Here is a 115,343-nt window from a genome sequence, read left to right as displayed (position 1 = left end):
TCTTCTGAGCGCAGCAGGCGCGTCAGCGAGGTTCTTACCGAATCGTCGTCATCGACCACGTACACAATCTTGTTCATGCCAGTATCTCCAGGTAACACGTTATCTTAACTGATTGATTTTATCAGCCTTCTCATCCTGAAACGGGTGCTGCCGCGTAAGTCCTTTATGGAGTAAAAGTTTCCTGAAGGTGCCGAATAATATCAAAAAACATCACAAATTAGTTATCATTATCAAGTAATTTTTCACACTAACAGATAATCCTTAACATCCTCGCTGTGCGCGTCATCCCGTCTACTTATTACCCGGCCCGGAAAACGGCGCAGGTCATTATTAATACTGATGATTTATTGCACTATTATTGTCCGCAAATGTTCACAGGCGGTGCAGTAAAGCCTATACCCTTCAGCGGTAAAACTAACATTTCCTTTTAAATCATTTAATTAAGAATTGGCACGTGCGTTGCTATTTGAATTCCATCTTGTATACCAACAGGAATTCAACGCATGGCATTAATGACAGGAAAAACCCTGGCGGCATGGCAGCAGCACATCCGCGAGGACGGCGAGGCGGTCTTTTCACAGTTAAACGCACTGCGCGAAGCGCTATCCACAGAGGACACCGCCTGGATAGCCATTGCCAGCGAGGCGCAGATCGCGGCACAGCTGGATATCCTGCTGCCGCGCTATCGCGAAAACCCGCAGGCGCTGCCGCTGTTCGGTATTCCATTTGCCGTTAAGGACAACGTTGACATCGCGGGCTGGCCGACCACCGCAGCCTGTCCGGCCTTTGCGTATCGTGCCGAACGGGATGCGACGGCGGTGGCCAGGCTAAAAGCCGCCGGGGCAATTGTGATTGGCAAAACCAATCTCGATCAGTTCGCCACCGGCCTGGTGGGGACGCGTTCGCCCTACGGCGAAGTGGTAAACAGTTTCGATCCGGCTTATGTCAGCGGCGGTTCAAGCTCCGGCTCGGCATCGGCGGTGGCCCGCGGGCTGGTGCCTTTTGCGCTGGGAACCGATACGGCGGGATCCGGACGCGTGCCCGCCGGGTTTAACAATATCGTGGGCCTGAAGCCGACCAAGGGCTGGCTTTCGGCCACCGGCGTGGTGCCCGCCTGTCGCCTGAACGATACCCTGTCTGTTTTCGCTCTGACCGTCGAAGATGCCTGGACGGTCGTTACTCTTGCCGGTGGCTATGATGCAGAGGACGCTTATTCCCGCGCGCATCCGGCGACCACGCCAGCGGCAATGCCTGCCGTACCCGTCCTGGCGATCCCTGACCAGATGACCTTCTTTGGCGATGTCCAGGCTGAGCAGGCCTGGCAGGCGGCGCTGGACCAGCTTCGCGCCGCCGGAGCCACGTTAAAATCCGTTGATTTCACCCCTTTCTCCCGCCTGGCGGAGCAGCTCTATCAGGGGCCGTGGGTTGCCGAGCGCACCGCCGCCGTCGGCGAGATGCTCAGCCATCCCGACGAAATGGACCCGACCGTCTGGCAGATTATTGCCGCCGGGGAGCGCTTTAGCGCGGTTGAAGCCTTTAAGGCCGAGTACCTGCGCGCCGACCTGGCCCGGCAGATTGCCGCCGTGCTGGCCGACGTGGACGGGCTGGTGGTACCGACCTCGCCGACCATCCATACCCGCGAAGAGATGCAGCAGGAGCCTGTCCGCTACAACTCGCAGTTCGGGACGTACACCAACTTTACCAACCTGGCCGATCTCTCGGCCCTCGCCTTGCCCGCGCCGTTCCGCGCCGACGGGCTGCCCGCCGGGATCACCCTGCTGGCACCGGCCTGGCATGACCGGGCCCTGGCGGACTTCGGCCTGCGCTGGCAGAACCTGCTGGCGCTGCCGCCGGGCGCGACCGGATTGCCGTTCACGCAGGGCAGCGTGCTGCCGCCTTCCGCCGAACATGTTCGCGTGGCCGTCGTCGGCGCACATCTGCGCGGAATGCCGCTCAACTTCCAGCTCACGACCCGTAAGGCCGTCTTTGTTGAAGCCACCGAAACCGCCGCCTGCTACCGCCTCTATGCGCTGGCAAATACTCAGCCCGCGAAGCCCGGTATCGCACGTGGCGAGAGCGGCGCGGCGATTCAGGTTGAGCTGTGGGATATCCCGCTGGCCCGCTTTGGCGAATTTGTCGCGGAAATTCCCGCCCCGCTGGGTATCGGCACGCTGGAACTGAGCGATGGTCGCCTGGTGAAGGGCTTTATCTGTGAACCGGCGGCGCTCGCTGACGCCACCGACATTACTGACTTTAAAGGCTGGCGCAACTGGATTGCCAGCCGGGAGAACGCCCATGTTTAATACCGTCCTTATTGCCAACCGGGGCGAAATCGCCTGCCGCGCCATTCGCACCCTCAAGCGTCTGGGCATCACCAGCGTGGCGGTATTTTCTGATGCCGATAAAAATGCGGAACATGTCAAAGCGGCGGACATTGCTCTGCCGCTCGGCGGGGACAAGGCCAGCGACAGCTATCTGCGCATCGACAAAATTATCGATGCCGCACGGGAAAGCGGGGCCCAGGCTGTCTGGCCGGGCTACGGGTTTCTCTCCGAAAGCCTGCCGTTTGCCGATGCCTGCGAGCGGGCCGGGATTGTGTTTATCGGGCCGACCGCACAGCAGATTGGTGAATTCGGCCTGAAACACCGGGCCCGCGAGCTGGCCGCCGCCGCAGGCGTGCCGATGACGCCGGGCACCGGTCTACTGAGCTCCCTTGACGATGCCCTGCGTTCGGCACAGGAGATTGGCTACCCGGTGATGCTGAAAAGCACCGCCGGCGGCGGCGGGATCGGCCTGACCCGCTGCGCGGACGAAGACGCGCTGCGCCAGGCCTGGGATAGCGTTCGCCGTCTCGGGGAGCAGTTCTTCAGCGATGCCGGGGTCTTTGTGGAGCGCTGTATCGACAAAGCCCGGCATATCGAAGTGCAAATCTTTGGCGACGGTAAAGGTCGGGTGGTGGCGCTGGGCGAGCGCGACTGCTCCCTGCAGCGCCGCAATCAGAAAGTGGTGGAAGAGACTCCTGCGCCGAATCTGCCTGCCGCAACGCGCAGCGCGTTGCTGGCTGCCGCCGTGGCGCTGGGTGAGCGGGTGAATTACCGCAGCGCCGGAACGGTGGAGTTTATTTATGATGCGGATCGCGACGCCTTCTATTTTCTGGAGGTCAACACCCGTCTGCAGGTGGAACACCCGGTGACCGAGTGCGTCACGGGCCTCGACCTGGTGGAGTGCATGTTACAGGTTGCCGCAGACGAGTCCATTGACTGGGCGCGGCTGGCGCAGGCGCCGCAGGGCGCGGCCATCGAAGTGCGACTCTATGCGGAAAGCCCGCTGAAAAATTTCCAGCCTTCGCCGGGCGTGCTGACCGATGTGTTCTTCCCTGACGGAGTGCGCATCGACAGCGGCGTCACGACCGGCAGCGAGGTGTCGGCGTATTACGACCCGATGATTGCCAAGCTGATCGTCCACGCCGCCACCCGACGCGAGGCACTGGACAAATTGCACGATGCCCTTAACGCGACCCGTCTGCACGGCATTACCACCAACCTCGACTATCTGCGCCAGATCACCTCCAGCGCGGCGTTTGTCTCCGGCACCGCCTGGACGCGGATGCTCGACAGCCTTGAGCCGGAGTCGGCGGTGATTGAAGTCCTGCAGCCTGGGACCTGGAGCAGTATCCAGGATTATCCCGGTCGCCCCGGCTACTGGGATATCGGCGTTCCGCCGTCCGGGCCGATGGACGACTTTGCCTTTCGCCTGGCGAACCGGATTGTCGGTAACCACCCGTCGGCGGCGGGCATGGAGTTTACCCTCCAGGGACCGGAGCTGCGCTTCCACAGCCCGGCGCTGATTGCCCTGACCGGGGCCGATTGCCAGGCCGAGCTGGACGGTGCGGCGGTTCCGCGCTGGCAGCCGGTCACGGTGGCTGCGGGGCAAACCCTGCGGCTTGGCCGGGCGCAGTCCGGCTGTCGGGCCTATCTGGCGGTACGCAACGGCTTCGACGTGCCTGAGTATCTCGGCAGCCGCTCAACCTTCGCCCTCGGCCAGTTTGGCGGCCACGCGGGCCGCACGTTAAAAGTGGCGGATCTGCTGCCCATCTCCAGGCCAACGCTTGCCGCCTGCACGACGCCCGCGCCGGTCAGCGAGCCGCAGGCCGTCTCGCCGGATCTGATCCCGACCTATGGCGAAACCTGGGATATCGGGGTGCTGTACGGCCCGCACGGCGCACCGGATTTCTTTACCCGCGAGGCGATAGACGAATTCTTTGCCAGTGAATGGCAGGTGCACTACAACTCCAACCGCCTTGGCGTCCGCCTGGTTGGCCCGAAACCCGCCTGGGCGCGCCCGGACGGCGGTGAAGCCGGACTGCATCCCTCCAACGTGCACGACTGCGAGTACGCCATCGGCGCCATTAACTTTACCGGCGATTTCCCGGTGATCCTCACCCGCGACGGTCCCAGCCTCGGCGGCTTTGTCTGCCCGGTCACCATTGCCAAAGCCGAGCTGTGGAAGGTAGGTCAGGTCAAACCCGGCGATCGCCTGCGTTTTCATCCCATCAGCGTGGAGCAGGCCGTGGCCCTGGAAGCGGCCATGGAGCAGAGCATCGCGACGTTACAGCACGACGCGCCTCCGGTTCTGGCCGCACCGTCGCTGGCGGATAACAATGGCGTCTCCGCCGCCGCCCTGGTCTCGCTTCCGGCGACCGCCAGCGCCCCGGCCATTGTCTATCGTCAGGCCGGGGATAACGACATCCTGATCGAATATGGCGATAACGTGCTGGATCTGGCCCTGCGCCTTAGGGTGCATCTGCTGATGGCGCGTCTGCGCGAGCTGGGTCATCCTGGCATTCGCGAACTGTCGCCAGGCGTGCGCTCCCTGCAGGTCCGCTATCACAGCCCGGATATCAGCCAGTCGGCGCTGGTGGATCTGCTCCTGACCCAGGAGGCGCTGCTGGGCGACGTCAGCCAGATGAAGGTGCCTTCGCGCATTGTCTGGCTGCCGATGGCCTTTGAGGACAGCGCCACGCTTGATGCGGTTAGCCGTTATCAGGATACGGTCCGGGCCAGCGCGCCCTGGCTGCCGAATAACGTCGATTTTATCCAGCGCATTAACGGGCTGGCGAGTCGCGACGCGGTGAAAGAGACGATCTTTGACGCCAGCTATCTGATCCTCGGCCTCGGCGATGTCTATCTCGGCGCACCCTGCGCGGTCCCCGTCGATCCGCGTCATCGCCTGCTCAGTTCCAAATACAGCCCGGCGCGGACCTTTACCGCTGAAGGCACCGTCGGCATCGGCGGGATGTATATGTGCATCTACGGCATGGACTCGCCCGGCGGCTATCAGCTGGTCGGGCGGACCCTGCCTATCTGGAACAAATTCCTCAAAAACGACCAGTTCCACGCCGGAGAGCCCTGGCTGCTGCGCTTCTTTGACCAGGTCCGTTTCTATCCGGTCAGCGAGCAGGAGCTGGGCCAGCTGCGGGAGGACTTCCGTGAAGGCCGGGCAAGGGTGCGGATTGAAGAGACCCAGTTTGATTTTGCCGAACACCTGCACTTCCTCGACGCTAACGCGCCTGAGATCGCCGATTTCCGCCAGCGACAGGCTGCGGCCTTTGAGGTTGAAGTTGCACGCTGGCAGCAGGATGAACAGACGGCGATGGCGGACAGCATCATCCTGCCGCCCGCAGAAGAGATGGACGATGACTCCCTGCCGGTCAGCGCCGATATGAGCGGCAATATCTGGAAGGTGCTGGTGAATCCGGGCGACGAGGTCGAGAGCGGCCAGCCGCTGATTATCGTCGAGGCGATGAAAATGGAGCTGGCGATCCACGCCCCGCAGGCCGGGAAGATCAAGCGTATTGGCTGCCAGCCAGGACGTCCGGTCAGCCCCGGCGACACGCTGCTGTGGCTGGAATAAGCGGGAGAGGGCGATGAGCGACAAAAAGGCCGGGCTGGCGGAGCGTATTTACCAGGCGCTGAAAAACGAGATCTTCGAGTTCCGGCTGATGCCCGGGGAGCATTTTAGCGAGAGTGCGATTTCGCAGCGGATGGCCGCCAGCCGGACGCCGGTGCGTCAGGCTCTGTTCTGGCTGGAGCACGAAGGCTATGTGCAGGTTTACTCCCGCAGCGGCTGGCAGGTGAAGCCTTTTGATTTCGCCTGGTACGAGTCGCTGTACGACTTTCGCATTGTGCTGGAGCGGGAGGCCGTCCGCCGCCTGTGCGGGATGCCGCCGGGCCAGTGTCTGGAGCATCTGGCCCCGCTGGTCAGCTTCTGGCGAGACGCGCCGCGCCTGCCCGTGGGCAAAGCGCTGTCGCGAGAAGACGAGTGCTTTCATACCAGCCTGGTACGCGCCACCGGCAACGAAGAGATGGTGCGGGTACACGTCGAGCTGACGGAGAAGATGCGCATTATTCGCCATCTCGACTTTACCCGCGAAGACCGCGTGGAGGCGACCTACAGCGAGCACGCACAGATCCTGGAGGCGATCCTCAAGCAGCAAACCGAAGAGGCGCAGCGGCTGCTGACCGGGCATATCTCACAGAGTAAAGCCGAGGTCAGAAAGATCACTCTGCATCGGTTGCAGGAGGCCAGTTTACAACCAGTTTCACCTTAGCTGTGGTTGCTTAACCCCGCCCCTGGGCGGGAAAACATTATGTTTATCAATAATCTTTAGGGGATTTGTTATGAAAAGACGTTCTTTGCTGAAAGCCTTTGCACTCTCCGCGACCGTGGTGAGCATGGGGTTGTCCTGGTCCGCATGGGCCGCCGATACCATTAAGGTCGGCATCATGCACTCACTCTCCGGCACCATGGCCATTTCCGAAGCCCCGCTGAAAGAGGCGGCGCTGATGGCTATCGAGGAGATTAACGCCAAAGGCGGCGTGCTGGGCAAAAAGCTGGAGCCGGTCGTCGTTGACCCGGCGTCAAACTGGCCGCTGTTTGCTGAAAAGGCGCGCCAGCTGCTGACCCAGGACAAAGCGGCCGTGGTCTTTGGCTGCTGGACCTCCGTCTCCCGTAAGTCGGTCCTGCCGGTGTTTGAAGAGTTAAACGGCCTGCTGTTCTACCCGGTGCAGTACGAAGGGGAAGAGATGTCGCCGAACGTCTTCTATACGGGCGCTGCGCCGAACCAGCAGGCGATCCCGGCGGTGGAATACATGATGAGCGAAGACGGCGGGGCGGCGAAGCGCTTCTTCTTGCTGGGCACCGACTACGTCTATCCACGGACCACCAATAAGATCCTCCGTGCTTTCCTGCACAGCAAAGGCATTAAGGACAGCGATATCGCCGAGGTCTATACCCCGTTTGGCTACAGCGACTATCAGACCATCGTTTCCGATATCAAGAAATTCTCCGCCGGAGGGAAAACGGCGGTGATCTCCACCATCAACGGCGACTCCAACGTGCCGTTCTATAAAGAGCTGGCGAACCAGGGCATTAAGGCTACCGACGTGCCGGTTGTCGCCTTCTCCGTCGGGGAAGAGGAGCTGCGCGGGATCGACACCAAACCGCTGGTGGGACATCTGGCGGCCTGGAACTACTTTGAGTCGGTCAGCAACCCGGTAAACACGAAGTTTGTCGCCGACTATCGCGCCTGGGCTAAGGCTCACAAGCTGCCGAATGCTGACACCGTGGTGACCAATGACCCGATGGAAGCGACTTACGTGGGCATCCATATGTGGGCGCAGGCGGCGGAAAAAGCGGGTTCCACCGACGTGGATAAAGTGCGTGTGGCGATGGCCAATCAGACCTTTGCCGCGCCGAGCGGCTTTACCCTGACCATGGACGCCACCAACCACCATCTGCATAAGCCGGTGATGATTGGTGAAATCGAAGATAACGGCCAGTTCAACGTGGTGTGGCAGACCGAACAGCCGGTTCGCGCTCAGCCGTGGAGCCCGTATATCGCCGGGAATGATAAAAAATCCGACAGCCCGGTGAAAACTGGCGGCAAGTAAGTTCCTGCGTGTGGGACAGGGGCTGTTTATCGCCCCTGTCAGAGAGTGAATGCTGCTCCGCCCATGGCGGGGCCCATGATAAGAATCTGACGCCATGAAAATATTTTCGCTTCTTCTGATGTCTGGCATTTTGCTGATGAGCGCAGTGGCGCAGGCCGGTCCTGCCGCCGACTACGGGCAGGCCAGCCGCAGCCAGCAGGCGCAGCTTCTTCAGCAGTGGGCGGCCGCGCCCGAGGCGTCACGTCTCCCGCTTCTGCAGGCGCTTAGCGACGAGTCGGTGGTAGCCGATACGCAGGGGCAGCTCTTCCTCGACCGGCAGGGAACCCTGACGCCGCTGGAAGGCAGCGCCGCACCCGCAGGGGCAACCAAAAAAGTTTTTATGAATAACCGGATGCGCGGGCTGGTGGCCAGCACGCTCGCCACGCATCAACTGGTCAGCGACAGCCAGAGCGTGCGTCTTCGCGCCGCCAGCGCGCTGCAAACCCGTGCCGGTGCGGAACAGCTGCCTTTTCTGAGCCAGCGCCTCGCCGCTGAGCAGGATCCGGCGGTACAGGACGCGCTTGCCATTGCGGTGGCGAATCTTCAGCTCTCTGATGGCCGGGCCGAACGGCGACTGGAGGCGGTGAAACTGCTGGGCGACGCCAGCGATCCGCAGGTCCAGGCCAGCCTGACCCGGCTGACGCTGGAGCAGAACGAACCCGATGCCGCGGTGCGCGAAGCCGCCGCCGATAGCCTCCGACAGATAACGCAGCGCCTGAAGTGGGGCGAGTGGCTGGGGCAGGCCTTTAGCGGCCTGTCGCTAGGCTCGATTCTGCTGCTGGCGGCGCTGGGGCTGGCGATCACCTACGGTCTGCTGGGCGTAATTAATATGGCCCACGGCGAGATGCTGATGCTCGGGGCCTACGCCACCTGGCTGGTGCAGGGGCTGTTTCAAAGGCTGGCGCCGGAGTGGCTGGCGTTTTATCCCCTGGTGGCGCTGCCGGTGGCCTTTGCCATCACCGCCCTGGTGGGGATGTTCCTCGAACGCACGATTATTCGCCATCTCTACGGGCGGCCGCTGGAAACCCTGCTGGCGACCTGGGGGATTAGCCTGATGCTGATCCAGCTGGTGCGCGTGCTGTTTGGCACCCAGAACCTGGAAGTGGCTAATCCCGCCTGGCTCTCCGGCGGCTGGGCGGTGCTGCCCAATCTGGTGCTGCCGTGGAACCGCATTGCGGTCATTGTCTTTGTCGCGGGCGTGCTGCTGCTGACCTGGCTGCTGCTGAATAAAACCCGGCTGGGCATGAATGTGCGTGCGGTGACCCAGAACCGGCGGATGGCCGACTGCTGCGGCGTGCCGACCGGACGGGTGGATATGCTGGCCTTCGGGCTGGGATCCGGTATTGCCGGGCTGGGCGGCGTGGCGCTGTCGCAGCTCGGCAACGTCGGGCCGGAACTGGGTCAGGGCTATATCATCGACTCCTTCCTGGTGGTGGTACTGGGCGGCGTCGGTCAACTGGCGGGAACCGTCGTGGCCGCGCTGGGGCTGGGCGTGCTGAATAAAGTGCTTGAGCCGCAAATCGGCGCAGTGCTGGGCAAAATCACCATTCTGGTGCTGATTGTCCTCTTTATTCAGAAGCGACCTCAGGGACTGTTTGCATTTAAAGGGCGGGTGATTGACTGATGAGCCAACCAATAACCTTAAGGCTGGCGCGGCGTGCGCCCCGGCTGACCTGCGTGGCGGCAAGTCTGACTCTGCTTGCGCTGCTGATCCTGCCATTTCTGGCACTGCTCCCGGCCGCGCATCCGCTGGCTATCTCGACGTACACCCTGACGCTGGTGGGCAAAGTGCTCTGCTACGCCATTGTCGCCGTGGCGCTGGATCTGGTCTGGGGCTATGCGGGATTACTGTCACTGGGCCACGGTCTGTTTTTCGCTCTCGGTGGCTACGCCATGGGGATGTATCTGATGCGTCAGGCCGCCGGAGACGGGCTGCCCGCGTTTATGTCGTTCCTGTCGTGGAATGAGCTGCCCTGGTTCTGGGCCGGTACTCAGCATTTCGCCTGGGCGCTGTGCCTGGTCATTCTGGTACCCGGCCTGCTGGCGCTGGCGTTCGGCTACTTTGCTTTCCGCTCGCGCATCAAGGACGTCTACTTCTCCATTATGACCCAGGCGCTGACCTGGGCCGGGATGCTGCTGTTCTTTCGCAATGAGACCGGCTTTGGCGGCAACAACGGCTTTACCGGCTTTACCACGCTGCTGGGGTTTCCTGTCTCGGCCACCGGGACGCGTATCGGCCTGTTTATCGCCACGGTGCTGCTGCTGGCGGCCACGCTTGCCGTCGGCACCCTGCTGGCAAGAAGCAAGTTTGGCCGGGTGCTGACCGCCGTGCGCGATGCGGAAAACCGACTGATGTTCTGCGGCTACGATCCCGCCGGTTTTAAGCTGTTTGTCTGGACCCTCTCCGCCGTGCTGTGCGGGCTGGCCGGTGCGCTCTATGTCCCGCAGGTGGGCATTATTAACCCTGGCGAAATGTCGCCGACCAACTCCATTGAGGCCGCTATCTGGGTGGCGCTGGGCGGGCGCGGCTCGTTGATCGGGCCCGTTCTTGGCGCCGGGATCGTCAACGGGGCCAAAAGCTGGTTTACCGTCGCGTTCCCGGAGTACTGGCTGTTCTTCCTCGGCCTGATGTTTATCCTCGTCACGCTGTTCCTGCCGCGCGGCGTGATCGGCCTGCTGAAACGGAGAAAAGATGACTGATTCGCTGTTTACCCAGCCCATGCTGCAGGACCGTTTCCGTGACACCACCGACCCGGTACTGCAGCTGGAAAAGATTAACGTCGCGTTCGACAGCTTTAAGGCTCTGACCGACCTCTCACTCTCTATCGGCGTCGGGGAGCTGCTCTGCGTGATTGGCCCCAACGGCGCGGGGAAAACCACCCTGATGGATGTAATCACCGGCAAAACAAAGCCCGACAGCGGCAACGCGTTCTATGACCAGGATATCGATCTGATGAGCCTCTCTCCGGTGGAGATCGCCCGGGCGGGGATCGGGCGCAAGTTCCAGAAGCCGACGGTCTTTGAAGCTCTGACGGTGATGGAAAATCTGGAAATCGCCCAGAAGAACGATAAGTCCGTCTGGACCAGCCTGCGGGCCAGACTCAGCGGCGAACAACGGGACCGGATTGACGAGGTGCTGGAGCTGTTGCGGCTCGGCGAGCGTGCCCACCGCCGGGCGGGGATGCTCTCCCACGGGCAAAAGCAGTTTCTGGAAATCGGCATGCTGCTGGTGCAGGAGCCGCACCTGCTACTGCTCGACGAACCGGCGGCCGGGCTGACGGATGCGGAAACTGAGTATATCGCCGGGGTGTTTCGCACCCTGGCGGGTAAGCACTCCCTGATGGTGGTGGAGCACGATATGGGCTTTGTGGAAACCATTGCCGATCGCGTGACGGTGCTCCACCAGGGGCAGGTTCTGGCGGAAGGCTCGCTGCGCGATGTGCAGGCCAACGAGCAGGTGATCGACGTTTATCTGGGGCGATGACATGTTAGAAGTGAAGGATTTAAATCAGTATTACGGTGGCAGCCATATTCTGCGCGGCCTCTCTTTTGACGCCCGCCCGGGGGAGATAACCTGCCTGCTCGGGCGTAACGGGGTGGGGAAAACCACCCTGTTGAAATGCCTGATGGGGCTGATCCCGGCCAAATCCGGCAGCATCCACTGGCAGGGGAAACCGATGAACCACAGCAAGCCGCACCAGCGGGTGCAGGCCGGTATTTCGTATGTTCCGCAGGGGCGGGAGATCTTCCCGCGCCTGACGGTGGAGGAGAATCTGCTGATGGGCCTGTCCCGCTTCCCGGGTCGTCAGGCGAAACAGGTCCCGGAGGATATCTATGATCTCTTCCCGGTGCTGCGCGAGATGAAACAGCGTCGCGGAGGCGATCTCTCCGGCGGGCAACAGCAGCAGCTCGCCATTGGCCGGGCGCTGGCCTGCCGCCCCCAGCTGCTGATCCTCGATGAACCCACCGAGGGCATTCAGCCTTCGGTGATCAAAGAGATCGGCGTGGTGATTCGCGGCCTGGCCGCACGCGGTGATATGGCTATTCTGCTGGTGGAGCAGTTTTATGATTTTGCCGCCGAGCTCGCCGACAGCTATCTGGTGATGTCCCGTGGCACCATTATTCAGCGCGGCCGGGGGGATGAAATGGAGGCGCAGGGCGTCAGGCAGCGGGTGGCTATCTGAGAATATATATTGAATGGGTGAATGCAATTCTCTCCGCAATTCCCTGCGTGTATTATAAATAGCTTAAATAATATCAAAAACCTGAATTCGTGTTTGTCTATGCCGTGAAGTCGCTATTGCTAAGGTGATTTCACGGCTTTTTGCTATCTGAGCCTATGGATCTCCTTTTTATTTCTGGTCTTCCAGTGTTAAATTTTTAGTGTTACCAAATTGTTTTTATTTTGTTTGTTTTTCCCAGTTCTTAACGTTTATTAATGAGAATATTCCTAATTAAGTTGTTTCTCAGATGCATTTAGTTTTTTGTTTTTATAGGTTTTTTTGTCTTTCGATTTCACGCATTCGTCTCACTATTGGCTTTTATGTTGCCAGATAGCTTCCGGCAATCAAACCCTTACCTATTGATCGGTGATTTGTTTTTGACGTTGCTCTGAATATTTGTGGAAATTGTCAGGCCGTGAAAGGTCGCTTTTTATTGCTGCAGATTAAGTAACGGTTAACGTAATTGATTTTTTTCTGACAGGGAGTTTTATTAAATGAACACAATGAGTTTGATTGAAGGAGCCTCTATTTCGGCTTACGTTAAGATGGCGCAGGCGGTGGAAGCCGTTCGTCGTTTTAAAATGGATGAGCGCGGCGTCACGGCCGTAGAGTATGCCATCGTCCTGGCCGGCGTGGCCGGGGTTGTGGCGATTATCTTTGGCAGAAATGGTACTGTTTCAGGTATGTTGACGGGTATATTCAACACTATTCAAACGAATGTCACCGCGAATTTACCTACCACTAACACGCCAGCGCCGTAATAATCGTTCTTTTAAGAGAGAGTAACGAGCGGTTGCTCTCTCTGAATTATGTTTACCGGAGTAGATTTTTGCTTAACAGGGAATCGTTAATAGAAAATGAAAAAAAACGTGTTGGGCATTTATATCGTGATGATCGTGATCGGCATTGTCGGGCTTTTTTTCTATATCAATCAAAGCCGGGTGCCTGCGTCATCCTCGGCACCTCAGCAGGCGGTGCCCCAGGAGACGATTGCGGTGGCGGTTGCCCGTCGCGACCTTAAGGTGGGAGACGTGCTGCAGGCGGATGACTTCCAGCTGAAAAATAGATCCGTGGCGCAGGGCAGCGCCGACCTGACGTTTAACCTTGCCGCGGTGAACCCGCTGGGTTACGCCCTGAAAAGTGCCGTTCAGGCAGAGAGCCTTATCCCGCCGTCGGCGCTGGTCCAGCCCGGAAGCGATGACTATCTGGCGATGTTTATTAAACCCGAAAGCGTTATTTACCCTTTTACCCTCGATGATAACGACAGCTATTTACTGCAAAACCTGGTGGCCGGACAGGGGGTGGATATCTATCTCTCCTACGGTCTGGATGCGGAGTCGAACGACGTGGTTTCGCCCGCTCGCTCAATTCGCGACAGCCGTATGAAAGCGCTAATGCTCAATAAGCGTGTACTCGCGGTCAAACCGGCGACACCGGTAAAAAAGAACGGGGTTGAGATTGTCGAGAGAGGCAGTCAGGTGGTGGTGGAATTACAGCATTATGAAGTGAAGATGCTTAAAGAGTTACAGGACAAAAACGCCCGGGTTTTCCTGTTTCCGGCGGTAGCAAAAACGCGGGCCAGTGATGCCATAAAAAATTCAATCCTCCCTGAAAAAGAAGCGGCCTGGCCGGTAAAAGAGGATGAAATTTTTACCACAGTGAATGAGGTGGATGAGCTGCGCGGTTAATGAACCTCCGCCAGCGGATCGCTGTGTTTATCGTTGTGAAAAAATGGACTGAATACTTATTACAGGATGAAGCAGGTATATATGACACAGGTTTCTTACATTCAACGGATCGCGGGAATATTACTTCTGCTGCTGTTGCCATCCTGCTTTCCGGCAATGGCCAGCCAGATGTCACTGAAGCCCGGCCAGTCGAAGACGCTGCAGGTGAAAGAAGCGATTGATAAGGTCTTTATTTCGGATCCTGCCGTGGCTGACTATAAGGTGCTTAATAATAAAAGCATCGTGCTCTATGCCAGAAAAAACGGGATCTCTGAGCTGACGGTTTACGGCAGTCATGCCCGGGTGCTGCTCTCCGTCAGTATCAGCGTTGACCCGTTGCTGGGGGATATTCAGCAGCGCGTGGCGAGTATTTATCCCGGCAGTCAGGTGCAGATAAAGCGTTTCATTAACGACGATAAAGCCACCTATATCCTGACCGGCACCGTCGCTGATGAAGAGACGCGAGATGGGGTTTATCAGCTGGTAGGGAGTCTGGTCGGCACCGACGGCCAGAAATTCGAGAGGACAATTGAAGACAGCGAAAACAGTATTAAGAGCATACGTCTCTCCTCCGTCAAAGAGTATGACAACATCATTAACCGCTTACAGCTTCCCGCCTCCAACCAGGTGAATGTCAAGCTGACGGTGGTTGAGGTCAGCAAAGAGTTTACCGATAACCTCGGCATTGACTGGAGCAGCCTGACCCTCGACAGCATTATCAACAGCGGCAGTACGGTGAACGGCGCCGGGGTCTTTAACCTGCTCGGGTTCCGCCGTGGTTTTGATGCGGCCAATATCAGCACGGTGATCAATGCGATCAAGAATGACTCGGTGGCCCGCGTGCTGGCCCAACCGAACCTGACCGTCCTGTCCGGGGAATCGGCCAGCTTCCTCGTCGGGGGCGAGATCCCGATTATGATCCGCGAGCAGGATGCCGTGACCGTGCAGTACAAAGAGTACGGTATTCGCCTGAATATTGCGGCAAAGGTGGAAAAACGCGACAAAATTCGCCTCTTTGTCTCCAACGAGCTCAGCAGTACCAACGGCTCCTACGCCTATAACGACTACCAGATCCCGACGATGCGCACCCGTCGTTCCAGTTCGACCATTGAGGTGGCGGACGGCGACAGCTTTGTGATTGGCGGCTTACTCAGCGAAGAAGATAAAGAGGCGCTGACCAAAGTGCCGTTTGTCGGTGATATCCCCATTCTGGGCGCGCTGGCGCGTCATACCAGTACCGAAAGAGCCAAAAGCGAGCTGGTGGTGTTTGCCACCGTTAACCTGGTCAAGCCGGCTCCGGCATCGTCAGCAAAACGGATCCCGCTCCCCGTTTATCAGCGTAGCTCCTCAGAGAGCCTGTTTTTCGGCGTCGGTGTTGATAAGGCCACGCGGGAAGAGCGCCTGACGCGTGACGCCAGTAGTTTTATGGACCAGGGAGGGTTTGCCAAATGACGCCCTGCCGCCTGTTGATGCCATGCCGGAGTAAACCTGTATGAAGCTGTTTTCTGAAACCAAATCCGCGCCGACGGACGGCGAAAATAAACCGGCACCGCGACAGAGAAAATATGACGCCACCCAGCCGTCGGTGGCGATTATCTCCCCGCGCAGCGAGCTGCGGGCGGAAATTGCCAGTCATCTCTTAATGCACAACATTGAGAACCTGATTGAGGTCGATGATGATTTTCTGACGCTGCAAAACGATGACGGTATTCAAAATGCCGCCGTGGTGATTATCGACATCGCCAGCGCCTGGGATATCGAACAGATTAATGACAAAGTCATTATGTTAATTCCCACCCAGGCCCGCGTGTTTATCGTCGGAGACAGCGACTCCATTGCCTTTGCCGAGTCGTTAATCAGCGCCACCCGTCGGCCTTACCTGCACGCGGGGTCCCAGCTGGCCCAGCTGGCGCAGGCGATTCAGTCTAAGGAGACGGGACGGGTTTCCCGCAGCGCGATTGTGATGAGCATTCTCGGCTGTAAAGGGGGGGTCGGCACCTCAACCATTGCCTGGCAGCTGTTTCAGGCGATGGGCAAGCAGGCCACAATCCCGATGCTTCTGGTTCAGGGAGCCAGCGGAAGCCGGGATCTGGACTTGTTGATGGAGCAGGCCCTGCCCACGGATGGCTCTTCCTTACCGGTGGGGACGCGCCAGGCGGTCTATATGGAAACCATCGACGGCATGCTCAATTACCGCGATACGCGCTTTAACCAGTTCAACCTGGTGTTTATCGACCATGCCATCCATAACCTCTCCCACGAGCAGCTGGAGCAGGTGATCGCCCATTCGCACACCCAGATTCTGGTGGTCACGCGGGAGCTCTCCTCGGTGCGGGTGGCGAAGAGAATGCTGGATGAAAATCGTCGCCGCAGCCGTGGGGGAAGCGCACCCGAGGCGCGGATCCTGATCTGCCTGAATGAAAGCCATCCCGCGAGCGGCCACGCGCTGAAAAACAGCGATATTGAAGAGTATCTGGAGTGCGACATCGCGGTGGTCAATCCCTGGGACGGGAAACACAGCGGGGCAACGCCCGGCTCGGCGCTCTATCACTTCGCCACCTGGCTACTGGGGAAATCGACGACCCAACAGGCACCGCAGAATAAGCTGCTGTCCCTGTTTCGCCGTCGCGCATCGTAACGCCTCTGGCCACGTTTGTATTCACTATGGATGAGTTAAAAGGTCGCGAAAAGTATGGCTAACCCGCAGTTTTTGCTCCTGCTGCGCGAGCAAGTTTTAAAAAATGTAGACCTTGAGCGTATTGATGTTCTGAAAACCGACCGTGAGGCGCTGGTCCGTGAAATCAACGATGTTCTCCAGCCGCTGGTCACCGAGAGCGGTCAGTATCTGGCGGCCCGCGACAGTCATGAACTCTGCGAGCTGATTGCGGATGAGATCTCCGGATACGGCCCGCTGCGGGAGCTGATGGAGGATGAGACGATTTCCGACATTCTGGTTAACGGGCCGGAGCGCATTTTTGTCGAGCGCTTCGGACGGCTCGAATTGTCCGACAAGACCTTTGTCAGCGATGTTCAGCTCACCGATATTGCGCGTCGGCTGGTGGCCAGGGTGGGGCGGCGTATCGATGATTCGCAGCCCCTGGTGGATGCCCGTATGCCCGACGGGAGCCGCCTGAACGTGGTGATTTCACCGGTCTCTCTGGACGGTGCTGCCATCTCGATTCGTAAATTCGGCAAGGGCAAGAAGACGCTGGCGGACCTGATCGAATTTGGCAGCATGAACGAGATGATGGGCAATTTCCTCGTTATCGCCAGCCGCTGTCGGGTCAATATTATCGTTTCCGGCGGCACCGGGTCGGGGAAAACCACCTTACTGAACGCCATGTCGCAGTATATCGGCGAGGACGAACGGGTGTTAACCCTGGAAGATGCGGCCGAACTGCGGCTCCAGCAGCCGCACGTGGTACGGCTGGAAACCCGCATGGCCGGTTCTGAAAACCAGGGACAGGTCACCATGCGTAACCTGGTGGTTAACGCCCTGCGTATGCGTCCTGACCGCATTATTGTCGGCGAGTGCCGCGGTGAGGAGGCATTTGAAATGCTGCAGGCAATGAACACCGGCCACGATGGCTCCATGTCCACGCTGCATGCAAACTCACCCCGCGATGCGGTCGCGCGACTGGAAAGCATGGTGATGATGTCCAGCGCGGCGCTGCCTCTGACGGCGATTCGCCGCAATATTGCCTCGGCGGTAAACCTGATCGTCCAGGTTTCCCGCCTGCCGGACGGCTCGCGCAAGGTGATGAACATTACGGAGGTGATGGGAATGGAGGGGGACAACATCGTGCTGCAGGACATTTTCACCTATGCCGCCCAGGCCGAGCGTAATGAGAACGGAAAAATCGTCGGCAGTTTCACCTCGCAGGGGCTGTTACAGCGTTCGGTGATCTATCGCCAGGCGCTGGTACATGAACTGCTTGAGCCGTTAAAACAACTTTTTGGAAGCCGGGAACCATGATCGTCATATTTGCGCTGCTTATTGGCCTGGGCTGTCTGCAGGTGCTGTTCTGGATCGGCCAGCAAAGGCGGACGGTACAGCTGCACCGGAGCGAATCTTCGTCAGCGCGCCACGGACTGCAGCAGTTTATTGCGCGTCACGCGGTGGGGCGACGGATCAATACGTTTTTGACGGATGTCCGCTCCCATCTGGTTGGCCGTCATCGCCGCGTTCAGCTGATACACCTGGCGGTGGTGCTGGTGGTGCAGGTTGGGACTGCGTATCTCAACCAGATGTATATCCAGCTCGAACTCTATATCGTGCTGCCGATCGTGTTTCCGCTGACGCTGTATGCGCTCTATCTGCGCAGTAAAAAGGCGATGCGTCAGCAGTTTGAAACCGCTTTCGCTGAGGCGCTGAATGTGATTAACAGTTCGCTGCGTGCGGGAAACTCGGTGATTCAGGGGATTGAGCAATGTGGTCAAAAATTGACGGGCATTGTGGGCGAGGAGTTCCGTCAGATCGCCCAGCGCCTGGAGATTGGTGAGGACCCGGAAAATGTCTTTATTGACTCATGGGGACGTCTGCCATATCGGGAGTATTACTTCTTTATTATCACCGTACTGATCAATATGAAGGGCGGTGGGCAGGTCAGGGAAGTCATGGCGCGGCTGAGCGTGATGGTCTCAAATAGCCGGATCATGGAGCGTAAAAAATATGCCATGACCTCCGAGGCGCGGATGTCGGTAAAAATACTGGCTTTTATTCCGGTGGCTTTTTTTGCGCTGATGAATATTCAGTCGCCCGATAGCGTCGATGTTCTGTTGCATCATCCGGTGGGGCAAATCCTCTTTTATTACTCGGCGGGAAGTATTCTGTTCGGCCTGCTGGTGGTCTGGATGATGATGAATAAAATATAGGTAAGCTATGCTTTATATTGTATTGCTACTTTTGATGATTGCCGTGCCCGGGCTTGGCTATCAGCTTTATCAGCGCCAGCGCCGCGATAAGCAGCGTAAATTGCTGGAGATGAACTATGCGAAGCAGATAAATTCCGCCCCGCTGAAGGTGGATGCGCCTATGGAACGCATGCTGAAGAAAAACAGCCAGCTGGTCAGGGTGTCCGATTTACTTGACCAGAATATTATTTATAAGGCGGGGATCGCCACGGGGCTGAGCCTGGTGCTGTTCTGGATTGATGCCCAGGGTATTTATGCCATGGGGTCGAATATGCTGATGGCGGCAATCTTCGTGATTGTTGCGGCGGTGATCCTGCTGCCCGACAGAATTAAAAACATGGCGGTCAAACGCCGAATGAAAAGTATCTGTAACGATCTGCCTTTTATTATCGATATGGTGGCGGTTTGCGTGCAGTCGGGTATGACGGTGGAAGCTGCACTGCGTTATATCTCGGATAATACGCGAGACATTAATCCGGATATTGCCTCGATGCTTGACCGTACCATGCTTAAAAATGAAGTGAGCGGTATTGTGGCGGCGCTGGAGCAGCTGTATGAAGAAGTGCCAGCTAATGAAGTTCGTATGTTCTGCTCAACCCTGCAACAAAGTATTAAATATGGTTCATCTGTTTACCAGGTACTGGTCGATCTCTCTAAAGAGATCCGTGATATCCAGTTGCTGGCCGTCGAGGAGAAGGTGGCCAGCCTGTCAGCACGAATGACGGTACCGATGATCGCTTTTATCATGTTTCCACTGCTGCTCATTGTTGCGGGGCCAGGAATAATAGGGATGATGTCCACATGGGGAAATTAATATATCTGGTCGGGCTGCTTTCAATATGCCTTATTTCCGGCTGTCAGCGCTCCGCGTTTGATGAACAAAGCGTGGATCATCGGCAAAAAGAGTATCTGCTGTCGAAGGTCAATAATTATCAGGGATTGATCTCACTGTATCGCGAAAAACTCAGCCAGAACGAGCATCGGGATACCCGTTATCGCTTAGCCGAGCTGTACTATCAGGTTGAGGATTATGAATCTTCACGTCACTACCTGAAGCCATTGCTGGATAACGCCCAGGAGGAGAAAGGATGGCTGCTGGAGAGTAAAAACCTGCTGGAAATGGGCAAGGCGGAGGAGGCGCTGGCGGCGCTTGAGCGGGTGCAGCGTCTGGCGCCGGAGAGCGGAGAAGCGTGGAATTTACGCGGTGTGCTGCTGGCACAATCGGGGGACTTTCCGCAGGCAGAGCAGGCCTTTGGCGAGGCGCGACTGCGCTTTGTCGATGACAAAATCGTGCTGAACAACCTGGCGATGCTGGCGATTATGCAGGAAAACTATATGGCCGCCAGAGACTATCTGATGCCGCTCTATGCGCGGGGAAATATCAGCCAGAAGATGCTGCACAATCTGGTCTTTGTGCTGGTGAAGCTGAAGGATTTTCAGGGGGCGGAAGAGATCCTGCGCCAGGAAAAGATGGTGGACGAGCGCGACGGGCTGCTGGAGTCTCTCGCACGGATTAAGCCGCGCTCGCCGCAGCAGCTTCGCACCCGGGCGACAGGGGAAGCGAAGCCCGCACCTCTTAGTCTTGCGAAGGCGGCAGCACTATCTCGCGCAGATAAAGCAGTGCTGACCGAAAAACCGGTAGAGATAGCCCAGGCCAGCGTAACGCCTCCGGTGCTGGCACCCACGCCGTCGCCGATCGCCGAGCAGGCCTCGCTGTCGGTGACGGGGAATTTACGTGAGATTAGCGTGATGCGCGCCGGGCAGCATACCGCCTATTTCCGTATTGCGCTGGAATCCTCCCATGCCATCAACTATCGGGAGGTTGCCGTCCCGGAGACAAACCGACGTGTATTCGAGCTTTATAATGTCAGAGTCGGCTCCAGGATCCTGTCCACGGCTCAGCATATCGCGGGGACCAGCAGTGACATTAAGAACGTCAGTTTCTCTCAAAAAGATGAGAGCACCATGATGATGACGGTGGATTTCCGTCGTGATGTAAACCGGGCGAAGGTTTTTCGCCTTGCAAAAAGCAAACAAGCCCAGGAGCGTTTAATATTTGATATTTTTTATGGTTGATTTGTAGTCCTTTATTTATGAGGTGTTGTTATTTCCGCTAAAAATGGTGGCGTGGTTTGTCTCGCCTTGAATTTATAATTAATGTTTCAGGAGTTATGTAATGGCCGATTTATCTGCAGTTCTCAATGATATTCTTAAGCTTGATGGCGCAATGTGTGCCGCCGTTGTTGATAGTACCAATGGAATGATACTGGCATCTGCCGGCGTGGGCGTTGATATCGAAATTGCGGCGGCAGGAAACTCGGATGTGGTGCGTGCCAAGTTGAAAACAATGCAGTTACTGGATCTTAATGACAAGATTGTCGATATCCTGATTACCCTTGGCAAGCAGTACCACATTATCCGGCCGGTGAGTAATGCTGAAGGCGTATTTATTTATCTGGTGCTTGATTCCGCGAAGGCGAATCTGGCGCTGGCGCGCCGTAAAGTCTCGGATGTTGAGAGTTTGATCGAGCGCATTTAATGTGTGAAAAGGAATGGAGTCTGGCTTCATTCCTTTTAAACACCATTTGAAAGTGACATCAGGGAAATATGTCATGCAAGACTATAAAATACTTGTGGTGGGAAGCAGTGGTTCAGGTAAAACCACGGCGATATCGACGATCAGTGAAATAGACGTGGTCAATACGGATGTATTTAATAGCGACTATGAAAATCTGAATAAAGAGATGACAACCGTGGGGCTGGACTACGGTGAAGTGACCTTTCCGGTATTGCAGGGTGGGAAGCTCAGGCTCTATGGTGCGCCAGGTCAGCAGCGCTTTTCTTTTGTCTGGCAGGCGCTCGCCTCCGGCGTCGCAGGGATTGTTCTGCTGGCGGATAACAGTCAGGAGGATCCGCTGGGAGAGCTGCAATATTATCTTCAATGTTTTAAAACGCTACTCTCAGAGACCAAAAAAACCGTGCTGCTGGGCGTTGTGAAAACCGATATAAGCCCTGTTCCCGACAAAGCCGCCTGGCAGCAATTATTAGAAACGTTTGGTGTTAACGCTCCGGTAGTTATTCTGGATGCTCGTGAATATGAAAGCGTTCAAACCATGCTTTTAACTTTGTCAGAACAGCTGCTAAAAGATAATCATGGTCGCATGGGTAAATAAAATAATCGGTATTATGAATCGTAATGGCGTAAAAAAGGAGAGTTCTATGTCATTAACCACGCTTCCTTTTCCTGTTGATAAGGCGGCCGCACCTGCTGTCGAGGTCCAGCCCCGGACGCACAGGAAAATATCCACCGAACTGGTGGGGAAAATCCAGACGGTACTCGAACAAACGGTGAAATCCCACCCGGAATTTGAAAATATCCTGATTGCCACCGCGGACGGCTTTGATATTGCCGCGATGATTAAAGACAACGATAAAGAGAGTATTCGAAGGCTGGCGGCGATATCCAGCTCCATGCTCTCTTTATCCATTGAGATCCTTGCTGAAATGTCCGCCGGTGAGCAGAAAATACTGACCCTCGAAGGCGAGCAGGGGAATATTTTCATCACTCAGGTTTCCGCCGACACCTTTGCCTTAAGCCTGACGGTGATTACCCGTGACAATGAGTCGCTGGGCAAATTCTTCTGGTTAATTCGCCAGCTCAAGCAGGAGATAGAAACCCTCTGCGCCGGGGCGGTGCAGGCGGAATCAGCAAGTGAGGGATCGAATGACTAGCGAATATTATCTCGAACTGGCCGTCAGGCTGTGCTGCGCGGACCTTAACAGCGAATTTATCTCTCTGCAGCCGGTGTTAGGCACGCGTGATGAACTCCTGGATCAGCGACTGACCTGGTATTGCGAACAGCTTGAGCGCATTGATACCGGGCTGAAACAGGGGAACAAAGGGTCATCAACGCTGTTTGCACTGGCAGTCGAGTTGACCTGCGCCGACATTGAAAGTGGCGCGATTGCGGTCGCCCCGGTGCTCTACGATCGCGATGAAAAGATCGGTGAGCGACTCCTGGCGCACCTCGCGCGTCTTTGTGGGCGCGTGGCTGATGATGACGTGGCGGTGCCCGAAGTTTTAGCGCCGATACCTGAAGTATTCGTCCCGGTGCAGGATAATCCTCCGGCAGAGGCGGTAAACCCTGTGGTGCCGGTAAGAAAAGGGAAGAAGAAAAAGAAACGGCGCTAATGTTTACCGTCGCGGTACGTTATCGATAGACGTCCGCGTACTTTTTCGAATTGACATCTTGATCATTTTATCAGGTATAGCATATGGAACTCTCCGGCGTTATTTATCTGGCAATTAGCCTGTTGTTAATCTATTCCTGCTATACCGATGTAAAAAACAGAATAATTAGCAACAGGGTTTCCCTCAGCGTCATGGCCTTATCTCTGGTGCTGATGCTCATTCACAGAGAATGGACGGTTTTAATCATTGCCGTAATAGTGTTGGTGGTCGGCTTTTTTATTTCTATTATCGGCATTATCGGTGCCGGAGATGTGAAATTAGCCTGTGCGCTGCTGCCCGGCTTAACCTGGAGCGAAGGGGTTGATTTCCTGCTGTTGACGGGGTTTGTCGGGATACCCGTATCACTTTTCACGCTGCTGTATTTGAAGGTGAAAGGCGGAGATAAAAAAACATCGGTTCCCTATGGTCTGGCCATTGCCGGTGGCTACGGGCTGCAGTTTCTCCTGCGCTAACGACGGATCGTTATTATGTTCAGAACGCTATTACATTTTTATCGTGCGGATCGCGGCGCCACGGCGGTCGAATTTTCACTGGTCTTTATTCCTTTTTTTGCCTCGCTGCTCTTTATTGCCGAGATGTGTCGGGTGGTTTATATCTCCTCGGCCATCGATTTAATCCTTGCGGAGTCGGCGCAGATGGCGTCATTAACCACGACGGCAGAAAATTATGAGCCCTATTTTAACGCCGAGCTAAACCGCCGAATGAAAACCTGGCCGCTGCTCTCAAGGAATTTAGAGACGGTGATGACCATTCGTTACTGCAGCGGCATTGAGCAGGCGATCGCTGAACAGTGTTCTGCCTCGAACAGAGAGGGCAGCCCGCTGGCGCTTTATCATGTGCAGACCGCCTACCAGCCGATGTTCTTTATTTTCCCGACGCCGCTGCTAAACGGGGAACTGAGCCGGACGGTGTTGCTGATCCAGGAATTTCAGGAGGATGCCAATGCGAGCTGAACGCGGCCTTTCACTCTGGCGAAGACTGAAAGAGGAGGAGTCCGGCGGCGTGGCCGTCGAGGCGGGCTTCTATTTTGTGATTTTTTTCCTGCTTTGCGCCCTGCTGACCGATATGAGCGCGGTTTTTCTCGATAAGGGCCGCCTGGAGCGGGTGAATCTCTCTTTAGCGACGATTACGCAGCAGCGGGCCCGTTTCTATCGCGGGGAGGAAACGCTCTCCGCCAGCGAGGTCCGGCAGCTGTATGACCTTGCCGGTGTCCTGTTTAAAGAGAGCCGCCTGGCGGGCCGTGCTTATGCGGTCTACACCGACGCCGTCTATTTTTCCCCCGGCGACCAGCGGGCCTCTGAAAAAACGCTTTCATACCAGGCCGGAGAGAGTGGCTGCGACGTCCGCAAGTACACGATGACCAGTAAAGAGGTGACCGACCTGGCCGTGTGGAACCCGGATGACGCCCGCTGGTTACCGATTTATCAGGTCACGATCTGCGTTGTTGGTACTCAGAGTCTGTTCAAGCGGCTGGGCGGTGCTCTCGGCATGGCCGTTGGCGATCTGTCCGTCAGTAACGCCGTTCTGCCCCGTTAATCGCGATCATTTTCAGGATGAAAAAATCATGGCGTTAAAAACGAAAAACAAACTGCGGCGGGCGCTGCTGGGCGAGTCCGCAGCCGTCACCCTGATGTTTGCCGCGGTCTTCCCTTCTCTGGTGCTGTTCTATTCGCTGGCCTTTGACGGGGCCAGCGTCAACAACAAGCGCGCCAGATTAATGGATGGCGTCAATCAGGGCGTGCTGGGCGTTGCCCTGACCGACAACCGCAATCTCACCTCGGCCAATAAGACCTATAACAAAACGCTTCTCGGCGCATGGACGCGCTATTACCTGCCGGGCGTTACGGTCCCCGAGGAGGAGCTGTCGATAGCGGTTTCGGTGAAAAAAGACGACAAAGGCAAGGTTGTCGTCGTGGACTATACCGCCTCGGCGCAGGCCGAGGTCAGGATGATGCTCAGCGGGTCCAGGGATGTCGGAATGGGGCCCACGGTGGCGATGACGGCGGACAGCGGCGCCGGGATCGTCAGGAAGAATATCCGCCAGATTGCTACCCCCACCGATTTTATTTTTGTGACGGATTTTTCCGGTTCTATGAAGGATGGAAGAATCGCTATGGTTAAGACGATCGTGGATGCGTTCGTCCAGTTGGCGCTGGTACAAAATACCATCGGGAATACGATGGCGATTGTTCCCTATTCCATCGGGACGCCGGAGGTGCTTGGACGGGATAATCTTGCGGGTGGTAAAGAAATCGGCTGTTCTTTTGTTGGCAAGCTAAAGGATGACTATCGTATCGATCTGGATTTTTGGTTTAATAAAAATGTTTCATCTAACAGTAGCGATATAAAAAGAGTTGCCTATGACGTTGATCGTCTGCTGGCAACAAAATACTATGAAAGTATTGTGATGAAAAGTATATCATCGAAATCGTGGTCTGATCTTATTTCTAAGAGCTGGTGTCAGGATAACGGAAGAGACAGATCATCAGATGGTCGTTATAGATATAGCTGCGAATCTGAGCCTGGGGTAAGCATTTTTGAACGAAATGATGGCTCTGTGGTTACGTATAAGAAAGAGTTTTCTGATAACTATAAAAAAGCATATTCGCTGAGGGCTAGTGCTAATTCTCAGTACAATGTCATCAACGTCGACACTCTGGATGTTAAAGCCACCCTGGCCGATGGTTTCTTATTTAGTGATGCGGCCATCACTACCTACAGGCATCTCTATTCGGCAGAGAAACCATTCTCGGTGATGTGTAACGGAGCCCTGCCAGATTATGATTATAAAAATTATAAATCCATTAGTAAGCCCAATTATTACCCTATTTCCTTAACGACCGATCCCGCAGCATTTACGGTTTTTCAGTCGATGACTCCTCTGGGGGGCACTGATTCTGCTAATGGCTTACTGCGTGCTGTACCGGTGGCAGCTAAAGGTATAAACCCTCGAAAGGTGATTATTCTGCTTACTGATGGTGAAGACTCAGTGGCTCTCGACGGCAGAGGACCTTCAGCATTGAGTAATTTACTGATACGGGATAATAATCTCTGCGGCGTGATCAAACAGGGTCTGCTGAAATACCCTAAAGGCACGCCTACAACGGCGGTGGACATGTATTATTTCTCAATCGTTGATGACCCCGGCAGGATGAAGTTCTGGGCCAATAACTGCGTAGGTAGCGGCCACGCTATTGTCGCCGAAGACTATCAGTCGTTAATGGATGCCTTAACCGCGATTGCCAATAAAGGGCAGGTGCAGTTTATCAATAAAAATGAAGTGGATAATTAATCCTGTTTCATTTTACTTCGTGCCAGGAATCAATATGCGCTTAATTGTACTTGATGATGCCAACTATTTTCGCCGCGTGGCGGTTGAACGCCTGTTTACTGAGTTTCTTCCCCGTGATAATCACATCGTGGTAAGCAGTATTCATGAGGCAAAAGAATTAATGCGGATGTACTGCCGCCGCTATCGCGAGGTGATTGTTATCGGGACGCCGCCTTGCTATACGATTAAACATCTTACCCATTTTTTTTTGAATATGAATCCGGGGGTGCAGCTTCGTTTTTTTCTCTTCTCGGATATGATCGGCCTGCAGCAATTAAAACAGCATTTGGTGGTCAGTGCCCGCGTGGTTTTTCTGGCCCCGAATATCGCGAAGGCCAGCCTGCTTCGTTTTTTATATCAGCAGAATAATCGCCCGCGGGATAAATGCCTGATCGTTAAGTTTAATGGCAACGATGAGTCGGTGATCAAACTGTGGCGGCGGAAGCTGGCCCGAAACCTGGCGTACTGCAATATGACGACCCGGGACTACAACCACTCCCGCAGTTTAAAAAATCGGCTTGATGTCCATAATGAGTACGGCCTGTGCCTGCTATGGCATTTCGTCTGCTGCGCGGTCAGCGATTATCAGTGGGAGATCCCTTACGGGAGTCGGCTACCCGAGTGCCTGAACCCTCGCGCCGGACATTATCATCCGTTAGTACAAAGAGCGCCGGGGCTGCGGTTCCACTCCCCAAGGGAGGACAGGCAGAATGCTGGATTTTCCGCAGCTGATTTCTGAATGCACCGAGGGGGTTGCGCCCGTTTTTCTGGAGCGTATCGTCAGCGTGGAGTCCTCGTTTAACCCCTGGGCTATCGGGGTGGTGGGAGGCTATCTGGCCCGCCAGCCTGTCACCCAAGGCGAGGCGGTCGCCACGGCCCGCTCTCTGCATGAGGCGGGCTGGAATTTCTCTCTGGGGCTGGGGCAGGTTAATCGTTATAACCTGAGCAAATATGGTCTCGACTATGAGAGCGTGTTTAAACCCTGCGACAACCTGCGGGTGACGGCCCGCATCTTCGCTGAGTGCCTGCAGCGTGCAAGAGGGACGCTGCCTGAAGAGCAGGCGCAGAAGGCGGCTTTTTCCTGCTATTACAGCGGCAACTTTACCCGTGGGCTGCAGCCCGAAGGCGTTGAGCAGCGCAGCTATGTCGATCGCATTATGGCGGTCAACACGACACAGCCCGCCGCCGACGCGGCGGTCGCCATCCCGGTGATTGCCACCTCGCGTAACCGCACTCCCGCCGCGCCGTCTACGTCGCAGAGTGCCGGGGCCAGACTGTCCCGTCCAGAGCCGCAGACCGGGGTCAAAGAGCTGCGCGGCGACTGAGTCGCTATCAATAAAAATCATCGTTCTGTCATGAACAAGATCGTTTCGTGATAAAACTCACCGTTTTTAAACAACCATGTTAAATGTTGATAACAATCCACTACTATCGGCTGATGTTAATCACCGCCGGGGTCGGGATGAAAGAGGTCGTGATAGTGGGGGCGTTGCGTACGCCTATCGGCTGCTTCCAGGGCGCGCTGGCCAGCCATTCCGCCGTTGATCTGGGCAGCGTGGTGCTGCGGGCGCTTCTGGAACGTACCGGCATTTCACCGCAGGCCGTGGATGAGGTGATCCTCGGTCAGGTTTTAACGGCCGGGGCAGGGCAGAATCCGGCGCGTCAGTCGGCCATTAAGGGCGGGCTGTCGAATGCCGTTTCGGCGATTACCATTAATGACGTGTGCGGCTCCGGTCTCAAGGCGTTGCATCTGGCGACGCAGGCAATACAGTGCGGCGAAGCGGATGTCGTGATTGCCGGCGGTCAGGAGAATATGAGCCGTGCGCCTCACGTGCTGACCGACAGCCGTACCGGTGCCCAGCTCGGTCATAGCCAGCTGATCGACAGTCTGGTCCACGACGGCCTGTGGGATGCCTTTAATGACTACCATATGGGCGTCACCGCCGAGAATCTGGCCCGCGAATACGGTATCGGCCGCGAGCTGCAGGACGCCTGGGCGCTACGGTCACAGCATAAGGCGCGGGCGGCGATTGACGCAGGCCGTTTCCGGGATGAGATCGTCCCGGTCAGAACCCTGGGCCAGGACGGCAGCGTCCGGATAGTGGATACGGATGAACAGCCCCGGACCGATCCCAGTGCTGAAGCCCTGGCTCTGCTGCATCCGGCGTTTTCACAGTCCGGATCGGTGACCGCCGGTAATGCCTCGTCGATTAACGACGGTGCCGCCGCGGTCATGATGATGAGCGAAACCCGGGCCCAGGAGATGGGGCTACCCGTTCTGGCGCGGATCCGCGCTTTCGCCAGCGTCGGTGTCGATCCGGCCCTGATGGGGATCGCGCCGGTTTATGCGACCCGCCGCTGTCTGGAGCGGGTGGGCTGGCAGCTGGCGGATCTCGATCTGATTGAAGCCAACGAAGCCTCTGCGGTTCAGGCACTCTCCGTGGGTAAAATGCTGGAGTGGGACGAGCAGAGGGTGAACGTCAACGGCGGGGCGATTGCACTCGGCCACCCGATTGGCGCATCCGGCTGCCGTATTCTGGTGTCGCTGGTCCATGAAATGATGAAGCGCCAGGCCCGTAAAGGGCTGGCCACCCTGTGCATTGGCGGTGGTCAGGGCGTGGCGCTGGCTATCGAGCGCGACTAGTCCCTTCTGCCTTTTCTGAAGCCTTCCTCCGGGAAGGCTTTTTTATTTCTGAGATCCCCTGACTTAAATTAGGATAAAAATTCTTCTTTTTTATTTCGCGTCGACCAGGACCATTCTTAGCATAAATAAAATCACGGGTGTGATTATATACAAATGAAAAACATAACATCATGATTATAAAGGAAAATAACTTTGTTGTTCCAGGTGTGTAATTCTTCTGTTAATTAAGCGTATCTGTGATCTATATCCTTACTCCGATCACATTTTGGCTTTTTTTATTGAACTTCATCACGACATTAATACGCTTTTTTTTATGAGAAGATAAATACGATCTCGATCACTAAAATAATGCTTTTAAAAAAATAAAATGCAATTCCATAAAAACGAAACATCATTTTAATTGAGGGTTTACCATGTTGAAGAAATCTCTGGTCCTTGCAACACTGTGTGGTGCGTCTTTCGCTGCTTCTGCCGTAACCGTTGATTTACGCCACGAATATAAAGACGATAAAACTAACGCCGACCGCGTTGCCGTTTCCCATCGTTTTGATAACGGTTTTGGTTTCTCCGTTGAAGCAAAATGGAAAACCGGCGGGGATGATACCGACCGTCCATTTACTGAAATGGTAGGCAATGGCCATGAAAGTTCTGTTAGCTGGCGCTGGAAAGCAACGGACAGCATTGCTCTGACCCCGGGTTTTGTTGTTGAAAGCAAAGAGAGCAGCAGCATCTACAAACCGTATCTGCATGCGCAGTACAGCTTCGACGGCGGCTTCTACGTTGCAGCACGCTACCGTTACGAATATACCCGCAAGCCGAATGGCGCCGAAGCTGACGATCGCGTCAACAAATTCGATACCTGGGTTGGCTGGTCGATGGGCGACTTCCGCACCGAGCTGAACTATGTATACGCGAAGAGCACCGAAGATTTTGTTCGCGAGAATGGCAAAGATTACTCCAACGAGTACAACGCCAAACTGGCCTACAAACTGGATAAAAACTGGTCTCCGTATGTTGAAGTGGGTAACGTGGGCGTGAAAAATACAGACGAACGTCAGACCCGTTTCCGCGTCGGTGTTGCTTACTCCTTCTAATTAAAAACCGAACCCTTGTAGGTTTCCCCTGGAGCAATTAGCCGGGGGTTTTCGTATACCCGTCATAATTCAAGCTGCAGGTGCGTTGGCTTTCCTCGCGAACCCCGGTCACTTACTGATGTAAGCTCCCGGGAATTCGCTGCGTCGCCGCCTTCCTGCAACTCGAATTATTTAGGGTATACCCGTTATAATTCAAGCTGCAGGTGCGTTGGCTTTCCTCGCGAACCCCGGTCATTTACTGATACTTTATATTTAGCGGCATATTCAGAATAAAAAAAAGCCCCCCAGGAGGAGGGCAAGGCCAGTTACAGAAACACTAACTCAAATTTACGCCTGCAGCATTTCGGGCTGCACAGGAAGTTTTGCAATATAGAGGGCAGGTTTACCGTCTTTATCCGAGCTGAACAGAATCGCTGAGTCGTCAGGGGTAAAGGACGGATGCGGGTGCGTGACCTGGCGGCTGTTGGCCACTGTCGCCCAGGAGGTATCGTGACGTGCGACGCGGAAGTACGCTTTTTTCGCCACGTCGAACGCATAGAGATACGGATCGTTATCGATGGTGTAGCCGCTGGTGTCTTTGACGTCGACCGGCGTACCGGAACCGTCGCCGACCAGCAGAGTGCCGTCGAAGTTGCTCATCAGGTGTGAACAGGCCGGCATCTGCATCACCGCTTCGTTGACGCCGGTATCCGGGTTGAAACTATAGATGGTGCGTCCCTGCTGCCCTTTCAGGTAGGAGACATAGACCAGTGCGGAGCCGTTCGGTACCCAGAATTCGTGGGTGCAGCTTTCGCCTTCCGCGTGTTCTTTAACTTTACGGACGTTGCTGCCGTCTTCGTTGACCATCCACATACGGGCATCCACCAGATCGTGCGGGCCTTCGTGGCAGAACGCGACGGTGTTGTCATCGAACGGACGATAGATTGGGTGGCCGAGCCAGTTTTTCTCTTCGTGGATCACGCTGCTCTCGCCGGTCTGCAGATCGACACGAAGCAGGCGGCAGTGTGGGCCTTTATGGAAGAAGTCGTGGAAGATTTTCCAGTCGTTCAGCGGAGTCCAGTCGCTTTTCGCAATTTCGATACCCACCAGTTTGGTACAGTCGCTGTTGGCGACCCAGGTACCATAACCCACCCAGTCGTCGGCGACGCGATAGACTTCGCGCTCGACCAGCGTCTTCAGGTTGACTTCCAGCAGGGTGCGGTCGTTTTTCACGTAGTAGAGGGACTGGTCATCCGGCGACAGGAAGCCGCCAAACGTGTTGTCTCCGGCTCCTTCCGTCAGCTGTACCGCTTCGGCTTTGGCGACGTCTAACAGATAGTAGTTCCAGTGGCCGTCAAACTCACCGGCAAACAGCAGATGGCTGCCGTCATTGAAAAAACATTTCTGATAGAAATAGTTACGATGGCAGGTCACCTCCGGCGGTGTTAAACGGGTGACTTCCACGCCAGTATCCGGATCGCGGCTGACTTCATAGTTCAGCTTGACCCGCATGCCTTTAGCCATAATGCACTCCTTGATAGGGTTCCGGTGGGAAAGGGCGCAGTCCGTTTCCGACCTGATAGAGGGTAATGAGTTTAAAAACTGGGTGTTAATTTATCAAAACATCGTTTCAATATGTGTGATTGCTGACGCACTTTGTAAGAATAAGCGTCATAAAATCGGCATCAGGGTTGCTACTCATCAGACATCTTCGTTTTTGGACCTGGTTTTGTCATTATTTTGTTATTTTTTAAAGGTAAATTAACTCGCTGTTTTTTATAATTTTATCTTGTCCCCTCTGTGCCGTCGTGGCGAAGCTTCCACCGTTAAGCGTGATCGTAATTGCATTTCTGACATTAAATGGCAAAAAAAGTGAAACGTTGTTTTATTTAGAATTGAAAACGCATTTCAGCCGGGATAAGATGTAGCCATTCGTAAAACGGAACGCCGTTTTCACTCCGTTCGAAAGCTATTTTGAATCAACACTATTCTGGAGGTAAATGTGGAAGTCAGACAAAGCATCCACAGCGCGCACGCCAAAACACTGGATACCCAGGGGCTACGCGATGAGTTTTTGGTTGAGAAAGTGTTCGTTGCTGACGAATACAGCATGGTGTACAGCCATATTGACCGTATCATCGTTGGCGGCATTATGCCGGTTGCGAAAACCGTATCCGTCGGCGGCGAAGTCGGCAAACAGCTTGGCGTAAGCTACTTCCTCGAGCGCCGTGAGCTGGGCGTGATTAACATCGGCGGCGCAGGCACCATCACCGTAGACGGCCAGGTTTTTGAGATCGGCCATCGCGACGCGCTGTACGTTGGTAAAGGGGCGAAAGAAGTGGTTTTCGCAAGCGTTGATAGCGCGAAGCCAGCGAAGTTCTACTACAACTGCGCACCGGCTCACCTGACCTATCCGACCAAAAAGGTCACTCCGGCCGACGTTGCTCCGGTTACGCTGGGCGATAACCTCACCAGCAACCGCCGCACCATCAACAAATATTTCGTTCCTGACGTACTGGAAACCTGCCAGCTCAGCATGGGTCTGACCGAGCTTGATCCGGGCAACCTGTGGAACACCATGCCTTGCCACACGCACGAACGCCGTATGGAAGTTTACTTCTATTTCAATATGGAAGAAGACGCCTGCGTGTTCCACATGATGGGGCAGCCTCAGGAAACGCGTCATATCGTCATGCATAACGAGCAGGCGGTGATTTCTCCAAGCTGGTCTATTCACTCTGGCGTGGGTACGCGTGCTTACACCTTCATCTGGGGGATGGTAGGCGAAAACCAGGTCTTTGATGATATGGACCACGTAGCAGTTAAGGATCTGCGCTAGTCGCGGACAGCATAAGCATAATCATGCCTGTCCGGTACAGGCGCTGACAGATAAAGGAAACAACATGATTCTGGATGCATTTTCTCTTCAAGGTAAGGTAGCAGTTGTGACCGGTTGCGACACCGGTCTGGGTCAGGGTATGGCGCTGGGTCTGGCTGAAGCCGGCTGTGACATCGTAGGTATCAACATCGTTGAGCCGACCGAGACCATCGAGCGCGTCACTGCGCTGGGTCGCCGTTTCCTGAGCCTGACCGCTGACCTGCGTCAGATCGACGGTATCCCGGCTCTGCTGGAACGTGCGGTTGCCGAATTCGGCAAAATCGACATTCTGGTCAACAACGCGGGTCTGATTCGTCGTGAAGACGCGATCAACTTCAGCGAGAAAGACTGGGACGACGTGATGAACCTGAACATCAAGAGCGTGTTCTTTATGGCGCAGGCGGCGGCGAAGCACTTTATCGCCCAGGGCCACGGCGGCAAAATCATCAACATCGCTTCCATGCTCTCCTTCCAGGGGGGTATCCGCGTACCTTCTTACACCGCGTCAAAAAGCGGCGTAATGGGCGTGACCCGTCTGCTGGCGAACGAATGGGCGAAGCACAATATCAACGTGAACGCTATCGCGCCGGGCTACATGGCGACCAACAACACCCAGCAGCTGCGTGCTGACGAACAGCGTAGCGCTGAGATCCTTGACCGTATCCCGGCGGGTCGTTGGGGTCTGCCGAGCGATCTGATGGGCCCGGTAGTATTCCTGGCGTCCAACGCATCTGACTATATCAGCGGCTACACCATTGCCGTTGACGGTGGCTGGCTGGCGCGTTAATTCGCCAGAAACCCGCCCGTATAAACTGCACCTCATGGGTGCAGTTTTTTTATGGCCGCGGCCCGTCAGGCGTGGGGGCGGAAGCTCTGTATTATCTGTAGGAAGTTCGCCTTCTCTTCGGGCGTAAATTCCGCGGCTTTGCTGGTGGAGAACACCAGAATGGCGCCGTTACCGCGGTCAAACACCGCCTGTGTTTGCCAGATACGGCGGGTATCCGGGTGCAGGAAGCTGTAGTGCAGCCCAATCCCGGTACAGTCGTTTTCCCCAAGTACCACCTCCGTTATTGCCTGTTCCTCCCAGCCCGTCACGTTGCGCTGTAATTCACCCAGCTGCTGGGCAATATAGTCGCTGAGCTGCGCCCCTGCGGGCAGGCTATCGCGGGAAATATTCACCGGCGGCTGAAGGGACTGAGCGTCGGCAAGAATATTCACCGTCCTGTCGATAAATCCCTGTGGGATCGCGAGGCTACCTTCTTTAAAAATACAGCGATCGTTACTCATGAAATATCCTTATGCTTTGATTCTCTGAGGGAAAAGTTGACTGTACGTTAACTCTGAGGCCCGGCCGTTTTGCAGCAAAATGATCCGGTCCGCGCTGCGGATCGTTTCAGGGCGGTGGGCAACAATGATGCGTGTGACCTGCATTTTCTTGATTTCGGTGTTGATGAGATGCTCGTTCTTCACGTCAAGGTGGCTGGTTGCTTCATCCAGCACCAGGATCTTCGGCTCGCGATACAGGGCCCTGGCCAGCAGGACCCGCTGCTGCTGGCCTCCGGAGAGGAATGACCCCATATCGCCGACAAGGCTGTAGTAGTTCATCGGAATACTCATGATGTCGTCATGGATCTGCGCCGCCCGCGCAACCCGGATCACCTTCTCCATGTCCATCTCGGCATCGAAGAAGCTGATGTTTTCGGCAATCGAGCCGGAAAACAGAATGTCATCCTGCATGACGCAGCCAATCTGTTCGCGGTGATGCTGCAGGCCGGTTCTGGCAATCTCGTGTCCGTCGACCAGAATGCTGCCCTCGTCGGGGTGGAGCAGGCCAAGAATGATTTTTGCCAGGGTGGTTTTTCCCTGCCCGGAAGGGCCGACAATCGCTACGGACTCACCGGCTTTAATGGTCAGGTTGATGCCGTTAATCACCCAGGGTTCCGTTTCCGCATAGCGGAATTTCAGGGCGCGCAGCGTAATATCGCCGACCCGATCCGCTCCCTGAGCCTGCGCAGGCTCGGTATGATCCTGCTCCGGTTCAATTTCAGCCAGGACGATGTCTGACAAACGCTCGCCGTGCATTCGCAGCATCCGGAAATCAATCAGCGCGTTAATCAGCCCGGCGGCGCGGCCAATAAACTGATCTGAGAAGCTGATAAACGCGGTCAGCATCCCGGCAGAGAAGTTTCCCTCCAGCACCTGGCGCGCCGCCAGCCAGATCAGCACCACGCGACCTATCGAGGAGATCAGACCCTGGGTGGTGCCGAACAGAATGCTGAGCTTCTGTATGACGATGTTTTTATTGGTGGTATCGATCAGATAGTTCATATAGACCGACAGCCGGGGCGTTTGCTTGTTGTTGGTCTTGACGGCCTGAATACCGCGCAGCGTTTCCAGCAGCGACGACTGGGTGCGTGCGCCGCTGACAATTTGATCCTCGGTGGCGCGCCGGAGCGGTTCATAGGAGACCAGGCGGATGATCGCATAAGAAACAAACAGGGCTATTACCAGCCAGGCGAGGGTGCCGTTGTAGACAAACAGCATCACCAGGGTCACGATCGACATAACGCCATCAAGCAGAGTGCTGATAAAACGCGTGGTCAGGGTGTTCTGAATGGTGTTCAGTGAGTCATAGCGCGACAGCACGTCGCCCACGTGGCGTGACTCAAACCAGATCAGCGGCAGCTTGAGCATATGTCGGCAGACGTTAGTGGTCCACTGCACGCTCAGCATGCTGGAAAACCAGGTCATCACCCAGGAACGTAGCGCGGAAATCAGGTTCTGGAAAATCGCCACCATAATAAAGCCCATCCCGAGCAGGCTGAGCAGCGAGTAGTCGGCGGAAACCAGCACCATATCCATCACCCACTGCATAAAGAAGGGGCCGAGGATCCCGAATAGCTCCAGCGCCACGCACAGGATCATGATCTGCAGAAAGGCCGATTTCACCCCGGAAACGCTGCCGATCAGTTTGCGCATCGACAGGGTTTCTTTCTCTTTTTTCGGCTGGAAATCCGTCGATGGCACCAGCTCCAGCGCCACGCCGGTAAAGTGATCCGAAACCTCTTTCATCGGGACCACGCGTACGCCCGTTGCCGGATCGTGGATGACGATCTTTTTTCCGTCGACCTTTTTTAGCACCACAAAGTGATCGAGCTTCCAGTGCAAAATGCACGGCGTCTTCAGTTGGGGCAGCTCTTCAAGCTCGATGCGCAGCGCCCGCGAGGTTAACCCGAGCCGCTGGGCGACCGAAATGACATCCGAGAGCGTTGACCCCTTTAGTGATGTCGAAAAGCGCCGGCGCAGGGAGATCATATCGATATCGTGGCCGTAATAATTGGCAATCATCCCGACGCAGGTTAATCCGCATTCTGCGGCCTGTGTCTGACGAATGACGGGCAGGCGATTAAACCAGCTGAAATTGAGTTTTTGTAAAAGTGACACAAAAATACCCTGTGAATTAGAGGGAGATGTTATGGCCGAGGGCGTACAGCGGTTCCAGCACCCATTCGTAGAGATGGCGCTGATCCACCAGGAAATCGGCATCCAGCGCCATACCCGGCCTTAGCGGTTCGTTGCGGGAGTAGGCGACAATCGACTGGCGATCCAGCTGGACTAATATCCGGTACTGCTGTTCCTGGACGTTATTTTTGCCCGTGAGGCTGGCGACTTCCTGAGGCGAAAGCGCCGTCCGGGAAACTTCCAGCACCTTGCCGTACTGCTGACCGAATTTTTGATAGGGGAAAGCCTGGTAGCGCAGCACCACTCGCTGTCCCGGCTCCAGGAAACCAATCGCCCGGGTGCCGACCATGATGCGCGCCAGCAGCTGGGCATCTTTCGGCAGCACGGAAATGGCCGACTGCCCGGCATTCAGCATCTGCCCGTTTTTCACCATGATGGTCCCGACGGTACCGTCCTTCGGCGCACGCAGTTCAAAAGCACGACGGGATTCATTTTCCGCCAGGGTCTGGGCATTTTCGCCAAGCTGACGCTGGATATCGTTACGCTTGCGCCTGTCGTCGAGGGGTTTCTCCGTCAGCTGCTGGCGGACCTGCATGATCTTTTGTTCAATATCCAGCAGCTGGCGCTGGTACTCCTGATAGCGCGCCTGGCTCTCCAGCAGGTTCGACTCCTGCTCTTCCACCTGACGATTTGAGGCGTAACCCTGCTCACGCATGGCATTCAGCTTGTCCAACTGGGTGCGTGCCAGCGCCACCTGCTTCTGGCGGTGCTTCATCTGCTGAGCCAGCCGTCCTTTTTGCTGCACCAGGCTTTTCTCGTTGTCTTTCAGCCCCTGGGTTTCAACCTGGCTCAGGGTGGTCAGGGAGATTAAATCCTGCTCCAGGCGCTTGCGCTGGGCACCGAGCGTTTCAGCGATCATCTCCCGGGTTTGCCCCAGCGTGGTCGACACCTCGGATGACAGCACCATCAGCACGTCGCCTTTTTTCACCTGCTGGCCTTCTTTGACGGGAATACTGACGATGGTCCCGGCCACCGGTGGTGGGATAGCCAGCATACCGTCGCGCGGGACCAGCTCCCCGGTCGAGGTTTCATACTTTGTATAGGTGCCGAAAATAAACAGCGCGGCCGACAGTACGGTGATAAGCATCACCAGTGAAATGACCACCCAGCGCCAGGGTGGGCACCAGAGAGAAACCGTTCCCAGCATCCCCCGGTTTGCTGCCTTAACCGCCTCGGGCCGGAAAAGAGAATTATCCATCTGCATACTCGTAGTGTGAGGTTGAGATTACCGACAGCTGAACTGGCCCAGCATGGCGATATCCAGGTTACCGGTCAGCTGGGCGATATTCAGCAGAGCCGATAAATAGCGGTATTTCGATTCGGACAGATCCCTTTCCGATTCAAAGTATTTTTGCTGTGCATCCAGCTCATCATTGACGGTCCGAAAGCCCATCTCTTTGCCATACCCGACGGAGCGGACTCTTTTTTTGGCGGATTCCACGGCCTTTTTCTGTGCTTCTACCAGCGCCGCGCCGTTTTTAATATTCAGCCAGGCGGAGCGGGTATCCTGGATGGCTTTGCGCTGGGCATCGGTAATCGCAAATTTTGCGGCCTGATGCCGATAGGTGGCTTCGAAGGATTGAGAGAGCTGGCCGCCGCCGGAAAACAGCGGAATGGAGACATTGACGCCGTATTGCAGGCTGGAGCTTTTAGACTCATTACCGAAAATGGCGTCATAAAGAACGCTGCCGTTTTCGCTGCGGCTCCAGTTTTTACCGTAGCTGGCATACGCCGAAACCACGGGAAGATGCGCGCTGTTGGCGGAATCCAGATCGGCATTCGCCTGCGCCGTCTGGAAGCGGGCGATCCTGACCTGCACATTGTTTTGCTGCGCCTGACGTAATGCCTCGGCCAGGTCGGTCACGACCGGCTGGCGGGCGCACTGCCACTTCACCGCTTCGATAGTATCGGGCGCCAGTCCCGTCAGGCGGCGAAAGGCTTCCCCGGCCAGCAGCAGGTCGTTCTCGGCCTGAATGGTGCGGGCAGTGGCAATATCTGCGTTGGCCTGCGCTTCATCGACTTCGGTACGGGTGTTTTGCCCGTGGGTTAACCCCGTGCGCAGCCTGCTCAACTGGCGAGCGAGATTCTCGTCGGTCGCTTTCGCAGCCTGCATAACTTCCCGCTGCTGCAGGACGGAAAAGAAGGCCTCTGCGACATCCGTTGTCAGCTTTTCCTGGACCTGGCGCAGCTGCGCATCGGCGGTACTGGCGATCGCGTCGCCTTTCTTCCAGGCTGCGACCTTGCTCATATCAAAAATCGGCTGCTGTACCCGCACGTTGTAGTTATGGCTGGTCATGCCATTTTGATAGTTAGCTTCGGGCTGCTCCTGACGGTTCCAGCTGCCTTCAAGGCCCACCTGTGGAAGTAGGCCGGAAACGCCCTGCCAGTATTTTTGCTTGTCCGCATCGGTTGTTTTCTGACCCGACTGGAGCGCAGCGTCGTACTGAAAGGCGGAAGTCACTGCCTGCTGCAAAGTAATGGCGTGGCTACAGAATGTCGACAGCAATAATCCTGTTGCGAAGAGTTGTATTATATTTCTCAGGATTATGTGTCGATGTGAATTCATAATAAATGGACTTGTTGCTGAGAGGGCTGTTTTTATAGTTATGTCCATCTTTTCAATAATCCCTGTGAGCGGAGGACGCTAAATGCGCAATCAATTGCGGCGGCGATATATTCTGGTTCAGGATGGAACAATAATGGCAATGAGGGTAAAAATCCAGCTCTGTCCATTACTCATTATTATTTAAGATTGTTTTTTCGATCGGCGGTTCATACGGAAATATTTAAGAATAGCCTCTGTTTTGGGCATGAACTGTCAGAGGTTTACTTCCTGTTAGCGGAGGGGACATTTGAGTGATATTTTTATTGGTCGTGTAATGTGTTGTTTTAAATGAATTTAATTGTATGGCCGTAAGGCGGGGGGCAACGGGAGAATGAGCGTTATTCCAGGACTATGACGCAATGTGAGAGCTGAAATCACCAGGGAAAGACGCCGCAAATAAATGGCTTTATATAATTCAGGCTTGACATAAAGCAACTCCAGTTAATATCTTGCAATGGTCGTATCATTAATAAATGTCGTTAATGAATTGTAGTCACTGCATTCTTCCTCCCTTTTAGGGGGTTATTGGATACGTTGTTGGGCATTTTAGATTACATAATCGTGTTGTTTTTTTTTGATGAGGGCATTTTGCCCGATGGATAAAATTACTTAAGGAGACTATACATGCGCGAATTAACAGCTTATGAAATTGATAATGTCAGCGGCGGCAGTATTATTATGGCCGCGCTGACGGGGATCGGGGCCGTCGCTGGTGGCGTTATCGGTGCTATCGGGGGAATTATCGCGAGCGTCGTGACGTTAAATCCTGTTTTCCTTGCGGCTGCTCCCGCCGGGCTCGTTGCGGGGGGGCTGATTGGGCTCGTTCTCGGTGGAGGGCTTGGGGTTATTGTCTAATCTCCCTCGGCCATAAGCTTTTCGTCAAAGCCCCGACGCCTCGTCGGGGCTTTTTTTCAGACCTTCGCCAGATACAGCGCTGGCATCCCTTCGGCATCGGAGGAGTAGAGCACCCACTGATTATCCGGCGAGAAAGACGGATGCGGATGGGTGACCTGACGATCGCCATCCAGCACCTTCCAGCTGCTGTTGTGCTGGCAAATGGCTTTCTGCTCGCCGCTTTTCACATCGAAGACCCAGATAAAGGGATCGTTGAGGCTGATATCGCCGGTGTTGTGCGGCGAGCCGTCGCCGACGACCAGGGATCCGTCGTGGTTGCTCATCAAATGTGAGCAGGGCGGTATCGCCATCAGCTGGCGATTTTCCAGGGTAATGGGATCGGCGCTGTAGAGATAGCGGCGCGGATCGTTTTCCTGGTGGGCGACGTAGTAGAGAGCGGAACCGTCCGGCACCCAAAATTCGTGGGTAAAGCTTTCACCCGGCTGATGCTGGCGAACTTTGCGCATATTGCTGCCATCTTCGTTAATCAGCCACATCCGCGCATCGATCAGATCGCGTGCACCTTCGTGGCAGAAGGCAACGGTATTATCGTCAAACGGGCGATAAATCGGATGGCCGAGCCAGAGTTTCTCCTGCCGGATAGTGCGCTGCTCGCCGGTCTGCAGATCGATATTGATCAGGCGGCATTCCGGCTGGGTATGCCAGAATGCACGAAATTTACTCCAGTCGGTGAGCGGCTGCCAGTCGCTTTTTTTAATCTCGATCCCGACCAGTTTTGTGCAATCGCTGTTGGCGACCCAGGTCCCGTAGGCGACCCATTCGTCGTCCACTTCGTAGACCACGTACTCTTCAAGACTCTGCAGATCTACCCGACGCAGCTGGCGGCTGTTTTTGACGTACCACAGGGAACGGTCGTCCGCCGATAAGAACCCGCCAAAGGTGTTATCGCCTTCTCCGTCGGTCAACTGGGTGGCCTGCTGGTTGGGAATATCCAGTAAATAGTAGTTCCAGTGGCCCTCGAAGGCGCCGCCGAAGATCAGTTTCTCTCCGTCCCTGGTGAAGCATTTCTGATAGAAGTAGTTGCGGTGACAGATAATATGCGGAGGCGTCATCCGAATCACATCGTGACCGGTCACGCTGTCTTTCTGCTGGCGAAAGTTCAGCGGGATGATTTTGCCTTTCATTGCTCTCTCCTTGTTAAAAAGCCCCGTCCCCAAAGGGGGACGAGGCTGGTATGACTTCAGCTTAAAACGTATTAGCGCATTGCACGGCGCAGAATACGGTCAGCCTGGCGCTGGAAGTCAGCGGCGGCTTCTTCTACGGTTTTCTGACCATAGTCGATGTACTGCAGAGTGGTACCGAACTGGGCAACGATCTGCGGATCGTCGAAGTACGGCGATACGGAGAGTTTAGCCGGCAGAGACTGCGCCAGGCGCAGACCGGATACTGACGGATCGGTCTCTTTGATGGTGCCGTCCGCGGTCAGGGTGGCAACGGCCGCTTTACTCAGCGGTACGCCACGCTCCAGACCCAGAGTCTCAGCACCTTCTTTGCTGTTCAGCAGGAAGTTGATAACTTTCGCTGCGGCTTCCGGATTTTTGGTAGATTTGCCGATAGAGAGCATCTGTGCCGGTTTGAAGAACAGACCCGCGTCGGTCGCACCTTCAAGCAGCGGGTAGTTGCCCAGTTCCAGCTTGGCCGGTGGCTTTAGGTTATCGGAGTACTTGGTAATGGTGGAGTTCCACATATACGTACCGGCCCATTCGCCCTGGATCCACGGTTTCATCTCGTACATGTTGCTCTTACCGAAAGAGGCATAGTACTTGGTGTCCGGCATCACATGACTGTCGACCAGTTTTTTGTACATCTGGAACAGCTCAACCCACTGGGCATCGGTCCAGGCGAGTTTTTTGCCCTTCTCGTCGATAGCGCCCACGTTGTATTTCTGGGTCATATACGAGTTAAGCAGGGCCAGGGTGTCCTGGTGCTCCAGCACGACCGGGTAGTACTGTTTGCCCAGTTTAGTCTCGAAGGTTTTACCCGCTTCCATCAGACCGTCCCAGGTTTTCGGGTATTCAACGCCCGCTTTTTTCCAGGTTTCGTCATTGAAGTAGAACACACGTGCGGTCACGGAAATCGGAATACCGTTCAGCTTGCCGTTCACGGTGGTGGACTGCAGCTCTTTCGGATCGAACTGGGACAGGTCGATCACGTCTTTCATTTTGTTCAGGTCATAGAAGCCGTCGCCGTTTTTGGAGAAGATCGGCAGCCAGTTCCAGTTAGTCTGCATCACGTCCGGCTCGGTGCCGCCCGCAATCTGGGTGGTCAGACGGGAGAGGTGACCGTCCCAGCCGGTGTATTCCGCTTTCACAGTAATGTCCGGGTGCTGTTTGTGGAACTCTTCCAGGGCCTTCAGAGTCACCTGGTGACGGCCGTTGCCGCCCCACCAGGACATACGTAAATCGACATCCTTCGCCATAGAGGGTAATGCTGTAAGGCCCAGAGTGGCGGAGATTGCTGCGCTTAAAAGCACTTTTTTCATTTTAATACTCCAGTGTTCAGAGGGAGATGTTCTGTTCTGTTTTCGCGTCAAAGATATGACACTTATTCATGTCGAACTTAAAGTACACCTTCCGATGCAGCCCTTTATCAATCATAGGTTTGGCTTCATCAGAGGGGATTCGGGCGGTCAGCTCATAGTTCGCTACCTTCAGGTACACAAAGAACTCGTGTCCCATATTTTCCACGCGAACCATCTCACCGGAACCGCAGGCGTCTGCGAACGGCTCGTCTGCAACAGAGACGAATTCCGGACGCACGCCGTAAAACACATCCTGATCTTTATGGCTGGCCAGTTTTTCCTGGTGGGTGGCGCTCAGCGGCAGGTACTCATCACCGAGAACGATATTCAGGCGCCCCTCTTTTTCGACCAGTTTGGTGGCGCGAATATTCATTTCCGGCGCGCCGATAAAGCCGGCCACAAACATATTTTTCGGCTTGTGGTAGAGGTTATCCGGCGTATCGACCTGCATGATATGGCCCAGCTTCATCACGCAGATGCGGTCACCCATGGTCATCGCTTCGGTCTGATCGTGGGTAACGTAGACGGTGGTCGCCGGCTTACCGGATTTCTTCAGCTGCTTGTGCAGGTCGGAAATACGGATACGCATGGACGCACGCAGTTTGGCGTCGAGGTTGGACAGCGGTTCATCGAAGAGGAACACGTCCGGTTTTTTCACAATCGCGCGGCCTACCGCCACACGCTGTGCCTGGCCGCCGGAGAGCTGGCGCGGCAGGCGCTCCAGCAGATCTTCCAGTTCGAGGATTTTTGCTGCTTCATCAACCTGCTGTTCGATCTGGTCTTTCGGCAGCTTGCTCAGCTTCAGGCCGAACGCGAGGTTCTCACGCACGGTCATATGCGGATAGAGCGCATAGTTCTGGAACACCATCGCGATCCCGCGATCTTTCGGGGCCAGGTTGTTCACGACTTTCTCGCCGATACGCACTTCACCGCCGCTGATGGTTTCCAGTCCGGCCAGCATACGCAGGGTCGTGGACTTGGCGCAGCCGGACGGACCGACGATAACCATAAACTCACCTTCAGCGATTTTCAGGTCGATACCATGTACCGCTTTGAAGCCGTTGGAGTAAACTTTTTCCAGTTTGTTGAAAATAACTTCAGCCATGATATTTCCCTCTTAACCTTTAATTCCGCTGCTGGTAACGCCTTGTACGAAGTAGCGCTGAGCCAGGAAGAACACAATGATGGACGGCAGAATGGAGATACTCGCCATTGCCAGAATTTCGTTCCACGGCGCACCTTCGGTAACGTCGATGGACATTTTCAGCGCCAGTGCAATCGGATACTTATCAACGCTGTATACGTAAATCAGCGGACCGATAAAGTCGTTCATGGACCACATGAACTGGAACAGCGCAACAGAGATAATGGCCGGTTTCAGAATCGGCACGACCACATACCACAGCACCTGGATAGAGTTACAGCCGTCAATCTGCGCGGCTTCTTCCATGTCACGCGGCACGCCGCGCAGGAACTGAATCAGCATAAAGACGAAGAACCCTTGCGTGGCGAAGGCCAGCGGCAGGTACAGCGGCAGATAGCTGTTCAGCATGCCCATTTCACGGAACATCAGGTACTGCGGGATCAGCAGAACCGTGCTCGGCAGCAGCATGGTGGCGATAAGCGTCGCGAACCAGAATTTCTTCCACGGGATCTCGAAGCGGGCAAAGCCGTAGGCCACGATGGTGGAGGAGATAATGGTCAGCAGCACTTTCGGGATCACATACTGGAAGGTATTCAGCATGTAATGACCGAAGTTGTACTCGGTACCGGTTTTCCAGCCGTTAATAAAGCCGTCCCAGGTCGCGTTACTCGGCCACAGGCTCATGGTGGTGAAAATCTCGTGGTTCGGTTTGAACGATGCCGAGAACATCCACGCCAGCGGATAGAGCATCAGCAGACCGACGAACAGTAGAACCACGTAACGGAAGGCCGCGTTGATTTTTTCACGGCGCAGGGTGCGCGCCACTTCACGCTCGGCTGCGCTAATCCGTGCAGCTAACTGGTCTTGTTGAATGTCAGCCATTTTTGCCTCCCTTATCGGCGGAGTAGAACACCCAGTATTTCGATGACTTAAAGGCGATAGAGGCAAAGACCGCTACGACCAGGAACAGAACCCATGCCAGCGCTGCACCGTAACCCATATCAAAGTACTTGAAGGCGGTGTCGTAGATATAGAGCGAGAACAGGTAGGTGTAATAGGTTGGTCCGCCGCCGGTAATAACGTACGGGCCGGTAAACTCCTGGAACGCCTGGGTAGTCTGCATGATGAAGTTGAAGAAAATAACCGGCGTAATCAGCGGTACGGTAACCTTCATAAACATCTGCCATTTCGACGCGCCGTCGATCATGGCGGCTTCATACTGCGACTGCGGAACGTTCTGCAGCGCGGCAAGGAAGATCACCATCGCAGAGCCGAACTGCCATACGCGCAGCAGGGTAACGGACATCAGCGCCAGTGAAGGCTCGCCCAGCCAGTTGATGGGATCCAAACCAAACACCGCAATAAAGTTGTTCAGCAGACCGTCGATGGCGAACAGCGCACGCCACAGAACGGCGATGGCCACGGAACTTCCGAGGATGGACGGAATATAATAAGCGGTACGGAACATGCCGATACCGCGCAATTTAAAGTTCAGAACAAAGGCGATGCCGAGGGCGAACGCCAGTTTTAATGGAATGGTTAAAAATACGTAGGCAAAAGTCACGCCCATAGATTTCCAGAAGAGCGCGTCTTCCGTAAACATATAGCGATAGTTCTCTATGCCGGTAAACTCCGGGGGACTCATCAAATCGTAATCAGTAAAACTGAGAAAGAAAGATGAAACAAATGGGAAGGCCGTAAAGACTATCAACCCTATGATGTAGGGTGATATCCAGGCCAATCCCAGTAGTCTGTTTTCATTCATACATACCTACCTGGCATTCAAGTGTTTAAAACGGAACTGGTATCGCCCCCGCCCGGATGTGCGGCGAAGGCGCGTAATGTTCGTGATGCGGTGGTGCAGAGCTGTTCCCTGTTACTCTTTGTTTTTGCTGGTGTTTAAGCCTACATGTTCCCAGGCCCCCCGTAAGGGTTTCAAAATCTACTAAACCCGTGTTCTTGATTTGTAAAACATCGTTTTAATTTATTTTATTTGGATTTGTTTCCGAGTCATTCTATTAATCCTGGAAATGTGATCGAAGTCGAAACGCCGTTTCAATAAGGTGAGGTGTGTGACACTTTTGCGAGATATATCATTATCTGTCAGCGGCTAATGGCGTAGGGGCAGGAAGGGGCGACAGGAGAAAAAAGAAATAATTATGCCGCTAATGTTTAACACGGCTAAATAAAAAGCCCTCCATGAGGAGGGCAGGAAATAATGTGATGGAGATTACACTTTTAGAAAATCTTCACGAACCGGGGTGAAGGTATCCAGCAGCGTGCCCGGTTTCAGGCAGACGCAGCCGTGCATAATATGCGGCTGCTTATAAAGCGTGTCGCCCGCGCTGACCACGTGTTTTTCATCGCCGATAGTAAATTCAAACTCGCCGGACAGGACGTAGGTCAGCTGCTCGTGCGGGTGGTTATGCATCGGGCCGATCGCGCCCGCTTCAAAATTCACTTCCACCGCCATCATTTTACCGTCGTGCGCCAGAATGCGGCGGGTCACGCCATTGCCGAGATCGTCAAGGGTGGTTTCTTTGTGAAAAATAAACATCAGGCCGTCCTGTAGTTGGTTGAAACGTTGTTTCATTTAATTTAGCTCAGTGACCTTTTAAAAAGAACGGTAATGCGGGAGAAGTGGAAAGTTGATCACAACTTTGGTTTACTGCTTAAAAGGGGAAACTGAGGTAATGGCAATGAAAACAATAGGCTTACTGGGCGGTATGAGCTGGGAATCAACAATCCCCTACTATCGGCTGATCAATGAAGGGATCAAGGCACGGCTTGGCGGGCTGCACTCCGCCAGTCTGCTGCTGCATAGCTTTGATTTCCATGAGATTGAGATGTATCAGTCGAGCGGTGAGTGGCATAAAGCCGGTGCAATGCTGGCAGAGGCGGCCATCGGGTTACAGCAGGCCGGTGCCGAAGGCATCGTGCTCTGTACCAACACGATGCATAAAGTGGCGGACCATATTGAGAACCGGTGTAGCCTGCCGTTCTTACATATTGCCGACGCCACCGGCCGGGAAATTGTGCGCCAGAATATGCAGCGGGTGGCCCTGCTCGGCACGCGCTACACCATGGAGCAGGATTTCTATCGCGGACGTCTGAAACAGCAGTTTGGCATCGATACGCTGGTGCCGGACTACGAAGATCGTGGGCGGATCAATAGCGTGATTTTTGATGAGCTGTGCCAGGGCAAGCTTCTCGATGAATCCCGCGATTACTTCCTGAAGATCATTGAACAGCAGGCGGAGCAGGGGGCAGAAGGAGTTATCTTCGGCTGTACCGAAATCGGCCTGCTGCTGTCGCCGGAACAGTGTGCGATCCCGGTGTACGATACGGCGGTGATCCACGTCGCCGACGTGGTTGATTTTATGCTCTCTTAACCATCGAGGATAGCCTGCAGCGGCCGGGTAAGGCGCGGCAGGCTATCCTGCAGATGGCGGGTAAAGGTCTCCACCAGCGCCGACGTCGGGCGATGCAGAGGCCGGATCAGACTGACCGTAAACGGTACTTCGACGCTAAAACGGCGTACCGTCACGCCGCTTCCCGCATAATCCAGCGCGGTCAGCGGGTTGACCACCGATATCCCGACGCCTGCCCGCACCATCGCGCAAATCGATGCCGCGCTGTGGGTTTCTACCACCATTCTCCGCTTCACCTGATGCTCGTTGAACAGCGTATCCAGCAGCTGCCGGTAGCTGTCCGTGCGCGACAGGCTGATATAGTTTTCACCCTGAAAATCGGCGGGCGTCAGCTCTGCTTTTGCCGCGAGCGGGTGCGCCGACGGCAGGACGCAGACTTCATTCAGCGTCAGCAGGGCGGTGCGCTCGGTCCCGGCGGGCGTGTGTAGCGTCTCCGTCAGGCCCAGATCGTGACGCTGGGCCGAGAGCCACTCTTCAAGCAGCGGTGACTCCTGCGGGACGATATTCAGGCTGACCTCCGGGTAGCGGGCCAGAAAAGGCTGCAGCAGCGCGGGCAAAAACGACTGGGAAAAGACCGGCAGGCAGACGACGGACAATTCGCCCTGGCGAAACTCCCGCAGGCTCTCGGCGGCGCTGACAATGCGATCCAGACCGTACCAGGAGCGCTGTACCTCTTCGAACAGCCGCAGCCCCTGTACCGTCGGGTGTAAACGCCCCCGCGTGCGCTCGAAGAGCTGCAGCCCCAGCACCTTTTCAAAGCGCGCCAGCTCCCGGCTGACGGTGGGCTGAGAGGTATGCAGTAGCTGGGCGGCCTCCGTCAGGTTTCCGGCGGTCATCACGGCGTGGAAAATTTCAATATGGCGCAGGTTAACGGCGGGCATCGCAGGCTCCTCGTCGGTGGCGTAATCCATATCATTTTTGCATAGACTCGCGATAAAACGATATTTTTTATTGCCTTCGCGGTATGGCGTAATAGGGAAAAATCGCTAACTGACACGAGAGTTTTCTATGCCACGTTCACTGTTCCAGACCGATACCGCGCTTAACGCCGAAAACCTGCTGCGCCTGCCGGGCGAGTTTGGCTGCCCGGTCTGGGCCTATGATGCCGGGATTATCCGTCGTCAGATTGCTGCGCTGAGCCGCTTTGACGTGGTGCGCTTTGCGCAGAAAGCCTGCTCCAATATCCATATTCTGCGCCTGATGCGCGAACAGGGTGTTAAGGTCGACTCCGTCTCGCTGGGCGAGATTGAGCGGGCGCTGGCCGCCGGTTACGATCCCCTGAATAACCCGGACGACGTGGTCTTTACCGCCGATCTGATCGACGCCCCGACGCTGGCGCGCGTGCGTGAACTCCAGGTGCCGGTGAATGCCGGGTCGGTGGATATGCTGGCTCAGCTGGGCGAAGTCTCGCCGGGCCATCGCGTCTGGCTGCGGGTGAACCCAGGCTTCGGTCACGGTCACAGCCAGAAAACCAACACCGGCGGTGAGAACAGCAAGCACGGGATCTGGTACAGCGATCTTCCCGATGCTCTGGCGGTGATCCAGCGCTACCAGCTGCAGCTGGTGGGTATTCATATGCATATCGGTTCCGGCGTTGACTACGGCCATCTGGAGCAGGTGTGCGGGGCGATGGTGCGCCAGGTGATTGAGTTTGGTCAGGATCTGACGGCGATCTCCGCCGGTGGCGGCCTGTCGATCCCGTACCTTGAAGGGGAAGAGGCGATTGATACGGATCACTACTACGGCCTGTGGAATGCCGCCCGGGAGCAGATCGCGCAGCATCTCGGCCATCCGGTGAAGCTGGAGATCGAACCGGGCCGTTTCCTGGTGGCGGAATCCGGCGTATTAATTTCTCAGGTGCGCAGCGTGAAGAAGATGGGCAGCCGTCACTTTGTGCTGATCGACGCCGGGTTTAACGATCTGATGCGCCCGTCGATGTACGGCAGCTATCACCATATTACCGCGCTGGCGGCGGACGGCAGCGATCTGAGCGCCGCCCCGACGCTGGAAACCGTGGTCGCTGGCCCGCTGTGCGAATCCGGGGATGTCTTTACCCAGCTGGAAGGCGGGAAGGTGGCAACGCGTGCGCTGCCGTCGGTGGTGCCGGGAGATTATCTGGTGCTACACGATACCGGTGCCTACGGTGCATCAATGTCTTCCAACTACAACAGTCGCCCGCTGCTGCCGGAGGTGCTGTTCGATAACGGGACCGCACGGCTGATTCGCCGTCGTCAGACAATTGAAGAGCTGCTGGCGCTGGAACTGATCTAAGCGGCGCGCTTAGCGCGCGCCATACGGCCCCGTCGCCACCGAATCCCGCAGCACCAGCTTGCCGGTAAACGGCGGGATCGGGGCCAGCGGCTGATTGCTGGCCAGTTTAATCGCCTGATCGATAGCGGTGGTAATCATGGTATCGATAGGCAGATAGACCGTCGACAGGGCCGGCTCCAGCCATTTGGCGCAGGGCGCGTCGTCAAAGCCAAACAGCGAAATATCCTGCGGAATACGCAGCCCCGCCTGATGCAGCGATTTTGAGGCTCCCAGCGCCATATCATCGTTGCAGGTAAAGAGTGCGCTAAAGCCAACGCCTTCCTGCAGCAGCTGCTGACACATCTCATACCCGCTGGTCATTTCTGCGGTGCCGTACTTCACCCTGGCCGGATCCCAGGCAATACCGTTTTTTTCCAGCGCCTGGCGGTAGCCCTGCAGGCGAGCCTTGCCGGTGGGGGTGTGGATGGGAACGGTGATACAGGCAATATCGCGATGGCCGCGGGAAATCAGATAGTCGACCGCCTGGAATGCGGCCTCCTGCTGCTCGAAGAAAACGCAGCGCTCGCGGGCGCTGGCAACGTCCCGGTTGATCACCACCAGCGGTTTGCTCAGGGTTTCCGTCAAGGAGAGGATCGCCTGCTCACTCATAAAGCGGGTGTAGAGAATAATGGCGTCGCAGTGGCGATCCGCCAGCATCTCTACCGCCTGCGTCTCACACTCCGGGGTATCGTGACCGTCGGTGACCATCAGCTGCTTGCCGTGAACTTCGCTCTGGCGCGAGGCCTGCTGTAGCAGGCGGCCAAAGTAAAAGCCGTCAAAGGTTGAGACCACCAGGCCAATACTGTTGCTGGTGCGGTTGGCCAGCGAGCGGGCAAGAAAGTTCGGCCGGTAGCCCAGATCTTCCATCGCCTTAAACACGGCTTTGCGGGTGCTCTCTTTGACCTGACCTGTGCCATTCAGTACCCGCGAAACCGTCGCCTTCGATACGCCTGCGCGCAATGAGACATCCAGCATTGTTGCCATTGACCGATCCTGATTCCCCATAATTTCCGCAGTTTATCACAGACATTCCCCTGCGGTTGATGTGGTATGCCAATGTTGATGCTTTTCACATTTTGGGATACCGGATGCGTTGTTGGGAGTTGAATCACAGAACTTTCCGTCGGTCATGACTATTTTTGGTATGCCAAATGGGGATCCGGCTGTACACCCATTTCGATAAAGCCCCCTAATTTTGAGGTAACACCCTATGGCATTTCAGGAAAAACTGATCGATTCGCTGGGTAGTTTCGCAACAAAATTCAACAGCTATCGCTATATCATGGCGATCAAGGCGTCTTTTATCACGCTGATGCCGGTTATCATCGTGGGCGCCTTCTCGGTGCTGATCTCCAACATGGTGCTGGATCCGAAAAACGGTCTTGCCAGCTTTGAGTGGCTGTCGTTTCTGGCGGTGCTCAAGCCAATTACCAGCGCGATTAACTACGCCACGCTTAACTTCCTTAATATCGGCGCCGTGTTCCTGATCGGTATCGAGCTCGGGCGCATTAACGGTATCAAGACGCTATTCCCCGGTCTGCTGGCGGTGATCTGCTTTATCTGCGTCACGCCAACCACCGTTGAGATGCTGATCGACGGCCAGATGGTGGTGGTGAAGGACGTACTACTGCGTCAGTTCTCCGATACCCGCAGCCTGTTCCTCGGCATGTTTATCGCGATTCTTTCCGTGGAAATTTACTGCTGGCTGGAAGCGCGCGACGGGCTGAAGATCAAAATGCCGGACACGGTACCGCCTAACGTTTCGGCCTCTTTCTCGGCGCTGATCCCGGCGATTATCACCACCACGGTCATTGCCACCTTCGGCTTTGCCTTCCATCAAATCACCGGCATGTATCTGTATGACGCGGTGTATAAGGTGGTCCAGCAGCCGCTGGAGGGTGCGGTACAAAGCCTGCCGGGTATTCTGCTGCTGATGTTTGTGGCCCAGCTGTTCTGGGTGATCGGCATCCACGGTAACCAAATGATCAAGCCGATCCGCGAGCCGCTGCTGCTGGGGGCGATTGCGGTCAATATGAGCGCCTTCGAGCAGGGCAAAGAGATCCCCAATATCATCACCATGCCTTTCTGGGATGTGTATATGAGCATTGGCGGCTCCGGGCTGACTATCGGCCTGCTGATTGCCGTAATGATCGGTACAAAACGCAAGGAGATGAAAGAGATAGCCAAGCTCTCTATCGGCCCCGGCATCTTTAACATTAACGAGCCGGTGATTTTCGGGATGCCGATCATGCTCAACCCGATCCTGGCGATCCCTTTTATCATCACCCCGCTGGTTACCGGCACCATTGGCTACTTCGCAACGGTTACCGGTTTTGCCGGTAAGGCCGTGGTGATGGTGCCCTGGACCACGCCGCCGCTGATTAACGCCTGGCTCTCGACCGCCGGGTCGATGGGTGCGGTGGTGACTCAGCTTGTCTGCATTATTACCGCCGTCATTATTTACCTGCCGTTTGTGAGGATTGCCTCCCGCCGCGCCGGGCTGGCGGAAAGCAAACAGCCGACCAACAACGCGTGAGGGAACGATGAGCACTGAGACACTAAGCATTCCCGCCGATTTTATTCTCGGGGCCGCAGCGTCGGCCTGGCAGACGGAGGGCTGGAGCGGTAAAAAGCCGGGCCAGGATTCGTGGATCGATCTGTGGTACAAAAACGACCGCCAGGTCTGGCACAACGGCTACGGTCCGGCGGTGGCGACGGATTTCCGCCATCGCTTCCGCGAAGATGTCCAGCTGATGAAGCAGGCCGGGCTGACCCACTACCGGACCTCCATTAACTGGTCCCGCTTTCTGACCGACTATGAAAATGCGGTGGTGGATGAGGAGTACGCCGCGTATTACGACGACCTGTTTGATGAGATGCGGGCTAACGGCATCGAGCCGATGATCTGCCTTGAACACTATGAGCTGCCCGGCACGCTGCTGGAAACTTACGGCGGCTGGGCCTCGAAGCACGTGGTCGAGCTGTTTGTGCGCTATGCGGAAAAGGTATTTGAGCGCTATCACGGCAAGGTCAATCGCTGGTTTACCTTTAACGAGCCCATCGTGGTGCAGACCCGCGTTTACCTCGACGCCCTGCGCTGGCCCTACGAGCAGAACACCCATACCTGGATGCAGTGGAACCATCATAAGGTGCTGGCGACTGCAAAAGTGGTCAGCCTGTTCCGCCGCAAGGGCTATGCGGGCAGCGTCGGCTGTATTCTGAATCCGGAAGTGACGTATCCGCGTTCCCGCGCGCCCCACGACCAGCGGGCGGCGGAGGTTTACGATCTCTTTTATAACCGCGTGTTCCTCGATCCGCTGGTGCACGGCACGTATCCGCCGGAGCTGCTGGAACTGCTGGAAAAACACGATATTGAGTGGCGCTACACCGACGAGGAACTGGCGATTATTCGCGACAACACCGTCGATGAGCTGGGGATTAACCTTTACTACCCGCACCGGGTCAAAGCCCCGTCGCGGGCCTGGCATCCGGATACCCCGTTCCATCCGGCGTACTACTATGAACCCTTTGAGCTGCCCGGTCGCCGAATGAACACCTCCCGCGGCTGGGAAATCGCCCCGCGCATTATCTATGACATGGCGATGCGCATTAAAAACGACTATCGCAATATCGACTGGTTCGTGGCCGAAAGCGGAATGGGCGTGGAAAACGAAGCCCGTTTTCGCGGTGAAGACGGCGTTATCGCCGATGATTACCGGATTGAGTTTATCGGTGAGCACCTGCGGCAAACCCTGCTGGCGGTGCGCGACGGGGCCAACTGCCACGGCTATATGCTGTGGGCCTTTACCGACAACGTCTCGCCGATGAACGCCTTTAAAAACCGCTACGGGCTGATTGAGATCGATCTCCAGAACAATCGGGCGCGGCGGGCGAAAAAGTCGGCGGCCTGGTTCCGGCAGCTACGCGAGCGTCGTGAACTGACCCTGACAGTCGATGATGAATGGAAATAAGGAGCCGCAATGAAACGAATTGTACTGTGCTGTTCGGCGGGCATGTCCACCTCGCTGGTGGTGACCAGAATGGAAAAAGTTGCCGCCGAACGCGGGCTGGATCTGAAGATTTATGCCATCGCCGAGCAGAGCCTGCGCGATGAGCTGAGCAGCTACGCCAGTGAAATAACCGCCGTTCTGCTGGGGCCGCAGGTACGCTTTAAGCTGGCGGAAAACAAGAAATTAACCGATGAACACGGCATTCCCATCGCGGTGATCGATTCGGTGGCCTACGGCACACTTAACGGGGCGAAAGTTCTCGATCAGGCGTTGAGTCTGGTAAGCTAGCGCCCGATCGGACCGGCGCTTTGCGCCGGTTTACGCATTCACGTAAACGGTTATACAGGTGATAGTGTGGAGAAGGCCGTCGTCCCGCCGGAAAGGAAACAGTACCAGGAAATTGGTGAAGATCTGCGTCGGCAAATCGTCGGCGGGCAGTACCCCGTCGGCTCGCGTCTGCCGCCGGAGCGCAATATCGCCGAAACCTACGGCGTCAGCCGGACGATTGTGCGCGAAGCGCTATTAATGCTGGAACTGCAGGGCACCGTTGATATTCGCCAGGGCTCGGGCGTCTACGTTGTCCGTGTTCCGCAGGAGCACGAAAACGAAGAGGAGCGCCTGCTGAACAGCGACGTCGGTCCCTTTGAGATCCTGCAGGCCAGACAGCTGCTGGAGAGCAATATTGCCGCCTTCGCCGCCCGAATGGCGACCCGTGCCGATATCGACAATCTGCGTCGCGTGCTCGAACAGGAGCAGCACGCCATCGCCAGCAACGATACCTCCCAGGACAACAGTAAGATGTTTCATCTGCTGCTGGCCGGCGCATCCCAGAACCAGATGCTGCTGGCCACGGTAGAGAGCATCTGGCACCAGATGGACAGTAGCCCGCTGTGGCAGCAGTTCAACGCCCATATTGCCAGTCGACCCTACCGCCTGAAATGGCTGGGCGAGCGGCAGACTATTCTTGCCGCCCTGCGCCGCCGCGATGTGATGGGGGCCTGGCAGGCCATGTGGCAACATCTGGAAAACGTCAAAAACAGCCTGCTTGAGCTTTCCGATGAAGATGCCCCGGATTTTGACGGCTATCTGTTTGAGTCGGTGCCGATCTTTCAGGGGAAATTAATGTGAAAATCCAGCCGCTGTATGCTGCACCGCACCATGCGGAGCAGGTTACCGACTGGCTGTGGCAGGCATTTGGTGATTCACTGCCGCGTGATTTTTTCGCCAGTATTATTACGCACAGTCAGATTCCCGGCGCACTGCCGCTGACCTTTATCGCTACCGACGGTGAACGTCTGCTGGGCACCGCTGGACTGTGGCGCTGCGATTTGATCAGCCGTCAGGATTTGTGGCCATGGTTTGCCGCGCTGTACGTGGCAAAAGAGGCGAGAGGACAAGGGCTGGCGGGGCGTTTACAGCACTATGCGATGGATCAGGCACGGGGGATGGGCTTTAAACAGCTGCATCTTTATTCCGCGTGTCGGGACTTTTATGAGCGCTATGGCTGGGAGCATATCGGCGAGGGGCTGGATTATCCCGACACCCTCGTCAATCTTTACCGCTACGCGCTTTAGCCGTTTTCAGCCGGTGCCGTGACCGAATGGCGGCGCACCAGCGTCGGGCTGAACAGGTGGGTGATTTCCGGCGCGGGACGGTTGGCCGCCAGCGCCAGCGCCAGTTCGGCAGCCTGGGTCGCCATCGTCACAATCGGATAGCGCACCGTGGTCAGACGCGGGCGGACATAGCGCGAGACCAGCACGTCATCGAAGCCAATCAGTGAAATATCCCGCGGTACCTCAACGCCATTATCGTTCAGCACGCCCATCGCCCCTGCGGCCATTGAGTCGTTATAGCAGGCGACAGCGGTAAACTGTTTTCCGCGGCCTAATAGCTCGGTCATCGCCAGCTCGCCGCCGCTTTCGTCCGGTTCGGCGAAGGTGACCAGTCGGTCATTGGCGGGCAGGCCGTTTTCCGCCAGCGCATCGTAGTAGCCGCGCAGGCGATCTTCCGCATCGGAAATGGTGTGATTCGAGCAGAGATAGCCGATCCGCGTATGGCCCTGCTGGATCAGATGACGGGTCGCCAGCCAGGCGCCGAAGCGGTCATCCAGTGCCACGCAGCGTTTTTCAAAGCCTGCAACGATGCGGTTAATCAGCACCATGCCGGGGATCTGCTGCATCAGGCCGATCAGCTCGGCGTCGGGTAGCGTTTTGGCGTGTACCACCAGCGCCGCGCAGCGGTGGCGGATCAGTTGTTCAATAGCCTGACGCTCTTTTTGTTCATTATGGTAGCCGTTGCCGATCAGTAAGAAATTACCGGTATTGTAGGCCACCTGTTCGACGGCTTTTACCATCGCGCCAAAAAAGGGGTCGGACACGTCACCCACCACCAGCCCGAGGGTATCCGTGGACTGCTGGGCCAGCGCCCGCGCGTTGGCGTTCGGGTGGTAGTTCAGGGACTCCATCGCCGCCTGCACCGCCTGACGCGAGGCATCGCTGGCTTTCGGGGAATCATTAATCACGCGTGAGACCGTGGCAACCGAGACGCCTGCAAGCCGGGCTACATCCTTTATCGTCGCCATCTACTGCCTTCCTGTTGGGTAAGCGTTTACACTGCGGCAAGTGTTACGGAAATCCAGCGTAGATTCAAGGCGTCCGCCTTTTCAGCCGCGACAATTGTGACCGCCGTATAAAAGCGGGTGGTGTAATCGTTACCTCCCGCAGAATCCGCCGATTGCTACAAGAACGGGATAAATCAAACCTTTAGTTACACTTTGCGCCGAGCTGTTGCGATTGTCCGCTGGAGATAGCCGCTGCCACATTGCTACTCTGGTTGTCCCAGAGGTATTGATAGGTGAATTCTTCGGTACGGTTTTTCGTACCTTATCTCTTGCACCAACCTGCGCAGATGCGCAGGTTTTTTTTTGCCTGCGTAAAGGATTGAAGCCTCGGTAGCAAAGTTTTCATGGAGAATTTCAATCAACTTGGGTAACTCAGGTTTGGTCTGGAACTCTTCGCTTTCCTTGATATTTCCCTTTTTAGCGTGAAGAAACATACCGACTTCAGCATTAATGAGGAGATTTACTTAAGCCGGTTTAAAGTTAAATTCTGCTGCTATGTTGTTTACTGTTAACTAGCAGGCACCATTATTAAGCAGTGAATTCATTAGAGGATATCGCTTATTATCTTAATTTTTAGGAGGTATTATTTTTCCTGGGAATTGTTTTTTTTGGGGCGGTTATGAAAATGTTTTTTATTTCAAGGGTAGTGTGTTTGTTTATATGGTCTATATGGTCTATGTTGTCAGTTGGTCTTGTATGGCCTGAAGTCTCATTTGCCAGTGATGTGGCAGTGGTTGGTGTGAGAGCGAATGGCCATTTTTTTGATAAAGATGATGGTTTTCCCGAAACAGCTTTCAAAAATGCGTCCTTCACCATCCAGTTAACTGCAGGAGTAAATCCATCAGAGTTTAACTGGAGTTCAAGTGAAGATTGGGTTTCAGTGAGCCAGGTTGGGGACGTTACTTTTGGTGATAAACCTTCTGAATATCAAGGTCCAGTAACGATTACAGCGAGTTCAAAGTCTGATGACACAGTTTTATATTATAAGTTTTATTTAAGGTATTGGTTTGCTTATGCAGGCAAGGAACAATATAAAATATCTAGTGCTGAGAATTACTGTAGCAACATTGGATATACATTATCGCCTTACAAAAAATTAACTCCCGCAGAAGTGAATGAGACAGGTAAAAGAAATGTAGGTAGTCTGTGGGGGGAATGGGGTGATGTTAAAATTTATGGATGGGATACGAGTATAACATACTGGACAAATGATAATGGCCCACAAGGATATCATTATTTAGTCAATCTCGTTAATGGTTTTCTTTATGATGATTATAAAGTTGGGCAAGACCGGGGCAGTGTGCACGTGGCATGCATTAAAAAAATACAGCCTCAATTAGATGTTACTGCAAATGGCTATACTTTTAACGTTAATGATGGTTTTCCTACGACCGCATTTAAGAATGCGGAGTTTAAAATAAATGTAAATGATAATGGCGGGAGTGATAAGTATATTTTTACATCCAATCGGACTTGGGTTGATGTTGATGGTAATGGCGTCGTTACTATTATTGATGAACCCGGTCGAGGAGAAGCGGATGCGTCTATAAAAATTGTGTCCACTTCTGATGGTGGTAATTTAACATATTCATTTAAAATTGCTCATTGGTTTGTCAGTGCTGGAGTAAATAGATATACAATATCAAATGCAACAGGGGTTTGTAATAAAATGGGTTTTGCTCTTCCGCCCTATGAAATCATAACCAATGCAGGGGTTAACAAATCCGGCCACAGAGATGTTGGGACCCTATGGGGCGAATGGGGGAATGTTAAGGCTTACGGATGGGGTACGGATATAACATATTGGGCCAATGATATTGGTCCTGAAGGTTATCATTATTTAACAAGCCTGGAGAATGGTTATCTTTATAATGATTATCAAGTCGGTTACGATAGAGGGAGCGTATATGTAGCATGTTCTGCAAGCATGTAATGTTTCCCTGGTGATTGAGACGGCCTAAGGTGGCCGTCTTTTAATGTTTCTTTTTGCAGCGTAAATTTTAAATTACAATGTATTTTTTAGTGGGATCTAGTATCCTTTGAATTAGAGCTGGAATTCTTTAAGTTTCCTCAAAAAAATCCCCAAGTGTAATCCTTGGGTGAGGGTAGTGAAACTTATTATGGCTAAGCGGAATATACATGCCTTCCGGTTCGCCAGGCATTACATAGTTGCCTTCCCATTGGTTGGGGCCCACCGTACTTTGATAAACCGATCCCAATGGGGCATAGTTGACATCCCGGCCGAAAATAGAAAATACGGCGGAGTCCACGAAATTAAAATATTTTGGCATGCCGCGAAGGTTTGTGTCCTGTATCAACAGGCTATGTACATTATTTCTGATGTAATAGAGACTGCCTAAATCCCGAATAACTTGTTCAAAGGAGTGGGAGCCGTCATGATGAATAATGACCTTGATGTTATCTTCTTTTTTCAACACATCTCTGACATATTCCGGAAGTGAGCCATGGAACATTCTGACTCGACTCTCTACGGCGTCAGGGTAGCTGCGGCGGGCACGTTCCCGGGCAAACTGTAAAAAATTAGGGCAAATATCAATTAAATCCAGTTCCATGCCGAGATAGTGCGCACAACCGGCTAAAATGGACGTGCTGCCACCCATGAAAACGCCCACTTCAACAATTCGGGTTGCCTCGCCCAGAGTGGCTTTGATTGTATTAAATATATCAAAGTAGTATTTTGCCGTGCACTGATCTTCGTAATGATTATCTGTCAGATTTCGTTTGAGGATAATGTCGTCAAAAATAATATTTCTTCCGGCATAAGGCGTGAGGTCGGGTTGATTACCGCTTTTTATCTTTACATTCAGGCGTTCACCTATTTCAGTAAAGCTTAACGATTGAAGCAGTTGGTCGGGCTCCAGGAAATTTTCCATATTATACCTATAGTTAACCAGTGAACTGATATTGTATCAGCGGTATTAGCGTGCTTAATGGAGAAAAAGCTTCCAGAAATGAACATAATCTATTGAGTTAAATATCCCTGTGAGTCTGTCATACGGCAGTGCTTCAGACACCATAAACAGTCGCTCCGGCTATCCTTCTCATGTAACCTGATATCCATTGTTTGTCTGGCAAATGGAGTTGATATGTTATTTGGACTGTTTCGTTTCCTCTTCCGCCTGCTGTACCGCGTACGGATAACCGGTGACACGGCGGCGCTGTCTCAACAGAAGGTGCTGATTACCCCGAATCACGTCTCCTTTATTGACGGGATCCTGCTGGCGTTGTTCCTGCCGGTGCGGCCGGTTTTTGCGGTCTACTCATCGATCAGTGAGCGCTGGTTTATGCGCTGGCTGCGTTCGATTATCGATTTTGTTCCGCTGGACCCGACGCGGCCGATGTCCATCAAGCATCTGGTGCGGTTGGTTGAACAGGGGCGTCCCGTGGTGATCTTCCCGGAAGGGCGGCTTTCGGTAACCGGCTCGCTGATGAAAATCTACGAAGGCGCAGGGTTTGTCGCGGCGAAGTCCGGCGCAACCCTGGTGCCTTTGCGTATTGAAGGCGCGGAGTTAACCCACTTCAGCCGTCTGAAAGGGCTGGTTAAGCGTCGTCTGTTCCCGCGTATTACCCTGCATCTGCTGCCGCCTACGCAGATCCAGATGCCCGACGCGCCGCGTGCACGCGACCGTCGGCGGATCGCCGGAGAGGTGTTGCATCAGATAATGATGGAAGCCCGGATGGCGGTGCGGCCGCGTGAAACCCTGTATGAGGCGCTGCTCAGCGCGCAGGATCGCTACGGTGCGGGAAAAGCCTGTATCGAGGATATTAACTTCACGCCGGACAGTTATCGCAAGCTGCTGATGAAAACCCTGTTTGTTGCCCGTATCCTTGAAAAATACAGCGCGAAAGGCGAAACCATCGGTCTGATGCTGCCTAATGCGGCCATCAGCGCGGCGGTAATTTTCGGGGCGGTGGCTCGCGGACGTATTCCGGCGATGATGAACTACACTGCCGGAGTCAAAGGGCTGACCAGCGCCATTAGCGCGGCGGAAATTAAAACCGTCTTTACCTCACGTCAGTTCCTCGACAAGGGCAAGCTGTGGCATCTGCCGGAGCAGCTCACCCAGGTACGCTGGGTTTTCCTGGAGGATCTGAAAGGGGATGTCACTCGTCAGGACAAACTGTGGATCTTTTCGCACCTGCTGATGCCGCGCCTGGCGCAGGTGAAGCAGCAGCCGGAATCGGCGGCGATTATCCTGTTTACCTCCGGCTCAGAGGGCAATCCGAAAGGCGTTGTCCACAGCCATAAAAGTATTCTGGCTAACGTTGAGCAGATTAAAACCATCGCCGACTTTACCGCCAATGACCGCTTTATGTCGGCGCTGCCGCTGTTCCACTCCTTCGGGCTGACCGTGGGCCTGTTTACCCCGCTGTTTACCGGGGCGGAAGTGTTCCTCTATCCCAGCCCGCTGCATTATCGTATCGTGCCTGAGCTGGTGTATGACCGCAACTGTACGGTGCTGTTCGGCACTTCAACGTTCCTCGGCCACTATGCCCGCTTCGCCAATCCGTATGATTTCTACCGTCTGCGCTACGTGGTGGCCGGGGCGGAAAAACTGCAGTCGGCGACGAAACAGATCTGGCAGGATAAGTTCGGCCTGCGCATTCTTGAAGGCTACGGCGTGACCGAATGCGCGCCTGTGGTGTCGATTAACGTGCCGATGGCGGCGAAGCCGGGCACCGTCGGTCGTCTGCTGCCGGGCATGGATGCGCGTCTGCTCTCCGTCCCGGGGATCGAAAAAGGCGGTCGTCTGCAGCTTAAAGGGCCGAACGTGATGAACGGCTATCTGCGGGTTGAACGCCCGGGCGTGCTGGAAACGCCGACGGCGGAAAATGCCGAGGGCGAACTGGAGAGCGGCTGGTATGACACCGGGGATATCGTCGCCTTCGACGAGCAGGGCTTTATTCAGATTCAGGGCCGCGCCAAACGCTTCGCTAAAATTGCCGGTGAGATGGTGTCGCTGGAAGTGGTTGAGCAGCTGGCTCTTGCCGTCTCGGCGGAGAAAATGCACGCCACGGTCAGTAAAAGTGACGCCGCCAAAGGCGAAGCGCTGGTACTGTTTACTACCGACGAGCAACTGACCCGCGAACAGCTACAGCAGCAGGCACGTGCCCAGGGCATTCCTGAGCTGGCGGTACCGCGAGATATTCGCTTCCTTAAACAGCTGCCGCTGTTGGGCAGCGGTAAGCCGGATTTCGTCACCCTTAAATCGATGGTTGAGCAGGCGGAGCCACAAGATGCGTGAGTCAGTACACACTAACACTTCTTTGAAGTCCAAAGGCATGCAGGCGGTGCTCTGCGCCCAGTTTCTCTCCGCCTTTGGTGATAACGCGCTGCTGTTTGCCACCCTGGCCCTGATGAAGGCGCAGTTCTATCCGGACTGGAGCCAGCCGGTGCTGCAGATGGTGTTTGTGGGTGCTTACATTCTTTTTGCGCCTTTTGTCGGCCAGATTGCGGACAGCTTCGCTAAAGGCCGGGTGATGATGGCAGCCAACGCCATGAAGCTGGTCGGTGCGGCCAGTATCTGTCTTGGGCTAAATCCCTTTATCGGCTATACGCTGGTGGGGATTGGCGCGGCGGCCTACTCTCCGGCGAAGTACGGCATCCTCGGCGAACTGACCACCGGCGATAAGCTGGTGAAAGCCAACGGGCTAATGGAGTCGTCCACTATTGCGGCAATCCTCCTTGGCTCGGTGGCGGGCGGCGTGTTGGCGGACTGGCACGTGCTGGCAGCGCTTGGTATTTGCGCCCTGGCCTACGCCGGGGCGGTGGCGGCTAACCTGCTGATCCCGCGTCTTCCGGCGGCGCGTCCCGGCCGCTCCTGGGGTTTTACCTCCATGACCGGTAGCTTTTTCGCCGCCTGTCGCTCTCTGTGGCGCGACGGTGAAACGCGCTTTTCGCTGGTCGGCACCAGCCTGTTCTGGGGCGCGGGCGTCACCCTGCGTTTTCTGCTGGTGCTGTGGGTGCCGGTGGCGCTGGGTATCCACGATAACGCGACGCCAACCTACCTGAATGCCATGGTCGCTATCGGGATTGTGGTGGGAGCGGGGCTTGCGGGGCGTCTGGTGACGCTGGAGACGGTTTCGCGCTGTATGCCTGCGGGTATTTTGATTGGCGTTGGCGTGCTCATTTTCTCCCTGCAAACGGGCCTGCTGCCTGCCTATGCGCTGTTGATTCTGATTGGCGTGATGGGGGGCTTCTTTATCGTGCCGCTGAATGCGCTGCTGCAGGAGCGCGGTAAGAAAACGGTCGGGGCCGGTAACGCGATTGCGGTACAGAATCTCGGTGAAAACGGCGCCATGCTGCTGATGCTGGGCCTCTATTCACTGGCGGTGAAGGTCGGTATCCCGATTATTGCGGTGGGCGTGGGCTTTGGTGCGGTCTTCGCGCTGGCGATTAGCGGGCTGTGGATCTGGCAGCGCCGTCGCTAGTTAATCTACGGGTGTAACGTTCAGATATAAAAAAACCGACTGGTGAGGTCGGTTTTTTTATTACTTGCTCAGAGCGTCTGGTCTGAGTGGGTGAGAGCTCCACCACCTAACGACATTGATTTTATTCGTTGCATGCTTATTTTGCAAGCAGTGTCGCTTGTTATATGAACAGCAGGGCGTATATTCAGCCAGGTTAGCTCTGTGGCTGAAATCGCTCCGGATACGCGCGTAAATGCTTTTAAGCCCTGGCTGGATTCAGGTGGTGCTGGTTTCAGTGCTCCGGCCGGAGTGAGGGCTCCAACACCTAACAATGGGGATGCCACGGTGACAGGCAGTGTATGAGTAAACCGTGGTGCTCTCACTCCTGTTAAGGGAGTAACGGGTGAAAACTGTGCTTGATAGAGTTCTCATCGTTCTAAAGGCGTTAGTCGCGCTGCTGGAATTGATCCGCCAGTTCATTAGATAACCGCGGAAACGTAATTAAGGCCAGAGAGTTACCACTCTCTGGCCTTTAATATCCCCGTCATTTTTACGGTGCCGGATAGGTATAAACCTGATGCACCGCTTCAATCTCAGCCAGAACTTCTTCGCTTAACGCCAGATGCAGGCTCTCGACGTTCGTCTTGAGTTGTTCCATCGTCGTGGCGCCCAGCAGGGTGCTGGCAACGAAAGGCTGACGGCGAACAAAAGCCAGCGCCATCTGGGCCGGATCCAGTCCGTGACGGCGCGCAATATCCACATAGGCGGCAACCGCTTTCTGCGACTGCTCGCCGCTGTAGCGGGTGAAGCGGCTGAAGAGCGTGTTACGTGCGCCTGCCGGCTGCGCGCCGTTCAGGTATTTACCCGTTAAGGTGCCGAACGCCAGGCAGGAGTAGGCCAGAAGCTCCACGCCTTCAAACTGACTGACTTCTGACAGACCCACCTCATAGCTGCGGTTCAGCAGGCTGTAGGGGTTCTGGATGGTCACGATACGCGGCAGATCGTGCTTATCGGCCAGGTGCAGATAGCGCATCACGCCAAAGGCGGTTTCGTTGGATACGCCGATATAGCGAATCTTCCCGGCGCGCTGGCACTCGGTCAGCACTTCCAGGGTTTCCAGCAGGCTTACCGCCGGATTGCTGTCGCTCCAGGTATATCCCAGTTTGCCAAAGCAGTTGGTCGGGCGCTGAGGCCAGTGCACCTGATAAAGATCGAGGTAGTCGGTCTGCAGACGTTTCAGGCTGGCATCGAGCGCTTCGCGGATATTCTTGCGATCGAGGATCTGGTTCGGGCGGATCCCGCTGTCGCTGTTACGACTCGGACCGCTGACTTTAGAGGCAACAACCAGCTTTTCACGGTTGCCGTGTTTCGCCAGCCAGTTACCTACGTAGGTTTCCGTCAGGCCCTGCGTTTCCGGACGCGGCGGGACGGGGTACATCTCTGCGACATCAATCAGGTTGATGCCCTGGCTGACGGCATAATCCAGTTGTTCATGGGCGTCGGCTTCGCTGTTCTGTTCACCAAACGTCATTGTGCCCAGCCCCAGAGTGCTGATCTCCAGCGAGCTGTGGGGGATACGGTGATAGTGCATAGCCGCTTCCTTTTTTATCGACAGGTTCGGGAAGGTCCCGACAAAGGAATATCAACATGGCAGAGGAGAACAAAAAGGGAAAGGAAAAAATCAAAAAGGTCAGCGGGAGGCTGACCTTCTTTAGTTATCGCTCAATGATTTGCGAGACGTCATCACGGTTAATCTGCAACTTATTGCCCTGTTGATCTTCATAGCTCACCAGCCCGGTTTCGTCATCGATCTCTGGTTTGCCGTCGGTGAGGATCATTCGGCCATCTTTGGTCGCCATCACGTAATCGCTACTACAGCCGGAAACAACGCACGCCAGCCCGATTGCGGAAATGACCACTGCCCATTTTTTCATTTACTTCTCCTCGTTACGCGGAACCTTATCATTTTAGTAATAACGCGAAAAAACGTGAGGGGAAAGGGCGAAAATCTTAAAAGCCCGCTGGAATGCCCTCTACAGAGGCGTTAACTCCCGCCCAGGAGAAAATGACGGGCCAGCAGGGCGGCGGTAAAATTCTTCTTCAGATAAAAACCGCGGGGCAGGGTCAGAATGGGTTCACCGCGAGCGCCTATCGCCTCGGTCAGCGCTTTACCGTTGGCCGCTTTTGGCCGCAGCTGCATCACCTCGCCGTGGCGGGCGGTAATGCGTTCCACTTCGCCGAGGACGATAAGATCCATCAGTTCTTCCCAGTCCATGCGCAACTGCCGATCCTCTTCCTCGTTGGGGGTCCAGAGCAGAGGCGAACCGACCCGACGTTCGGCCAGCGGGATGCTGCGTTCGCCCTCCACCGGGATCCACAGGACGCACTTTAGCTTATGGCGAACGTGGCTGGTTTCCCAGCTGACGCCGCTGTTGCCGGTCAGAGGGGCGACGCACACAAAGGTGGTTTCCAGCGGGCGGCCCTGTCGGTCAACCGGGATCGTTTTCAGTTCCACGCCCAGGGTGGCGAAATCCTGCTCCGGCTTGCTACCGGCGCTGGCACCCAGCCAGACCTCCAGCAGGAGGCCAATCCATCCCTTATCGCGCTTTAAATCAGGTGGAACGGGCAGGCCGGCAAGTAATGCCAGCTCGCCAAGCGTATAGCCTGCCAGCTGCTGCGCCTGGGCCAGCAGAGCGGCCTGAGATTCGGGGGGAGTGCGTAACGGGGACAGCCCGGACATAACAAAAAATCCTTTGGTGAAAAAATAAGCAGAGTTATACACCCTGGTCGACAGAGTTTACCTTTTTCTGTCAGCAATTAGTAATCATCTGATTTATTGAGTTTTTTTAATTTTCTTCGCCGGTGTTGCGCAACAGGATGTTGGGTTTTCCAAATCTGGTCACTGACAATAAACAGGATCTTACACCCTGTTATCCACAGAAAAGTGGGATAACTGTGAAAAACCCCCACTACTGTCTCAATTTACAGCCTTGACGTGCGACGAAAATCGAATTTTCATACAAAATGTGCCTAACATAGTGGCACAATCTGTGGATAAAACCGACGCTGTTTGATCTTTCACCAGTCAAAGGATCCTTCGTCCAACGGGGGTGAAAACAGGCGGTGGATTTGCGGGTATAAATAGTGTAACTTGATGAATACTATTTATTTAATATTTACTTTTCGCCGGGCTCTCTTTGACGCCTTCCGGGTTTTCCCTGGGTAATCACGGACTTTTTCACAACTCTATCCACAGAAAAAGTGAATAAAATGGCCCTTTTCTTCCACCCGCTGTTTATAACTCGGGTGAATACTGTGAGTTATTCAAATGTTATCCGGTGAACCTGCATTAAGAGAGTGGTTTACCGCTTTCAACGAGTGTGAAACAATCGTTCACATTAACGATTATTTTGAGGTAGTCCGGTGATTGATGACGATGGCTACCGCCCAAATGTCGGTATTGTAATTTGCAATCGTCAGGGCCAGGTCATGTGGGCCAGGCGCTTTGGCCAGCACTCCTGGCAATTCCCCCAGGGCGGCATTAACCCTGGCGAATCGCCAGAGCAGGCAATGTATCGGGAACTGTTTGAAGAAGTGGGGCTGAGCCGCAAAGATGTGCGGATCCTCGCCTCTACCCGAAACTGGCTGCGTTACAAATTACCGAAACGTTTGGTGCGTTGGGATACAAAACCGGTTTGTATTGGTCAGAAACAGAAGTGGTTTCTTTTGCAACTGGTCGGCAGCGATACGGAAATCAACATGCAAACCAGCAGTACACCTGAGTTTGATGGCTGGCGTTGGGTCAGTTACTGGTACCCTGTGCGTCAGGTTGTGTCGTTTAAACGCGATGTCTACCGTCGGGTAATGAAAGAGTTTGCCAGCGCCACGATGACGCTGGCAGAAAGCGTATCCGCCAGGCCGCAAAGTTCACCCGCTTATCGACGTAAAAGAGGTTAAGCCCCACAGATCATGCTGACCCGGTTGCGAGAAATAGTTGAGAAGGTTGCCAGTGCGCCGCGTCTGGACGAGGCGCTCAATATTCTGGTTACCGACATCTGCCAGGCGATGGATACCGAGGTGTGTTCGGTCTATCTGGCCGATCACGACCGGCGTTGCTACTACCTGATGGCGACGCGTGGCCTGAAAAAGCCACGCGGGCGCACGATTGCGCTGGCCTTTGACCAGGGGATTGTCGGGCTGGTCGGGCGACTGGCTGAACCTATTAACCTTGCCGATGCGCAAAAGCACCCCAGCTTTAAGTTTATCCCGTCGGTAAAAGAAGAACGCTTCCGCGCCTTCCTGGGCGTGCCGATTATCCAGCGTCGCCAGCTGTTAGGCGTGCTGGTGGTACAGCAGCGTGAGCTGCGCCAGTTCGATGAAAGCGAAGAGTCCTTCCTGGTCACTCTCGCCACGCAAATGGCGGCGATTCTCTCCCAGTCACAGCTGGCTGCTCTGTTCGGGCAATACCGACAAACGCGTATTCGTGCGCTGCCGGCTTCACCGGGCGTGGCCGTGGCGCAGGGCTGGGTGGATACCACTCAGCCGCTGATGGAGCAGGTCTACCAGGCCTCAACCCTGGACACCGTCTCTGAACGCGAGCGCCTCACCGCTGCGCTGGAAGAGGCTGCCGGTGAGTTCCGCCGCTACAGCAAACGCTTCTCTGCCGGTTCGCAAAACGAAACCGCCGCCATTTTTGACCTCTATTCGCACCTGCTGTCCGACGCGTTGCTCAAGCGCGAGCTCTTCGCGGCAATCGATGGCGGTTCCGTGGCCGAGTGGGCCGTTAAGACGGTGATCGAGAAGTTTGCCGAACAGTTTGCCGCCCTGACCGATGGCTACCTGAAAGAGCGAGCGGGCGATTTGCGCACGCTCGGGCAGCGACTGCTCTTCCATCTTGATGACACCATCCAGGGGCCGAATACCTGGCCGGAACGCTTTGTGCTGGTGGCTGATGAACTCTCGGCCACCAGTCTGGCCGAGCTGCCACAGGACCGCCTGGTGGGCGTCGTGGTTCGCGACGGCGCGGCCAACTCGCACGCTGCCATTATGGTCAGGGCAATGGGCATCCCGACGGTGATGGGGGCTGATATTCAGCCCGCGATGCTGCACATGCATACTCTGGTGGTCGATGGCTATCGCGGTGAGCTGCTGGTTGATCCTGAACCGGTGCTGCTGCAGGAATACCAGCGGCTTATCAGCGAAGAAAACGAGCTAACCCGGCTGGCAGAATATGGCGTCGATCGCCAGGCCGAGCTGAAAAGCGGCGAGCGCGTGAAGGTGATGCTTAACGCCGGTCTTAGCCCGGAGCACGAGCAGCAGCTCGGCAGCCGCATTGACGGTATCGGTCTGTACCGCACCGAAATCCCCTTTATGCTGCAGAGCGGCTTTCCCTCCGAGGAGGAGCAGGTCGCCCAGTATCAGGGGATGCTGCAGATGTTTAACGACAAGCCGGTGACCCTGCGCACGCTGGACGTCGGCGCGGATAAACAGCTGCCCTATATGCCGATTAGCGAAGAGAACCCCTGCCTCGGCTGGCGCGGGATCCGCATTACCCTCGATCAACCGGAGATCTTCCTGATCCAGGTCCGCGCCATGCTGCGCGCCAACGCCGCCACCGGTAACCTGAGCATCCTGTTGCCGATGGTGACCAGCCTCGACGAAGTGGACGAGGCGCGGCGTTTGATCGAGCGCGCCGGGCGTGAGGTAGAAGAGATGATCGGCTACGCCATTCCGAAACCGCGCATTGGCGTGATGCTGGAAGTGCCGTCGATGGTCTTTATGCTGCCGCAGCTCGCCGCCCGCGTGGACTTTATCTCCGTCGGCACCAACGACCTGACCCAGTACCTGCTGGCGGTAGATCGCAACAATACCCGCGTCGCCAGCATTTATGACAATCTGCATCCCGCCGTTCTGCGGGCGCTGGCGATGATTGCAGACACCTCTGAGCAGCATAATATTGATTTGCGGCTGTGCGGCGAGATGGCCGGTGACCCGATGTGCGTGGCGATCCTGATTGGCCTCGGCTTCCGTCATCTCTCCATGAACGGTCGCTCGGTGGCGCGTGTGAAGTACCTGCTGCGGCATATTGACGCTGAAGAAGCGCAAATCCTCGCCCGGCGCAGCCTCGATGCCCAGCTGGCAACGGAAGTGCGTCACCAGGTTGCGGCCTTTATGGAACGTCGGGGAATGGGCGGGCTGATCCGCGGTGGGCGTTAGGCGCGCGCGGGTATACATATCTTTTACATCTTTACAGGCCTCTGTAAGTCCGCCTTATGCTATGATCCGCACCTTTGGAGCGCCGCCCCGTTTGGGCGAGCGTGTATCATGGCCGCTGTCGGTTTCGGCGGAATAACAAGAACGTGTGGTGACAGATGAACAGTGGCTATCTGCATTTCCCTGATTTTGATCCGGTGATTTTCTCCATCGGGCCGGTTTCCCTCCACTGGTATGGAATGATGTATCTGGTGGGCTTTATTTTTGCGATGTGGCTGGCGACCCGACGAGCTAATCGTCCGGACAGCGGCTGGACCAAAAACGAAGTCGAAAACATGCTGTATGCGGGTTTCCTCGGTGTGTTCCTCGGTGGTCGCCTTGGCTACGTGCTGTTCTATAACTTCCCCGTATTCCTTGCCGATCCGCTCTATCTGTTCCGCGTCTGGGATGGCGGTATGTCCTTCCACGGCGGCCTGATCGGTGTTATCTGCGTGATGGTCATCTTCGCCCGTCGCACCAAACGCACCTTCTTCCAGGTAGCCGATTTTATTGCGCCGCTGATCCCGTTCGGCCTGGGCGCCGGGCGTCTGGGCAACTTTATCAACGGTGAACTCTGGGGCCGCGTCGACCTGAACTCTCCTTTCGCCATGCTGTTCCCGTCCTCGCGCGCAGAAGATCTCGCGCTGTTGCCATCAAACCCGCAGTGGCAGTCAGTCTTCGACACTTACGGTATGCTGCCGCGCCATCCATCCCAGCTCTATGAAATGGTGCTGGAAGGGATCGTACTGTTTATTATCCTCAACCTGTTTATTCGCAAGCCGCGTCCGACCGGCTCCGTCTCCGGCCTGTTCCTGATCGGCTATGGCGTGTTCCGTATTGTGGTTGAGTTCTTCCGTCAGCCGGACGCGCAGTTTACCGGCGAGTGGGTTCAGTACATCAGCATGGGGCAGATCCTCTCGATTCCGATGATTGTCGCCGGCATTATCATGATGGTCTGGGCTTATCGTCGTCCGCAGCAACAACTTTCCTGAGGGATCATGAAACAGTATCTTGATTTGATGCAGAAGGTGCTCGATGAGGGCACCCCGAAAAACGATCGCACCGGCACCGGCACGCTTTCTATCTTTGGTCACCAGATGCGCTTTAACCTGCAGGATGGGTTTCCACTGGTCACCACCAAACGCTGCCACCTGCGCTCCATCATCCATGAACTGTTGTGGTTCCTGAAGGGCGACACCAATATTGCTTATCTGCGCGACAACAATGTCTCTATCTGGGACGAGTGGGCCGATGAGCAGGGCAATCTCGGGCCGGTATATGGCAAACAGTGGCGTGCCTGGCCGACGCCGGACGGGCACCATATCGACCAGATCACCACGGTGGTGAACCAGCTGAAAAACGACCCGGATTCGCGTCGCATTATTGTCTCGGCCTGGAACGTTGGCGAGCTGGACAAAATGGCGCTGGCCCCGTGCCACGCGTTTTTCCAGTTCTACGTGGCGGACGGCAAGCTCTCCTGCCAGCTGTATCAGCGCTCCTGCGACGTATTCCTCGGCCTGCCGTTTAACATCGCCAGCTATGCGCTGCTGGTGCATATGATGGCGCAGCAGTGCGACCTGGAAGTGGGTGACTTTGTCTGGACCGGCGGCGATACGCACCTGTACAGCAACCATATGGAGCAGACCCATCTCCAGCTGTCTCGCGAGCCGCGTGCGCTGCCAAAACTGGTGATCAAGCGTAAGCCGGACTCGATCTTCGACTACCAGTTCGATGATTTCGAGATTGAAGGCTACGACCCGCATCCGGGCATTAAAGCGCCGGTAGCCATTTAAATTGTTCTGACCTCTGTAACCGGCGCTTTCAGCGCCGGTTTTTTTTCGCCCCGTCTTCCCGTTTTTTTGTATCGCGCTGCAAACGAGCAAACAGTTTGCGTGCCTGAACGCAGGCGAGGGAAAACCACCTCGCTATCACCGCGACCTGCCGCCACACTGCGCGAATGGAGAAACAACGCGGCTATACGCTTATCGAAACCCTGGTGGCGATCACCCTGCTGGCGATACTCGGCGCGGCAGGATTTCACGGCTGGCAACGCTGGCAGCAACAGCAGCGCCTGTGGCAAACCGCCTGGCAGGTACGTAATTTCCTGTTCTGGCTGCGGGACGACGCCAACGGGGAGAATAGAAATCACCTGCTGGCGCTGGGGCAGGAGAACGGTGACTGGTGCCTGCACAGCGTAGCCGCCGGTTCCCACTGCCCGGCCGGGGATCCTTTTGCGCTCCGCGCGTCCTGGCCGGAGGTCAGGGTTGAAGAGCTGACGCCGGGGCTGGGGTTTTATGGTTTGCGCAACACGGCCTGGCCGGGGCATATCCGGCTGCGCAGCCCTGCCGGTGAGTGGCGGATTGTGGTCTCTGAGCAGGGACGGATCAGAATGTGCACGTCGCAAGAGGGCGGTACATGCTAGTGCGTCAGCGCGGCTTTTCCCTGGCGGAAGTGCTGGTGGCGCTGGCTATTGGCAGCGTGCTTCTGCTTAGCGCCGCTCGCTTTTTGCCGGCGCTACAGGGGGCGGTATTACGTCAGACGCAGTCGCTGGCGCTGGAGGATGAGCTCTGGCAGCGTGCAATCGCGGTGGGGAAACACCTCCAGCGGGCAGGCTACTGTCGCGGTGTCTGCAGCGGTCAGCCGCTGATACTGGGCAGGGAGGGGCGCTGCGTGCTGGTACAGTGGGATGCCAACGGCAACGGTCGCTGGGATCCGGCCGCTTCCACCGCCGCCGAGCAGATTGGCTTTCGTCTGCAGAGCGCCGCCCTCGAAACCCTGCGGGGTGCACTCTCCTGCGAAGGAAAAGGCTGGGAGCGAATCACCGAGCCGGCAAGCCTTCAGGTACAGAATTTTCAGGTTGAACGTCGGCAGTACCCGGGGTTTGCGCCGGAATTCACGGTGACGCTGACCGCGGTTCTGACGCGCTATCCCCGACAGCCGGCAACCGTCCGCTACAGTGTGACGGGGTATAACCTGTGAAGCGGCAGCGGGGAATGGCATCCATAACGATGGTGCTGCTGCTTTTGGTTCTGGGCAGCCTGCTGCTCAGCGGCCTGAACCAGCAGTATCAGGCGCTGGCAGGCCGCGTTGCCAGCGAATCCCGGCGGATACGTGACGCCGCCGACGCGCATTCGGCGCTGGAGTGGGGGCGCAGTCAGCGCTGGCTGGCTAGCGCAGCCTGGCAGTGTCGGCAGCCCACAGGAGTGCCGCTGCGTGTCTGTCTGCGCATTTTTACCGATGGTACGCTGCTGCTGAGCACCACGGGGCAATCCGCCCGTCGCTGGTGGTCAGGCAAGGTGGTCAAGGGGGCCGTTGTTTTCTCCCCGCGCGGCTGGAGCGATTTCTGCCCGCTCAAGGAGGAAACATTATGTCAGTCACCCTGAAGCGTCAGAGCGGCTTTAGTCTGGTCGAAACCCTGCTGGCGATGCTGCTGTTGGTTATCGTTATCACCGCCCTGGCCGGTTATCACCGGGCGATAAGCCTGGGTATGGCCCAGCAGAAACAGTATCGCCAGCTGTGGCGTTTTGGCTGGCAGCAGACTCAGCGACAGCCGCCCGTACTGCCCCCGGGCTGGCGGGCGAAGCGTGTGCAGACAATGCAGCAAAGTTGTGTCAGCATCAGCGTCACTATCACCGCGCCGACGGGAAGACAGGGCCAGATGGCCCGGTTACACTGTCCGGCAGGTCAGTAATCAGCAGCAAGCCTGTCGGGGGCAGACGCCTGGACCGGCTGCAAACAGGAGCGAGCATGTTAAGGGTCTATCACTCCAATCGTCTGGACGTGCTGGAATCATTGATGGAGTTTATTGTCGGGCGACAGCCGCTTGACGATCCCTTCGAACCTGAAACCGTGCTGGTACAGAGTACCGGCATGGCGCAATGGCTGCAGATGACCCTGTGCCAGCGCTTCGGTATTGCCGCCAATATCGATTTCCCACTGCCCGCCAGCTTTATCTGGGATATGTTCGTGCGCGTCCTGCCGGACGTGCCGACGGAGAGCGCCTTTAACAAACAGAGCATGAGCTGGAAGCTGATGACCCTGCTGCCGGATATGCTGGTACAGGAGGACTTCGCCATGCTGCGCCACTATCTCAGCGACGACGCCGACAAGCGCAAGCTGTTTCAGCTTGCCTCCCGGCTGGCGGATCTCTACGACCAGTACCTGGTCTATCGCCCGGAATGGCTGACCCTCTGGGAAGCCGACGAACAGGTGCCCGGCGTCGGCGATGCCCAGCGCTGGCAGGCCCCGCTGTGGAAAGCGCTGGTGGCCCACACTCAGGCGCTGGGGCAGCCTCTGTCGCATCGCGCCAATCTCTATGGGCGCTTTATTCAGACCCTCGAATCCGCCAGCGTCTGCCCGGAAGGCCTGCCGCCGCGGGTGTTTATCTGCGGCATCTCCGCGCTGCCGCCGGTCTATCTGCAGGCGCTACAGGCGCTGGGCAAGCATATCGATGTCTATGTCCTGTTTACCAACCCCTGCCGCTATTACTGGGGGGATATTAAAGACCCGGCATTTCTTGCCCGCCTGGTAACCCGTCAGCGCCGCCATCATCAGCAGGATCTGCCGGTGCCGATGTTCCGTGACGGTAGCCAGGCCGCCGGGCTGTTTGATGACGAAGGCCAGCAGGCGGTGGGTAACCCGCTGCTGGCCTCCTGGGGCAAACAGGGGCGGGACTATATCTATCTCCTGGCCGGGCTGTCGCATTTTGAGGAGCTGGATGCCTTTGTCGAGCTCCCCCAGGATGGCCTGCTGCATCATTTACAGTCCGATATGCTGGAGCTGGAGAGCGCGGCGGTCGCAGGCGTGACGGTAAAGGAATTTGAACGCAGCGACGGTAAACGCCTGCTCGATCCTGCGGATCGCAGCGTGAGTCTCCACGTCTGCCACAGTCCCCAGCGTGAGGTAGAAGTCCTGCATGACCATCTGCTGGCGATGCTGGAAGCGGACCCGGAACTCACCCCGCGCGATATTATCGTGATGGTGGCGGATATCGACAGCTACAGCCCCTTTATTCAGGCGGTGTTTGGCAGCGCCACCGGGGAACGCTATCTGCCCTGGGCTATTTCCGACCGCCGGGCGAGTCAGGCACATCCGGCGCTGCAGGCATTTATCAGCCTGCTGTCGCTGCCGGACAGCCGCTTTCTCTGCGAAGACGTGCTGGCGCTGCTTGACGTCCCGGTGCTTGCGGCGCGCTTTGATATTGATGAAGAAGGCCTGCGCTTCCTGCGTCAGTGGGTTAACGAGTCCGGCGTGCGCTGGGGGCTTGACGATGACAACGTCCGGGAAATGGATCTCCCGGTCACCGGCCAGCACACCTGGCGCTTTGGCCTGACGCGTATGCTGCTGGGCTATGCGATGGAGAGCCGAACCGGTGAATGGCGTTCGGTGCTGCCCTATGACGAGTCCAGCGGGCTGATCGCCGGTCTGGTGGGGCATCTGGCCAGCTTCCTGATGCAGCTGAATCTCTGGCGGCAGAAGCTCTCCAGCCCGCGCCCGTTAAGCGAATGGCTGCCCCTGTGTCGCGAGATGCTCGACGACTTTTTCCTGCCGGACCAGGACACCGAAGCCGCGCTGGCCCTGATTGAACAGCAGTGGCAGGCGATTATTGCTCAGGGGGACGCTGCGCACTATGCCGAGGCGGTACCACTCTCCCTACTGCGTGACGAGCTGTCGCAGCGCCTGGATCAGGAGCGTATCAGCCAGCGCTTCCTCGCGGGGCCGGTTAATATCTGTACCCTGATGCCGATGCGCTCAATCCCGTTCAAGGTAGTCTGCCTGCTGGGGATGAACGACGGCGTCTATCCGCGAACCCTGTCGCCGCTGGGCTTTGATCTGATGAGCCAGAAGCCCCAGCGCGGGGATCGCAGCCGTCGTGACGATGACCGCTATCTGTTCCTTGAGGCGCTGATCTCCGCCGAGCAGCAGCTCTATATCAGCTATATCGGCCGCTCTATCCAGGATAACAGCCTGCGTTACCCCTCCGTGCTGGTGCAGGAGCTGGTGGACTATATCGGGCAAAGCCACTACCTGCCCGGCGATGAGGCGCTAAACTGCGACGAGAGCGAACGGCGGGTGAAAGCCCATATCACCACGGAACACAGCCGGATGCCGTTCGATGCTGTGAACTTTATCGGCGGCGAGCTGCAGAGCTACGCCCGCGAGTGGCTGCCTGCCGCCAGTCAGCAGGGAGAGGCCCACAGCGCCTTTATTCAGCCGCTGGCGGAACCGGCGCTGGAAACCCTGTCATTCGAGCAGCTACAGCGATTCTGGGCCCATCCGGTGCGGGCCTTCTTCCAGCAACGGCTGCGGGTGAATTTCCGCGCCGGTGACAGCGATATTCCCGAAACGGAACCTTTTACCCTCGACGGCCTCGAACGTTATCAGCTCAACCACCAGCTGCTGAATGCGCTGGTGGAGGAGCAGGATGCCGATGCGATGTACCGCCGCTATCGCGCCGCCGGAGCGCTGCCCTTTGGCTCCTTCGGTGAAATCGCCTGGGATGTCCAGCGCGAAGAGATGCAGGCGCTGGCCGATCGCGTGATCGCCTGTCGCCAGCCCGGCCAGACCCGGGAGATCGATCTTCAGTGCGCGGGCGTGCAGCTCACCGGCTGGCTGCCGCAGGTCCAGGCCGACGGTCTGCTGCGCTGGCGTCCGTCGCTGCCCCGCGTGAGTCAGGGGATGCAGCTCTGGCTTGAGCACCTGGTGTACTGCGCCAGCGGCGGCACGGGCGAAAGCCGACTGTTTTTGCGCAAAGAAGAAGAGTGGCGCTTCCCTGCGCTGGACGCAGAGCAGGCGCTGGCCTACCTGACGGAGCTGGTTGAGGGGTATCGTTCAGGGATGGCGCAGCCGCTGCTGTTGCTGCCGGAAAGCGGCGGGGCGTGGATTAAGGCTTGTTATGACCCCGTAAGTGATGCCATTTTAGAGGACGAGGAGACGCAGCGAAAAGCGAACAGCAAGTTTAAGCAGGCCTGGGAAGGGAATATGGTGGTCAGCGGGGAAGGTGAAGATGTCTGGTATCAGCGTCTGTGGCGCACCCTGCCCACCGAGGATTACCCGGAAATCATTGCCCAGGCGCGCCGCTATTTGCTGCCGGTCTTCCGTTTTCAGTCGTCAGAGTAACGTGATGAGGTTTTTGAATGCCTGGTAGCCGCTGGTTCAACATTGCTGTTCTGTTTATTGCCCTCTGGGCTCCCCTGAGTCAGGCGCAGACGACCTGGCAGCCGATTCAGGAGACGATTCGTAAGAGTGAAAAAGATCCTCGTCAGTATCAGGCGATCCGCCTGGCGAATGATATGGTGGTGCTGCTGGTTTCCGATCCGCAGGCGGTGAAATCCCTTTCGGCGCTGGTGGTGCCGGTTGGCTCGCTGGAAGATCCCGAGACCCATCCTGGCCTTGCGCACTACCTTGAGCATATGTCCCTGATGGGCTCAAAGGCTTATCCACAGGCTGATGCGCTGGCCGAATACCTGAAAATGCACGGTGGCAGCCACAATGCCAGTACCGCGCCTTACCGTACTGCCTACTATCTTGAGGTGGAAAACGATGCACTTGAGGGTGCGGTTGATCGTCTTGCCGACGCCGTTGCCGCACCGCTGTTGCAGAAGAAATATGCCGACCGGGAACGCAATGCGGTCAATGCCGAGCTGACCATGGCGCGTACCCGCGACGGGATGCGTATGGCCCAGGTCAGCGCAGAAACCATTAACCCGGCACACCCGGGGGCGCGTTTTTCCGGTGGGAATCTGGAAACCCTCAGCGATAAGCCTGGCAGCCCGGTACACGATGCCCTGCTGGCCTTTCACGAAAAATACTACTCTGCCAATCTGATGAAGGCGGTGGTGTACGGCAACAAGCCGCTGCCCGAGCTGGCGGAAATCGCCGCCCGTACCTATGGCCGCGTCGCCAATAAGAATATCCAGAAGCCGGAAATCGACGTGCCGGTGGTGACCGATAAAGAGAAAGGCATCATTATTCACTACGTCCCGGCGCTGCCGCGTAAAGTGCTGCGCGTTGAGTTCCGTATTGACGACAATACCCCGCAGTTCCGCAGTAAAACCGACGAACTGTTGACCTATCTGATTGGCAACCGAACGCCAGGGACGCTCTCCGACTGGCTCCAGGAGCAGGGTCTGGTGGAAGGCATCCGTGCCGACTCCGATCCGGTGGTGAACGGCAACAGCGGCGTGCTGGCGATTTCTGCCACGCTGACGGATAAAGGCCTGGCCAATCGCGACCGCGTCGTTGCGGCGATTTTCAGCTACCTCAACGTGCTGCGTGAAAAAGGGGTCGATAAGCGCTACTTCGACGAGCTGGCCCACGTGCTGGATCTCGATTTCCGCTACCCGTCGATCACCCGCGATATGGGCTACGTCGAGTGGCTGGCGGACACCATGATCCGCGTTCCGGTTGAGCATACGCTGGATGCGGTCAACATCGCCGACCGTTTCGATGCCGATGCGGTGAAGGCCCGTCTGGCGATGATGACGCCGGAAAATGCGCGTATCTGGTATATCAGCCCGAATGAGCCGCATAACAAAACCGCCTATTTTGTCGAGGCGCCTTATCAGGTCGATAAAATCAGTCCGCAGACCTTTAACACCTGGCAGAAAGAGGCCAGCGCGATCCCGCTGCAGCTGCCGACCCTCAACCCCTATATTCCGGATGACTTCACCCTGCTTCCGGCCGAGAAAAGCTGGCCGCATCCGAAGCTGATTGTCGACGAACCGAATCTGCGGGTGGTCTATACGCCGGGGCGCTACTTTAACAGCGAGCCGAAAGCCGACGTCAGCGTGGTGCTGCGCAACCCGCAGGCGATGGATACCGCCCGCAATCAGGTGATGTTTGCGCTGAATGACTATCTGGCCGGGCTTGCCCTCGACGAACTGAGCAATCAGGCCGCGGTAGGTGGAATCGGTTTTTCGACCAACGCCAATAACGGCCTGATGCTGAACGCCAACGGTTACACCCAGCGTCTCCCTCAGTTGTTTACCGCCCTGCTGGATGGATACTTCAGCTATACCCCGACCGAAGAGCAGCTGGCCCAGGCGAAGTCCTGGTATATACAGATGATGGATTCGGCGGAGAAGGGCAAGGCCTACGAACAGGCTATTGTGCCGGTGCAGATGCTCTCTCAGGTGCCGTACTTCCAGCGTGAGGAGCGTCGTGAATTGCTGCCGTCGATTACGCTGTCTGAACTGATGGCGTATCGTGAGGCGTTAAAAACCAACGCCTGCCCGGAGTTTCTGGTGGTCGGCAACCTGAGCCAGCAGCGGGCCAAAGAACTGGCCCATAACGTTCAGTCTCAGCTGGGGACAAAGGGCGGCGAGTGGAGCCGCAACAAAGAGGTACAGGTTGATAAAAAACAGTCGGTGATTTTCGAGAAGGCAGGCAGCAGCACGGATTCAGCGCTGGCAGCCGTCTTTACCCCGATTGGTATCGATGAGTTCCGTAGCGCGGCCCTGAGCACGATGGTCGGGCAAATCATTCAGCCCTGGTTCTATAGCCAGCTGCGTACGGAAGAGCAGCTTGGTTATGCGGTATTTGCCTTCCCGATGAGCATCGGCCGTCAGTGGGGCATGGGCTTCCTGCTGCAAAGCAGCGATCGTCAGCCCGCGTATCTGTGGCAGCGCTATCAGGCCTTCTTCCCAACGGCGGAAGCGCGGCTGCGGGCAATGAAGCCGGAAGAGTTTGAGCAAATCCGCCAGGGCGTGATCGCTCAGATGCAGCAGGCGCCGCAAACCCTCGGTGAAGAGGCTTCCCGGCTGAGCAAAGATTTCGATCGCGGCAATATGCGTTTCGATTCACGTGATAAAATTGTGGCACAGATTAAATTACTGACGCCGCAGCAGCTTGCCGACTTCTTCCACCAGACGGTGGTTAAGCCGCAGGGGATGATGGTCCTGTCCCAGATTGCCGGTCAGCACGGTAAGGCGGACTATGCGCGCCCTGAAGGCTTTAGCGTTCAGGAGAGCGTCAGTGCCCTGCAGCAAAGCCTGCCATTGATAAGTGAGAAAGAATGACCGAGGCCGCCGAGTCCCTGGATCCCCTGCGCCTGCCGCTAAGCGGCGAGCGCCTGATTGAAGCCTCAGCGGGCACCGGAAAAACCTATACCATCGCCGCGCTCTATCTGCGCCTGCTGTTGGGGCTGGGCGGCAGCGCCGCCTTTCCCCGGCGGGTCAGCGTAGAAGAGCTTTTGGTGGTGACCTTTACCGAGGCTGCCACCGAAGAGCTGCGCGGGCGTATTCGCAGCAATATCCACGAGTTGCGTATCGCCTGCCTGCGCGGAAGTACGCAAGATCCGCTCTACGCCCGTCTGCTGGACGAGATCGACGATAAACAGCAGGCGGCCAGCCTGCTGCTGTTGGCGGAGCGACAGATGGACGAAGCCGCCGTTTTTACTATCCACGGCTTCTGCCAGCGGATGCTCAGCCTTAACGCCTTTGAATCAGGCATGCTCTTCGAACAGCAGCTGATTGAAGACGAATCCTCCCTGCGCTATCAGGCCTGTGCCGACTTCTGGCGTCGTCACTGCTATCCACTCTCCCGCGATATCGCCGAGGTGATCCACCGCTCCTGGCAGGGGCCGCAGGCGCTGCTGAAATCTATCGACCGCTATCTGCAGGGTGAGGCGCCGCAGATTAAAGCCCCGCCGCCCGAGGGCGAAACCCTCGCCGTGCGGCACCAGCAGATCCTGGCGCGTATTACCGCGCTGAAAAACCAGTGGCTGGCGGAATCGGCAGAGCTGGAGGGGGTGCTGGAAGCCTCTGATATTGACCGGCGTAAATTCAACCGTGGCAACCAGGGCAAATGGCTCGATAAAGTCTCGGCCTGGGCGCAGGAAGAGACCCGCCACTATCAGTTGCCCGACGCGCTGGAAAAATTTTCCCAGGTATTTCTGGTCGAACGGACTAAACCCAACGGCACGGTGCCGGAGCATCCGCTATTCACGGCGGTCGATGATTTGCTGGCCGGGCCGTTAACCCTTGACGATCTGGTTATTGCGCAGGCGATGGTCGAGATCCGCGAAGCGGTAGCCGAAGAGAAGCGTCGACGCGGCGAGCTGGGTTTTGACGATATGCTGAGTCGGCTGGATCAGGCGCTGCGCAGCGCCAGCGGTGAGGCACTGGCCGCCGCCATCCGCCAGCGTTTTCCTGTAGCGATGATCGATGAATTTCAGGATACCGACCCACAGCAGTACCGTATTTTCCGCCGCATCTGGCACCGCCAGCCGGACACCGCCCTGCTGCTGATTGGCGACCCGAAACAGGCGATCTACGCCTTTCGCGGCGCGGATATCTTTACCTATATGAAGGCGCGCGGCGATGTCAGCGCTCACTATACGCTGGACACCAACTGGCGCTCGGCTCCTGGCGTGGTCGAAGGGGTAAACACGCTGTTCAGCCAGATGGATAACGCCTTTATGTTCCGCGATATTCCCTTCTGGCCCGTTAAACCCGCAGAGAAAAACAGCGGTCTGCGCTTTGAGATTGACGGCGAGACGCAGGCGGCCATGAGCCTCTGGCTGATGCCGGGCGAAGGCGTCGGCTCCGGTGATTATCAGAGCTTTATGGCCGGGCTGTGCGCGGGTCAGATCCGCGACTGGCTCAGCGCCGGGCAGCAGGGCAAGGCGCTGTTGTGGCGCGGGGATAAATCCCGTCCTGTGCAGGCCTCCGATATTACGGTGCTGGTGCGCAGCCGCCAGGAAGCGGCGCAGATCCGCGATGCGCTCTATGCGCTGGGGATACCGTCCGTCTATCTCTCAAATCGCGACAGCGTCTTTACCACGCCAGAGGCGCAGGAGATGCTGTGGCTGCTGCAGGCGGTATTGACCCCGGAGCATGAAGGCACGCTGCGTAGCGCGCTGGCGACCAGTATGCTGGGGCTGAATGCGCAGGATCTTGAGGCGCTGAACCAGGACGAAAATGCCTGGGATGCGGTGGTCGAGGAGTTTGTTGGTTACCGCCAGCAGTGGCAAAAGCGCGGCGTGATGCCGATGCTGCGTGCGCTGATGACGACCCGACGTATTGCCGAGAACCTGCTGGCTACGGCGGGTGGCGAACGTCGTCTGACGGATATCCTGCATATCAGCGAACTGCTGCAGGAAGCGGCGGCCTCGCTTGAGAGCGAACACGCTCTGGTGCGCTGGCTGTCGCAACGTATTGCCGACCCGGACACCAGCGCCAGCAGCCAGCAGATGCGTCTCGAAAGCGATCGTCATCTGGTGCAGATCGTCACGATCCACAAATCTAAGGGGCTGGAGTACTCCCTGGTCTGGCTACCCTTTATTGCCCGCTTCCGCAAGCAGGATCAGGCGCTCTACCATGACCGGAAAACCTTTGAGGCGATGCTGGATCTGTCGGGATCCGAAGAGAGTATTGAGCTGGCGGAGGCCGAGCGACTGGCGGAGGATCTGCGTCTGCTGTACGTGGCGCTAACCCGCGCCATCTGGCACTGTAGCCTCGGTATTGCGCCCCTGACCAGTCGCCGCAGCGATAAACCGGCGGACAGTGATTTCCACCATAGTGCTCTCGGTCGCCTGATTCAGAAAGGTGAGCCGCAGGATGCCAGCGGGCTGGCGGCCAGCCTGGGCCAGCTTTGTGGGCAGCATATCGTGCTGGAAACACCGCCCGCAGCGGATAATACGCGCTGGCAGCCGCCGGGTGAAACCCTGCCTGCCCTGAGTGCCCGTCAGGTCACGCGCACCCTGCGGGATGACTGGCGGGTGACCAGTTACTCCGGGCTGCAGCAGCAGGGGCATGCCATTGCCCAGGATTTACTCCCGCGTCTGGATATTGACGCTGCAGGCGTTGGCGAGGTGGTGCCGGAGCCGGAACTCACGCCCCATCAGTTCCCTCGCGGCGCATCGCCGGGCACCTTTTTGCACGGCCTTTTTGAAGAACTTGATTTTACCCAGCCGGTTGACGAGGCCTGGATGCTGGAAAAACTACAGCAGGGCGGCTATGACGCGCACTGGCAGCCGGTGCTGAGTCGCTGGGTGCAGACGGTCCTGGAAGCGCCTTTGGGCGATAGCGGCGTGTCGCTTAGCCAGCTTGGCGGGCGGGATAAACAGGTCGAGATGGCGTTTTATCTGCCTATCAGCGCCCCCCTGGACGCAGCGGCGCTTGATGCGCTGACCCGGCGTTACGATCCGCTCTCGGCGGGCTGTCCGACGCTGGATTTTCAGCAGGTGCGCGGGATGCTAAAGGGCTTTATCGACCTGGTTTTCCGCCACAATGGCCGCTACTACCTGCTGGATTACAAATCTAACTGGCTGGGCGAGAACAGCGAGGCTTACACGGAAACGGCGATGGCTCAGGCGATGCAGTCCCACCGATATGAACTGCAGTACCAGCTTTATAGCCTGGCGCTGCACCGCTATTTACGCCATCGCCTGGCGGACTATGACTATCAGCAGCACTTCGGCGGCGTGATCTATCTGTTTCTGCGCGGCATCGATCATGCTGCGCCGGGGCAGGGGATCTTTACCACCCGGCCGGACGTGCGGTTAATTGACGAACTGGACGCGCTCTTTGCCGGTGCTGCACAGGAGGTGGCGTAATGTCGATGCACAGGCTGTTACAGGATGCGGTCCAGCACAGGCTGCTGCGTCCGCTGGATGCACAGTTCGCCATGATGGTGGCGGAAGAAAATGAACCCGCCGTGATGCTGGCGGCGGCGCTGGTCAGCCGCGATGCGGGGGAAGGGCATGTGTGTCTGCCGCTGTCTCGTCTGGTACCGGACGATTCGCTGAGCGGCCTGGCAAAAGAGGCCGAACAGCAGCTGTTTGCCGCGGCGGGCGACGCCGACGGCTGGCTGGCGCAGCTGATGGCATCGCCTGCGGTCAGTGACGGGGAAGGTGCGACGCCGCTGATCCTGCGCGATGATCGTCTCTACCTGAACCGGATGTGGCATAACGAGCAGGTGGTGGCCCGCTTTTTCAGCGAGGCTAACGCACCTCTGATCCAGGATGAAGCGCTGTTGACGCAGACGCTGGCCGACTTGTTCCCGCAGAGCGAAGAGGTTGACTGGCAGAAAGTGGCCGCAGCGGTCGCCCTGACCCGACGTATCGCGGTGATCTCCGGCGGGCCAGGGACGGGTAAAACTACGACCGTGGCAAAACTGCTGGCGGCGTTGATCCATATGGCCGGTGAGAGCCGCTGTCGTATTCGCCTGGCGGCACCGACCGGTAAAGCGGCCGCCCGCTTAAGCGAGTCTCTCGGCGGTGCGTTACGGCAGCTAAACCTGAATGAGGCACAAAAGGCGATGCTGCCGACGGATGCCGGAACGCTGCACCGCCTGCTGGGCGCACAGCCCGGTAGCCAGCGGATGCGCTATCACGCGGGTAACCCACTCCACCTTGATGTACTGGTGGTCGATGAAGCCTCGATGATCGACTTGCCGATGATGGCGCGTCTGATTGACGCCCTTCCGCCGCACGGCAGGGTGATTTTCCTCGGCGACCGGGATCAGCTGGCCTCCGTCGAAGCCGGTGCCGTGCTGGGCGATATCTGCGCCTGGGCCGGCGCCGGCTATACGCCAGCGCGTGCCGCCGAGCTGAGCCGCCTGACCGGCGCGACCGTTCCAGCCGGTGAGGGGAGCGTGGCCGGATCGCTGCGCGACAGTCTCTGCCTGCTGCAAAAAAGCTATCGCTTCGGCAGCCAGTCGGGCATCGGTCAGCTGGCGGCGGCGGTGAACCGGGGGGATAAAAAGGGCCTGGAGGCGGTCTTCGCCCATGGCTATAGCGATATCACCCGACAGTCTCTACAAACCACCGAAGCGTATCAGGCGATGCTGGATGCCGCTGAAAGGGGCTACGATCGCTATCTGAGCCTGCTGCGCGAGCGCGCATCGCCAGAGTCACTGCTGGCCGCTTTCGGGGAGTTTCAGCTACTTTGCGCCCTGCGCGAAGGCCCCTGGGGCGTAAGCGGCCTGAATACTCAGCTTGAGCAGCAGCTCCAGCGCAAGCGTAAGATCTATCTGCCTCGCCACAGTCGCTGGTATGAAGGTCGTCCGGTAATGATTGCCCGTAACGACAGCGCCCTGGGCTTATATAACGGTGATATCGGGATTGCGCTGGATCGTGGCCAGGGGCTGCGGGTCTGGTTCCCGCTGGCCGACGGCACCATTAAGTCGGTGCAGCCCAGCCGTCTGCCGGAACATGATACGACCTGGGCGATGACGGTGCATAAGTCGCAGGGGTCTGAGTTTGACCATGCCGCGTTGATCCTGCCGTCACAGCGCACGCCGGTGGTGACCCGCGAGTTAGTCTACACCGCGATTACCCGCGCCCGGCGTCAGCTGTCGCTGTATGCCGATCCGCAGATCCTGGCTCAGGCTATCGCGACCCGCACGCAGCGACGCAGCGGCCTGGCGGCATTTTTTACCGGGATGGAATAAGCGTGGCCCCTCGACGGCGAGGGGCAGGCGGTTAGCTCAGGTTAGCCATCAGCACCTTAGAGCGGCGCTGATAGTTGTACATCTCTTTTTTGCTTTCCGGCAGCGAGTCGATATCCACCGGGGTAAAACCGCGCTCCTGGAACCAGTGAATGCTGCGGGTCGTCAGAACAAACAGCTTCTCCAGCCCCATCTGACGCGCCTGAAGCGCAATGCGCTCCAGCAGCACTTCCCCACGCGACGAGCTGCGGTAGTCCGGGTGGACCGCCACGCAGGCCATTTCGCCGATTTTCTCTTCCGGGAATGGGTAGAGCGCGGCACAGGCGATGGTCAGATTATCGCGCTGGACGATGGTGAACTTATCGATCTCCATCTCCAGCTGTTCGCGGGAGCGACGCACCAGGATGCCCTGTTCTTCCAGAGGGCGGATCAGCTCAAGGATCCCGCCGATATCATTAATGGTGGCGCGGCGGATCTGCTCGGCGCTCTCCATCACAATCTGGGTACCGATACCGTCGCGGGAAAAGAGTTCCTGCAGCAGCGCGCCATCCTCCTGATAGCTAATCAGGTGGCTGCGACGTACGCCGCTGCGGCAGGCTTTAAACGCCCCGCGCAGGAAACGCACGGTGCCGGAGTGGTAATCGCCTTCGGCTTCCAGCTCTTCCACTCTGGCCTGGGCCTCGTTGGGGAACAGCTCTGAGACAATATTGCCTTCGCGGTTGGTCACGCCCTGAGAGGAGCAGAAGCCAATCATTTTTTCTGCCTTCAGTTTGATCGCCAGCTGGGTGGCAATCTCTTCCGAGGTCAGGTTAAAGCTTTCACCGGTCACCGAGACGGCAACCGGGCCCATCAGGACGATAGCACCGCTGTCCAGCTGGCGATGAATGGCCTCTTCATCGATACGACGGATACGGCCGCTGTGGCAGTAGTCAATGCCGTCCTCGACGCCCAGCGGCTGCGCAATAATAAAGTTACCGCTGACCACGTTGATATGCGCGCCCTGCAGCGGGGTGTTGTTCAGGCTCATCGACAGACGGGCGGTAATATCCAGCTGCAGCTGTCCGGCTGCCTGCTTAACCAGTTCAAGGGTTCTGGCGTCCGTCACGCGAATATGGTTGTGGTAAATCGGCTCGTGATGGTTGCTTGCCAGATTGGCATCAATCTGCGGTCGGGCACCGTAGACCAGCACCAGGCGGATGCCCAGGCTGTGAAGAAGCCCTATGTCATTGACAATGCTTGAGAAATTATGGTTGGCAATCGCTTCGCCGCCAAGCATGATGACAAACGTCTTTCCCCGATGGGTATTAATATAGGGAACAGAATGACGGAATCCCTCTACCAGTTCGGTTCTACGTTCCTTCACCACGGCAAGCCCCTTAATGCATGTTTATTCGTAATTTGTGTATTTTTATTCTTTTCTGCGTACGGGTGCAAGTACAAATTTTGATTTACCACAACATTCTTATCCCTGTGAATTGCGCAGACATATGAATGTTTACGCTTTTATAGATGACAGAATATGCGTCATTCGTTAAAGTTTTTGGTCAATTTGTCGTTTTAGTTGAGTCATTAATTTTATTGCTCGGGAGAGGCATGTCTGGATCCAGCTCACCATTAAGCCGCCGTCGTCTATTACAGGGGGCAGGCGCGATGTGGTTATTAGGCGTGAGTCAGGTCGGTCTGGCCGCCGTCAGCCAGGTGGTGGCCGTGCGTGTCTGGCCTGCGTCAACCTATACGCGCGTCACGCTTGAGTCTAATCGGCTGCTGAAATATCGCCAGTTTACGCTCAGCAATCCAGACCGTCTGGTGGTGGACATTGAGGGCGTTAATCTTAACTCGGTGCTGAAAGGCGTCGGGGCTCAGGTGCGCGCCGACGATCCCTTTATTAAGTCAGCTCGCGTGGGTCAATTCGATCCGCAAACCGTTCGCATGGTCTTTGAATTAAAGCAGAACGTTGCGCCGCAGCTGTTCTCACTGGCGCCGGTCGCCGAGTTTAAAGAGCGTCTGGTGATGGATCTCTATCCCCTGAATGGATCAAACGAACAGGATCCGCTCCTGGCGTTGCTGGAAGACTACAACAAGGGCAACCTCGATAAAGAGCTGCCGCCTGCCAGCAGCGGGCCACAGCCGGGTAAAGCCGGGCGCGACCGACCTATTGTTATCATGCTCGATCCGGGCCACGGGGGCGAAGATCCCGGCGCTATCGGTAAGTACAAAACGCGGGAGAAAGACGTGGTGCTGCAAATCGCCCGTCGCCTGAAAGCGCTTATCGAAAAAGAAGGCAATATGAAGGCCTATATGACGCGCAACGAGGATGTCTTTATTCCGTTGAAGGTGCGCGTCGCCAAGGCCCAGAAGCAGCGTGCGGATCTGTTTATTTCGATTCACGCGGATGCCTTCGCTACCCGCCAGCCGCACGGCTCGTCGGTATTTGCGCTCTCCACGCGCGGCGCGACCAGTACCGCAGCGAAATACCTGGCGGAAACCCAGAACGCCGCCGACCTTATCGGTGGGGTGAGTAAAAGCGGCGACCGCTATCTCGACCACACCATGTTCGATATGGTCCAGTCCCTGACTATCAACGACAGCCTGAAGTTTGGTAAGTCGGTGCTGGGTCGTCTGGGCAGGGTCAACAGCCTGCATAAAAACCAGGTCGAGCAGGCGGGCTTTGCGGTGCTGAAAGCGCCGGATATTCCGTCGATCCTCGTCGAAACGGCATTTATCAGTAACGTCGAAGAGGAGCGCAAGCTTAAGACCGCCAAATTCCAGCAGGAAGTGGCCGAGTCGATTCTGGCGGGAATTAAAGCCTACTTTGCCGATGGGGCAACGTTGGCAAGACGCGGGTAACAGAAGAAGGGTGCTGAGAAGCGCCTTTCTTTTTGGGTATGATGTGGGGTTTCAGGAAACGCAGATACAAAAAAACACCCGTTAAGGTGCTTATTGTGTTGGTTGCGGGGGCCGGATTTGAACCGACGACCTTCGGGTTATGAGCCCGACGAGCTACCAGGCTGCTCCACCCCGCGTCCGTATGTTTACACTTCCATCGTGTAAACGAGCATCTTCAGATTGTATTGGTTGCGGGGGCCGGATTTGAACCGACGACCTTCGGGTTATGAGCCCGACGAGCTACCAGGCTGCTCCACCCCGCGTCCGTATTTATACTTCGTATTTCGCTCCACAGCTGCGTCGCCGCCTTGCTGTGAATCGAACTACTCGTATAAAGCTGTTTACACTTCCATCATGTAAACTACTTCTTCAGATTTTAATTGGTTGCGGGGGCCGGATTTGAACCGACGACCTTCGGGTTATGAGCCCGACGAGCTACCAGGCTGCTCCACCCCGCGTCCGTGGATGCGCACTATACTCTGCTAACTTTTTGATGCAACCTTTTTTTTGCCGGTTCCAGCATATTCATAATAGATAGCGTAAAAAGTAACAGAAACGATTATTTATCATACGTATTGTGCGTAAGGTTGCGTAAGGGCGCCGTTGCGCATTTAAATCGGCCGGGGGGTTTGTTATCTTCAGCACGCATACGGGTAAGCATAAGACGAGAACCATGAAAGCACGTTGGGCGAAGTATCTTCTCACGGGCGCGGTTGTAGCCGTACTGGCTGCCTGCACCTCAAAGCCGACCGATCGCGGTCAGCAATATAAAGACGGCAAGTTTAATCAACCCTTCTCGCTGGTGAACCAGCCTGAGGCGGTCGGGGCGCCGATCAACGCCGGGGATTTTGCCGAGCAGGTCAGCCAGGTCCGCAGCGCGTCACCACGTCTTTATAATGGCCAGAGCCAGGTCTTTAATGCGGTACAGGACTGGCTGCGCGCCGGGGGCGATACCCGCAACATGCGCCAGTTCGGCATTGACGCCTGGCAGATGGAAGGTGCGGATAACTACGGTAACGTTCAGTTTACCGGCTATTACACCCCGGTCATTCAGGCGCGTCACACCCGTCAGGGTGCATTCCAGTATCCGATTTACGCTATGCCGTCCAAGCGCGGGCGTCTGCCGTCGCGTGCGGCTATCTATTCCGGGGCGCTCAGCGACAGCTATATCCTCGCGTACAGCAACTCCCTGATGGATAACTTCATTATGGACGTGCAGGGCAGCGGCTATATCGACTTCGGTGACGGCAGCCCACTCAACTTCTTTAGCTATGCCGGGAAGAACGGCCACGCTTACAGCAGTATCGGCAAAGTGCTGATCGACCGGGGCGAGGTGAAGCGTGAAGATATGTCGATGCAGGCCATCCGCGAGTGGGGCGAAAAGCACAGCGAAGCCGAGGTGCGCGAACTGCTGGAGCAGAACGCCTCCTTTGTCTTCTTTAAACCGCAGTCCTGGGCACCGGTAAAAGGCGCCAGCGCCGTACCGCTGATCGGTCGCGCCTCTGTGGCCTCCGATCGCAGCATCGTGCCTGCAGGTACCACGCTACTGGCGGAAGTCCCGCTGCTGGATAATAACGGTAAATTTAACGGCCAGTACGAGCTGCGTTTGATGGTTGCGCTGGACGTGGGTGGCGCGATTAAAGGCCAGCACTTCGATATTTATCAGGGCATTGGCCCGGATGCAGGTCATCGTGCGGGCTGGTATAACCACTACGGACGGGTCTGGATCCTGAAAACGGCCCCCGGCACCGGTAACGTCTTTAGCGGCTGATTATGCTATTCTGACGACCGTTTCTGTTCATCTTCTCCCGATGGGGAGAGTGACAGGGTGAGGCCAGCGCCTCACCCTTTTTCATTCTGAGGTTCTATGTCTGTGGTAATCAGCGACGCCTGGCGCCAGCGTTTCGGCGGCACGGCGCGATTATATGGTGAAGAGGCGCTGTCGCTTTTCGCGCAGTCGCATATCTGCGTGGTGGGCATCGGCGGCGTGGGCTCCTGGGCGGCAGAAGCCCTGGCGCGTACCGGGATCGGGGCGATTACGCTTATCGATATGGACGATGTTTGCGTCACCAACACTAACCGTCAGATCCACGCCATGCGCGAAACCGTCGGCGTGGCGAAAGCGGAAGTGATGGCCGATCGTATCCGGCAGATTAATCCCGAGTGCCAGGTCACTATTATTGATGATTTTGTCACCGTGGATAACGTGGCGGAGTATCTTAGCCGCGGCTTTAGCTATGTGATTGACGCCATCGACAGCGTCAGGCCGAAGGCGGCGCTGATCGCGTATTGCCGCCGCTATAAGATCCCGCTGGTGACCACCGGCGGCGCGGGCGGGCAGATTGACCCGACGCAAATCCAGGTCAGCGATCTGGCGAAAACCATCCAGGATCCGCTGGCGGCCAAGCTGCGCGAGCGTCTGAAAAGCGATTTTGGCGTGGTGAAAAACAGTAAGGGCAAGCTGGGCGTGGACTGCGTTTTCTCGACCGAAGCGCTGGTTTATCCGCAGGCGGATGGCTCCGTCTGCGCCATGAAAAGCACCGCCGAGGGGCCAAAGCGGATGGACTGCGCCTCAGGTTTTGGCGCGGCGACGATGGTCACCGCAAGCTTCGGCTTTATTGCCGTTTCCCACGCCCTGAAGAAAATGATGGCGAAAGCGTCCCGTCAGGCCTGAGCCTGACGCGCAAACTGTTGTACCGCATCGGCCAGCGCCGCCAGTCCCTGACTGCGTGAGGCGCTGAGCTGGCCGCGCAGGCCAAGCTCGTCGAACAGCGCCAGCGGGTCGCCTGCCAGCAGCGTATCGGCAGTTTTTTCCTCTACGGCGGTCAGCAATACCGCCAGCAGACCGCGCACAATCCGGCCTTCGCTGTCGCCAAAGAAGTGCAGCGCACCGTTATCCCCGACCTGATACCCCAGCCAGACCCGGTTTTCACAGCCGGGGATTTCTTGCGCCCGGGCCTTATCGTCTTCCGCCAGGGACGGGAGTTGTTTACCCAGCAGGATCAGCTGGCGATACTTCTCTTCCCACTGCTTCAGTGGGGCAAAGGTGTCGCGCAGCGTCGTGTCGGTGATGGTGGTGCCAAACGGGTGCAGGATCATGCGTCCTCCAGCAGAGCGAGGGCACGATCGACGGCGTCGATCAGGGCGGTCACATCGGCGCGGGTATTATAAGGTGCGAAGGAAGCCCTCAGGGTCCCGCTAACGCCCAGGGCCGCCAGCAGCGGCTGGGCACAGTGCTGGCCGGCGCGCAGGGCAATGCCATACTCCGCCAGCAGGGTCGCCATATCGCTATGATGAATACCGGCAAAATCGAAGGCGAGCAGGCTCGAATCCTGGCAGCGGAAGGAGCGGAAACCTGGGCGTTTTGCCAGCTCTTCTTCTGCCAGGGTTGCGAGGCTACGGCTATAGCTTTCGGCCTGGGCGATATCGGTTTCTTCCAGCCATTCCAGTACGGCACTCAGGCCGATCACGCCTGCCACGTTGGGCGTGCCCGCCTCAAGGCGGTAAGGCACCGGCTGGGTTTTAAAGCCGTCAAAGGTCACTTCAGTGATCATCTTCCCGCCGCCCATCCAGGGCGTCATCTGCTCCAGCAGTTCGCGTTTGCCATAAAGCGCGCCGATACCGTTGGGGCCATACAGTTTGTGGCCGGAGAAGGCGTAGAAGTCGATATCCAGCTTCCGAACGTCGGCAGGGAAATGCACCGCACCCTGAGCGCCGTCGACCATCACCACCATATCGGCCGCGTGGGCGAGTGAAATGGCCCGGGCCAGATCCGGACAGCCGCCGGTCACGTTGGACATTTGGCCCAGCGCCAGAATGCGGCTGCGCGGGGTGATAAGCGAAGAGAGCCGCTCGACGTCCGGCAGACGGCTGGCGTTCAGAGGCAGTTTGACGACCCGTGCGCCGGTCTGTTCGGCAACCATTAGCCAGGGCACCAGGTTCGCGTGGTGCTCGGCTTCGCTGACGATAATTTCATCTCCGGGCTGCAGGCGCGGGCGGGCATAGCACTGGGCCACTATATTAATGGCTTCGGTGGTGCCTCGCGTCCAGACGATATCCTGTCCGTCCGGGGCATTAAGCAGCGCCGCGACGCGTTCACGGGCCTCTTCATAGCGCGCGGTCAGGCGACGAGCTTCGACAAACTGGCTGCGGTGCACGTTACCGGCGCTCAGGCTGTAAAATTTGGCGGTAGCGTCAATCACCGCCTGCGGTTTCAGGGCGGTGGCGGCGCTATCCAGATAGACACCGGCGTCGGCCAGGGCCGGAAACTGCGCGCGGAAGTGCGCGGGATTGAATGCGTTCATGGGGTTCCTCATGGCAATGAGGCAGATCGTCGCGCAATTTTTACGGCGGGGCAAGGGCGGATTGTCCCTCGGAATTGTCTGTTTATGCCGTCAGGTTTCTGAAAGCAGGTTATCCTGAAGAGTGTCAGGTAAATGTTGTAGCCTGTTACCAAACGAGGTTTACATAGCATTTATTGCTAAACGGAGAAAAAATCATGAAAAAGACTGCCGCAATTATCTCTGCCTGTATGCTGACCTTTGCCCTGAGCGCCTGCTCAAGCCCTAACTACGTCATGCATACCAATGATGGACGGACAATCGTCTCCGACGGGAAACCTAAAACCGATGATGAAACCGGGATGATCTCCTATACCGATGCCAACGGTAATAAACAGCAGATCAACCGCACCGACGTGAAAGAAATGGTCGAACTGAAAAACTAACCCGGATTTCAGGCGAAAAAAAAGCACCGCAATTTGCGGTGCTACATTAATCACTATGGACAGACAGGGTAAATGTACAGGAAGTGAAAAAGGGTAGCGTTGCTACCGTGGTCTGAATCGCAGACCAATTGCAAACACAACAACACAACATCACAACCGTAAGCCAAAAGCCCATCAGAACACGCATTCCGAAAAAAGCTCTTCGTTCCGGCTCAGGAAGTGCCGCCACTATAGGTATTTGCTGGTAGTTCCTCAACGGACAAATTATAATGGCTCAGATAAAAAAAACTAATGGGTTACGCATTGTTTCCCCTTTGTTAAATGGTATTAACATCTAAGCCTGATAACCATGTCGAAGCGATTACCTCCTCTCAACGCATTACGTGTATTTGATGCCGCAGCCCGCCATTTAAGTTTTACGCGTGCGGCCGATGAGCTATTTGTGACACAGGCCGCAGTAAGCCACCAAATCAAGTCTCTGGAAGACTTTCTGGGGCTTAAGCTGTTCCGACGTCGCAATCGTTCCCTGCTGTTAACCGAGGAAGGGCAGAGCTATTTCCTCGATATCAAAGAGATCTTTTCGCAATTAACCGAGGCGACGCGTAAACTCCAGTCGCGCAGCGCCAGGGGGGCATTAACCGTCAGTTTACTGCCGAGCTTTGCCATTCACTGGCTGGTCCCACGCCTCACTAGCTTTAACTCAGCTTATCCGGGAATCGACGTGCGAATTCAGGCCGTGGACCGCGAAGAAGACAAACTCGCCGATGATGTCGACGTGGCGATTTTTTACGGTCGGGGAAACTGGCCGGGGCTGAGAGTCGAAAAATTGTACGCCGAATATCTGCTGCCGGTGTGCTCGCCGCTGCTGCTGACCGGCGATAAGCCGCTAAAAATGCCGGCGGATCTGGCGCAGCATACCCTTCTACACGATGCTTCCCGTCGCGACTGGCAAACTTATACGCGCCAGCTGGGTCTCAGTCATATCAATGTGCAGCAGGGGCCGATTTTTAGCCACAGCGCGATGGTGTTGCAGGCCGCGATTCACGGGCAGGGCGTGGCGCTGGCCAATAATGTGATGGCCCAGACGGAAATCGAAGCCGGGCGTCTGGTCTGCCCGTTTAACGACGTGCTGGTCAGCAAGAATGCATTTTATCTGGTTTGTCATGACAGTCAGGCAGAACTGGGTAAAATAGCCGCCTTTCGGCAATGGATCCTGGCGAAAGCGGCCAGCGAGCAGGAAAAGTTTCGCTTCCGCTACGAACAATAACTCATTCAATTTTTAGGATACCCACATGACCAGCCGTTTCATGCTGATTTTCGCCGCGATAAGTGGCTTTATTTTTGTTGCGCTGGGTGCCTTCGGCGCGCACGTATTAAGCAAGTCGATGGGCGCGGCAGAGATGGGCTGGATCCAGACCGGTCTTGAGTACCAGGCGTTCCATACCCTTGCCATCTTTGGCCTGGCCGTCGCCATGCAGCGACGCATCAGCATCTGGTTTTACTGGAGCAGTGTATTTCTCGCGCTCGGCACCGTGCTGTTTAGCGGCAGCCTTTATTGCCTCGCGCTCTCCCATCTGCGCCTGTGGGCGTTTGTCACGCCGGTCGGCGGCGTCTGCTTCCTTGTCGGATGGGGTTTAATGTTAATTGGTGCTATCCGTCTGAAACGTAAGGGCGTTGTTCATGAATAAGCTGGTTTTATATTGTCGCCCGGGGTTTGAGAAAGAGTGCGCCGCGGAAATTACCGATAAGGCCGCACGCCTTGAGGTGTTTGGTTTTGCGCGGGTCAAAGATAACAGCGGCTATGTGATTTTCGAATGCTACCAGCAGGACGAGGCCGATAAACTGGCGCGTGACCTGCCGTTCAGCTCGCTGGTGTTTGCCCGCCAGATGTTTGTTGCCGGTGAACTGCTGCGCGATCTCCCCCCGGAAGACCGCATTACGCCGATCCTTGGCATGCTGCTGGGCGTGGTAGAGAAAGGCGGCGATCTGCGCGTTGAAGTCGCGGACACCAACGAAAGCAAAGAGCTGATGAAGTTCTGCCGTAAGTTTACCGTGCCGCTGCGTGCCGCCCTGCGCGGTGCGGGCGTGCTGGCAAACTATGAAACGGTGAAGCGTCCCGTGGTGCATCTGTTCTTTATCGCCCCGGGCTGCTGCTATACCGGGTATTCGTACTCGAATAACAACTCCCCGTTCTATATGGGCATTCCGCGTCTTCGCTTCCCTGCGGATGCGCCAAGCCGCTCCACCCTGAAGCTGGAAGAGGCGTTTCACGTCTTTATTCCGGCGGACGAGTGGGATGAGCGTCTGGCGAACGGCATGTACGCGGTCGATCTCGGGGCCTGTCCCGGCGGCTGGACCTATCAGCTGGTGAAACGCAATATGTGGGTCTCTTCCGTGGATAACGGCCCGATGGCTCAGAGCCTGATGGACACCGGCCAGGTGACCTGGCTGCGCGAAGACGGTTTCCGCTATCGTCCGACCCGCAACAATATTTCGTGGATGGTCTGCGATATGGTCGAGAAACCGGCCAAAGTCTCGGCGCTGATGGCCCAGTGGCTGGTAAACGGCTGGTGCCGCGAAACCATCTTCAACCTTAAGCTGCCGATGAAAAAGCGCTATGAAGAGCTGTCCCAGAATCTGGCCTATATCCAGGCCCAGCTGGACGAGCACGGTATCAACGCGCAGATCCAGGCGCGCCAGCTGTACCACGATCGCGAAGAAGTGACGGTTCACGTGCGTCGCCTGTGGGCGGCGGTGGGCGGGCGTCGCGACGAACGCTAATCCCATCTGAAAGACCAGGCTCTGCGACAGTATTCATGTCGCAAAGCCTGCTGATGTTTTCCCCGCTTAGTTCCAGAGCGCCAGAATTGGCCAGCCCACCAGCAGCAGCAGGGTAATAAAGATCACCCCAAAGATGGCACCGAGACGCCAGTAGTCTTTGGATTTCACATATCCACAGCCATAGATGATGACCCCGGGACCGGTGGCATACGGCGTCAGGCAACCCATAATCCCGATCGACAGCACCAGCAGAATACACAGCTGCTCCATGGGAATGCCGGGAATGCCTTTGCCGACGGCCAGAATCACCGGCAGCATGGTGGCGGTGTGCGCCGAAAGGCTGGCGAACAGGTAATGGGCAAAGTAAAACACCAGCACCAGTACGATAACCGTGGCGTCAGGTGAGAAACCTTCCAGGTGGGTGCTCATGGTATTGGCGAACCAGTCGATAAATCCGGATCGGGTCAGGCCGTTTGCCATGACCACCAGGGTGGAGAGGTTGACCAGCGTGTTCCAGGCGCTGCTATAGCGGGTAATCTCTTTCCACGGCACCACATGCAGCGCCAACATCAGCGAAATGGCCAGCAGCCCGACGGCGGTGGCATTAATCACGCTGCCGCCGAATACCCACAGCCCTAAACTCAACAGCACCAGGCCAATAAGTGTCGACTCCTTGCGCGTCAGACGTCCCATCGTTTTCAGTTCGTCATTGGCCCAGGTTGCCACTTCCGCACTGTGCGTGATTTCAGGTTTATAGAGAATGTACGAGAGCCACGGGGCGACGATCAGCAAAATAATCCCAACCGGCAGGAAGCTCAGAAACCACTGTGCCCAGCTAATATTTACGCCCGCGATTTTACTCACGAATTCCAGACCCAGCACGTTCGGTGCCGCGCCGGTGATGAACATCGAAGAGCTCAGGCTGGTACTGATCACCATCATCCACATCAGGTAACCGCCAATGCGTCGGGAGGACGGATCGTTCGGGAACGATTTGAACAGCGGCGGCAGGTTTTTAATTACCGGGAATACGGTCCCGCCGGTACGGGCGGTGTTAGAGGGCGTGAACGGCGCCAGTAAAATGTCGATGATCACAATCGCATAGCCCAACGTCAGGGTACGTTTACCCATGAATTTCACCATAAACAGCGCGATACGACGCCCAAGGCCGGTGACTTCATAGCCCAGTGCGAAGATAAACGCGCCGAACACCAGCCAGACGGTGGTGCTGGAGAAACCCGCCAGGCCCCACTTCAGCGCCTGCTTACCGGCGTTAAAAGCAGGGTCGGCCAGCTCTTTGGCATCAAACAACAGGTAATTGCTTCCGATAACGCAAATGGTGACGGCAATAAAGCTTATCGCGGTTGCCGGAATGGGCTCCAGAATCATGCCGACAATCATCGCCACGAAAACGGCGAAATAGTGCCAGGCCTGTGGTGGCATACCGTCAGGAACGGGAATAAGGAACATAACGCCCATCACTATCAATGGGGCCAGTAACTTCCAGATACTACCTTTGGCTACAGACATAAGTGACTCTCCTGAATCGATTTTTTAATAATTATGGAAATGATTTAGCTGCGAAATATGTGCTAAAAACCAGGTCACGATCGGCAACATGCAGCAACGCCTCCATGCGAGTAAGCAGGCTGGAAAGAGAGTGTGTTTTTCCGCGCCCGCATGCCGCCGCGCTCTGTTCGCAGAGCAGACAGCGACGGGCGGGAAGCGCGAAATGGCGGCGTGAGAGGATTTCACCTTCCGGGGTGAGGACATCGATATCCCACAGACGCCCCAGCGCATGAGACTGTTCAAGCGCGATGGTCGCCAGCTTGATGTCCCTGGCGGGGGCGGCAATAGCCAGCAGGCCTTCCGGGCCGCTGGCAGAAGCCAGCCCTCTTTGCGCCATAACGGGCCAGCCCTGTTTCCCTGCAAGGGTATGCAAAGCCGCTGCGCCATAATTAAAAATCCGGCGAGTCAGCGCGCTGTCTTTTACCGGGCCTGGCGCCACCACCGTAAAGGAGACCAGCGCCACCGCGTGGCGCTTAAGCCAGTCACCCTGGCTTGCCTGCCGTGCATCCCGGCTGGCCAGCAGTTCGTCAAGGGTGATGTTGCGGCCGATGGCCTCCTCAGGGGGTAAGCGCATGGCTTATTCCTTTACCTGGTAAACGACATCCATCACCGATCCATCCCGGTAGCGCACCACGGCGATTGAACGATCGGTAAATCCGACGGGGCGAGGTTCACCGGTGAGCTGCAGCGCACGCTGGCGCAGCCATTCGATCGACACGACTTTCATTCCGGCTTCTTTCAGACGTTCCGCCAGTTCCGGGCGAGCCGGATTGACGGTAATACCGTGATCGGTGACCAGGATATCGACGCTGGAACCTGGGGTAATGCAGGTGAGAACGTTATCGACCAGCGTCGGAATGCGCCCGCGAACCAGCGGTGCGACGATGATGGAGAGCGCTGCCGCGGCGGCGGTATCGCAGTGGCCGCCGGATGCGCCGCGGATCACGCCGTCGGAGCCGGTGAGTACGTTGACGTTAAACCCGGTATCCACTTCCAGCGCACTCAGAACCACGACGTCCAGACGATCGACGCAGGCGCCTTTGGATCCCCAGTTGGCATACTGGTTAGCACTGATCTCAATATGATTCGGATTACGCGCCAGAGATTCCGCCGCGTTACGGTCAAAACTCTGCACGTCCAGTAGTTTGCGGATCAGCCCCTTTTCATGCAGATCGACGATGGTGGCGGTAATACCGCCGAGGGCGAAATCGGCACGGATATTGCGGCTACGCATCTTATCTTCAAGAAAGCGGGTGACCGCCAGCGATGCGCCTCCGGTGCCGGTCTGCAGGGAGAATCCCTCTTTGAAGTAACCCGAGTTTACAATGACGTCGGCTGCCTTGCGGGCAATCAGCAGCTCGCGTGGGTTGGTGGTCATACGGGTGGCGTCTGCGCCGATTTTGTCGGCGTCGCCCGGCTGTTCGACCTCGACAATCAAATCCACCTGGTCCTGCGCGATGCTGGCTGGATTATGGGGATAAGGAAGCAGCTGTCCCGTCAGCAGTACAACCTGTCTGGCGCTCTGCGCATCCACTTTGGCGTAGCCCAGGGAGCCGCAGCACGCTCTGCCGGTATAGCCATTAGCATTCCCGAAGGGATCGCAGGACGGCACCCCCAGAAAAGCTACATCAATGTTCAGTTCGCCGCTCTGTATCAGATGAACACGCCCGCCGTGAGAGTGGATCTGTACCGGCTCGCTCAGCAATCCGCGAGAGATCGCTTCGGCAAGCTCTCCGCGCAGGCCGGAGGTGTAGATGCGGCTGACCACGCCTTGACGAATATGCTCGACCAGCGGCGCATGACAATCGCTGAGGGAGCTGGAGGCCAGGGTCAAATTTTTAAATCCCATCTCAGCGATGCTCTCCATCACCAGATTGAGCGTCAGGTCGCCGCCGCGAAAGGCGTGGTGGAAGGAGATCGTCATCCCGTCGCGCAGGCCAGAACGACGGATCGCGTCTTCCAGACTTGCGCACAGCTTGTTGTCGCGTTTTGTTTGCGTCATGGTGTTTGCCTTATTCTTCACGGATGCCGGAAAGTTCTGCACGGGAGATCACCAGACGGGCGCGTTCGATCACCGGGCTGTCGACCATCCTGCCGTTGAGGGAAACCACGCCTCGTCCTTCGCGAGCGGCGGCCTCTGCGGCTTCGATCACCAGACAGGCGTGATCCACCTCTTGTTGCGTCGGGGCATACAGGTTGTGCAGCAGCTCGATTTGTCGCGGGTTGATAAGCGACTTGCCGTCGAATCCCAGCTGTTTGATGTGGGCCGCTTCGTGCAGAAAGCCGGCGTCGTTGTTGGCATCCGTGTAGACCGTGTCGAAGGCCTGAATGCCCGCAGAACGGGCGGCCTGCAGTATGGAGCAGCGGGCAAACAGCAGCTCTGTGCCTTCCGGCGTGCGCTCAGTATGCAGGTTGCGTACGTAGTCTTCCGCACCTAATGCAATACCGATCAGACGCTGCGAAGCGTGAGCGATTTCCACCGCACGGGTGATCCCCAGCGGCGACTCGATGGCCGCCAGCAGGCCGGTGCTGCCAGGTTCGCGACCACAGGCATTCTCAATACGCAGGATTTCGTTTTCGATAGCGATAACGTCCTGCGCCGTGTCGGTTTTTGGCAGGCGTACCACGTCGACGCCGCCGCGAACCACCGCTTCCAGATCGTTGATACCCCATTCGGAGTCAGGGGCGTTAACGCGCACGATAGTTTCCACTTCGCGATACAGAGGATGCTGCAGCGCGTGATAGACCATCCGGCGTGCGGTGTCTTTTTCGCGCAGCGCGACGGAGTCTTCCAGGTCGAACATCAGCGCATCTGCCGGATAGATAAACGCATTGCTGACCATCGCGGCATTGGCGCCGGGAACGAACAGCATGCTGCGACGCGGGCGGGATTTGCGCTGTTGCAGGGAGGCGGAAATCATAAGCGATCCTCCCACGGCAGCGCCGGAATACCGCAGGCTCGCGCCAGAAGGGCCTCCAGTCGTGCGCGCAGAATGCAGTCCAGAGCGCCTTTGTCATCGACATTTAACTGCACGCCGCGAATATCGTGGTGGGCGAGCACGTCCAGAAGGGTGGCGCGAATGGCATCGCCAAACTGTTTCTCAACGCTGCTGTTGATTTGCAGATCAATGTCCTGCGTGTCGAGCGGCAGGATACGCAGCATCACATCCCCTGACTCAAGTGTACCGGCGACGGCAGCCTGGTTTATTTTCATGATTCACCTGTGATTAATACGGCGTTTTTTTGATGGTCTGTCGCGTCCTGTGGCGTGGGCCGGAGCATCTTCTGCAGATAGTTCAGGGTGGCTTCAGGCACCAGCGGGGCGATAGAGGCGAGATCTTTTTTTACCAGCAGCTTGCGGACCAGGGAGGCGGAGATGGGCGTTTCCCCGAAACAGAGGCGCTCAATTTCCACCAGGGCAATCGGCGGCGCGGCGAGCGTGGGTGTTTCCAGCCAGAAGCGCATGTCGCGGTTGTACCGGGAGGTGATGGCGCAAAAGGGTTCAGTCCCGACAAAGCGGTGGGTAATACCGAGAGCAGGGGCGAGATGCTGGCGGAAAATCTTTAAATCGATTTCCGTATAGCAGTGGTTAATGACGCTCTGCTCTTTAATGAAATAGCAGGGGAAGGTGGCACGGGAGATGATGTATTCCGAACCGTGATGCACCGTTAAACGAGGGATATCCGCTGTGCTCTTGCGCACCAGCTCCAGACGGTCTTCATAGGAAAAGCGAGACGTGTCCTCTTTAACCAGAAACAGATGCAGCCAGTCGCACTGCATGGCCGCCTGCTGAATAAGATAGCGATGGCCGTTGGTGAACGGGTTCGCGTTCATGACGATACTGCCGATTTTTTTTCCATCGTGACGGTGTTTTATCAGCGAGTCGGCGTAGCGCTTCAGGCGGGTTTTACTGTTTTCCATCAGCACCATGATCCCGGGCACGCGGGTGATGGTGCTGAAGCCACACTGTGTAAACAGGGCTTCATATTCAGTTTTTGTATAGATGAAAAGATGAGTGCAGTGTCTTTCCCACGCGAGATTAATCAGCTCTGTCGCCAGCGTCAGCGCCAGACCTTCACCGCGAACGGATTCGCAAATCGCCACGCACTTAATGATATTCCCGGCAATTCCGCCGCAGGCGATAAGGCGGTCGTCGCGTTTGATGGTGATAAAGATCTCGACGGTGGTATCGACGCTTAACGCGTTCTCTTTCAGAAAAAAGGCGATCTCCGCCATCTTTATATTGTCTGAGCGCTTTACATAGGTGAAGACATTATTGCCAAACATGGTTTTATATATCCTGTGAATATATTCTGTTGCCTGTTTCTTGCATTTGTTGTGTATTTTAAAAAAATGATAACAACTTGTTTTTGTCAGGGGTTTAATGGGGTTCATGACAACCTTGCTCTGACGGTAGATATCCTACGGGGTGTTTTTGTTGTATTTTTTGACTTATTTCACAAAGGCTTATGTAGTTTTAATTGGTTTAATGGTTTTAATTTGGTTAATTAAATTCAGGTGGGTATTTTCAACGATTGCTGGTGGTGTGGCTGTTTCGTGACGGGACTCTTGCCATAATAATGGCAGTGTCGGGTAGATGTGGTAATGGATGGGGAATAATGATGGGTGTAAAGGAAAAGAAAAAACCGTTCACTTTCTTTCAGCAGCTTGCGTTTCCACTGCGGATTTTTCTGCTCATTTTGGTTTTTTCCATCTGTACTATCACCGCCCTGGCGCAATATTTCTCTGCGAGCTTCGGCGATTATTTAACCCGGCATGTACGGGATATGGCGATGAATCAGGCTAAGATCATCGCGGCGAACGACAGCATCATTTCAGCCGTTAACGGCCGCGATTATGCGCGACTGGCGGGCATTATTGAGCGGTTTCAGAGCGACACGGATTTTGACTATGTTGTCATCGGCGATCGCGATTCTGTTCGCCTTTACCATCCCAATGCCGAAAAAATTGGTTATCCGATGCAGTTCACCAAACCCGGTGCGCTGGAGAAAGGTGAAAGCTATTTTATCAGCGGTGAGGGCTCTATGGGGATGGCGATGCGCGCTAAAACACCCATATTTGACCATCATGGGCGTGTGATCGGCGTCGTCTCTCTGGGTTACCTGGTCAGTAAAATTGACAGCTGGCGCCTTGATTTCCTGCTGCCGATGGCGGGGGTGTTTATTCTGCTGCTGGTCGTGCTGATGCTGCTCTCATGGTTTTTTGCCGCCCATATTCGCCGTCAGATGCTGGGCATGGAGCCGAAGCAGATTGCCCGGGTCGTGCGTCAGCAGGAGGCGCTTTTCAGCTCGGTCTATGAAGGGCTGATTGCGGTGGATCCGGCGGGGAATATTACCGCCATCAATCGCAGCGCCAGAAAAATGCTGGGACTCTCTTCAACGGGCAGGCAGTGGTCGGGAACGCCGATTGCTGATGTCGTGAAGCCTGCTGATTTTTTTACCGAGCAAATAGCGGAAAAACGCCAGGATATCATCGTCAACTTCAACGGACTGAGCGTGATTGCCAACCGTGAGCCCATTCTGTCCGGTGAGGAGCTGCTGGGAGCGATTATCAGCTTTCGCAGCAAAGATGAAATCGCCACGCTCAATGCCCAGTTGACCCAAATCAAGCAGTATGTGGAGAGCCTGAGAACCTTGCGGCACGAGCACCTAAACTGGGTGTCGACGCTAAACGGTCTGCTGCAAATGAAGGAGTACGATCGGGTTATTGCGATGGTTCAGGGGGAAGCAAAAACGCAGCAGGCGCTTATCGACAGCCTGCGCGAGGCATTTGCCGACCGGCAGGTTGCCGGTTTGCTGTATGGCAAGGTTCAGCGTGCGCGTGAACTGGGACTGAGTATGGTGATTGTTCCTGGCAGCCAGCTTCGTCAACTGCCGGAAGGGCTGGATAGCACCGAATTTGCGGCAATCGTCGGTAATCTTCTGGATAATGCCTTCGAGGCCAGCCTGCATACGTCGCAAGAGAACAGGGTTGTGGAACTGTTCCTGAGTGATGAAGGTGACGACGTTGTGATAGAGGTTGCCGATCGGGGATGCGGTGTGCCGGAGTCGCTGTGCGAAAAAATATTTGAGCAGGGTGTCAGCACCCGCACCGATGAGCCGGGAGAACACGGCATCGGTCTGTACCTTATTGCCTCTTATGTGGGGCGCTGCGGTGGGACGATCACGCTGGAAGATAACGATCCCTGCGGCACCCTGTTTTCTATCTTCATTCCGAAAGTGAAAAAAGAACAATGATGGAAGCATTAACCCTTTTGATCGTAGAGGATGAAACGCTGCTGGCAGAGATGCATGCGGAGTATATTCGACGTATTCCCGGGTTTGGCCAGATATGGCTGGCGGGCGATCTGGCGCAGGCGCGAACGATCGTAGAGCGCTTCAGGCCGGATCTTATCCTGCTGGACAACTACCTGCCGGATGGTAAAGGCATTACCCTGCTGCATGAACTCATGCGCTCACGTTATCCCGGCGGGGTGGTGTTAACCACGGCCGCCAGCGATATGGAGACGGTGTCTGACGCCGTGCGTAGCGGAGCCTTTGATTACCTCGTCAAGCCGATTGCGTATGAACGCCTCGGGCAGACGCTGGTCCGGTACCGTCAGCGTAAAGCGATACTGGCGGGGAATGACAGCGCCAGCCAGCGGCAGATCGACGAGATGTTTAATGCGTACGCACGCGGTGAGCCTAAAGTGGATCTGCCCGTCGGCATTGATGCGTTAACGCTGGATGCCGTGAAGGCGTTGTTCACCGATCCCGATGCGCACCAGACGGCCGAAACGGTGGCGCAGGCGTTGACGATCAGTCGAACGACGGCCAGACGCTATCTGGAATATTGCGCGAGTCGCCACGTCATACTGACAGAGATTGTTCGGGGTAAAGTTGGGCGGCCACAGCGTATCTATCGTGGCGTGTGACAGAGAAAACGCTTTGTCAGAGAGCCCTTTCCAGCCGCAGCTGCTGCAGATTCCCGTCCAGCTGCAGATCCGTTTGCAGTCGCGCAACGTCACGACAGATAAACGCCATCTCCCGGTGCTCTTCCAGCTTTTTCTGCCACTTCTCCGGCACCTGGTCCAGCCCGGCGTAGAGCTCCTCCAGGTTACGGAACTGGGTCAGCAGCTGGGTGGCGCTTTTCGGTCCGATCCCGGCCACGCCCGGCACCTTTGAACTGCTGATACCGGCAAGGCCCCAGTAATCCGGCAGCTGCTGCGGCGTGACGCCGAACTCGCCGGCAATAAAGGGGGCATCCAGCCAGCGCTTCTGGAAGTAGTCACGAATACGAATGGTCGGGGACAGCAGCTGGCAGTAGCCCTTATCCGTCGAGACGATAGTGGCCTCGTGTCCTGCCCCGGCGATTTTAACTGCCAGGGTAGCGGCCAGATCGTCGGCTTCATCGCCAGGGGATGACCAGCAGCGGACGCCGCGCTTTTCAAAGGCGGCGCGCAGGGCGGGCATTTCATCATGAAGGGTTTCGGGCATCGGGGCGCGTCCGGCTTTATAGTCCGGCAGCCGATGATGACGCCAGCTGTCGCTGCGGGCTTCGTCGTCAAACACCGCCACCGCGTGGGTAGGCTGGCTATGAACGATAAGCTGCTCCAGCGCGTGCAGGCAGGTATCCGCGCAGGGGGATCCCTGTACCGCGTGAATACGACGAATAAGATTCAGTGCGTCAACAATCAACAGATGTACCGCCATAACCCGCTCCCTTAGGTGAAATCCCGGGGCAAGCCTAACACTGTGAACGCTGAGATGCCATGAGGCGACGGGAAAAGCGGAAAACGCCCCGCAAAACGGGGCGTAGAGGGATTAATCGCAGGAGACTTTCATGGCCAGACCGCCGCGAGAGGTTTCGCGGTATTTGGCATTCATGTCTTTGCCGGTTTCGTACATGGTTTCGATAACCTTGTCGAGGCAGACGCGCGGCTCGCTGGTGCGGCGCAGCGCCATACGTGCCGCATTGACCGACTTCACAGCGGCAATGGCGTTACGCTCGATGCAGGGCACCTGCACCTGTCCGGCAACCGGATCGCAGGTCAGGCCAAGGTTATGTTCCATGCCGATTTCCGCGGCGATGCAAACCTGTTCCGGGCTACCGCCCAGCAGCTCTGCCAGACCGGCCGCCGCCATGGAGCAGGCCACGCCCACTTCACCCTGACAGCCGACTTCCGCGCCGGAAATAGAGGCGTTCATCTTATACAGCGAGCCAATGGCGCTGGTGACCAGAAAATAGCGGGCCAGCGAGTTAGCATTCACTTCACGGATAAACTTATTGTAGTACGCCAGTACCGCCGGCACGATGCCGCAGGCACCGTTGGTCGGGGCGGTGACGACGCGGCCACCGGCGGCGTTTTCTTCGTTGACCGCCAGGGCGAACATGTTAATCCAGTCCACGACGCTCATCGGGTCGGTGGTGGTTTTGTCGCTGCTGACCAGCATCCGGCGCAGGGCGGCGGCACGACGCGGCACGCGCAGTTTGCCCGGCAGTACGCCTTCGGTCGTGATGCCGCGCTCAATGCCGCCGTGCATCACTTCCCATACGCTTGCGAAGTGCTGTTCCAGCGCTTCTTTGCTGTGCAGGGCCAGCTCGTTCTTCATCATCAGCCCGGACAGGGACAGGCCGCTTTCGCGGCAGTGACGCTGAAGGTCGGCAGCGTTTTTGTACGGATACGGGACCTGCACCGACGCTTCGTCCGCCAGGCCAAAGTGCGCTTCGTCGACGATAAAGCCGCCGCCGATAGAGTAATAAGTCTGGCTGTAAACGGCCTTTTCGCCCGCCAGCGCGGTGATCCGCATCCCGTTTTCGTGCAGGGAGAGGTTATCCGCATGGAAATTCATGCACCGATCGACCGGGAATTCCACTTCGTGCTGACCGTTAGCCAGCAGCAGGCGGCCGTGGGTGTTCACGTCCTGGATAAAACCGGGAATGGCGTCGATATCCACCGTGTCCGGCAGATTTCCCGCCAGGCCCATAATAATGGCGATATCGGTGTGGTGGCCTTTCCCCGTCAGGGAAAGCGAGCCGTAAACATCGACCACCACGCGGGTGATATCGGTCAGGATGCCGCGTGCGATCAGATCGTCGGTAAAGAGTTTACCCGCTTTCATCGGGCCAACCGTATGGGAGCTGGAAGGGCCAATGCCGATTTTAAAAATATCGAATACGCTAATCATAGTGCGTCCGTTACTACAAATAGAGGGGATTGGATGCGCCGCCCGAAGGCGGCGCAGGGGGATTAGCTGAACAGCGAGAAGAAAATAGCGGACATGGCGATAAGACCCATCACAACCACAAACACGTTGCTGATGTGGCCGCTGTATTTACGCATCGCCGGGACTTTCTGAATCGCGTACATCGGCATCAGGAACAGGATCATCGCGATAATCGGGCCGCCCAGGGTTTCGATCATCCCGAGGATGCTCGGGTTCAGTGTCGCTACCGCCCAGGTGGTGACCAGCATGAACAGTGCAGTCATCTTGTTCAGCTTGCTGATTTCGATGCTCTTACCTTTACCGCGCAGGGATTTAATCACCATACCGTTAAAGCCTTCACGTGCGCCCAGGTAGTGGCCGAGGAAGGATTTGGTGATCGCGATAATGGCGATAATCGGTGCCATCCAGGCGATAACCGGCGCGTTAAAGTGGTTAGCCAGGTAGGACAGAATAGAGATGTTCTGGGCTTTCGCTTCAGCCAGGTTCTCCGGGGAGAGGCTCAGTACGCAGCTGAACACGAAGAACATCACGGTAATAACCATCATGATGTGCGCGCGGGCCAGGATAGAAGAACATTTCTTCTCTGCGCCCTGACCGTACTCTTCACGCTTCGCGACCGCGAAGGAGGAGATGATCGGGGAGTGGTTAAAGGAGAACACCATTACCGGGATTGCCAGCCACAGGGTCATCCACAGGCCGCTGCCGGTCGTGGCGCTGCTCAGGGAGAGGGTTTCCAGCGCGGCACCGTTCCACTGCGGGATCAGGTAGCAGGCCAGCACCATCAAGGCGATAACAAACGGGAACACCAGAATGCTCATCGCTTTCACGATCATCTGCTCGCCGAAGCGCACGATGGTCATCATGCCGACGATCAGAATCAGGGACAGAATCGCGCGCGGTGGCGGCGTTATCTGAATCTGGTGAGTCATAAAGCTTTCTACAGTGTTGGTGATCGCCACGCTGTAAACCAGCAGAATCGGGTAGATAGCGAAGAAGTAGAGCAGGGTAATCAGTTTACCTGCGCCAACGCCAAAGTGTTCTTCAACGACTTCGGTAATGTCTTCGCCCGGGTTTTTACCGGACAGCACAAAACGGGTCAGGCCGCGGTGTGCGAAGAAAGTCATCGGGAAAGCGATCAGCGCCATGATGATCAGCGGGATCAGTCCGCCGACACCGGCATTGATAGGCAGGAAGAGAACGCCCGCGCCGATAGCGGTGCCGTAAAGGCCCAGCATCCACATGGTATCCGTTTTGCGCCATGAACCCGGTGTTTCCACCGTGGTAGTGGTGCTGGTCTGAATGTTTTCCATCTATATCTCCTGGAGGGAAACGAATTGTCAGTTTTAAGTCAAAAAAAACAGGAACATGCCGCTTTGCGAAATGAAATTTTCTCTTTGGCGGTTTATTTATAGTTTTTCACTGTAACTATCGGCGCGCGCAAAGATACATATTTGTTATGGTTATATCAGTGATCGGGATCTCAATTGCAATAATTCACTTTTTATAGGGCCATGCTTAGGCCATAACACTGCAAAAGGTGGGTCTATCTGGATTTATGGGCGTAAATGCTACCACTGGCAGCATATGCTCTGAAAGTAAGCGGAGGATATATCGTTGTTTCTACTGATAAATCGGCTAAAAGAAGAGATTTATGGTGTGATTTTCGGCTTTTGTTCGATATCTGATGTGCTGAGGGAATACTAAAGAAGGAAGGATTCATAAGGGCAGCCTATGAGACTGCCCATAAGAACTAGGAACAGATTTCGTAGCAGGGGATATAGGCCGTGCCGGGGAGTTTCATGCGGTGCTGGGCGACAAAGCCCTGCAGCAGATCGTCCATCCGACGCATCATTTCGCGGTCGCCGTGGATCTTATACGGCCCGTGAGCCTCAATGGCCTGAATGCCGACTTCTTTAACGTTACCCGCCACGATGCCTGAGAAGGCACGACGCAGATCGGCAGCCAGAACGTCTACCGGCTGGTCAGGATAGAGTTTAAGATTCGCCATATTTTCATGGGTTGGCTCAAACGGCATTTGCAGGTCCGGTGCGATGCGAATCGACCAGTTAAAGCTGTAGGCATCCCCGGTCTCACGACGGCACTCTTTTACCTGCGGCATCGCTTTTTTCATCTGTCGCGCCACTTCGGCGGCGTCGTCGATGATAATGCGGTAGTACCGACGCGCTTCTTCCCCCAGGGTATGGACGATAAATTCATCCAGCACCCGGAAGTAGTCCGCGCTCTCTTTCGGCCCGGTGAGGATCAGCGGCAGAACCTGATCTTTGTTCGCCGGGTTCATCAGGATCCCCAGCAGATAGAGGAACTCTTCGGCCGTCCCGACGCCGCCAGGGAAGATAATAATCCCGTGGCCGATACGGACAAAGGCTTCAAGGCGTTTCTCGATATCGGGCATGATGATCAGTTCATTGACCAGCGGGTTAGGCGGCTCTGCGGCGATGATGGACGGTTCGGTCATGCCGATAAAACGCCCTTCTTTATAACGCTGCTGGGCGTGGCCCACAGCTGCACCCTTCATTGGCGCTTCCATCGCGCCCGGCCCGCAGCCGGTGCAGATGTTCAGCTCGCGCAGGCCAAGCTGCGTTCCGACCCGACGGGCGTAGAGGTATTCAGTTTCATTGATCGAGTGGCCGCCCCAGCACACCACCATGCTCGGCGCTTCGCCAACGTGCAGCGCCCGGGCGTTGCGCAGAATGGAGAACACCAGGTTGGTGATATGGGTGGAGCTTTCAAGATTGAGGTGCTGAACGCGACCGGCGTTGTGGATCTGGCCGTTAACGAACAGGATATCGCGCAGGACGGCAAACAGGTTGGCCTGCAGCGAGCGGATAATGCGTCCGTCGACAAAAGCGTCTTCCGGCGGGTTAATCAGTTCCAGCTTGACGCCGCGTTCGCGGCTCAGCACGTTGATATCGAAATTTTCAAAACGGGACAACAGCTCTTTGCTGTTGTCCGTCAGGCTACCCGAGTTCAGGACCGCCAGTGAGCAGTTACGAAACAGTTGATACAGGTCGCTGCTGGCAGTGCGTTTAAGCATGTCGACTTCCAGCTGCGACAGCATGTCCATTGAGCCAAGCGGGCTAATATGTGTAATCAAGTGAGCTCCTTATGGGGCGAAAGTCTCCGCGCCCTTGTGATTACAATAGCCTTGCCTGAGGCGTTTTCACAACCCGTACTGTGGAACCCTGCTCGTAGTCTGAAATAAATACCGGCTTTTTACTGACGAACCAGGCGTCCGGTTGCCGGAACAAAATCGGTATTGGTGCGCCACGGGTTGATATCCAGCCCGCCACGCCGCGTGTAGCGGGCGTATACGCTCAGCGTTTCTGGCTGGCAGAAGCGCAGAATGTCGTTAAAAATGCGCTCAACGCACTGTTCGTGGAACTCGTTATGGTGGCGGAAAGAGACCAGATAACGCAGCAGTTTCTCCCGGTCGATCTGCGGCCCGCGATACTGAATCTGCACCGAACCCCAGTCCGGCTGATGGGTAATCAGACAGTTCGATTTCAGCAGATGGCTAACCAGCGTCTCTTCAACCACCTTGTCACCTGCAGCACCCTGCAGATAGTCGGTGCTGAACTGGTAGTTGTCGATAACAATATCCTGCTCGTCGATGCAGGTGCCGTGGAAGTGGGCAATCGGCTGACCTTCAACCTCATCCAGGCGGTAGAGCGCAACGCTGACTTCACCCTGCGCGCAGGCGCTCAGATCCCGCTGCAGCGTCTGCTGCACATCCTGCCAGCTGGCAAAGCGGGTCTGGTTAAAGCTGTTCAGATAGAGCTTAAAGCTTTTTGATTCCACCAGATTGACGCTGGCGTGGTCCAGTTCGACATGGCCGACGGCAACCTGCGGCAGACCGTTGGCATTCAGCCAGGAGAGTTCGTACAGCGTCCAGATATCGGCGCCGTGAAAGGGCAGATTATCCGCTGAAAGACCCAGCGGATCGCGGTTCAGGCTGCGGGGCACCCCCTGCAGCAGCGTCGCGTCATAGGTGTCGCGGTAAGCGGTTGTTTTGCCGAGCGTCAGGCCGGAAAGCGCCTGATGGTTTTCATAAGAAGTCATGTTTCACCGTCATAAAGCAGGTACACTATTGCGCAAGTGTATCCTGGTAAGCGGAAAGAGAGAACGCGGTGGACCTACAGACTTCACAAGCCCTGACAGCATTTACCCAGCGCTATTGCGACGCCTGGCATCAGCAGCACGAGACCTGGCCGCAAAGCGAGGCGCTGTTCGGCATCCCTTCGCCCTGCATTATTTCCTCTGTGGATGAACGCGTCCTCTGGCAGCCTCAGCCTTTTGAAGGCGATGCGACGATTAGCGCGGTTGAGCGGGCGCTGGATATTGTGATACAACCCGCCGTTCATGCTTTCTATACCGCACAGTTTGCAGGGGATATGGGCGGATGCTTCAGGGACGAAACGCTGACGCTGCTGCAAACCTGGAGCGCCGACGATTTTCAGCGCGTGCAGGAGAACCTGATTGGTCACCTGGTCACGCAAAAGCGCCTGAAGCTCTCGCCCACGCTGTTTATTGCGACCCTCGACAGCGAAATGGAGATGATTTCGGTCTGCAACCTGAGCGGTGAAGTGGTGAAAGAAAAGTTCGGTACCGCTCAGCGCACGGTGCTTGCCGCGTCTCTTTATGATTTTCTGAACGAACTTAAGCCGGTTTTATAACCCCAATTGCTATCAATCTTGTAAGAGATCTCTCACACGCATTGTGAGAGATCGCCTTTCCGTCTGTAGGACGCGCAAATCCCCTCTTTATTAAGTCCGATTAAAATCATCTAGTTAGGATTTTCCTTATTACTTTCATACGAAAAAAGGTCTACCGTACTGCCCGGATCGTGCCTTGTAAGCCGGGGTGGAATAGAGGATTCTATGGTCATTGGCAGGACGTCAAGTCGAAGTGACCGTCAGGGAGATGGCGCTTCGGGGACCCACCAGGAAGGTGCTGCAAGGAAGGCTTCACTGATGAAGCAAAGTGGATGACGCAGGATGCGTTCAGGGACACCTCCAGGAAGGAGAATGAGAGCCGACCAGGATATTCGGTGGATCAGGAAGATCGGGACTCGCTTACGGAATTGAGTTTTGTCACATCGGGGTGGTGTGAGCAGGATGCAGCAGTTTACGGATGAACAGGTCTGGAGACCACGGGAAAAGTTGTCACGGACGAGCAGGGAGCAACAAAAGTAGCTGGATTGCTGCGAAACGGATCGGGCGCACTGTTTTTACAGTGCGCCCTTTTTTTTGTTTGCGCGCCCACATTTGCTATTCTTCGCGGCAGATCCGTTTGGTATTGAGGTTTACATGACACACCACGACAGCGTGCGTCAGCAGCTGCAGGCGATTGAAACACTCCTGCGCAGGCATGACCACTGGCAGTCCAGCGCGCCTGAGCCTGCTGCTTTCGAGAGTACCCAACCCTTTTGCATGGACACCCTGGAGCCTGTTGAATGGCTGCAGTGGGTGCTGATCCCCAGAATGCATGCGCTGCTCGACGGCAGTTTTCCCCTGCCACAGACTTTTGCCGTCGGCCCTTATTATGAGATGGCTCTGGACGCAGCCCATCCGCTGCGCGATGCGCTGCTGGCCGAGCTGACGCAGCTTGATGCCCTGTTTGGTGATAACGTCTGATGCTGGAAATTATTTATCAGGACGAATGGCTGGTGGCGGTCAATAAGCCCTCGGGCTGGCTGGTGCACCGTAGCTGGCTGGATCGCGATGAAAAAGTGTTTGTGATGCAAACCGTACGTGACCAGATAGGCCAGCATGTTTTCACCGTTCATCGCCTCGACAGACCGACTTCCGGCGTGCTGCTGATGGGCTTATCGAGCGAGGCCGGGCGTCTGTTGTCGCAGCAGTTTGAACAGCACCAGATCCAGAAACGCTACCATGCCATCGTGCGCGGCTGGCTGACGGATGAGGCCGTGCTTGACTACCCGCTGGTGGAAGAGCTGGATAAGATCGCCGACAAACACGCCCGCGAAAACAGAGAACCTCAGTCCGCGATTACCCACTATAAAGGGCTGGCGACGGTTGAGATGCCGGTGCCAACCGGGCGCTATCCCACCACCCGCTACGGGCTGGTACAGCTCGATCCGCAGACCGGCCGCAAACACCAGCTGCGCCGGCATATGTCCCATCTGCGCCATCCGATTATCGGCGACAGCAAGCATGGCGATCTGCGGCAGAACCGCAGTGCCGCGGCCTCTTTTGGCTGTGAGCGTATGATGCTGCACGCCAGCCAGCTGAGCCTGACGCATCCCTTTACCGGTGAGCCTTTGACCCTGCGCGCAGGCCTGGATGATATCTGGATGCAGGCGCTGGAGCACTTTGGCTGGCGCGGGCTTCTCCCTGAAAATGAAAGGGTTGAGTTTACGGCGCACAGCGGCCAGGATGAACAGCATTAACGATCATTGAGGGAGTAACAGCATGGCCGAAATCGGCATTTTTGTCGGCACCATGTACGGCAACGCGCTGCTGGTAGCGGAAGAAGCGGCGGCGATCCTGGAAGGCGAGGGGCATCAGACTCAGATTTTTGAAGACCCAACGCCTGAAGACTGGCTGCCCTTCCAGGAGAAAATTGCCCTGGTGGTGACCTCAACCACTGGACAGGGCGATCTGCCGGAAAGCATCGTGCCGTTATTTGAGGGCATCAAAGAGCGCCTGGGCTATCAGCCAAATCTGCGCTATGGCGTTATCGCTCTCGGCGACAGCACCTACAGCCACTACTGCGGCGGCGGCCTCAAGTTTGATGCGCTGCTCCAGGAGCAGGGCGCACAGCGCGTAGGCGAGGTGCTGACCATCGACGCCAGCGAGCATCCCGAGCCGGAAGGCCAGTCCAATCCCTGGGTTGAGCACTGGGCAACGCTGCTCTAGTCCTGATATGCCCTCTGCCAGGAGGGCATTCTTCCCTAGCGCCCATTAGCAGGCATTTCCTCCGCGTCAAGCGAGCTAATTCACACTCCTCACCGTTGTCACCCCTAAATGAGACGCTGCGTTTCATTTCCGTGAACCATCACCCATAAGCCTGGGCTTTTGCCATAAAGCACCCGCTCCACTTTTTCGAATGTTGTGGGTCTGCACGGTGAGGGCGGCGGTTCCGCTTCTTATACTTTTTGTGCCAGTTAATAAAAATGTGGCCGGCAGGGCGACAACGAGCGCCCCGTCAGGACCGCAATAAAAACACTAACCCTCATTCTGATTACCCTACAGGTTATTGCTGTTCAGAATGAACCCTAGCTCAACGCTAAGATTCAGGAGTACAACAATGAGTTCATTAAGTCACGAGGCGAGCGGCGCTGAGAAGCGTACGAACGCCCGCTACTGGATAGTGGTGATGCTGTTTATCGTCACATCCTTTAACTATGGCGACCGCGCAACATTGTCGATTGCCGGTTCAGAAATGTCGAAGGCGATAGGTCTGGATCCGATCGGGATGGGCTATGTCTTCTCGGCCTTTTCATGGGCTTACGTCATCGGCCAGATCCCAGGAGGCTGGTTGCTTGACCGCTTCGGTTCAAAACGTGTTTATTTCTGGTCCATCTTCACCTGGTCCATGTTCACCCTGCTGCAGGGCTTCGTGGATATCTTCAGCGGCTTCGGCATTATCGTCGCCCTGTTTACCCTGCGTTTCCTCGTCGGTCTGGCGGAAGCACCTTCCTTCCCAGGCAACAGTCGCATTGTAGCGGCCTGGTTCCCGGCGCAGGAGAGGGGCACGGCGGTGGCGATTTTTAACTCTGCACAATACTTTGCCACGGTCATCTTCGCGCCGATCATGGGCTGGCTAACCCAGGAAGTGGGCTGGTCGCACGTGTTCTTCTTTATGGGCGGTCTGGGTATCGTGATCAGCTTCCTGTGGCTGAAAATGATCCACGAACCTAACCAGCATCCGGGCGTTAACAAGAAAGAGCTGGAGTACATCGCCGAGGGCGGCGCGCTGATCAATATGGATCAGAATAAAAATACGACGAAGGTGCCGTTCCGCGAAAAATGGGGGCAAATCAAGCAGCTGATTGGCTCGCGCATGATGGTTGGCGTGTATCTCGGGCAGTACTGTATTAATGCCCTGACCTACTTCTTTATTACCTGGTTCCCGGTCTATCTGGTGCAGGCGCGCGGCATGTCGATTCTGAAAGCGGGCTTTGTGGCCTCGGTTCCGGCGATCTGCGGCTTTATCGGCGGCGTGCTCGGCGGGGTGATTTCCGACTGGCTGATGCGCCGGACCGGTTCACTCAATATCGCCCGTAAAACGCCTATCGTGCTCGGGATGCTGCTGTCGATGGTGATGGTGTTCTGTAACTACGTGGATACCGAATGGATGATTATCGGCTTTATGGCGATGGCCTTCTTCGGTAAAGGCATCGGCGCGCTGGGCTGGGCGGTGATGGCGGATACGGCACCGAAAGAGATCAGCGGCCTGAGCGGTGGGCTGTTCAATATGTTCGGCAATATCTCCGGTATCGTTACGCCAATCGCCATCGGCTATATCGTCGGTACCACCGGGTCGTTTAACGGCGCGCTGATCTACGTTGGGGTCCATGCTCTGGTGGCGGTGCTCAGCTACCTGGTTCTGGTCGGGGATATTAAACGTATCGAACTGAAACCTGTTACGGGACGCGCATCATGACGACACAATCCAGCCCGGTGATTACGGATATGAAGGTGATTCCGGTCGCCGGGCAAGACAGTATGCTGCTCAATATCGGTGGCGCACATAACGCCTGGTTTACGCGCAATATCGTCGTGCTGACGGACAGCGCCGGGAATACCGGCGTCGGGGAAGCGCCCGGCGGGGAAGTGATTTATCAAACCCTGGTCGATGCCATTCCGATGGTGATCGGCAAGGAGATCGCCCGGCTGAACCGCGTGGTTCAGCAGGTGCACAAGGGCAACCAGGCCGCGGATTTCGACACCTTCGGTAAAGGCGCCTGGACCTTTGAACTGCGGGTAAACGCGGTGGCCGCGCTGGAGGCGGCGCTGCTGGACCTGCTCGGTAAAGCGCTGAATGTCCCGGTCTGTGAACTACTGGGGCCGGGCAAACAGCGCGATGCGGTCACGGTGCTGGGCTACCTGTTTTACGTCGGCGACCGGCGTAAGACGGACCTGCCTTATCTTGAAGGACGCCGCGATGGCCACGACTGGTACAACCTTCGCCATCAGGAAGCCCTGAGCGCCGACGCGGTGGTTCGCCTGGCGGAAGCCTCCCAGGATCGCTACGGTTTTAAAGACTTTAAGCTTAAGGGCGGCGTGCTGCCCGGCGAGCAGGAGATCGAATCCGTCCGGGCGCTGAAAAAACGTTTCCCGGACGCACGTATAACGGTCGACCCGAACGGAGCCTGGCTGCTGGATGAGGCCATCAGCCTGTGCAAAGGCCTGAACGATGTCCTTACCTACGCGGAAGATCCGTGCGGGGCCGAGCAGGGCTTCTCCGGCCGCGAGGTGATGGCAGAGTTCCGTCGCGCGACCGGCCTGCCGGTCGCGACCAACATGATTGCCACCAACTGGCGTGAGATGGGCCATGCGGTGATGCTGAACGCCGTCGATATTCCACTGGCGGACCCGCACTTCTGGACCCTCTCCGGCGCGGTACGCGTCGCGCAGCTCTGCGATGACTGGGGCCTGACCTGGGGATGCCACTCCAATAACCATTTCGATATTTCGCTGGCGATGTTTACCCACGTAGGCGCAGCCGCGCCGGGGACACCCACAGCGATTGATACGCACTGGATCTGGCAGGAGGGCGATGCCCGCCTGACCCGCGATCCGCTGCAGATCAAAGACGGCAAGATTGCCGTCCCGGACGCGCCCGGACTTGGCGTGGAGCTGGACTGGGATCAGATCAATAAAGCGCATGAGGCATACAAAAAATTGCCCGGCGGCTCGCGTAATGACGCAGGCCCGATGCAGTACCTGATCCCCGGCTGGACCTTTGACCGTAAACGTC

Annotated in this window: 100 protein-coding genes, 3 tRNA genes and 2 pseudogenes (2 of these 105 cut by a window edge); 69 read left to right on the top strand and 36 right to left on the bottom strand. The window is 56.4% G+C overall.

From position 1 onward, the window contains the following. A protein-coding gene (locus tag EDF81_RS12150) for a response regulator transcription factor (RefSeq protein WP_123348383.1) crosses the window boundary here: on the bottom strand, positions 1-77 show its start. The gene continues 544 nt to the left of window position 1, outside the view; only the first 77 of its 621 coding nucleotides appear in the window; it begins with the start codon at positions 75-77; the stop codon falls past the left edge of the window. 426 nt (positions 78-503) lie between these two features. Between EDF81_RS12150 and atzF the strand changes: the two genes are divergently transcribed. The 28 genes from atzF (at position 504) to EDF81_RS12010 (ending at position 30,176) form a co-directional block, all read left to right on the top strand. Continuing rightward, positions 504-2,303, top strand: coding sequence for an allophanate hydrolase (gene atzF, locus EDF81_RS12145; RefSeq protein WP_123348382.1), 1,800 nt, complete (start codon positions 504-506; stop codon positions 2,301-2,303). Then, a complete protein-coding gene (uca, locus tag EDF81_RS12140; RefSeq protein ID WP_123348381.1) occupies positions 2,296-5,913 on the top strand; it encodes an urea carboxylase in 3,618 nt (1,205 codons plus the stop codon). The genes atzF and uca overlap by 8 nt, the downstream gene beginning before the upstream one ends. A gap of 13 nt (positions 5,914-5,926) precedes the next feature. Then, on the top strand, positions 5,927-6,610 hold the full coding sequence (locus EDF81_RS12135; protein WP_123348380.1) for a GntR family transcriptional regulator: 684 nt from the start codon (positions 5,927-5,929) through the stop codon (positions 6,608-6,610). Between the two features lie 70 nt (positions 6,611-6,680). Continuing rightward, entirely contained in the window at positions 6,681-7,952 is a 1,272-nt protein-coding gene (urtA, locus tag EDF81_RS12130; protein ID WP_123348379.1) for an urea ABC transporter substrate-binding protein, read from the top strand. 94 nt (positions 7,953-8,046) lie between these two features. Continuing rightward, the gene (gene urtB / locus EDF81_RS12125) at positions 8,047-9,615 is read left to right on the top strand and encodes an urea ABC transporter permease subunit UrtB (RefSeq protein ID WP_123348378.1); all 1,569 of its coding nucleotides are present in this window, start codon (positions 8,047-8,049) and stop codon (positions 9,613-9,615) included. Then, complete coding sequence (gene urtC, locus EDF81_RS12120) at positions 9,615-10,691, top strand: urea ABC transporter permease subunit UrtC (protein WP_123348377.1); 1,077 nt, start codon at positions 9,615-9,617, stop codon at positions 10,689-10,691. Before urtB ends, urtC begins: the two co-directional genes overlap by 1 nt. After that, positions 10,684-11,475 (top strand): urea ABC transporter ATP-binding protein UrtD, encoded by a 792-nt coding sequence (gene urtD / locus EDF81_RS12115; protein WP_123348376.1) that lies wholly within the window; start codon positions 10,684-10,686, stop codon positions 11,473-11,475. The genes urtC and urtD overlap by 8 nt, the downstream gene beginning before the upstream one ends. Position 11,476: 1 nt before the next feature. Then, positions 11,477-12,175, top strand: coding sequence for an urea ABC transporter ATP-binding subunit UrtE (gene urtE / locus EDF81_RS12110; protein ID WP_123348375.1), 699 nt, complete (start codon positions 11,477-11,479; stop codon positions 12,173-12,175). 533 nt (positions 12,176-12,708) lie between these two features. Continuing rightward, a complete protein-coding gene (locus EDF81_RS12105; protein ID WP_123348374.1) occupies positions 12,709-12,975 on the top strand; it encodes a Flp family type IVb pilin in 267 nt (88 codons plus the stop codon). A 96-nt stretch (positions 12,976-13,071) separates the two neighbouring features. Beyond that, complete coding sequence (locus EDF81_RS12100; RefSeq protein WP_123348373.1) at positions 13,072-13,902, top strand: SAF domain-containing protein; 831 nt, start codon at positions 13,072-13,074, stop codon at positions 13,900-13,902. An 81-nt stretch (positions 13,903-13,983) separates the two neighbouring features. Then, positions 13,984-15,393: a type II and III secretion system protein family protein gene (locus EDF81_RS12095; protein WP_123348372.1), complete on the top strand. Its 1,410-nt coding sequence runs from the start codon at positions 13,984-13,986 to the stop codon at positions 15,391-15,393. Between the two features lie 40 nt (positions 15,394-15,433). Next, positions 15,434-16,579 (top strand): hypothetical protein, encoded by a 1,146-nt coding sequence (locus EDF81_RS12090; RefSeq protein WP_123348371.1) that lies wholly within the window; start codon positions 15,434-15,436, stop codon positions 16,577-16,579. A gap of 54 nt (positions 16,580-16,633) precedes the next feature. Further along, entirely contained in the window at positions 16,634-17,917 is a 1,284-nt protein-coding gene (locus EDF81_RS12085; protein ID WP_123348370.1) for a CpaF family protein, read from the top strand. After that, the gene (locus EDF81_RS12080) at positions 17,914-18,816 is read left to right on the top strand and encodes a type II secretion system F family protein (protein ID WP_123348369.1); all 903 of its coding nucleotides are present in this window, start codon (positions 17,914-17,916) and stop codon (positions 18,814-18,816) included. The genes EDF81_RS12085 and EDF81_RS12080 overlap by 4 nt, the downstream gene beginning before the upstream one ends. Before the next feature lie 7 nt (positions 18,817-18,823). Next, positions 18,824-19,669, top strand: a complete 846-nt coding sequence (locus tag EDF81_RS12075; RefSeq protein WP_123348368.1) for a type II secretion system F family protein — start codon at positions 18,824-18,826, stop codon at positions 19,667-19,669. After that, positions 19,657-20,931: a lipopolysaccharide assembly protein LapB gene (locus EDF81_RS12070; protein WP_123348367.1), complete on the top strand. Its 1,275-nt coding sequence runs from the start codon at positions 19,657-19,659 to the stop codon at positions 20,929-20,931. Before EDF81_RS12075 ends, EDF81_RS12070 begins: the two co-directional genes overlap by 13 nt. A 100-nt stretch (positions 20,932-21,031) precedes the next feature. Next, a complete protein-coding gene (locus tag EDF81_RS12065) occupies positions 21,032-21,394 on the top strand; it encodes a hypothetical protein (protein WP_123348366.1) in 363 nt (120 codons plus the stop codon). 73 nt (positions 21,395-21,467) lie between these two features. Beyond that, on the top strand, positions 21,468-22,028 hold the full coding sequence (locus EDF81_RS12060; protein WP_123348365.1) for an ATP/GTP-binding protein: 561 nt from the start codon (positions 21,468-21,470) through the stop codon (positions 22,026-22,028). 46 nt (positions 22,029-22,074) lie between these two features. Beyond that, positions 22,075-22,587 carry a roadblock/LC7 domain-containing protein gene (locus tag EDF81_RS12055; RefSeq protein WP_184999510.1) on the top strand — a complete coding sequence of 171 codons (513 nt, stop codon included), beginning with the start codon at positions 22,075-22,077 and terminating at the stop codon, positions 22,585-22,587. Beyond that, complete coding sequence (locus EDF81_RS12050) at positions 22,580-23,047, top strand: hypothetical protein (RefSeq protein ID WP_123348363.1); 468 nt, start codon at positions 22,580-22,582, stop codon at positions 23,045-23,047. The genes EDF81_RS12055 and EDF81_RS12050 overlap by 8 nt, the downstream gene beginning before the upstream one ends. A gap of 83 nt (positions 23,048-23,130) precedes the next feature. Beyond that, on the top strand, positions 23,131-23,559 hold the full coding sequence (locus tag EDF81_RS12045) for a prepilin peptidase (RefSeq protein WP_123348362.1): 429 nt from the start codon (positions 23,131-23,133) through the stop codon (positions 23,557-23,559). A 15-nt stretch (positions 23,560-23,574) separates the two neighbouring features. Further along, positions 23,575-24,060, top strand: a complete 486-nt coding sequence (locus tag EDF81_RS12040; protein WP_123348361.1) for a TadE/TadG family type IV pilus assembly protein — start codon at positions 23,575-23,577, stop codon at positions 24,058-24,060. Next, positions 24,050-24,643: a tight adherence pilus pseudopilin TadF gene (gene tadF / locus EDF81_RS12035; protein WP_184999511.1), complete on the top strand. Its 594-nt coding sequence runs from the start codon at positions 24,050-24,052 to the stop codon at positions 24,641-24,643. The genes EDF81_RS12040 and tadF overlap by 11 nt, the downstream gene beginning before the upstream one ends. Before the next feature lie 28 nt (positions 24,644-24,671). After that, a complete protein-coding gene (locus tag EDF81_RS12030; RefSeq protein WP_123348359.1) occupies positions 24,672-26,399 on the top strand; it encodes a VWA domain-containing protein in 1,728 nt (575 codons plus the stop codon). Then, positions 26,383-27,177: a hypothetical protein gene (locus tag EDF81_RS12025; protein WP_148049928.1), complete on the top strand. Its 795-nt coding sequence runs from the start codon at positions 26,383-26,385 to the stop codon at positions 27,175-27,177. Before EDF81_RS12030 ends, EDF81_RS12025 begins: the two co-directional genes overlap by 17 nt. Continuing rightward, the gene (locus EDF81_RS12020; protein ID WP_123348357.1) at positions 27,149-27,763 is read left to right on the top strand and encodes a lytic transglycosylase domain-containing protein; all 615 of its coding nucleotides are present in this window, start codon (positions 27,149-27,151) and stop codon (positions 27,761-27,763) included. The genes EDF81_RS12025 and EDF81_RS12020 overlap by 29 nt, the downstream gene beginning before the upstream one ends. 137 nt (positions 27,764-27,900) lie before the next feature. Next, positions 27,901-29,082, top strand: a complete 1,182-nt coding sequence (locus tag EDF81_RS12015; RefSeq protein ID WP_123348356.1) for an acetyl-CoA C-acetyltransferase — start codon at positions 27,901-27,903, stop codon at positions 29,080-29,082. Between the two features lie 413 nt (positions 29,083-29,495). Then, complete coding sequence (locus EDF81_RS12010) at positions 29,496-30,176, top strand: oligogalacturonate-specific porin KdgM family protein (protein ID WP_123348355.1); 681 nt, start codon at positions 29,496-29,498, stop codon at positions 30,174-30,176. Between the two features lie 327 nt (positions 30,177-30,503). Here EDF81_RS12010 and EDF81_RS12005 read toward each other — a convergent pair whose 3' ends face one another. After that, a complete protein-coding gene (locus EDF81_RS12005; protein WP_123348354.1) occupies positions 30,504-31,679 on the bottom strand; it encodes an oligogalacturonate lyase family protein in 1,176 nt (391 codons plus the stop codon). A 478-nt stretch (positions 31,680-32,157) separates the two neighbouring features. On the opposite strand from EDF81_RS12005, the gene kduI reads away from it, so the two are divergent. Further along, positions 32,158-32,994, top strand: a complete 837-nt coding sequence (gene kduI, locus EDF81_RS12000; protein ID WP_123348353.1) for a 5-dehydro-4-deoxy-D-glucuronate isomerase — start codon at positions 32,158-32,160, stop codon at positions 32,992-32,994. 64 nt (positions 32,995-33,058) lie between these two features. Further along, positions 33,059-33,820: a 2-dehydro-3-deoxy-D-gluconate 5-dehydrogenase KduD gene (gene kduD / locus EDF81_RS11995; protein WP_123348352.1), complete on the top strand. Its 762-nt coding sequence runs from the start codon at positions 33,059-33,061 to the stop codon at positions 33,818-33,820. A 65-nt stretch (positions 33,821-33,885) separates the two neighbouring features. Here kduD and EDF81_RS11990 read toward each other — a convergent pair whose 3' ends face one another. From EDF81_RS11990 to EDF81_RS11975, 4 genes are read right to left on the bottom strand one after another with little or no spacing between them, the layout of a single operon-like run. Further along, positions 33,886-34,320 (bottom strand): DcrB-related protein, encoded by a 435-nt coding sequence (locus EDF81_RS11990; RefSeq protein ID WP_123348351.1) that lies wholly within the window; start codon positions 34,318-34,320, stop codon positions 33,886-33,888. Positions 34,321-34,329: 9 nt separating this feature from the next. Then, on the bottom strand, positions 34,330-36,477 hold the full coding sequence (locus tag EDF81_RS11985) for a peptidase domain-containing ABC transporter (RefSeq protein ID WP_221180817.1): 2,148 nt from the start codon (positions 36,475-36,477) through the stop codon (positions 34,330-34,332). Positions 36,478-36,493: 16 nt separating this feature from the next. Beyond that, on the bottom strand, positions 36,494-37,753 hold the full coding sequence (locus tag EDF81_RS11980) for an HlyD family secretion protein (RefSeq protein ID WP_123349047.1): 1,260 nt from the start codon (positions 37,751-37,753) through the stop codon (positions 36,494-36,496). A 27-nt stretch (positions 37,754-37,780) separates the two neighbouring features. Continuing rightward, positions 37,781-39,061: a TolC family outer membrane protein gene (locus EDF81_RS11975; protein WP_184999512.1), complete on the bottom strand. Its 1,281-nt coding sequence runs from the start codon at positions 39,059-39,061 to the stop codon at positions 37,781-37,783. A 723-nt stretch (positions 39,062-39,784) separates the two neighbouring features. On the opposite strand from EDF81_RS11975, the gene EDF81_RS11970 reads away from it, so the two are divergent. Continuing rightward, complete coding sequence (locus tag EDF81_RS11970) at positions 39,785-40,015, top strand: hypothetical protein (protein ID WP_123348348.1); 231 nt, start codon at positions 39,785-39,787, stop codon at positions 40,013-40,015. Between the two features lie 56 nt (positions 40,016-40,071). On the opposite strand, the gene EDF81_RS11965 is transcribed toward EDF81_RS11970, so the two are convergent. The 6 genes from EDF81_RS11965 to EDF81_RS11940 all read right to left on the bottom strand — a co-directional run bounded on the left by EDF81_RS11965 (position 40,072) and on the right by EDF81_RS11940 (position 46,297). Continuing rightward, a complete protein-coding gene (locus EDF81_RS11965; protein ID WP_123348347.1) occupies positions 40,072-41,199 on the bottom strand; it encodes an oligogalacturonate lyase family protein in 1,128 nt (375 codons plus the stop codon). Between the two features lie 71 nt (positions 41,200-41,270). Next, positions 41,271-42,557, bottom strand: a complete 1,287-nt coding sequence (locus EDF81_RS11960; RefSeq protein ID WP_123348346.1) for an ABC transporter substrate-binding protein — start codon at positions 42,555-42,557, stop codon at positions 41,271-41,273. A 16-nt stretch (positions 42,558-42,573) separates the two neighbouring features. Beyond that, a complete protein-coding gene (locus EDF81_RS11955) occupies positions 42,574-43,701 on the bottom strand; it encodes an ABC transporter ATP-binding protein (RefSeq protein WP_123348345.1) in 1,128 nt (375 codons plus the stop codon). A 12-nt stretch (positions 43,702-43,713) separates the two neighbouring features. After that, positions 43,714-44,622, bottom strand: a complete 909-nt coding sequence (locus tag EDF81_RS11950) for a carbohydrate ABC transporter permease (RefSeq protein WP_123348344.1) — start codon at positions 44,620-44,622, stop codon at positions 43,714-43,716. Beyond that, on the bottom strand, positions 44,615-45,505 hold the full coding sequence (locus EDF81_RS11945; RefSeq protein ID WP_123348343.1) for a carbohydrate ABC transporter permease: 891 nt from the start codon (positions 45,503-45,505) through the stop codon (positions 44,615-44,617). Before EDF81_RS11945 ends, EDF81_RS11950 begins: the two co-directional genes overlap by 8 nt. Before the next feature lie 465 nt (positions 45,506-45,970). Further along, positions 45,971-46,297, bottom strand: coding sequence for a cupin domain-containing protein (locus EDF81_RS11940; protein WP_123348342.1), 327 nt, complete (start codon positions 46,295-46,297; stop codon positions 45,971-45,973). Positions 46,298-46,439: 142 nt separating this feature from the next. Between EDF81_RS11940 and EDF81_RS11935 the strand changes: the two genes are divergently transcribed. After that, complete coding sequence (locus EDF81_RS11935) at positions 46,440-47,132, top strand: aspartate/glutamate racemase (protein ID WP_123348341.1); 693 nt, start codon at positions 46,440-46,442, stop codon at positions 47,130-47,132. Here the strand turns inward: EDF81_RS11935 and EDF81_RS11930 are convergent. Beyond that, entirely contained in the window at positions 47,129-48,052 is a 924-nt protein-coding gene (locus EDF81_RS11930) for a LysR family transcriptional regulator (RefSeq protein WP_123349046.1), read from the bottom strand. The genes EDF81_RS11935 and EDF81_RS11930 overlap by 4 nt on opposite strands. Positions 48,053-48,179: 127 nt before the next feature. On the opposite strand from EDF81_RS11930, the gene lysA reads away from it, so the two are divergent. Next, entirely contained in the window at positions 48,180-49,442 is a 1,263-nt protein-coding gene (gene lysA, locus EDF81_RS11925; protein WP_123348340.1) for a diaminopimelate decarboxylase, read from the top strand. Between the two features lie 9 nt (positions 49,443-49,451). Here lysA and EDF81_RS11920 read toward each other — a convergent pair whose 3' ends face one another. Continuing rightward, complete coding sequence (locus EDF81_RS11920) at positions 49,452-50,465, bottom strand: LacI family DNA-binding transcriptional regulator (RefSeq protein WP_123348339.1); 1,014 nt, start codon at positions 50,463-50,465, stop codon at positions 49,452-49,454. 226 nt (positions 50,466-50,691) lie between these two features. Between EDF81_RS11920 and EDF81_RS11915 the strand changes: the two genes are divergently transcribed. The 5 genes from EDF81_RS11915 to EDF81_RS11895 all read left to right on the top strand — a co-directional run bounded on the left by EDF81_RS11915 (position 50,692) and on the right by EDF81_RS11895 (position 55,065). Then, on the top strand, positions 50,692-52,017 hold the full coding sequence (locus tag EDF81_RS11915) for a PTS sugar transporter subunit IIC (RefSeq protein WP_123348338.1): 1,326 nt from the start codon (positions 50,692-50,694) through the stop codon (positions 52,015-52,017). A gap of 7 nt (positions 52,018-52,024) precedes the next feature. After that, entirely contained in the window at positions 52,025-53,452 is a 1,428-nt protein-coding gene (locus tag EDF81_RS11910) for a glycoside hydrolase family 1 protein (protein ID WP_123348337.1), read from the top strand. A gap of 9 nt (positions 53,453-53,461) precedes the next feature. Then, positions 53,462-53,779, top strand: a complete 318-nt coding sequence (locus EDF81_RS11905; protein WP_123348336.1) for a PTS sugar transporter subunit IIB — start codon at positions 53,462-53,464, stop codon at positions 53,777-53,779. A gap of 66 nt (positions 53,780-53,845) precedes the next feature. After that, complete coding sequence (locus tag EDF81_RS11900) at positions 53,846-54,619, top strand: FCD domain-containing protein (RefSeq protein WP_123348335.1); 774 nt, start codon at positions 53,846-53,848, stop codon at positions 54,617-54,619. Then, positions 54,616-55,065 (top strand): GNAT family N-acetyltransferase, encoded by a 450-nt coding sequence (locus EDF81_RS11895; RefSeq protein ID WP_123348334.1) that lies wholly within the window; start codon positions 54,616-54,618, stop codon positions 55,063-55,065. Before EDF81_RS11900 ends, EDF81_RS11895 begins: the two co-directional genes overlap by 4 nt. On the opposite strand, the gene galR is transcribed toward EDF81_RS11895, so the two are convergent. Then, entirely contained in the window at positions 55,062-56,072 is a 1,011-nt protein-coding gene (gene galR / locus EDF81_RS11890; protein WP_123348333.1) for an HTH-type transcriptional regulator GalR, read from the bottom strand. The two genes, EDF81_RS11895 and galR, sit on opposite strands and share 4 nt — an antisense overlap. Positions 56,073-56,730: 658 nt before the next feature. Between galR and EDF81_RS23950 the strand changes: the two genes are divergently transcribed. After that, positions 56,731-58,044: a hypothetical protein gene (locus tag EDF81_RS23950; protein ID WP_148049927.1), complete on the top strand. Its 1,314-nt coding sequence runs from the start codon at positions 56,731-56,733 to the stop codon at positions 58,042-58,044. Between the two features lie 127 nt (positions 58,045-58,171). Here EDF81_RS23950 and EDF81_RS11885 read toward each other — a convergent pair whose 3' ends face one another. Further along, a complete protein-coding gene (locus EDF81_RS11885; RefSeq protein WP_123348332.1) occupies positions 58,172-59,005 on the bottom strand; it encodes a class I SAM-dependent methyltransferase in 834 nt (277 codons plus the stop codon). A gap of 213 nt (positions 59,006-59,218) precedes the next feature. Here EDF81_RS11885 and aas point away from each other — a divergent pair, with 213 nt between their 5' ends. From aas to dinQ, 3 genes are all read left to right on the top strand, one after another. After that, entirely contained in the window at positions 59,219-61,378 is a 2,160-nt protein-coding gene (aas, locus tag EDF81_RS11880) for a bifunctional acyl-ACP--phospholipid O-acyltransferase/long-chain-fatty-acid--ACP ligase (protein WP_123348331.1), read from the top strand. Continuing rightward, positions 61,371-62,564: a lysophospholipid transporter LplT gene (lplT, locus tag EDF81_RS11875; protein ID WP_123348330.1), complete on the top strand. Its 1,194-nt coding sequence runs from the start codon at positions 61,371-61,373 to the stop codon at positions 62,562-62,564. Before aas ends, lplT begins: the two co-directional genes overlap by 8 nt. Positions 62,565-62,946: 382 nt before the next feature. Next, on the top strand, positions 62,947-63,030 hold the full coding sequence (gene dinQ / locus EDF81_RS24370) for a damage-inducible type I toxin DinQ (RefSeq protein ID WP_404851529.1): 84 nt from the start codon (positions 62,947-62,949) through the stop codon (positions 63,028-63,030). 63 nt (positions 63,031-63,093) lie between these two features. Here the strand turns inward: dinQ and EDF81_RS11870 are convergent, their stop codons facing one another. The 3 genes from EDF81_RS11870 to mutH all read right to left on the bottom strand — a co-directional run bounded on the left by EDF81_RS11870 (position 63,094) and on the right by mutH (position 65,283). Next, positions 63,094-64,134 (bottom strand): NADP(H)-dependent aldo-keto reductase, encoded by a 1,041-nt coding sequence (locus EDF81_RS11870; RefSeq protein WP_123348329.1) that lies wholly within the window; start codon positions 64,132-64,134, stop codon positions 63,094-63,096. A gap of 124 nt (positions 64,135-64,258) precedes the next feature. After that, complete coding sequence (locus EDF81_RS11865) at positions 64,259-64,477, bottom strand: YgdI/YgdR family lipoprotein (protein WP_123348328.1); 219 nt, start codon at positions 64,475-64,477, stop codon at positions 64,259-64,261. A gap of 110 nt (positions 64,478-64,587) precedes the next feature. After that, positions 64,588-65,283: a DNA mismatch repair endonuclease MutH gene (gene mutH, locus EDF81_RS11860; RefSeq protein ID WP_123348327.1), complete on the bottom strand. Its 696-nt coding sequence runs from the start codon at positions 65,281-65,283 to the stop codon at positions 64,588-64,590. Between the two features lie 683 nt (positions 65,284-65,966). On the opposite strand from mutH, the gene rppH reads away from it, so the two are divergent. From rppH to recD, 12 genes are all read left to right on the top strand, one after another. Further along, entirely contained in the window at positions 65,967-66,500 is a 534-nt protein-coding gene (gene rppH / locus EDF81_RS11855) for an RNA pyrophosphohydrolase (protein WP_123348326.1), read from the top strand. Between the two features lie 12 nt (positions 66,501-66,512). After that, positions 66,513-68,759 (top strand): phosphoenolpyruvate--protein phosphotransferase, encoded by a 2,247-nt coding sequence (ptsP, locus tag EDF81_RS11850; RefSeq protein WP_123348325.1) that lies wholly within the window; start codon positions 66,513-66,515, stop codon positions 68,757-68,759. A 155-nt stretch (positions 68,760-68,914) separates the two neighbouring features. Beyond that, complete coding sequence (gene lgt, locus EDF81_RS11845; RefSeq protein WP_123348324.1) at positions 68,915-69,787, top strand: prolipoprotein diacylglyceryl transferase; 873 nt, start codon at positions 68,915-68,917, stop codon at positions 69,785-69,787. A gap of 6 nt (positions 69,788-69,793) precedes the next feature. Next, the gene (thyA, locus tag EDF81_RS11840; protein ID WP_123348323.1) at positions 69,794-70,588 is read left to right on the top strand and encodes a thymidylate synthase; all 795 of its coding nucleotides are present in this window, start codon (positions 69,794-69,796) and stop codon (positions 70,586-70,588) included. Between the two features lie 164 nt (positions 70,589-70,752). Continuing rightward, positions 70,753-71,217: a prepilin peptidase-dependent protein gene (locus EDF81_RS11835; RefSeq protein ID WP_123348322.1), complete on the top strand. Its 465-nt coding sequence runs from the start codon at positions 70,753-70,755 to the stop codon at positions 71,215-71,217. After that, positions 71,217-71,774, top strand: coding sequence for a prepilin peptidase-dependent protein (locus EDF81_RS11830; protein WP_260232713.1), 558 nt, complete (start codon positions 71,217-71,219; stop codon positions 71,772-71,774). Before EDF81_RS11835 ends, EDF81_RS11830 begins: the two co-directional genes overlap by 1 nt. Further along, positions 71,771-72,178 carry a DUF2509 family protein gene (locus EDF81_RS11825; RefSeq protein ID WP_123348320.1) on the top strand — a complete coding sequence of 136 codons (408 nt, stop codon included), beginning with the start codon at positions 71,771-71,773 and terminating at the stop codon, positions 72,176-72,178. The genes EDF81_RS11830 and EDF81_RS11825 overlap by 4 nt, the downstream gene beginning before the upstream one ends. Further along, entirely contained in the window at positions 72,163-72,486 is a 324-nt protein-coding gene (locus EDF81_RS11820) for a prepilin-type N-terminal cleavage/methylation domain-containing protein (protein WP_123348319.1), read from the top strand. Before EDF81_RS11825 ends, EDF81_RS11820 begins: the two co-directional genes overlap by 16 nt. Positions 72,487-72,542: 56 nt before the next feature. Continuing rightward, positions 72,543-75,914, top strand: coding sequence for an exodeoxyribonuclease V subunit gamma (gene recC, locus EDF81_RS11815; RefSeq protein WP_123348318.1), 3,372 nt, complete (start codon positions 72,543-72,545; stop codon positions 75,912-75,914). A 17-nt stretch (positions 75,915-75,931) separates the two neighbouring features. After that, entirely contained in the window at positions 75,932-78,814 is a 2,883-nt protein-coding gene (ptrA, locus tag EDF81_RS11810) for a pitrilysin (protein WP_123348317.1), read from the top strand. Next, a complete protein-coding gene (recB, locus tag EDF81_RS11805) occupies positions 78,811-82,353 on the top strand; it encodes an exodeoxyribonuclease V subunit beta (protein WP_123348316.1) in 3,543 nt (1,180 codons plus the stop codon). Before ptrA ends, recB begins: the two co-directional genes overlap by 4 nt. After that, on the top strand, positions 82,353-84,191 hold the full coding sequence (gene recD / locus EDF81_RS11800; protein ID WP_123348315.1) for an exodeoxyribonuclease V subunit alpha: 1,839 nt from the start codon (positions 82,353-82,355) through the stop codon (positions 84,189-84,191). The genes recB and recD overlap by 1 nt, the downstream gene beginning before the upstream one ends. 31 nt (positions 84,192-84,222) lie before the next feature. On the opposite strand, the gene argA is transcribed toward recD, so the two are convergent. Continuing rightward, entirely contained in the window at positions 84,223-85,554 is a 1,332-nt protein-coding gene (gene argA / locus EDF81_RS11795) for an amino-acid N-acetyltransferase (RefSeq protein WP_123348314.1), read from the bottom strand. Between the two features lie 227 nt (positions 85,555-85,781). Here argA and amiC point away from each other — a divergent pair, with 227 nt between their 5' ends. After that, positions 85,782-87,035, top strand: a complete 1,254-nt coding sequence (gene amiC, locus EDF81_RS11790) for an N-acetylmuramoyl-L-alanine amidase AmiC (RefSeq protein ID WP_123348313.1) — start codon at positions 85,782-85,784, stop codon at positions 87,033-87,035. A 99-nt stretch (positions 87,036-87,134) separates the two neighbouring features. Here the strand turns inward: amiC and EDF81_RS11785 are convergent. The 3 genes from EDF81_RS11785 to EDF81_RS11775 all read right to left on the bottom strand — a co-directional run bounded on the left by EDF81_RS11785 (position 87,135) and on the right by EDF81_RS11775 (position 87,532). Further along, positions 87,135-87,211 (bottom strand) — tRNA-Met (locus EDF81_RS11785). Positions 87,212-87,260: 49 nt separating this feature from the next. Beyond that, positions 87,261-87,337, bottom strand: a tRNA-Met gene (locus tag EDF81_RS11780). A gap of 118 nt (positions 87,338-87,455) precedes the next feature. Further along, positions 87,456-87,532, bottom strand: a tRNA-Met gene (locus EDF81_RS11775). Positions 87,533-87,747: 215 nt separating this feature from the next. Here EDF81_RS11775 and mltA point away from each other — a divergent pair. Further along, positions 87,748-88,845 (top strand): murein transglycosylase A, encoded by a 1,098-nt coding sequence (gene mltA, locus EDF81_RS11770; RefSeq protein WP_123348312.1) that lies wholly within the window; start codon positions 87,748-87,750, stop codon positions 88,843-88,845. A 96-nt stretch (positions 88,846-88,941) separates the two neighbouring features. Continuing rightward, a complete protein-coding gene (gene tcdA / locus EDF81_RS11765) occupies positions 88,942-89,748 on the top strand; it encodes a tRNA cyclic N6-threonylcarbamoyladenosine(37) synthase TcdA (RefSeq protein WP_123348311.1) in 807 nt (268 codons plus the stop codon). Here tcdA and csdE read toward each other — a convergent pair. Together csdE and csdA are read right to left on the bottom strand one after the other, a co-directional pair. Next, positions 89,739-90,173, bottom strand: a complete 435-nt coding sequence (csdE, locus tag EDF81_RS11760) for a cysteine desulfurase sulfur acceptor subunit CsdE (RefSeq protein ID WP_123348310.1) — start codon at positions 90,171-90,173, stop codon at positions 89,739-89,741. The genes tcdA and csdE overlap by 10 nt on opposite strands. Further along, on the bottom strand, positions 90,170-91,378 hold the full coding sequence (csdA, locus tag EDF81_RS11755; protein ID WP_123348309.1) for a cysteine desulfurase CsdA: 1,209 nt from the start codon (positions 91,376-91,378) through the stop codon (positions 90,170-90,172). The genes csdE and csdA overlap by 4 nt, the downstream gene beginning before the upstream one ends. Positions 91,379-91,572: 194 nt before the next feature. Here csdA and EDF81_RS11750 point away from each other — a divergent pair, with 194 nt between their 5' ends. The 4 genes from EDF81_RS11750 (at position 91,573) to rlmM (ending at position 94,581) form a co-directional block, all read left to right on the top strand. Next, a complete protein-coding gene (locus tag EDF81_RS11750; RefSeq protein ID WP_123348308.1) occupies positions 91,573-91,800 on the top strand; it encodes a YgdI/YgdR family lipoprotein in 228 nt (75 codons plus the stop codon). A 349-nt stretch (positions 91,801-92,149) separates the two neighbouring features. Beyond that, complete coding sequence (gene gcvA / locus EDF81_RS11745; RefSeq protein WP_123348307.1) at positions 92,150-93,067, top strand: glycine cleavage system transcriptional regulator GcvA; 918 nt, start codon at positions 92,150-92,152, stop codon at positions 93,065-93,067. Positions 93,068-93,092: 25 nt separating this feature from the next. Then, positions 93,093-93,488 carry a DUF423 domain-containing protein gene (locus EDF81_RS11740; protein WP_123348306.1) on the top strand — a complete coding sequence of 132 codons (396 nt, stop codon included), beginning with the start codon at positions 93,093-93,095 and terminating at the stop codon, positions 93,486-93,488. Continuing rightward, positions 93,481-94,581 (top strand): 23S rRNA (cytidine(2498)-2'-O)-methyltransferase RlmM, encoded by a 1,101-nt coding sequence (gene rlmM / locus EDF81_RS11735; protein WP_123348305.1) that lies wholly within the window; start codon positions 93,481-93,483, stop codon positions 94,579-94,581. The genes EDF81_RS11740 and rlmM overlap by 8 nt, the downstream gene beginning before the upstream one ends. Before the next feature lie 66 nt (positions 94,582-94,647). Here rlmM and EDF81_RS11730 read toward each other — a convergent pair whose 3' ends face one another. The 6 genes and pseudogenes from EDF81_RS11730 to citC form a co-directional block, all read right to left on the bottom strand. Further along, entirely contained in the window at positions 94,648-96,111 is a 1,464-nt protein-coding gene (locus EDF81_RS11730) for an anion permease (RefSeq protein ID WP_123348304.1), read from the bottom strand. Positions 96,112-96,142: 31 nt separating this feature from the next. After that, the gene (citX, locus tag EDF81_RS11725; protein ID WP_123348303.1) at positions 96,143-96,724 is read right to left on the bottom strand and encodes a citrate lyase holo-[acyl-carrier protein] synthase; all 582 of its coding nucleotides are present in this window, start codon (positions 96,722-96,724) and stop codon (positions 96,143-96,145) included. 3 nt (positions 96,725-96,727) lie between these two features. Continuing rightward, positions 96,728-98,137: pseudogene (gene citF / locus EDF81_RS11720) on the bottom strand (citrate lyase subunit alpha); the annotation flags it as partial. A 25-nt stretch (positions 98,138-98,162) separates the two neighbouring features. Beyond that, positions 98,163-99,071 carry an aldolase/citrate lyase family protein gene (locus EDF81_RS11715; protein ID WP_123348301.1) on the bottom strand — a complete coding sequence of 303 codons (909 nt, stop codon included), beginning with the start codon at positions 99,069-99,071 and terminating at the stop codon, positions 98,163-98,165. Beyond that, positions 99,068-99,364: a citrate lyase acyl carrier protein gene (gene citD, locus EDF81_RS11710; RefSeq protein WP_123348300.1), complete on the bottom strand. Its 297-nt coding sequence runs from the start codon at positions 99,362-99,364 to the stop codon at positions 99,068-99,070. The genes EDF81_RS11715 and citD overlap by 4 nt, the downstream gene beginning before the upstream one ends. Further along, positions 99,361-100,437: a [citrate (pro-3S)-lyase] ligase gene (gene citC, locus EDF81_RS11705; protein ID WP_123348299.1), complete on the bottom strand. Its 1,077-nt coding sequence runs from the start codon at positions 100,435-100,437 to the stop codon at positions 99,361-99,363. The genes citD and citC overlap by 4 nt, the downstream gene beginning before the upstream one ends. A 335-nt stretch (positions 100,438-100,772) precedes the next feature. On the opposite strand from citC, the pseudogene dpiB reads away from it, so the two are divergent. Both dpiB and dpiA read left to right on the top strand, forming a co-directional pair. Next, a pseudogene (dpiB, locus tag EDF81_RS11700) lies at positions 100,773-102,441 on the top strand (sensor histidine kinase DpiB). Continuing rightward, complete coding sequence (gene dpiA, locus EDF81_RS11695; RefSeq protein WP_123348298.1) at positions 102,404-103,084, top strand: two-component response regulator DpiA; 681 nt, start codon at positions 102,404-102,406, stop codon at positions 103,082-103,084. Before dpiB ends, dpiA begins: the two are co-directional and overlap by 38 nt. A 16-nt stretch (positions 103,085-103,100) precedes the next feature. Here the strand turns inward: dpiA and xni are convergent, their stop codons facing one another. The 5 genes from xni to queF form a co-directional block, all read right to left on the bottom strand. Next, positions 103,101-103,862: a flap endonuclease Xni gene (xni, locus tag EDF81_RS11690; protein WP_123348297.1), complete on the bottom strand. Its 762-nt coding sequence runs from the start codon at positions 103,860-103,862 to the stop codon at positions 103,101-103,103. A gap of 111 nt (positions 103,863-103,973) precedes the next feature. Then, positions 103,974-105,338, bottom strand: a complete 1,365-nt coding sequence (locus tag EDF81_RS11685) for an L-serine ammonia-lyase (RefSeq protein ID WP_123348296.1) — start codon at positions 105,336-105,338, stop codon at positions 103,974-103,976. A 62-nt stretch (positions 105,339-105,400) separates the two neighbouring features. Further along, positions 105,401-106,687, bottom strand: a complete 1,287-nt coding sequence (locus EDF81_RS11680; RefSeq protein ID WP_123348295.1) for an HAAAP family serine/threonine permease — start codon at positions 106,685-106,687, stop codon at positions 105,401-105,403. Between the two features lie 440 nt (positions 106,688-107,127). Continuing rightward, on the bottom strand, positions 107,128-108,492 hold the full coding sequence (gene ppnN / locus EDF81_RS11675; RefSeq protein WP_123348294.1) for a nucleotide 5'-monophosphate nucleosidase PpnN: 1,365 nt from the start codon (positions 108,490-108,492) through the stop codon (positions 107,128-107,130). 119 nt (positions 108,493-108,611) lie between these two features. Continuing rightward, entirely contained in the window at positions 108,612-109,457 is an 846-nt protein-coding gene (gene queF / locus EDF81_RS11670) for an NADPH-dependent 7-cyano-7-deazaguanine reductase QueF (RefSeq protein WP_123348293.1), read from the bottom strand. A 68-nt stretch (positions 109,458-109,525) separates the two neighbouring features. Between queF and syd the strand changes: the two genes are divergently transcribed. The 6 genes from syd to EDF81_RS11640 form a co-directional block, all read left to right on the top strand. Beyond that, positions 109,526-110,071, top strand: coding sequence for a SecY-interacting protein (syd, locus tag EDF81_RS11665; protein ID WP_123348292.1), 546 nt, complete (start codon positions 109,526-109,528; stop codon positions 110,069-110,071). 633 nt (positions 110,072-110,704) lie between these two features. Further along, positions 110,705-111,031: a YqcC family protein gene (locus EDF81_RS11660; RefSeq protein ID WP_123348291.1), complete on the top strand. Its 327-nt coding sequence runs from the start codon at positions 110,705-110,707 to the stop codon at positions 111,029-111,031. Further along, a complete protein-coding gene (gene truC / locus EDF81_RS11655; protein ID WP_123348290.1) occupies positions 111,031-111,807 on the top strand; it encodes a tRNA pseudouridine(65) synthase TruC in 777 nt (258 codons plus the stop codon). The genes EDF81_RS11660 and truC overlap by 1 nt, the downstream gene beginning before the upstream one ends. A gap of 22 nt (positions 111,808-111,829) precedes the next feature. Beyond that, entirely contained in the window at positions 111,830-112,276 is a 447-nt protein-coding gene (locus tag EDF81_RS11650) for a flavodoxin (RefSeq protein ID WP_123348289.1), read from the top strand. Between the two features lie 391 nt (positions 112,277-112,667). Continuing rightward, complete coding sequence (locus EDF81_RS11645; RefSeq protein ID WP_123348288.1) at positions 112,668-114,026, top strand: MFS transporter; 1,359 nt, start codon at positions 112,668-112,670, stop codon at positions 114,024-114,026. Continuing rightward, a protein-coding gene (locus EDF81_RS11640) for an enolase C-terminal domain-like protein (RefSeq protein ID WP_123348287.1) crosses the window boundary here: on the top strand, positions 114,023-115,343 show its 5' portion. Its footprint extends 20 nt past the window's final position; only the first 1,321 of its 1,341 coding nucleotides appear in the window; it begins with the start codon at positions 114,023-114,025; its stop codon lies beyond the right edge, outside the window. Before EDF81_RS11645 ends, EDF81_RS11640 begins: the two co-directional genes overlap by 4 nt.

Source organism: Enterobacter sp. BIGb0383 (assembly GCF_003751845.1).
GTDB lineage: Bacteria > Pseudomonadota > Gammaproteobacteria > Enterobacterales > Enterobacteriaceae > BIGb0383.
Note: the sequence above shows the minus strand (reverse complement) of the source record. Positions and strands in the feature narration are given on the sequence as shown.

Excerpts from the sequence above, each read along its gene's own strand:
- atzF (WP_123348382.1), top strand. The coding sequence starts at position 504 with ATGGCATTAATGACAGGAAAAACCCTGGCGGCATGGCAGCAGCACATC.
- uca (WP_123348381.1), top strand. The coding sequence starts at position 2,296 with ATGTTTAATACCGTCCTTATTGCCAACCGGGGCGAAATCGCCTGCCGC.
- EDF81_RS12135 (WP_123348380.1), top strand. The coding sequence starts at position 5,927 with ATGAGCGACAAAAAGGCCGGGCTGGCGGAGCGTATTTACCAGGCGCTG.
- urtA (WP_123348379.1), top strand. The coding sequence starts at position 6,681 with ATGAAAAGACGTTCTTTGCTGAAAGCCTTTGCACTCTCCGCGACCGTG.
- urtB (WP_123348378.1), top strand. The coding sequence starts at position 8,047 with ATGAAAATATTTTCGCTTCTTCTGATGTCTGGCATTTTGCTGATGAGC.
- urtC (WP_123348377.1), top strand. The coding sequence starts at position 9,615 with ATGAGCCAACCAATAACCTTAAGGCTGGCGCGGCGTGCGCCCCGGCTG.
- urtD (WP_123348376.1), top strand. The coding sequence starts at position 10,684 with ATGACTGATTCGCTGTTTACCCAGCCCATGCTGCAGGACCGTTTCCGT.
- urtE (WP_123348375.1), top strand. The coding sequence starts at position 11,477 with ATGTTAGAAGTGAAGGATTTAAATCAGTATTACGGTGGCAGCCATATT.
- EDF81_RS12105 (WP_123348374.1), top strand. The coding sequence starts at position 12,709 with ATGAACACAATGAGTTTGATTGAAGGAGCCTCTATTTCGGCTTACGTT.
- EDF81_RS12100 (WP_123348373.1), top strand. The coding sequence starts at position 13,072 with ATGAAAAAAAACGTGTTGGGCATTTATATCGTGATGATCGTGATCGGC.
- EDF81_RS12095 (WP_123348372.1), top strand. The coding sequence starts at position 13,984 with ATGACACAGGTTTCTTACATTCAACGGATCGCGGGAATATTACTTCTG.
- EDF81_RS12090 (WP_123348371.1), top strand. The coding sequence starts at position 15,434 with ATGAAGCTGTTTTCTGAAACCAAATCCGCGCCGACGGACGGCGAAAAT.
- EDF81_RS12085 (WP_123348370.1), top strand. The coding sequence starts at position 16,634 with ATGGCTAACCCGCAGTTTTTGCTCCTGCTGCGCGAGCAAGTTTTAAAA.
- EDF81_RS12080 (WP_123348369.1), top strand. The coding sequence starts at position 17,914 with ATGATCGTCATATTTGCGCTGCTTATTGGCCTGGGCTGTCTGCAGGTG.
- EDF81_RS12075 (WP_123348368.1), top strand. The coding sequence starts at position 18,824 with ATGCTTTATATTGTATTGCTACTTTTGATGATTGCCGTGCCCGGGCTT.
- EDF81_RS12070 (WP_123348367.1), top strand. The coding sequence starts at position 19,657 with ATGGGGAAATTAATATATCTGGTCGGGCTGCTTTCAATATGCCTTATT.
- EDF81_RS12065 (WP_123348366.1), top strand. The coding sequence starts at position 21,032 with ATGGCCGATTTATCTGCAGTTCTCAATGATATTCTTAAGCTTGATGGC.
- EDF81_RS12060 (WP_123348365.1), top strand. The coding sequence starts at position 21,468 with ATGCAAGACTATAAAATACTTGTGGTGGGAAGCAGTGGTTCAGGTAAA.
- EDF81_RS12055 (WP_184999510.1), top strand. The coding sequence starts at position 22,075 with ATGTCATTAACCACGCTTCCTTTTCCTGTTGATAAGGCGGCCGCACCT.
- EDF81_RS12050 (WP_123348363.1), top strand. The coding sequence starts at position 22,580 with ATGACTAGCGAATATTATCTCGAACTGGCCGTCAGGCTGTGCTGCGCG.
- EDF81_RS12045 (WP_123348362.1), top strand. The coding sequence starts at position 23,131 with ATGGAACTCTCCGGCGTTATTTATCTGGCAATTAGCCTGTTGTTAATC.
- EDF81_RS12040 (WP_123348361.1), top strand. The coding sequence starts at position 23,575 with ATGTTCAGAACGCTATTACATTTTTATCGTGCGGATCGCGGCGCCACG.
- tadF (WP_184999511.1), top strand. The coding sequence starts at position 24,050 with ATGCGAGCTGAACGCGGCCTTTCACTCTGGCGAAGACTGAAAGAGGAG.
- EDF81_RS12030 (WP_123348359.1), top strand. The coding sequence starts at position 24,672 with ATGGCGTTAAAAACGAAAAACAAACTGCGGCGGGCGCTGCTGGGCGAG.
- EDF81_RS12025 (WP_148049928.1), top strand. The coding sequence starts at position 26,383 with ATGAAGTGGATAATTAATCCTGTTTCATTTTACTTCGTGCCAGGAATC.
- EDF81_RS12020 (WP_123348357.1), top strand. The coding sequence starts at position 27,149 with ATGCTGGATTTTCCGCAGCTGATTTCTGAATGCACCGAGGGGGTTGCG.
- EDF81_RS12015 (WP_123348356.1), top strand. The coding sequence starts at position 27,901 with ATGAAAGAGGTCGTGATAGTGGGGGCGTTGCGTACGCCTATCGGCTGC.
- EDF81_RS12010 (WP_123348355.1), top strand. The coding sequence starts at position 29,496 with ATGTTGAAGAAATCTCTGGTCCTTGCAACACTGTGTGGTGCGTCTTTC.
- EDF81_RS12005 (WP_123348354.1), bottom strand. The coding sequence starts at position 31,679 with ATGGCTAAAGGCATGCGGGTCAAGCTGAACTATGAAGTCAGCCGCGAT.
- kduD (WP_123348352.1), top strand. The coding sequence starts at position 33,059 with ATGATTCTGGATGCATTTTCTCTTCAAGGTAAGGTAGCAGTTGTGACC.
- EDF81_RS11990 (WP_123348351.1), bottom strand. The coding sequence starts at position 34,320 with ATGAGTAACGATCGCTGTATTTTTAAAGAAGGTAGCCTCGCGATCCCA.
- EDF81_RS11980 (WP_123349047.1), bottom strand. The coding sequence starts at position 37,753 with ATGGATAATTCTCTTTTCCGGCCCGAGGCGGTTAAGGCAGCAAACCGG.
- EDF81_RS11970 (WP_123348348.1), top strand. The coding sequence starts at position 39,785 with ATGCGCGAATTAACAGCTTATGAAATTGATAATGTCAGCGGCGGCAGT.
- EDF81_RS11965 (WP_123348347.1), bottom strand. The coding sequence starts at position 41,199 with ATGAAAGGCAAAATCATCCCGCTGAACTTTCGCCAGCAGAAAGACAGC.
- EDF81_RS11960 (WP_123348346.1), bottom strand. The coding sequence starts at position 42,557 with ATGAAAAAAGTGCTTTTAAGCGCAGCAATCTCCGCCACTCTGGGCCTT.
- EDF81_RS11955 (WP_123348345.1), bottom strand. The coding sequence starts at position 43,701 with ATGGCTGAAGTTATTTTCAACAAACTGGAAAAAGTTTACTCCAACGGC.
- EDF81_RS11950 (WP_123348344.1), bottom strand. The coding sequence starts at position 44,622 with ATGGCTGACATTCAACAAGACCAGTTAGCTGCACGGATTAGCGCAGCC.
- EDF81_RS11945 (WP_123348343.1), bottom strand. The coding sequence starts at position 45,505 with ATGAATGAAAACAGACTACTGGGATTGGCCTGGATATCACCCTACATC.
- EDF81_RS11940 (WP_123348342.1), bottom strand. The coding sequence starts at position 46,297 with ATGTTTATTTTTCACAAAGAAACCACCCTTGACGATCTCGGCAATGGC.
- EDF81_RS11935 (WP_123348341.1), top strand. The coding sequence starts at position 46,440 with ATGAAAACAATAGGCTTACTGGGCGGTATGAGCTGGGAATCAACAATC.
- EDF81_RS11930 (WP_123349046.1), bottom strand. The coding sequence starts at position 48,052 with ATGCCCGCCGTTAACCTGCGCCATATTGAAATTTTCCACGCCGTGATG.
- lysA (WP_123348340.1), top strand. The coding sequence starts at position 48,180 with ATGCCACGTTCACTGTTCCAGACCGATACCGCGCTTAACGCCGAAAAC.
- EDF81_RS11920 (WP_123348339.1), bottom strand. The coding sequence starts at position 50,465 with ATGGCAACAATGCTGGATGTCTCATTGCGCGCAGGCGTATCGAAGGCG.
- EDF81_RS11915 (WP_123348338.1), top strand. The coding sequence starts at position 50,692 with ATGGCATTTCAGGAAAAACTGATCGATTCGCTGGGTAGTTTCGCAACA.
- EDF81_RS11910 (WP_123348337.1), top strand. The coding sequence starts at position 52,025 with ATGAGCACTGAGACACTAAGCATTCCCGCCGATTTTATTCTCGGGGCC.
- EDF81_RS11905 (WP_123348336.1), top strand. The coding sequence starts at position 53,462 with ATGAAACGAATTGTACTGTGCTGTTCGGCGGGCATGTCCACCTCGCTG.
- galR (WP_123348333.1), bottom strand. The coding sequence starts at position 56,072 with ATGGCGACGATAAAGGATGTAGCCCGGCTTGCAGGCGTCTCGGTTGCC.
- EDF81_RS23950 (WP_148049927.1), top strand. The coding sequence starts at position 56,731 with ATGAAAATGTTTTTTATTTCAAGGGTAGTGTGTTTGTTTATATGGTCT.
- EDF81_RS11885 (WP_123348332.1), bottom strand. The coding sequence starts at position 59,005 with ATGGAAAATTTCCTGGAGCCCGACCAACTGCTTCAATCGTTAAGCTTT.
- aas (WP_123348331.1), top strand. The coding sequence starts at position 59,219 with ATGTTATTTGGACTGTTTCGTTTCCTCTTCCGCCTGCTGTACCGCGTA.
- lplT (WP_123348330.1), top strand. The coding sequence starts at position 61,371 with ATGCGTGAGTCAGTACACACTAACACTTCTTTGAAGTCCAAAGGCATG.
- EDF81_RS11870 (WP_123348329.1), bottom strand. The coding sequence starts at position 64,134 with ATGCACTATCACCGTATCCCCCACAGCTCGCTGGAGATCAGCACTCTG.
- EDF81_RS11865 (WP_123348328.1), bottom strand. The coding sequence starts at position 64,477 with ATGAAAAAATGGGCAGTGGTCATTTCCGCAATCGGGCTGGCGTGCGTT.
- mutH (WP_123348327.1), bottom strand. The coding sequence starts at position 65,283 with ATGTCCGGGCTGTCCCCGTTACGCACTCCCCCCGAATCTCAGGCCGCT.
- ptsP (WP_123348325.1), top strand. The coding sequence starts at position 66,513 with ATGCTGACCCGGTTGCGAGAAATAGTTGAGAAGGTTGCCAGTGCGCCG.
- lgt (WP_123348324.1), top strand. The coding sequence starts at position 68,915 with ATGAACAGTGGCTATCTGCATTTCCCTGATTTTGATCCGGTGATTTTC.
- thyA (WP_123348323.1), top strand. The coding sequence starts at position 69,794 with ATGAAACAGTATCTTGATTTGATGCAGAAGGTGCTCGATGAGGGCACC.
- EDF81_RS11835 (WP_123348322.1), top strand. The coding sequence starts at position 70,753 with ATGGAGAAACAACGCGGCTATACGCTTATCGAAACCCTGGTGGCGATC.
- EDF81_RS11820 (WP_123348319.1), top strand. The coding sequence starts at position 72,163 with ATGTCAGTCACCCTGAAGCGTCAGAGCGGCTTTAGTCTGGTCGAAACC.
- recC (WP_123348318.1), top strand. The coding sequence starts at position 72,543 with ATGTTAAGGGTCTATCACTCCAATCGTCTGGACGTGCTGGAATCATTG.
- ptrA (WP_123348317.1), top strand. The coding sequence starts at position 75,932 with ATGCCTGGTAGCCGCTGGTTCAACATTGCTGTTCTGTTTATTGCCCTC.
- recB (WP_123348316.1), top strand. The coding sequence starts at position 78,811 with ATGACCGAGGCCGCCGAGTCCCTGGATCCCCTGCGCCTGCCGCTAAGC.
- recD (WP_123348315.1), top strand. The coding sequence starts at position 82,353 with ATGTCGATGCACAGGCTGTTACAGGATGCGGTCCAGCACAGGCTGCTG.
- amiC (WP_123348313.1), top strand. The coding sequence starts at position 85,782 with ATGTCTGGATCCAGCTCACCATTAAGCCGCCGTCGTCTATTACAGGGG.
- mltA (WP_123348312.1), top strand. The coding sequence starts at position 87,748 with ATGAAAGCACGTTGGGCGAAGTATCTTCTCACGGGCGCGGTTGTAGCC.
- tcdA (WP_123348311.1), top strand. The coding sequence starts at position 88,942 with ATGTCTGTGGTAATCAGCGACGCCTGGCGCCAGCGTTTCGGCGGCACG.
- csdE (WP_123348310.1), bottom strand. The coding sequence starts at position 90,173 with ATGATCCTGCACCCGTTTGGCACCACCATCACCGACACGACGCTGCGC.
- csdA (WP_123348309.1), bottom strand. The coding sequence starts at position 91,378 with ATGAACGCATTCAATCCCGCGCACTTCCGCGCGCAGTTTCCGGCCCTG.
- EDF81_RS11750 (WP_123348308.1), top strand. The coding sequence starts at position 91,573 with ATGAAAAAGACTGCCGCAATTATCTCTGCCTGTATGCTGACCTTTGCC.
- gcvA (WP_123348307.1), top strand. The coding sequence starts at position 92,150 with ATGTCGAAGCGATTACCTCCTCTCAACGCATTACGTGTATTTGATGCC.
- EDF81_RS11740 (WP_123348306.1), top strand. The coding sequence starts at position 93,093 with ATGACCAGCCGTTTCATGCTGATTTTCGCCGCGATAAGTGGCTTTATT.
- rlmM (WP_123348305.1), top strand. The coding sequence starts at position 93,481 with ATGAATAAGCTGGTTTTATATTGTCGCCCGGGGTTTGAGAAAGAGTGC.
- EDF81_RS11730 (WP_123348304.1), bottom strand. The coding sequence starts at position 96,111 with ATGTCTGTAGCCAAAGGTAGTATCTGGAAGTTACTGGCCCCATTGATA.
- citX (WP_123348303.1), bottom strand. The coding sequence starts at position 96,724 with ATGCGCTTACCCCCTGAGGAGGCCATCGGCCGCAACATCACCCTTGAC.
- EDF81_RS11715 (WP_123348301.1), bottom strand. The coding sequence starts at position 99,071 with ATGATTTCCGCCTCCCTGCAACAGCGCAAATCCCGCCCGCGTCGCAGC.
- citD (WP_123348300.1), bottom strand. The coding sequence starts at position 99,364 with ATGAAAATAAACCAGGCTGCCGTCGCCGGTACACTTGAGTCAGGGGAT.
- citC (WP_123348299.1), bottom strand. The coding sequence starts at position 100,437 with ATGTTTGGCAATAATGTCTTCACCTATGTAAAGCGCTCAGACAATATA.
- dpiA (WP_123348298.1), top strand. The coding sequence starts at position 102,404 with ATGATGGAAGCATTAACCCTTTTGATCGTAGAGGATGAAACGCTGCTG.
- xni (WP_123348297.1), bottom strand. The coding sequence starts at position 103,862 with ATGGCGGTACATCTGTTGATTGTTGACGCACTGAATCTTATTCGTCGT.
- EDF81_RS11685 (WP_123348296.1), bottom strand. The coding sequence starts at position 105,338 with ATGATTAGCGTATTCGATATTTTTAAAATCGGCATTGGCCCTTCCAGC.
- EDF81_RS11680 (WP_123348295.1), bottom strand. The coding sequence starts at position 106,687 with ATGGAAAACATTCAGACCAGCACCACTACCACGGTGGAAACACCGGGT.
- queF (WP_123348293.1), bottom strand. The coding sequence starts at position 109,457 with ATGACTTCTTATGAAAACCATCAGGCGCTTTCCGGCCTGACGCTCGGC.
- EDF81_RS11660 (WP_123348291.1), top strand. The coding sequence starts at position 110,705 with ATGACACACCACGACAGCGTGCGTCAGCAGCTGCAGGCGATTGAAACA.
- truC (WP_123348290.1), top strand. The coding sequence starts at position 111,031 with ATGCTGGAAATTATTTATCAGGACGAATGGCTGGTGGCGGTCAATAAG.
- EDF81_RS11650 (WP_123348289.1), top strand. The coding sequence starts at position 111,830 with ATGGCCGAAATCGGCATTTTTGTCGGCACCATGTACGGCAACGCGCTG.
- EDF81_RS11645 (WP_123348288.1), top strand. The coding sequence starts at position 112,668 with ATGAGTTCATTAAGTCACGAGGCGAGCGGCGCTGAGAAGCGTACGAAC.